This window comes from Aerococcus vaginalis, from assembly GCF_053762225.1.
Map to the genome: position 1 here is coordinate 1 of NZ_JBSMYC010000002.1, position 115,343 is coordinate 115,343.

Sequence of the window (115,343 nt, forward strand, 5' to 3'; positions counted from 1 at the left end):
ACCATGATTGTTCGCACGACTTGCATGTATTAGGCATGCCGCCAGCGTTCGTCCTGAGCCAGGATCAAACTCTCATGAAAGATTAATTTCACGAGTTATCGTATCTGACTCGTAAAGTTTGCTGACAATTTATAGTCCGTCAAGACTTTTTGAATTGTTTGGGAGAATCTTGCGATTCATTCCCTGCACATTTTGGTTCGTCTACTTTATTCAGTTTTCAAAGATCTATCGAGTTGCTTCGCTCAATCGAAACAACTTAATCAGTATATCTCATAGACAAGAGCTTGTCAAGAGATTTTTTAAATTTATTTTATCGCTCGTTTTGATGAGATATTCCTCGTTCAAGCGACTTTTAATATAATAGCACGTTTTAGAGTAAAGTCAAGCTTTCTTTTAATCTTTTTTCATTTTTTCACTAAAAAGTGCTATGAAGGCTATGAAAGCGATAATAAGTTTACGCATCATCCATTCATCGATCATTTTTTCGTAAATAAAAAACGCCCGAAAGCGCCATGCTCTCGGGCGTTTAAGATCAGTTAATCATTACAAACTTAATTCGTGGTAATCGAATTCGCTAGTTTCAGCAACACCTTCATTGGTTAGCTGTCCCTTGTAAGTGTTAACCCCTTTGTGGATTGCTGGGTTAGATTTCACTGCTTCTTCAAAACCTTTATTTGCTAATTCAGTGATGTATGCCAATGTTGCGTTAGTCAATGCATAAGTTGATGTCTGTGCCACAGCACCTGGGACGTTAGCAACGGTGTAGTGAATCACATCATCTTTAACGTAAATTGGGTCGTCGTGTGTGGTTGCGTGGTCACTTGTTTCGAAGTTACCACCTTGGTCAATAGCGATATCAACCAATACAGAACCTGGTTCCATTGATTTAACCATTTCTTCAGTTACCAATACTGGTGCTTTCTTACCGGCAACCAATACAGAACCGATCACAATATCAGCGTCTTTCACTTCTTGTTCGATGTTACGTGGGTTAGAAGCTAAAACGTTAACTTCACCGTGGAAGAGTTGATCTAATTCCTTCATACGGTCACCAGGTAATTGAAGGATCGTCACGTTGGCGCCCATACCGTTTGCGATGTATGCTGCGTTGTAACCAACGTTACCCCCACCGATAACGACAACTTTGGCAGGTTTTACGCCTGGTACACCAGCCATAACTTTACCTTTACCGCCTTCGATGCTTTCTAAGTATTGCGCACCAATTTGAGCTGCCATACGTCCAGCAACTTCACTCATTGGGCTCAATAATGGCAAGGAGCCGTCAGCTTCTTGAACGGTTTCGTAAGCCACACCGGTTACGCCACTTTCAAGTAAAGCTTTGGTTAAAGGTTCGTTGTCTGCTAAGTGCAAGTAAGTAAAGAGCAACAATCCTTCGTGGAAATATTTGTATTCCTCTTCGATTGGTTCTTTAACCTTGATGACCATGTCGCTTTCCCAGACTTTCGCAACGTCTGATTCAATGGTCGCACCAACTTCAGTATATTCGTCGTCAAAGATGGCAGAACCTTCACCGGCACCTTTTTCAACAACGACGTCATGACCACCGCGAACTAAAGCATCGACGACTTCTGGTGTCGCAGAAACACGGTTTTCGTTATTCTTGATTTCTTTAGGAATACCAATTTTCATAATTGTAATGTACCTCCTAGAATACATTCATTCACTTGTACAAACAACGGCCACACCCTGATTCCAACAGAGTGATACTGACCGTTCATTGTCATTATAATAAAGATTCTGCCACTTGTAAAAAAATATTTGCCGAAGATTTTAATTTTTCAGTGAAATAATCGTGTCGCGATCTTCTGCGTAATGATAACTGAAATTGTTCTGCTCACCATTACTGATGCTATCTACTACTTCCGCAATCTGTCTCATCATTTCTAAACGCCGCGCTTTCAATTTTGGATTCGAAATCCATTTGTCAACGAGGCGCGGAAACTTATTGAGACGCAGATGGTGCAGGGTATCATAGAGCGAATGACCGATAATCACTTCTGCAAAGTAACGCAGCGTTAATGTCGACGTTTTTCTAAGCAAACGATCATCTTCGAGACGCTCAACGAGATGCGTCGGTTCATCGCCGTATGCCAACCCTTTGAGGATCTTATCGAAAATCGGCGTCACCACTGGCTTCAAGTCGTCTGTCAGATCACGCAGAATCACATCGCCGTCAACGCGCAGCTGATGAATCACTCGTTGCGCCCATTGCGGTTTTGGTGTTTGCCCTTTCAGATAGGTCTGATACACGAGATTACTCATATCCTCAATCGTGTGTCCGTCATTATCTAATTCAAAACCGAGCATGGCATCCATAATTTCCTTGAGCCAATCGATCATCTGTTCCTGATCCTGAAGCACCGTGCGATCGACGTTATCGAGTAAATGTTTGATGACATTTTTGAGATGGTCGTAAGCGATAAAGTAGCGGAGTGGCTGCCGTTTCCCAAAGTGCAGGTTAATAATGACTCCTGCCCCCTGATACTTACGGTCGACCGTCTGCGTAATGTCGTCCGCCCACTGCAAGCGTAATTTGTGGTGACCAAAACGCTTCGAGTTGATCAGATCATATTCACGCCACTCCTCATCCCGTTGTATCAACGATTTGCGAATCAACGCGATGATCGCATCTTCAATATCGCCATCCAAATCATCGAACGCATACGTGACTAGGAGATCGCGTACGGTGAGGTTCTGATACTGCGGAATATTGAGGAAGTAATCGATCATATCGATGATGAAGTCTGTCGTAATGAGCGTCTGCTCGCCATAACTGGTGAAATCTCTGATCGTTTCGTGCACACCATCTAAGGTGATATACGTCACTTCCTCCAAGAATTCTGTTTCACTGGCCAGCTGCAATTTTTCACGCGTTTGATCGAGCGCGAGATGACGCACTACGGACGGAAAAGCCGTCGTTGACCCGGTACAGATGTCGTAGAGCGTGCCGTCCTTTGCGATACTGTTGACGTGCGTATGCCCGGTGAAGACAAAGTGAATGTCCGCTTCACGCATTACCTGAACGGACGTCTTGTCGAGCAGTCTCGGATCATCCGTTTCACGCACAATTTGACGCGCCATCAAATCCGTAAATGATTCGTCCCAGTTACCGATGATGTAATTTGGCATCACATTTTCCTGCGATAAAAAATGCGGAATGAGCGCATGATGCGAGAGGACGAGCACTTCATCCCCGCGATCGTGAGCCTCTGCCGTGACGTCCAATAGCCAACTCAGCTGTGGTCCAGACAACGAACCGATCGTTTCCTTCGCTTCATCGCCGGCTTTGGTGACTTCGGCAGAATAATTGTTGGAATCGAGGCCAATAACTGTAACGCCACCATCTCCTGTCAATTTTTTGGGAATACGTGCCGCATAGGACAAATAACCGTGCGCATAGTAACGGACGGTTTCCGGACGATCATCCGCAAAACGCGTATTAACCTTTTCCAGATAGTTCTCGAAATACGCCGTATCCTTGAACCATTCGATCGCCATCGCATCCTGAGCGAGCGGCGCATAGACGTCCAAGAAATCAGCTGGCGTAAATGGTGGCAAAATCTCTGGTTCGCCCGTCGCCGTATTAAAATCGGCCGCTTCCAGATTATTAATATCGTGGTTACCTGGAATCACAAAGACCGCACGATCCGCTTCAGCCGTCTGCCACTTCATCAATTGATCCGCAATCCACTGGTGCGAAGCGTATTCGCCATCTTTCGTCATATCGCCAGTCACGAGTAAAACATTCGCACCAAAGCGATCGACGAGACTCATCGCAGAACGAAACGCGCCCTCACTCTCGATCGTGAGACCGGTCGTCCCTTTTGAAAATTTACGGAAAGCTTCCGTATCCGCCATCAAATGGCGCGGTAAAACGTGGCAATCCGTCAAAACGGATAACTTTAACGCCTGATTGTTCGGCATGTCCATCTGTGATTCACCTCAGTTCCTATCTAAATTCAAAAGGCTTTACTCAGCTTCTGCTGTTTTCTTACGACGGTTAAAAGTCTCAATATAAACCGCCAAAATCGAAATATCCGCCGGGTTAACGCCCGATACGCGGCTCGCCTGCGCTAACGTGCGCGGCATGATGAGACGCAAGCGCTCTTTAGCTTCGGTCGCGATCCCTTCGATCACATCGTAGTCGATATCGGCTGGAATTTCCTTTGCTTCCATTTTACGCAAACGCGCGACTTGTTTCTTGGCTTTTTCGATATAACCGGCATATTTAATTTGAATTTCAATTTCTTCTTTTTGATGGTTGGTCCAGTCTACATCTTCTATCATCAATGCCAAAATATCATCAATCGACAGTTCCGGACGTTTCAAGAGATCGGCACCGGTAATGCTGTCCTTGAGCTTAGCAGAGCGTTTAGCTGCTAAGAATTCCTGAACGTCATCGGTCGGTTTGATACGCGTATTTTCAAGTGTCTGGATACCTGCTTCAACGACTTCGCGATTCTTCTGATAGAGTGCGTACTGCTCATCCGTCAGTAAGCCGATGTCATGTCCCATATCACTCAAACGCCAATCCGCATTATCGTGACGTAACAGTAAACGATATTCTGCACGTGATGTCAAGAGTCGGTAAGGTTCTGTCGTTCCCTTCGTTACTAAGTCATCGATCATTACACCGATATAACCTTCATCACGACCCAAGATCACAGGTTCTTCGCCCTTAATCTTTTGAACGGCGTTGATCCCAGCCATCAATCCTTGACCAGCCGCTTCTTCGTAACCACTCGTTCCGTTCGTCTGACCGGCTGTGTAGAGTCCAGCAACTTGTTTCGTTTCGAGCGTCGCTTTCAATTGGTGTGGGCGGACGACATCGTATTCGATCGCATAACCGTCACGAATGATCTCAGCCTCTTCCAAACCGGCGATAGAATGTACCATTTCTTCTTGGACATCGGACGGTAGTGAGGTCGATAATCCCTGGAGGTAGATTTCGCCATCGTCGCGCCCTTCCGGTTCGAGGAAGAGTTGATGTTTCGGTTTATCTGCAAAACGGACAATCTTATCCTCGATCGACGGACAGTAACGTGCACCGACCCCTTCAACGATACCGGTGAACATTGGCGCACGCTCCAAGTTATTGCGAACGATCGTGTGTGTGCCATCATTCGTGTACGTCAAGTGACACGGCACCTGATCATCCACGCTCAAGTAATCTTCATCCGGTGTCAAAAAGCTAAAATGATGCGGCTCTGGACTTCCCGGTTGAATCTCTGTCTTCTCAAAATTGATCGTTGATTTCGCTAAACGCGGTGGCGTCCCCGTCTTAAAGCGCGTAATGTCGAAGCCGTATTTGTCATGGAGATTCTTCGTCAATTCGTTCGCTGGCTGTGAGTTATTCGGGCCCGCCTGATACTTGAGGTCACCGATAATAATTTCACCGCGAGCCGCTGTTCCGACTGTCAAAATGACAGCATCACTACGATAAACGGCCCCCGTCTGCGTGATGACACCGCGGCAGACCTGACCTTCATCCGTCTCTTCCACCACTAAATCTTCGACTAATCCCTGACGCAATGTGAGTCGTTCTTGATTTTCGATCGTCATGCGCATTTCCTTCGCATAGTCATCTTTATCTGCTTGCGCACGTAATGCACGGACAGCTGGGCCTTTACCTGTATTCAACATACGCATCTGAATGTAGGTTTTATCGATATTATGACCCATTTCACCACCGAGTGCATCGATTTCACGGACAACGACACCTTTTGCGGGCCCACCGATCGACGGGTTACATGGCATGAATGCGACCATATTGATATTCAACGTCACCAATAACGTCTCCATTCCCATGCGCGCACTCGCTAATGCGGCTTCGGCACCAGCATGGCCACCACCGACGACAATGACATCATATTTTCCTGCTTCGTAGGTTTCCAATCGTCTAACCTCCTATTTTCCTAAACAGAATTCACTGAAGAGTTTCGTAATTAATTCATCCGGTGTATTTTCACCAGTAATTTCACCGAGCAATTCAAAGGCACGTGTGAGGTCGATCTGAATAAGGTCGATCGGCATCATACCCTCAATACCCATCAATACATCGTCGAGCGCGCGATCCGCCTTTTCTAAGAGATCGATCTGACGCGTATTGGTTGGATAGCCGATTTCGCGGTCTCCCGTCTGCCCAGCGAAGAAGAGGTCGTGGATCTGATCACTGATCGCATCCAATCCGTCTTCTTGAAGCATGGAGACATTCAATACTAAATCGTCACCGATTAATTCCTGCAAAGCGTCGGTGTCGAGTTGTTTTGGCAAGTCACATTTGTTTAAGAGAATGATACGCGTTGCATCTTTTGTCAATTCGAGTAACTCGCGGTCCATCTCAGTCAGTGTCTCACTCTGATTCAACAGTAAGAGCACCAAGTCGGATTGTTCGAGCGCTTTACGGCTGCGTTCGACCCCGATACGTTCAACTATATCTTCCGTTTCACGAATACCCGCCGTATCGATCAAGCGCAGCGGCACGCCGCCGACATTAACGTATTCTTCGATCGTATCACGCGTCGTTCCCGCTACATCCGTTACGATCGCTTTTTCTTCGTGAGCGAGGTAGTTCAATAGACTCGATTTACCGACGTTCGGACGGCCGATAATCGCGGTCGTCACCCCATCGCGGAGGATCTTACCTTGTTCAGCATGCGCGAGTAGTTCTTTGATGCGCTGTTGAATCGCGGTTGCGCGCGTCTGCATTTTCTGCAAGGTGATTTCTTCCTCATCGTATTCTGGATAGTCGATATTCACCTCTACTTGAACTAAGGTGTCAGATACTTGATCACGCAACTCACTCACGGTACGTTTCAATGAACCGTCGAGCTGACCCATCGCTTGGCGCGCAGAACGATCCGTCTTCGCACGGATAACATCCATCACAGCTTCGGCCTGTGTCAAGTCGATACGTCCATTCAAGAAGGCACGTTTAGTGAACTCACCCGGTTCAGCCAGCGTTGCCCCTTCTCTCAGCAAGAGACGCAGCACCTGATCCGTCACTACCAGACCACCGTGGCAGTTAATCTCAACAATATCCTCGCGTGTATAGGTCTTTGGCCCGCGCATTACGGTTACCATCGCCTCATCCAACGTTTCATTCGTCTTCGGATCCACTACATGGCCGTAATGAATCGTGTGGGTATCCTGTTTAGCGAGGCGCTTCTTGCCCATTTTGTACACTTTATCGGCGATCTCAATCGCATCATCACCGGATAAACGGACGATACTGATCCCACCTTCACCGACTGGCGTCGAAATCGCTGCAATTGTTTCTAATCCTTCACTCACTGTTGTCACCTATCCTTTGAATCGCTTTCCAATAAAAAAAGTGCCCACCTTCCCCACCATATGTTTTATACATTGGCGGTAGAAGAAGACACTTTGACTGTCTCAGTCTATCGTTAACTGTTAATAATTATTTCTGATTTAATACGTATTTTTTGAGGGCTTTACCCATACCGCTGTTTTCATTGGTATCGGTCACGTGATCAGCCACTTCTTTAGCTACAGGGTTAGCGTTTCCCATCGCTACACTCGTTCCTGCAAATTCTAACATTTCAACATCGTTGTGTTCATCACCGATCGCTAAAATGTTTTCCGGTGCGATATCCAATTCCTTTGTGAGCTTCTTGAGCGCAAAAGATTTATCGATACCGACTGGAATGAATTCCACGAGTTCACGCATTGAACGAATGACACGAACCACATCGTGCAACTCATCCGGAATACGCGCTTCGATCGCGTCGATATCTTCCGGATCACCGACCACCAATAACTTGTAGAGGTCGTCACGCTGAGCGATATCTTCGAGTTCGACTTTGTTGGTAGGCATACGCAACGTTTCAGCCTCGAATGCCATACGTTCGTCAAGTTCGCCACCCGCATAGTAGAAGTCACGCTCCGTCATCGCAATGACGCTCTGGCCATCGAGTTCGCCGACGAATGAAAGTACGGATTGCACGCCTTCTTTGGAGATAGTATATCCATCCAATAATTCATAGTCGGACAATCGATAGGTGGCCGCACCATTTTGTACAATAGTAAATTCGTCGTCACCATCGAAACCGAGCTGTTTAATATAAGGTTCTACACCACTGATCGCGCGCCCTGTACAGATGACGACCTTAATCCCAGCATCACGCACTGCATGCATGGCTTGGATATTTTCTTCCGTCAGGTGTTTGTCTTCATTTAATGCTGTACCGTCCATATCGATTGCTACTAATTCAATTGCCATTATCGAGCCTCCTCAAACGTTATTTAATCATTTTCTATGTGCGAATGCTACTCAGAGGGCTCAATCCTTATATGAAGCAACCAAATAACGGTACGGTTCGCGTCCTTCAGAGTGAGTTTTGATGTTTGGATATTGCGCCAACAAGTTGTGGACGATCTTGCGTTCACCCGCTGGTAGTGGATCCAAATACACCGTGTCGTGATCCGTCATCACATCATGCGCCACGCGTTTCGCCAAACGTTCCAAAATCGCGTAACGACGCTCGCGGTAATCATCAACGTCCAGTGACACGTGGACACCGTTTCGAACGTAACGATGCGTCAACACTTGCACGAGTATTTCGAGCGCATTAATGATCTTACCGTGTTTACCAATGACGAGTCCTGGTTTATCGGTCATAATCTGGTAGACGATGACATCATTCTCATCGATCACGTCAACCGTCACATCATCAACACCATACTTATGCAACACATCAATAATGTAGTGCGCGACATCTTCAACATCGTGCCATTCTTCCTCTGTTTCAGCGTGCGTCATCGTTTCTGAAGCCTCTGCTTTTGCTGTTTCGATAGCGTCAACTTCTGATTCAACAACTGCGCCAGTCGCTACCACTTCGTCGTGAGCAGGTTCAGTGATAGTCTCTGGCACGTCCAATGCGACCGCCTCTGATTCCATATCGACAGTCTCTGCCACTTCCGTCACGATATTTTTGGGTATTAAACTGACAACCGCTGCACGTTCGCCCAATCCGAGGAATCCTTTACGCGATTCCTGGAGAATTTTGACATGCACGTCATCGAGGGTTACATGCTGATCAGCGAGTCCTTTTTGAATCGCTGCTTCGACACTTTTGCCTTCGTATGTTCCGACTTCCATCCCAAAATCCCTTCTAAATTATCGATTTCTGCGACGTGCTTTACGCAAGCGACGTTCGAGATCTTTTTTCTTTTGTTCAGCTTCTTTACGTTCACGCTGTTTCTTGTACGGATTGTTCAACAACAACGTCTGTACAACAGAAAAGGCGGTCGTTGTCACCATGTACAAGGAAATGGCACTTGCCAAACCAAACGTAATAAAGAAGATAAAGACGGGCATTACCCACTGCAATACTTTCGCGGTACCACCCGTGTTACCCGTCTGTACCTGCATCAAGTAACTGTTGTACCAGGTCAATCCTGCAGTCACTAACGGCAGGATAAAGAATGGGTCGCGTTCGCCCAAGTTCATCCAGAGGAAACTGCCCTGGGTCAATTCAGGTGAACGGACGATGGCTTGATACACTGCCATCAAAATTGGCAACTGAATCAATAAAGGCAAGAAAGAGAGCCATGGATTGTAGCCCGCTTCTTCCTGTAATTGTTTCATTTCTGCCTGGAATTTTTGCTGCGTTTCAATATCTTTTGATGAGTATTTCTCGCGCAACTCGTTCATTTTAGGTTGAACGGCTTGCATCTTCGCGGTGGAGTTTTGCTGGAATTGATATAACGGAATCAATAGCGTACGCACAATAATCGTAAAGATAATAATACCGAACGCATAATAGCCACCGAAGAAGTTCGAAATCGCAATAATGATTCGTTGGAGGTTGTAGAGAATCGTACGATCCCAGAAACCTGTTGAATTCTCATTAATCATTGGCATACCGGTACGATTCGCCGCACACCCTGCCAAAACGAAGACGAACAACGCGATCAACATCAAAACATAGACTTTTTTAGACTGTTTTTTTGTGTTCAAGGTGTTCTTCTCTCCCGGGTGCCACATCGCTAATGGCCAATGACTTCAATAATCCCGCGCGCTTTAATACGTGGATCAAGCTCGATTTCACCTGCACCTGATCCATCTGCGCGACCGGACGTCTCGCAATAATAATGAAGTCAACATTCGATTTGATACTCGGTTTGAGTTCCGAGAGCGCCTGGCGGATCCGCCGCTTCACCTGATTACGGCACACGGCATTCCCAATACGCTTGCCGACTGAGATCCCCACACGAAAATGCGGTTGCTCCTTCTCCAGCGTATAGACGACAAACTGGTGATTCGATGAATTCTTTCCATGATGAAAGACGCGATCGAAATCTTTCTCGGATTTTACGCGATAGCTTTTACGCAACGTACTCCCTCCGAAATCTCATAATTACTGCGTGACAGGCATTCAATCATTAACGATATCGCACTAAAAATTCTCTAGAATAAAAAATTAACGCAAACGAAAATGGTTCGCTCACGTTATAAAAAAAGACCACAGTCTTTTTGCGGTCTTATGCAGATAAACGTTTTCTTCCTTTGAGACGACGACGACGCAAGACTGCACGTCCATCTTTCGTTTGCATACGTTGACGGAATCCGTGTTTCTTCTTGCGAGAGCGTTTGTTTGGTTGGTACGTTCTTTTCACAACAGACACCTCCTATGATTCGAGATTATGGTACCTCTTGGCAAACATATGCTCAAAAAGGCACTTAACGGAAACATTTTAGCATAATCTGCCCGTAAGTCAAAACAAAAATCGCAATTTTTCGCGTCAAATCATGAAAAAATATCTATTTTTCTCTTAAACCTCAACGACCTACTTCCAGCTCATCAATCAGTCAAATCACGCAGCCAAATCACGAAAATTAAGTGCGTAAATCATATAATCCTTTATCAATGTTGTGAAAAAGTGATAAAGTAATATATGAACTGTTGATCAAACGATACAAGGAGGGTATCTATGAACGACTCAATCAAAAAAATCTATAGCTACTTAGACGACGTCGAAGAAGATATGATCAAATGGCGTCGTCACTTCCACGAAAATGCTGAAAAATCTTTCGAGGAAGAAAAAACGGCCAAAGCCATTGCTGAATTCTACGAACCGCTCGACTGCGAACTCAAAACCAACGTCGGTAACGGTTATGGGATGACAGTTGACATCGATTCCGGCAAACCAGGTAAAACAATCGCCTTGCGTGCCGACTTCGATGCGTTACCAATCAAGGAAGACACTGGTTTGTCTTTCGCTTCTAAAACCGACGCGATGCACGCCTGCGGACACGACGGACACACGGCCTACATCATGCAGCTCGCCAAAATCTTAATCGAACACAAAGATCTCTGGAACGGTAAAGTGCGTATCCTGCACCAAAACGCCGAAGAAGAATCTCCAGGTGGCGCAAAATCCATGGTAGAAGCTGGCTGCTTAGATGGTGTCGACCACGTCATCGGTGCTCACGTCATGAGCGATATGCCAGTCGGTAGCGTTCACTACGCACTCGGTAACGCACAGACCGGACGTGACGCCTTCACCCTTGATATCAAAGGACAAGGTGGCCACGCGTCGCAACCAAACCGTGCGAAAGACGCTGTCGTTGCGGCCGCATACTTCGTCACACAGGCACAAACCGTTATCAGTCGCCGCGTCGACCCATTCGAAATGTGTACAGTAACGATCGGTAACTTGGACGGTACAGGCCCACGTAACGCCGTGAACGGCCACGCCTACCTCGAAGGTGACATCCGTTACTTGGACGATGCCACACAGAAAAAAGCACAGGACGCGCTCGAACACCTCGCACACGCCTTGGAAGAAGCGTTCGAAGTTGAAACGGAATTCCACTACGAAAAAGATTATCCGTTATTACACAATGATGAAGACTTCACAAAAGCCGTCGTTGAAGCGATCGAAGACAACCGCTTCGAACAATTGACGGATGTTGTTTCTCAGGGACCAGAAGCCCCATCTGAAGACTTCGCCTACTACGCAAGTGAAGTACCAAGTACCTTCTTATGGATCGGTTGTAAAGCGGAAGACCAGGACGCACATCCAGTCTACCCACACCACCATCCAAAATTCTACATGGATGAAGGTGCCTTGATCGTCGCTGCTAAATCTGTAGCGAGCGCAACACTCACGTTATTAGACGCTTAATCATTTGAATTTATATAATATAAATGAAAAGAACACCTCTGAAAAAATCGGAGGTGTTCTTTTGGATACTAATCGAATTTGTTTGTGTTTCATAAAAAGCTACCAGTATTTCCGTGCTGATAAACTTTGTGTTCTTCGATAGCTTTTATCTTGTTCTGGACCAATTATTACATCACACTACTAAGAATTCATATTTATATATTTTATTTATCCACATTTTTAAAATAATAAAAGTAAATAGAAATAATTAAATAATAAAACATGATTAGAGTAGCAGTCGTTTCAAATCCAGCAAAATTATTTTTAGCAATTAAAAAATGCCATACTATACTAGCTATTAAAACGGCTAACGGAAAATTTACAAAAAAATTCTTTTCCATCTAAACACAACTCAAAGATAGTAATGGCTAATTTCTCATTGAACCGTTTCAGTAACCGATCGAATGTGAGCAACGTCATTTGTGCAGGTAAATCTTCAAAATTAAGATTTGAACCTCTCAGAATGAGACGTTTCATCTCTTCGGTAGAGACCGGTATCGTCGCCGTATCCTGTCTTTGATAGTTTTCTCTTTATACATATATGGTACATCTTGTCCCAAAGAAACAGTCAAAGTCAAAATGCTGGTACTATCTTCGTAATCAATACTAAATGGTGGAATTGGACTAATCTCATCATTAATTTGATTTTTAATATCCAAACAAAACGTTATCGGATCATCCGCACCAACAATCGTCCCATCATCGCGAATCCCAAATTTAATCTCACCGCCAGCGTAATTCGCAAAAGCGGTCACTGTCTTGAGATATATTTTATTCTTATCTTCCTTAAATTCTAATTGTTGCGTTTCTCTCATCATTATCCCTCCCTTTTAATAATTGTATGCTTATTGTATGCATGAAACGAGACGATAATCGTACGATCGTATCATTATTTGATACAATTATTGTATTATCGTACGATTTATTGAAACGATGAGACAATCAATATGTGAAGGAAATCAGTCATGAAACGACGCTAAAGTTCTGTATTATTCACAGAATTTCAGCTGTTTTTTTATTTATTTTATATTTTAATCTTTAATCCGGGATCACATGCAATACCTCATGCATCATCTATTTGAAGCGTTCATGATCGACAACTTCGCAGACACGCACGTTCGCTGGCTGACCGAGTAAATTCGTGCGGTCAACCGAGCTATACCCGCGCGTAATCTCGCCGTGCGTCTCAACATCCACGTAAAAGACCCGAGTACATTCTTGTGGATCAGCTGCAAATCACCGGATCAGGACAAGCACCCCGCTTACCCGTACCACCACCCGAAATTCTATATGGATGAAGATGCACTACTGATCGCCTCGAAAACGGTCGCTTGTGCAGCCATTAGGTATTTGAACGAAAAATAATTTAAATCATGTACAAAAGTAGCTTCCCTATCACATTAAAGGACGTTATTTTTTATTTTTTGAGCATTTAGGCATGCACAAACTTTATTTTTTTGGTATCCTTATTGCCTATATGGCTGAAACCATGGAGTATATACCAATTATGAAAGGAGAACATATTATCCATGAATACTTATTTCAAGATTAAAGGAATCGCGTTCCCGCTCGTCATGGGGTCTGTTATGCCAATCCTCATGCCACTTTCTAAAGGCCAACCGATTCACTTTCCTGGAATATTGATCGACGTTGTTATCTTTGTCGCCCTCGCCTTTCTAATCGCAGGATTGATTATCGATATTCCGAAACTCAATCACTCATTTATGGCGATGTTGCACTTAGACGACAAGGAAAACTTCTTCACCATCGTCATCGAACAAGTCCCAACTGCTATTATCTTTTCAATTATTATGGGATTGGTTGGATTGTTATTGCATGCCCCAGCATACAACAGCCAAGTATTCCTCGGCTTCTTCAAGGGGTTACCGATGGATATCATTATCACGGTTATTGTTGAGACAATCCTTGAACTTATTTTAATTTACATCGTTAAGCCCTTGGTGCTCAAAAATGCGAAAAACTAATGATCAACTGATCATTTAACCATAAAACAAAAGCCATCCGCTAAGTGGATGGCTTTTTTATGCCCTAAATTTGAATAAATATTTAATCCGGGATCGCATGCAATACTTCATGCATCATCTGTTTGAAACGTTCGTGATCAACAACTTCGCAGACACGGACGTTCGCTGGTTTTCCAAGCAAGTTGGTGCGGTCAACTGAACTGTAACCGCGTGTAATTTCACCGTGTGTTTCGACATCCACGTAAAATTCTGGCGCTTCTAGCATCAAGGAATTGTCATATGCGATAGCAACCATGAGTGAGTCGGTATGCGTAATCCCTGCAGAACCGTTCACTTTCATATCGTGTGCTTTCGCTAGGGCGGTGGTATCCTGGTAGAATTTCGTCCCTTTGTTTGGTGTACCGACAATTTCCGCTTCATCTTCGGCGTTCATCGTCCCGTAATCCATACACATGCGCCAATCGACCATCGTCATCGGCACTCCAGATTTCAAAACGAGCTTCGCCGCTTCAGGGTCCGTGTAGAAGTTGTATTCAGCAGCAGGTGTCGCATTACCGAGCGTATTGTTCGCCCCACCCATGATGTAGAGGTGTTTGATCAGAGGCAAAATACTTGGATCTTTCTGGAAAGCGAGCGCAATATTTGTAAGTGGCGCAATCGCTAGGAGTTCGAGTTCGCCATCGAGTTCGTGCGCCATGTCGATAATAAAATCAACCGCATGACCTTCATGAACTTCACGGTCCACCGGATGCATTTCAACATTTCCCATCCCATTCGGACCGAAAATATATTCAACCGTTACGTGTTTCTCTTCTCCAATATTCAATAACGGACGTTCTGCCCCTTTGTATACGGGTACGTCAACTTCTGGCTGATAGAGATCGACTGTAAATAGTGCATTCTCAACTTCCTGATCGAAATCGACATTCCCACCGCAGACAGTGATACCCTTTACGTCGAAGTAATGCATAGCAGTCAAAATCGCAATCGCATCATCCCCCGCCACATCAGTATCAATAATAACTGGTCGTTTGGACATGATATTTCCTCCTTTGATAGTCTCTTCATAAAACTATGAAGTATTTCATTATAGCGCTATCATTATTGGTTGTCATACATTTACTGGAGGTTAGATATATAAATTAACTGACAGCATATACTTCCTAACATTATTTTTTATTCATCTTCATCATCTGATGTCAATATTATGATTATTGACATTCCGAACGTTAGAATCGCCAGTGCGAAATCTAATAAAATCTCATTTGACGTATGATTATACCCAATAATAAGTAACGTTGGAATATAGAGAAATGGTATATATTTCCATCGCTTTTTTGTGATTGGCTTGAGTTTTATAATAGACGTTCTCTTTCTATCAATGGTGAAATAATAATTCGATAAAATAAAGACGATACCTCTAATCAGTAAACTGAAATTATTAAACCTATCAAAATTTTCAAATACCTTCATTTTTTCCTATTTATCCGTTAATATTTCGAGCATTTTTAGCGTTTATAGTAATGAGTTTTCCACCGAATTATTCGATGTGGATACACAACCATTGAATTTCCTGTGAATTTTAATTTCTGAAGTGTGAGTTATACACCGACTATTACACACAGTTATTAACAATTCACAGAAAAGAGACAACTTATCCACAGTTGGGGATAACTATTCTTTCATTGCTTTAGATTAAGGATTTACGGCATTAAATTTGTCCACATCTCATTAAAAATCAGTAGATTTCAGAGTAATACACATGGATATCAACAGGATGTGGAAAACCTCAATGTGATTTGGTGGATTTCGTTATGCACATCTGCGATTTCTCTGTGGAAAACTACTTCACATCATGATACACTTAATACGATAAACGCTTAGAAAGGAATCGATAGCTATGTCCGTTATGGAGGACTTATGGAAGCGAATCTTAGATTACTTCCGTGAACAAATGACAGCGGCGAGTTTTGATACGTGGATTGCCGATTTAACGCCGCTTCGTCTCGCCAACGATACGCTCTATCTCCAAGCATCATCCGACCTGCACAAACAACAGATCGAGAAACACTATCTCGTGCAAATGCGTCAGGTGATGATGGAATTTCTCGACCGCGATGCTTACATCGAAGTGGAAGTCGAAAGCAACAATAAAGTAGCGAACTTTACACAGTCGAAGGAACAGAATAATGAATCATCCTACGAGAATAGCGCCTTAAATCCGAAGTACACCTTCGATAATTTCATTGTCGGAGACGGGAATAAGATGGCCCGTGCAGCGGCGATGGCAGTGGCGGCAAGTCCTGGTGTCGAATACAATCCGCTCTTTCTCTATGGGGGCGTGGGACTCGGTAAGACGCACTTGATGCAGGCGATCGGACACGAAATTCTCGCGAATAATCCGAATGCCAAGGTGAAATACGTGACGAGTGAGCAGTTTACGAACGACTTTGTGGAAGCGATCCGCAATCACTCGACACCACAATTCCACGAAGAATACCGTACCGTTGACCTCTTATTGGTCGATGATATTCAGTTCATCGGCGGCAATAAGCAATCGACACAGGAAGAGTTCTTCCACACATTCAATGCGCTCTACAACAATAATAAGCACATTGTCTTGACGAGTGACCGTGATGCGAGTCAGATCCCAGAACTCGAAAACCGCTTAGTATCGCGCTTTAAGCAGGGACTTTCAACCGATATTACGCCACCGGATTTGGAAACACGTATCGCGATTTTGCGCAATAAAGCCGAAATCAACCACATCGACGTCTCCAACGAAACGATGACGTATATTGCGGGCCAGATCGATAGTAACGTGCGTGAATTAGAAGGGGCATTGACGTCCGTAAATGCGTACGCCAAGATGATGAATGAACCGCTGACGCTCGATGTCGCTGCCAAAGCGCTAAGAAACTACAAGAACGAGAGCTCGAAGAACGTGACAACCATTCCGCGTATTCAGCAGGTCGTGGCCGATTACTTCGATATTACAGTTGAAGATTTAACCGGCAAAACGCGTAAACGTTCGATCGTCGTCCCACGTCAGATTGCGATGTATCTCGCACGTGAAATTACCAAGGATTCCTTGCCGACAATCGGTAAAGAATTCGGCGGCAAAGACCATACCACCGTCATGCATGCGGTCGAACGTGTCGAAACGCTCTTGAAAGAATCACCAGATACACGAAGTGATATTTCAAGCATCAAAAATCTACTCTAGGAACGTATTTATAGTATGAGATGTGGATAACTCGGTCATTTTCCACAGAGTTTTCCTGTAATTATCCACTGTGGAAAACTGATAAATACTGTTTTCTTGTGGATTATCCACAGAACTCACAGCCTCTATTACTATAACTATTTCTTATATATAAATAATAAATAGCCAAGCACTAACAAAAGGAGCTTACTTTATGAAATTTACGATTGATCGTAATACATTCGTGAACGCACTGAATAATGTGCAACGTGCCATCTCAACAAAAACCACGATTCCTGTCTTAACAGGTGTCAAAATTGCGGTGACACACGACAGTATTATTCTCACAGGTAGTGATTCTACCCTCTCCATTGAGATGGTCTTGAGTACAGATGAGAAAAACCATCTTGATATTGAAGAAACAGGAACGATTGTCTTACCTGCGAATTTCTTGAACGCGATTGTGCGTAAATTACCAGAAAATGAATTAACGTTAACAGTAACGAATGATCTCCAAGCCGTGATTACTTCCGGTAAAGCGACTTTCGAATTAATCGGGACGCCAGGCTCTGAATACCCACGTCTGCCAGAAATCGATTCGAAAGCGACCTTCAATATTCCAGGTGATCTCTTCGCACGCGTGATTAACTACACCTTGGTGTCTGTATCCACGCAGGAGATTCGTCCAATCTTCACTGGGATTCACTTCGAAATCGGACACGACGAATTAAAAGCGGTATCGACCGACTCTCACCGTTTGAGTCAACGCATCGTACCGCTCGAAAGTCCGAGCGAATTGAAAGATGAAATCTTTGAGATCAACATTCCTGGACGCAGTCTGAGTGAATTGACGCGTCTAGTTGAGGATTCTGATAATGTCGAAATGATGGTGACGGATAACCAGGTACTCTTCAAGATCGGTGCCGTTTACCTCTATTCCCGTCTCTTGGAAGGTAACTATCCGAATACGGACAACTTATTGCCGACGAGCTGGAATAGTAAAATTCAGATCGAAGCCGATGAAATGCTTCGTGCCATTGAGCGTGCCCTTATTATGAGTCACCAGGGTAAGAATAATGTGGTTAAGTTAGAAATTACCGAATCTGGCGTGGTGCTTTCCGGTAAATCCGATGAAGTCGGGGTTGTGACCGAAAACTTAAACGTGGTCGACCATCAAGGCGATGACTTGAGTATCTCCTTCAACCCAGATTACATGCGCCAAGCATTGCGTACGTTCGGTTCACAGGAAGTTGAAATTCACTTCCAAAATCCGATTAAACAGTTCATCATCTTGCCAGCGGATGCGACTGAAGATGAACAATTCCACCGTCTGCAATTGATCACACCGATCCGTACCTTGACGGCATAGGAATGTAAGAATAAATCCCATATCAATCGAGACTGGTTGCCCTGTTTTAACAAGCATAATGGGTGCCAGTCTTTTTTGCGTATCGGGCTGATTTTGAGTATAATTAGATATAACTATGCGCAGTGGAACTGTGTATATTCAGTGCATCCATTGGGCATTTTTTAATTGATTTGAAGCAGCTATGGAGGTGAATGGCATGCAGGATGAACCGATGATTGTGGAGATATCTGACGAGTTTGTGACACTCCCGCAGCTACTCAAGGCGTTGGGCGCCATTCAAACGGGTGGCCAGGTGAAGCCGTTATTGGAGATGGAACGTATTGCGGTCGATGGTGAATTAGAGTATCGCAAGCGCCGCAAGATTTACCCGGGTATGACCGTTCAGCTCCAAAATGAGTATGGGGACGTCGATACCTACATTATTCAAGCGGAAGCGTCAGGCGACGCATGAGATTAGAAACACTCACATTGACCAACTTCAGAAATTACCAGTCGGAGTCACTGCGTTTTTCGTCGGGGGTCAATATTTTTATTGGTGAGAATGCGCAGGGAAAAACGAACTTACTCGAGGCGATTTACATGTTGTCCTCGGCGCGCAGTCACCGTACCGCTAAAGATCAGGAAGTCATTAAACAGGATAGCGACACGGCGATTATCGAAGGTGAAATTACGACGAAGCATGACCATCTTCCTTTGAAACTATCATTTGGGAAAGACGGGAAGCAGGCGCGTGTCAATCATCTTCAGAAGGAGCGATTGAGTGACTACATCGGTCAGCTCCACGCCGTGCTTTTTGCGCCGGAAGATCTCGCATTGGTGAAGGGCTCTCCGGGATTGAGACGAAAATTTATCGATTCAGAATTGAGCCAGATCAATCGCCAGTATCTTTACGATTCGATTACTTGTCGCAGACTGGTATCCCAGCGTAATACCTATCTCAAGGACATCGACAGAGATAGTGAACAGGCGATGCTTTATCTCGATGTATTGACGGATCAGTTGATTGACGTCACTAGTAAAATCATGGTGGCGCGCCAGCGATTTATCAAAGAGATTGAAGCGTTGGCTCAAGAAATGCATGGTCAGTTGTCATCGAGGCGCGAAACGTTAACGTTGCGTTATGATGCCAGCGTTGAGATGACGGAGGATTTAACGGCGGACGACCTCATCACCCCACTCCAAAAAGCTTTCAAACGCGTCAAGCGGCGTGAGCTCCAACAAGGCGTAACATTGATTGGACCGCACCGCGAAGATATGACGTTCTATATTAACAACCAAGCTCTCAAACAGTTCGGTTCTCAAGGGCAGCAGCGGACGGCAGTTTTGAGCATTAAGCTCGCTGAAATTATGTACATCCATGAGAAGTTGGGCGATTACCCGATTTTATTATTGGATGATGTGTTGAGCGAACTCGATGATCTGCGCCAGACGCACCTCTTGAAGACGATCGGACAGGACATTCAGACGTTCCTAACGACGACGAGTTTGAGTGGCATTCAACAAGAAAAAATTCATCAACCGGCACTCTATGAGATTACTGGTGGTCACGTATTATCGAGAGAGGATCAGTGATTATGAGCGATAACAGAGATAATCGTAATGAACAACAGAATGGCGCGAATCAATATAACGCCAGCCAAATCCAAGTACTAAAAGGTCTCGAGGCAGTTCGTAAACGTCCAGGGATGTATATCGGATCGACGGGTGAAACGGGACTGCATCACTTGGTTTGGGAAATTGTCGATAACTCGATCGATGAGGCTTTAGCTGGTTTTGCGAGCCGTATTCATATCACGATCGAATCCGATAATTCCATTACCGTTTCTGACGATGGACGCGGGATCCCGGTCGACATCCAGTCAACGACGGGGCGTCCAGCATTGGAGACGGTTTTCACTGTGCTTCACGCTGGTGGTAAATTCGGCGGTGGCGGCTACAAAGTTTCCGGTGGGCTTCATGGGGTTGGTGCCTCGGTCGTTAACGCCCTCTCAGAATTTTTAGAAGTCAGCGTTCATCGTGATGGTCAGATCTACCATCAGGAATATCATCGAGGTAAACCAGCAGGTGATATGACGACAGTTGGCGAGACGGACCAACACGGAACGGTCGTTCACTTTATGGCGGATGATCAGATTTTTGATGGTGAAATCGTCTACCAATTCGAGACATTAAACAAGCGTGCGCGCGAACTTGCTTTCCTAAACAAAGGTTTGCAGATTTCTCTAGAGGATAAACGCGCCGACCAGGAACAAACGGTTAATTACCAGTTCAACGGCGGGATCAAAGAATACGTCACTTTCTTGAACGATGAGAAGGAAGTGCTTTTTGACGACCCGATTTACTTGGAAGACGAACAGGAAGGCGTCGAAGTGGAAGTCTCCCTGCAATACACGAGCGGTTTCCAGACGAATATTATGAGTTTCGCGAATAATATTCATACCTTCGAAGGTGGGACGCATGAATCAGGGATTAAAACAGCCTTGACGCGTGCGATCAACGACTATGCGCGTGGTCAAAACATCCTCAAGGAGAAAGAAGCAAACTTGAGCGGTGATGACGTCCGCGAAGGTTTGACGCTGATTGTTTCCGTGCGTCATCCGAACCCGCAGTTTGAAGGGCAGACGAAGATGAAACTCGGGAACTCTGAAGTGCGTACCATTACCGATCGTGTCTTTGGTGAGCATTTCGAACGTTTCCTCTTAGAGAACCCAAGTGTGGCGCGTCAAATCGTCGATAAGGGAATTATTGCGTCTAAAGCGCGTAACGCGGCGAAACGTGCGCGCGAAATGACGCGTAAGAAATCCGGCTTGGAGATCAGCAACTTACCAGGGAAATTGTCCGACTGCTCGAGCCGCGATCCGGAAGAATGCGAACTCTTCATCGTCGAAGGGAACTCTGCCGGTGGTTCCGCTAAACAGGGACGTGACCGTCACTTCCAGGCAATTCTACCGATCCGCGGTAAGATTTTGAATGTGGAAAAAGCGACACTCGACCGTATTTTGGCGAATGCAGAAATTCGTTCTCTCTTCACCGCAATGGGTACTGGCTGGGGGAATGATTTTGACGTCAACAAAGCGCGCTACCACAAGCTCGTCATCATGACCGATGCTGATGTCGACGGTGCGCACATCCGTATCCTGTTGTTGACGTTGATCTACCGCTACATGCGTCCATTGCTCGAAGCGGGCTACGTCTATATTGCCGTGCCACCACTCTATCAGGTGAAACAAGGCAAAGTGATTCGTTACTTAGATACGGATGCCGAGTTGGATCAATACTTGAAGGAAATTCCAGAAAAACCGAAACCGAGCGTGCAACGTTACAAAGGTCTCGGGGAAATGGACGCGGAACAGTTGTGGGAAACCACGATGAATCCTGAAAACCGTAAGATGCTTCAAGTCAGTATCGATGATGCGGAAGAAGCGGATCACTACATTTCGATGTTGATGGGTGACGAAGTGGAACGTCGTCGCAACTTCATCGAAGAGAACGCAACGTATGCGACAATCGACTTATAGTCAGTGGAGGTGGATGCAATGTCAGAAGAACTAGGACTGATGGGAAATCGCAAGTTATCGAGTGAGATGCGCAACTCTTTCCTCGATTACGCGATGAGTGTCATTGTTGCGCGTGCGTTGCCGGATGTACGTGATGGTTTGAAACCAGTTCATCGCCGTATTCTCTATGGGATGAATGCATTGGGTGTTACCCCAGAAAAACCGTACAAAAAATCCGCACGTATCGTCGGGGACGTTATGGGTAAATACCACCCACACGGTGACTCGGCAATTTACGAATCAATGGTCAGAATGGCGCAGGATTTCTCCTACCGTTACGAATTAGTCGACGGCCATGGGAACTTCGGGTCGATCGACGGTGACCAGGCAGCGGCCATGCGTTATACCGAAGCGCGTATGAGCAAAATCGCCATAGAAATGGTTAGAGATATCAACAAAGATACCGTCGACTTCATTCCAAACTATGATGGTGAGGAAAGTGAGCCGGAAATTTTGCCGTCTCGCTTCCCTAACCTCTTAGTGAACGGTGCGACGGGTATCGCAGTCGGGATGACGACGAATATCCCACCGCACAACTTGAACGAAGTCATTCAAGCCCTGCATTTATTGATGCAGAATCCTGAAGTTTCCACTAAGGAACTCATGCAGGTACTGCCGGGGCCAGACTTCCCCACCGGTGCGATCGTCATGGGACGTGCCGGTATCCGCAAAGCCTACGATACAGGACGCGGTAAAGTTATCGTTCGCGCCAAAGTCGATATCGAAGAGGCAGCGAGTGGGAAGGAAACGATCATCGTCTCTGAGATTCCATACATGGTCAACAAAGCGCGTCTGGTTGAGCGTATCGCTGACTTAGCGCGTGACCGTCGTATCGAAGGGATCACAGCCGTTCGTGACGAATCTGGACGCCAAGGGATGCGTATCGTGATCGAATGCCGTCGCGATGCGAATGCGAACGTCATTTTGAATAACTTATACAAAGAAACGCAGTTACAGACGAACTTCAACTTCAATATGGTGGCGATTGTGGACGGTGTACCGCGTACGTTGAGTTTGAAGGAAATGTTGAAGTACTACCTCGACCATCAAGAACGTGTCATCTATCGTCGTTCCGTTTACGAAAAGAAAAAAGCGGAAGCACGTGCGCACATCTTGGAAGGGTTAGTGATCGCGCTCGATCATATCGATGCGATCGTCGAAATCTTGCGTTCATCGAAGACAGGTGATGAAGCGAAAGCTATCTTCATGTCGGAATACAACCTGTCTGATAAGCAATCACAGGCCATTTTGGACATGCGTATGGTTCGTTTGACCGGCTTGGAACGTGAAAAGATTGCGCAGGAATTAAGTGATCTGCGCGAAAAAATCGCCTACCTCCAAGAAGTATTGGCGAGCGAACAGAAACGCTACGACATCATTTACGATGAATTGATGGAAATCCAGCAGCGCTTTGGTGACGAACGTCGCACGGAATTGCGTGTCGGTGAAATTACCGGTATCGAGAACGAAGATCTCATCGAAAAGAGCAACGTCCTGATCACATTGAGTCACAACGGCTACATCAAACGTGTTGAGGAAGATGCTTTCCGTACGCAAAACCGCGGTGGTCGCGGTGTGCGCGGAATGGCGTTACAGGACGGCGATTACGTCGACAATATCATCTCGATGTCCACTCACGATGTGCTCTTCTGCTTCACGAACCGCGGGAAAGTTTACCGCATGAAGGGTTACGACGTGCCAGAATCCGGGCGTACATCGAAAGGTTTACCGATCGTGAACCTCCTGTCGCTCGACAAAGATGAAAAAGTTCGTGCCGCCATCAGTATCACGCCACACCGTGAGAAAATGAAGGATAGCGACGAGCATCTCTTCTTCGTCACGAAGAATGGTGTCGTGAAACGTACCCGTGCGGATGAATTTTTCAATATTCGTGCGAACGGTTTGATCGCCCTTCACCTAAAGGAAGGCGACGAACTTGAGAAAGTGCTCTGGACGAACGGTGACGATACGATTATGATCGCCTCAAACGACGGTTATGCGATCACCTTCAAGGAGCAGGACATTCGAAGCATGGGACGTACGGCGGCTGGTGTGCGCGGGATGCGTCTTTCTGCTGATGCGCAAGTGATTGGTGCGGCGCGTCTCACACAAGATTCCGAAGTCCTCACCGTCACAGCGAATGGTTACGGAAAACGGACGCCGATTAGCGAATATTCTATCCAACATCGCGGTGGTAAAGGGGTACGTACGACGAAGATTACCCAGCGTACTGGTGAATTAATCGGTCTCTCGTCACTCGATGCGGACGAAGATATCGTACTCGTTTCAAACGAAGGGGTCATTATCCGCTTCGAGAGTGACTCGATCTCTCAGACTGGTCGTAACACGCAGGGGGTTCGCCTCATGCGTCTAGACGATGACAGTGTTGTCGCTACCCTCGCCAAAATCAAAATTGCGGCGGATGCGACAGATGGCGATGTGGAAACAGTCGAAGCTGAGACGTTAGATACTGACACCACTGCAACCGAAGGCAATTCACCCGTTGATCCACACCTCGCTGACAAACTGAGCGACTTTGCGGATGAACTCGTTGATGAACAAGATGAACAACAGGATGACGATGATATTTAATCGTTGAGATTATCTATTGGAGGTATGTGTGAGCGCATACCTCTTTTTTGTAAATAATTTGTGAAATGCTGAAAAACAGCGCGATTTTTCGATTAAAGTTTGTGAAAACAGCAAGTCGCTTCCCTTTATTTAGTAAGAGAAATGCTTTATACTATATTTTTACAAGAAAGGTAGCTAGAATATACCTTTTATGTGGTAAAATGTTTGGATAGGTTAATTTTTCATACCAATATAGTCAAGGAAAGAAGGGATAGTATGAAGAAAAAATGGTTTAGCATTGTTACACTCATGGTTCTAGGATTGGTGCTCGTCGCCTGTGGGAACGCGGGAGAAAGTGGCAATGGTAATTCAGGACAAAGTAAAAGTTATGAACAAATTGAACAAGACGGTAAGATTCGTGTCGCGACGGAAGGAACCTACTCTCCGTTCACGTATCACGATGACAATAACAAATTAGTCGGTTACGATGTCGAAGTGGCTGAAGCGATCGCCGATTATCTCGGGCTCCAAGTCGAATACGTTGAAGCGCCATGGGACGGTATGTTGTCGGCATTCGACGCTGGTCAGGCGGACGTCGTCTTCAACCAGGTAGCGATCACTGACGAACGTAAGGAGAAATACCTCTTCACCGAGCCGTACACGGTATCTAAAGGTGCCTTAATCGTCAAAGATGACAACGAAGAAGTACAGACCTTTGAAGATCTCGAAGGTAAACAATCGGCACACTCAGTGACGAGTAACTGGGCGGACGTTGCGCGTGGTTACGGTGCCGAAATCGTTTCGGTCGGTGGCTTTAACGAAGCGATCGAATTGATTTTATCCGGTCGTGCTGACGCGACAGTGAACGATACGGTGACGTTCTACGACTTCAAGAAACAACAACCGGACGCACCGGTGAAAATCGCTGATGAAGAAGAGAATCCAAATGAAATGGCAGCGATGATTAAGAAAGACAACCCAGAATTACAAGAAAAAATGAACGAAGCCTTAGAAGCTTTGCGTGCAGATGGGACGTTAACGAAGATTTCAGAGAAATACTTCGGTACAGACGTATCCCAATAATGGAGGCGTAATTAATGGATCGAATAATTGAGATCACTTTAGATGCGATCGGTCCAATTCTAGTTGCAGGTATTCAAATTACGATTCCCTTAGCACTGATTTCGTTTTTCCTCGGATTAGTGCTCGCGGTCGTAACGGCGCTCGCTAGAATCTCACACAGCAAAATTTTAAATGCGATTTTTTATGTGTACGTATGGCTGTTTCGTGGGACACCGCTCCTCGTTCAGCTGTTTATCATGTACTTCGGGTTACCGAAAATCGGCATTCAGTTGAGTGCGTGGACGGCTGCGATTCTGACGTTCTCACTGAATACGGGAGCATATGCGTCTGAAACGATCCGTTCCGCGATTCTCTCGATCCCCAAAGGTCAATGGGAAGCCGCCGCATCGCTCGGTATGACGCGCACGCAAGTTCTGAAACGTATCATCGGTCCGCAAGCATTCCGCGTATCCCTGCCACCACTCTTTAACTCGTTTATCGGGTTGGTGAAGGATACCTCGCTGGCATCGAACATTACGATGGTCGAAATGTTTATGGTGAGTCAGCGCATTGCGTCACGTACGTATGAACCGTTGTTGCTGTATATCTTGGTGGCACTCGCCTACCTCATCATCTGTAGTCTGTTGAATATCGTTCAGGACAAACTCGAAGACCGACTACAGCAGTACAGTATTTAAGGAGTGATCAGTATGACGATTACCTTAAAAAATATCACCAAATCCTTCGACGATCAGCACGTTTTAGATGATTTGACGCTCACCTTCAATGAAAATGAAACGACGGTTATCGTTGGTTCATCGGGTTCTGGGAAGTCTACGATGTTGCGCTGTATGAACCTGTTGGAGATTCCAGATAGTGGCGAATTGATTTTGGATGATCAATCCTTACAATTTGGCAGTAAACTGAATGAGAAGCAGCTCCTACCTTTCCGCAAAAAAACGGGAATGGTCTTCCAAAACTTCGACCTCTTCCCGCATCTCACCGTGTTAGCGAACATCATGGAGGGACCGGTTCAAGTCAAGAAGGAAGACAAAGCCGTGGTAAAAGCACGTGCTGAGAAGTTGCTCGATAGCGTTGGCCTCTTAAATAAAGCCGATAGCTACCCGAATGACCTCTCTGGTGGGCAGAAGCAGCGTGTCGCGATTGCGCGTGCACTGGCCATGCAGCCGGAGTTCCTCTTGATGGACGAACCGACCAGTGCGTTGGACCCCGAGAGTGAAATGGAAATTCTAGAAATTATCAGGAAGATCGCTGAGGAAGCGAACAACGCGATGATTATCGTGACGCATAACCTCTCGTTCGCGCAACGTGTTGCCGATCGCATGCTATTTTTGGAAGATGGGAAGATTCTATTCGACGCACCGCCAAAAGATTTCTTCAACTCTTCCAACGAACGTATCAAAAACTTCATCTCAGCGATGGAATTTGAATAAACTAAATAACGCCGAGTGTCAGTTAAAGTGCTGATGCTCGGCGTTTTTTGTATAGGAATAGAAAAGGGCTCGGGATTATCTACCAAAACATTGTTGGACATTCGACAAAAGTCATAGTACCAATTGCACACATGTTAAGTAGAGTATATTTTTTTACACAATCGAGCTTTAAAAATGAAATATTAACGCACGAATGTGTCATTTTATGAGTGAAGTTTGGTGAATAAATTTCAAAAAGTTTCTTTTGACGGAAGAGAGATTGCTTTAGTAGATAAAACATACGGACTCGTCGATCGTCACGCAGTCGCTAAATCGAACGGCGCGCTCGTGACTGCGGTACATCAATCACTCGCGATTCCAACGTATTTTGATAGTGAACATCTCCAAGTGATGGCCTGGGATCATTCCGGCAACTATCGGACGTTTGACCTTGTTTCTGGTGAAGAAACGACCGGTGTGGAGACACCAAAACCGACTGCGCTCAACCTCGGAGGTCTCGGTAATATGCCGGGACAACCAGGAATGAATGGTATGACGGAGAGGTCAGACGTTCTACCAATGCAGGAGATTTCTGATCCAGACAGTTATTCTGAAGATGCAGGTGTACGTGTTCAGGACTTGCCGGTGATGACCGTTCAGAGTCCCGCGCAATTCCACTTCTACAACTGGCAATTGGAAACGGCAGACGTTGTCGGGTATGTGATGAATATCCAGACCATTCACCGTGCGGAAATGACGCTGACGGCTTCAGATGGTGAAGTGATTATCGACCACAAAGCGATGCCAACGTTTGAGATGCTGTTGCCACCGGAAGCTGGCGAGATGAAGCTCTTCATGTTTAACGACAGTGTGCCGTTGCCTGCCACAGAAGCGGCGTCTACCATATGGACATTCGTGTCTTTGGGGAAAATGCACGAGGTCAGCGTGTCCAGCAAGCTATCGGACGCGCGCTCATTATTGGCCGCAACGCACGGGAAGTGTACATCGAACGTATTATCGGACCGAACCCGGATCGTGCCTACTTCCGTGCGCTCTTCGCTGACGATTCGAACCTGTTGAATGTGACCGCCAACAATTCGGATATTCTCTTCGATAATCAGACGTATGACAGTTGTCTGCCATTCGGTATTCAGCGTGAAATTGTCTTCGATGTGCCACTGAATCAAGGTGAAAATCATATCTTCTTCACAGTTGGCGACCAAATAGACAACAAGACGTACGAGTTGGTAGTGATCAACCACGAGAGCATAGCGATTGGTGATGACTTCTATATCGCTGAACTCGATACTAAGATTTCTGAGGCGACGCACGCAGATGATCTCGAATGGGAAGCAATCGCGGATATGACAGACGATACATTACATACAGACTTCTTCGGTGAAGAATTACCGGTTCCCGTTGAATCTGCTTGGATTCAAGTGGAATCCGCACTGATCCAGAAACAACGTCAATGATTCAATCCAGCACAGATCACGTGGTGGCACAGTATGTGGAATCAGTCGTCACACCAGTTGAAGCCACAGCTACCGACGACATTCTGGGTGACACAACCACCATCTCTTCTGACGTGACAGCGGATGGCGTTCACGGATTGTTTACAGATATGTCATCGAGTGACGTGTCAGAAACCTTCGCGAATACGGATGCCTCTATGGTGGAAGAAACATTTGCGAATGTGGATTCAGTACCAGTGAACGAAAGTTTTGCGAATGTGGACTCCGTTCCAGTCAATGAAACCTTCGCAAACGTTGATAGTGTGCCTTTGAATGAGAGCTTCGCCAATGTCGACAACGTTCCCGTACATGAAAGTTTCGCCAATGTGGACTCAGTGCCAGTAAACGAAATTTTCGCAAATAACGATAGTAGTGTTGTGCGCGAACAGTTCGTCAATAATGGCGCCAGTGATGTGACAGCTGAATTTATCGAAGACGAGGTACAGACGGACGATTGTGCGGGGAATGAACCGTCAACTGCACCGGAGATCATACCGGATGATGAGATGATTGATCCGGAATTAAAACATACAGGTGATCAACCGATACAACCGGAAACGGACGATGTGATCGATCCTGAATTCAACCACATCAATGGCGAGCCAATCGTTCCGGAGACGGATAATGGTGCCGATAATGACACAGCTATTTCCCGGGATGATTTTTCGAATTCAGTGAACGATACGGTTGCTTCTAAAGTAGCAGCGCAACAGAAAGCGCACACTTCTGAAAAAACGTCAGAAAAAGTAGAAGCAACCACACCACAAACGTCTCAGACTTTGCCGCAGACAGGCTTTGCAAGTCAACTCTGGCACGGCGTCACGACACTACTCGGCGGTGCAGCATTACTGAGACGTCCAAAGAAATAACCAATAAGGGAAACCAATGTAACCTGAACGAGTAATGATTATCATTGCTCGTTTTTTGTATTACCAGAGAAAGCAGTCATTCAGGCACAGAATGGGTGTTTTTATGATCACCAATCCGATCAGCATAGGGAGTATGGTATAATGAAAACAGTTACTATTGTTTGATTTCTAAGATAGAAAGGAGACAAAACGATGCTCAGTGTGAAACACTTATCGAAAACGTTCGGTGATGTGACGGCCGTTTCAGATATTTCGTTCGACGTTCAGGACGGCGAAATTATGGGACTGGTTGGCCGTAACGGTTCGGGGAAGACGACAATTTTTCGCATGATTCTCGGTTTCCTCACCTCAGAACATCCCGACAGCGTGATTACCTGGGATGGTGAACAGACGATTCCACCTGAAATTATCGGTTACCTCCCCGAAGAGCGCGGACTCTACGAACACATGACGATTCGCGATCAGGTGCGCTACTTTGCGAGTCTGCGCGGCATGTCAAAGAAAGATGTGGACGCACGATTGGGTGAGTGGATGGATCGTTTTCAGGTCAAAGGCAAAGCGACCGACAAGATCAAAACGCTATCCAAAGGGAACCAGCAGAAGGTACAACTCATCGCCAATCTCATTCATGAACCACGTTTTGTGATTCTGGATGAACCGTTCAGCGGACTGGATCCAGTTAACGCCGATCTCTTAAAATCCGGTGTGAACTATCTTCGCGACAAAGGGAGCGCGATTATTTTCTCGACCCACAATATGAATAACGTTGCGGAGCTCTGCGACACAATGATGATGATTCACGATAGCGAACGCGTACTTTACGGCACGATTCCAGAAATCCGCCGCAGTTTTGGCGCCACACGATTGATGATTCAATCCCCACATTGGACGAAAGCTGAACTCGAAGCGTTGGACGGCGTTACGCATGTTGAACTCACGAAGGATCAAACGTTCCGCTTAACGCTTTTGGATGAAAGTTACGGTGAGACGCTTTACCAAACCCTAACGAACGGGCAGTACGTCTCCCTATTCTCTCAGCAACCGCCGACACTCGATGAGGTTTTCAAGATGAAAGCAGGTGGCAACCATGAATAAAGTATGGCTCGTTGCGAAAGAAACCTATAAACGCAACACATTGAATTGGTCGTTCCTGTTCATGTTGCTGTTTCCGCTGCTTGCGGTCGTCTTCTCGATTGCGGTCGGTTATTTCACCTCAAATATGGAAATTGATACAGAGGTTTCGAGCGAAAACATCACAGTAGTTGCCGATGCACCGACCGAAGAAGCACTCCAGAACCTGATTGATCAGTCAGGGACAGAGGATCTCGACATCGACTACGTCACCGATGAACAAGACGCTAAAGCCACAGATAACGATTATTTGAAGCTGGAAGTGGCAGACGATGCGTTAAAAGGCACGTATTATGCGGCTTCAGAGGAACGCCAATTCTCAGAAGAATATCCGATGTTTAGCGAGTTGTTGAATAACTATCAAGTGATGTTGACCTTAAATCGTCTCGGTCTCACCCCGGAAGATTACGAACAGCTGACGGCTACCGAGGTTCCAATCGATACGGTTGCTTTGGCACCGTCCGATAATACAGCTAGCGATAGTAAAAGTGATAATGTGATTGCCTTTGGAATTACCTTTTTCATGGTATTCGTTGTCTTCATGTATATTGCGGTGTATGCGAACTTGATTATTCAAAGTATCGCTGATGAAAAAGGTTCGCGTATCATGGAAATTCTGCTGTCTACTATGACCGCCACGCAGAACTTCTACGGTAAACTGCTCGGGATATTGATGATGATTTTTACGCAGATTGCTGTTTATGCCTTGTTTGGCGTGGGCGTGTTCCTATACTTCAAAGATATGATTCAAGCCCTACTCGATGCGATTCCAGGTGATGTTTGGAACGGCATCGGCACCGCCCTACTCTGGCCAGCCGTCTACGGTATCTTCGGGATTGTCCTCTACAGTGTGCTCGCCGCTTTTATCGGTTCATTAGCGACGAAGAAAGAGGATGCGCAGAAAGCAGCTGGACCACTCAGTATTTTGCAATTGATTGGTTTTTACTTGGGAATTTTTGGGATGACCAATTTCCCAGAGGCTACGTTCTTAAAAGTCACCTCCCATATTCCATTGTTCGCACCGAGCGTGATGCCGTTTAGAATTGCGTTTGATCAGGTCGACACACCGGAACTTATCATTTCTCTAGCAGTCAACGTGCTGTTCATCCTGTTGGTGTTGAAGATCTCGACAACGTTCTACAAAACGAACGTGCTCTCTTACAGCGATGAAGGCGTTTGGAAAACATTCAAACGTTCCCTCACCCTCAATCGAGGAGAACATAAAAACAAATAATTTGATCGAAAAGATTGCAAACCAATCGTTTCTACAGTAATATAATTGGATGTGAGTATGTATTACTCTCCTTGCTTCAGACCACTGAAGCCACTAAGACCAAGAGGAGGTGTTATGTCTAATGAACGAAAAGACGACAAAATACGAGGTGCTGTACATTATTCGTCCTGACCTTGATGAAGGTTCAAAGAGCGAATTAGTTGAACGCTTTGACGAAGTATTAACTTCTAACGGTACGCGTATCGAAGAATCTAAAGACTGGGACAAACGTCGTTTTGCCTACGAAATCGATCATTTCCGTGAAGGTGTCTACCACTTAATCACTTGTGAAGCAGAAGATGCTGCAGGAATCAACGAATTCGATCGTTTGGCTAAAATCAACGACGGTATCTTACGTCACATGATTACTAAGATCGAAGCGTAATGTTTAACGTCTAGGAGAGGAGTTATCTGAATGATTAACAATGTCGTATTGGTCGGTCGACTAACGAGAGACGTTGATCTCCGTTACACCCAGAGCGGCGTCCCTGTTGCTAATTTCAGTGTCGCTGTGGAACGTAACTTCCGCGACGCTAACGGTGAACGTCAAACGGACTTTATCAATTGTGTAATGTGGCGTAAAGCTGCCGAGAACTTTGCGAAATATACCCGTAAAGGTTCATTGGTTGGCTTGGAAGGTTCGATTCAAACGCGAAACTACGAAAACCAGCAAGGTAATCGTGTCTATGTGACAGAAGTGCTCGTAGACAACTTCAGTTTCTTAGAATCGAAGAGCGTCACAGAGAGCCGCCCGCAAGGTGATAACAACTATGGCGGATCTTACAGTTCTTCCAACAATAATGACCCGTTTGCCAATTACGGAAATGCGGGTAACTCGTCCTCTTACAACAATAATAACGGTGGACAATCCTTCAATAACAACGATGACTTCGGATTCGATGGGGATGACCCATTCCCATCCAGCAATGGCAATAACAGCCAGTCCTTCGACTCATCGGATGATATTTCGGATGATGACCTACCGTTCTAGTACTTTGAACGAAGGAGGATAGAATAATTATGGCACAGAATCGTCGTGGCGGCGGTCGTCGTAGAAGAAAAGTCGACTACTTAGCTGCTAACCACATTGAATACGTAGACTACAAAGACACAGACTTGTTGCAACGTTTTATCTCAGACAAGGGTAAAATCTTGCCACGTCGTGTAACTGGAACGTCAGCCAAACACCAACGCGAATTGACAAAAGCAATCAAACGCGCACGTATCATGGGCTTACTTCCATTTACTGAACAAGACTAATAAACAAAACAAAACGGTATCTCGAATCAGCGAGGTACCGTTTTTTCGTGTGTTTAAATCATTGTCCGTCGTTCTAACTGATCGATGCGATGCACTTTATAGCTGTAAACCCCGATCCCAATACAGAGCCAAACGAACGCGATCAACGCATCCATCAGTAATGCGCCGACAGATGCTGGATTAAATAGGACATCCATCGTCCGTGCGTATGGTAAAGTATACGTTAACAATCTAAACAATGGCGGAAATTGTTGATACGGTGCGATAATTCCCGCCAGAATCAATGCGGCTTCTGAGATGAAATTAGAGAAACCGTACGGATTTGGTCGTCCCCATCCCAAAATCGAAGCAGTAGCACCGATAATTAGCCCATAACTAATTAATAATGGACTGATGAATAAACTGCGTATCATGAGAGCGGTGGGCAGTCCCAAAAATCCTAGAATCATTAAATTACTGATGATGAGCAAGAAACTGAATAGAAAAATCACGAGTAGCTTACTCCCCCAATAATAAAGACTTAACGGATTTTTGCGTGCGAGTTCGCGGTCGATCCCACGCATCGTATCATTGACGAATGATGAGGTGATGTGACTTAAAGCCGTCAAACTTCCCGACAGCACGATTGAGGTGGCGATGACGGTCAGATTATATTGCCCTGTGATCGTGAAGTTCAGTAACACAAACATCAGCGTGCGTAATAACGGCAGAATGAAGAAATGAATAATAATAGCTTTCCAATTATCCAAAATCTCAATACTCAAAAAAACAACTTTCATAGGACAACCCCCAATCGTCCCGTTTGTTTGGCTTTGATTAAGAGATACCGTGCGAGGATATGACTGATCGTCGCTGCTGAAATGATACAAATGAGAAATTGCCCGAACGATGCAAGAGTTAGTGATTGAACACCGAGTAGCCATTTAATCGGAAGTGCAATGGGCACTAACCAGTTGGCGACAGTGATAATGGGCTGTACGGCTGTCGGCAAGGTGTAGAGTCCGGAGATGAGTAATATGGGCAACAACAGCAATGCTTCATAGACCATGGCGTGTCGCGTGAGTACAAAGATCGCCGCAATGAAGAAATCGAGGACGAGTGCTCCGAACCAGAGACAGCCGATCGCTAATAGAAATGAAGGCGACAAACTTACTGGAAAACCGAGAATTTTGCCTGCGACCATGGCGAGTGGAAAGCAAAATAAGCCGAATGATGCTGCAGGTGCAACGACAGCTGCCAAGGACACCTCGTCTGATACTTTATGATTTAAGAGATAAGGCAAGGTACCGCGATGCCGTTGAAAAGCGATACATCCTGCCGCTGTTGTCCCACAATTCCACAAGCCAAAGATGGCAGCGCGTATCCAGGATTGACTGGTGAGTGGTGCGTGTGAGGCATAGGCGACAATATATTCGATAAATAATAAGGATAGCGTCCCAGTGAATACTAAACCGACAAAATAGGAGTTTTTAGCGAAGATTTTCAAATGAAACCAAGCTAATGATAAAAAACGCGTCATCTACCCCGCCCCCTTCATTTCATTGATCAGTGCGAGATAGGATTCTTCAAGTGTCGCTGGGCGATCAATATGTTTGACGTGCGAGCGATCAATAATGGTTGTCACATCACCGCTGATTGGTATCTTGCCGTCAATGAGCAAAAGAATCTCATCTGCGAGTTGTTCCACCTCACTCATCAAATGACTCGTGAGTAAAATACCGACGTGTCGTTCCTCGGCGAGATGTTTGATTAAAGCACGGATTTCCTGACCGATTTCAACGTCCAAGCCGTTTGTCGGCTCATCGAGTAATAAAAGTTGTGGCTGTCCGATTAATGCGCGAGCGATATGTAGGCGCTGTAGCATACCGCGCGAGAACGTATAGGTTTTCTGATGTTTCGCATCGGTGAGATTGACGAGAGCGAGCACGCGGTCGACTTCGGATTTGATCATTCGCCTCGGTATTTTATCCAAATGCGCAAAAAAGATGAGATTGTCATATGCTGTCGCATTACCATAGAATCCCAACTCACCACCGAGCACGAGACCGATATTAAATTGCTGGCGGTTAGAGGCAGTAAGCACTTCATCATTTATTCGTATCTCTCCACGCGTTGGTTCGAGATAACCAGAAATCATCTGCACAGTGGTCGTTTTACCCGCACCATTCGGCCCTAACAGTGCGACAATCTGTCCTGGTTCGATACTAAGCGAAATCCCCTTAATGATCTCCGTTTTTTCGTGCTTTGTTTGGAATGATTTATGTAAATCAGTAATCTCAAGTAAAGTCATCGGTATCTCCTGAGTTTAAAATTTTATTTCTCAGTATACCATTGTTTTTTTATTAGCAATAGTCAGACATCTTATTTAATATCGCAAAAAATATACGAAAAAACCACTAGCTTTTTCACTAGTGGTTCGCGTGCTTCCGAGTTAGATATGGAAGTATTTCTTCAAGTTTTTGTATTCACCGATGACGAGCATGGTGTTTTCGGAGGTTAGGACGGTTTCTGGTGAGATCCCAACGTCCATGTGATCTTTGTATTTCAAGGCGACGATGTTGATGTTGTAGCGTTTACGGATGTCGATCTGCCCGATGGTGAGTCCGACCCAGTCTTTCGGTACGGCGACCTCAAACATCGCATAGTCGTCGTCGAGTTCGATGTAGTCAAAGATGTGGTCGGAAGTGTAGCGGATCGCCGCCCATTTCGCCACTTGCTGTTCGGGATAGACGACCTCATCTGCGCCGTTACGAAGTAAGAATTTCACCTGTAAATCCTGTTCGGCGCGAGAAACGACGAGCGGCGCGCCCATTTCTTTTAATAATGATGTGATCTCTAATGAACTCTGGAAGTCATTCGCAATCGCCACGACACAGAGATCGAAGTTGCGGATACCGAGTGATTTCAGAAATTCCGTATTCGTTGCATCCCCGATCTGAGCGTTTGTTACGATTGGCAGAATGTCGTTGACACGATCTTCACGGATATCGACCGCCATCACCTCATGACCTAGGCGAGCTAATTGTTCCGCTATGTGATGACCGAAACGCCCCAAACCAATAAGTAAAACAGTTTTCATGATTAACGTGCTCCTTTATCCAATAGTAATACGCTCTTTCGGGAAGCGTGAAACATTTTTATTCGCGAGTGACAGAGTGGAATAGATCAGCGTCAACCCGCCGACGCGTCCGATAAACATGAAGAGAATCAGAATTAAGTGCGACGGTAAGCTGAGCGTTGGTGTGACGCCGAGTGAGACGCCGACTGTTCCGATTGCGGATGCCGTTTCGTAAAATGTCACGCTCATCGGTAAATGATCGAACGTACTGATTGCACCGGCGCCGAGGAAAAATACGACGATGTATAACATCAAAATCGTTGCGGCATTCTTAATCGCACCATCATCGATGCGACGACCGAAGAGATGAATTTCATCCTTATTCTGGAAGGTGGCCACCGCATTGGCGAGCAGTACGGAGAAGGTCGTTGTCTTCATCCCCCCTGCTGTCGAACCCGGTGATCCGCCCACCAACATGAGCAGGATACAGATACCTTGACTGAACGTTGTCATCGCTGCCAGATTGACCGTATTAAATCCTGCCGTACGCATGGTGACGGATTGGAACAACGAACTTAAAATCCGCTGTCCAGTCGGTACGCCGCCGAAATCTCTAAAGAAGAAAATACCCGCAGGAATAAAAATCAAAGCGAGCGTCGTCGTAATAATGACCTTACTCTGCATGGTATAGCGTCGGAAATGGTGCCGATGTGTATAAATATCGTGCCAGGTCAAGAATCCGAGTCCACCGATCACAATCAAGCTCATCACGGTGAGATTAATGATCGGCTGTCCGACAAACGATGTGAGCGACTGATAGGTATTTTCCGGTGTCCCCATCACATCAAACCCACCATTACAGAAGGCGGAGACGGCGTGGAAAATTGCCATCCAAATGCCCCGCAGTCCAAATTTTGGTACGAAGACGGGCATCATAATTAGCGCACCGAGCGCCTCGATCGCAAACGTCACGGTTAAAACAAAACGTGTCAGATTGACGATACCACCGATTTTTGGTGAGGCGATCGCATCCTGAATCGTACTACGCTGTTTGAGCGATATTTTGCGCCCGGAGACTAATGCGAAGAACGCGGTAATCATGACTAACCCGAGCCCACCGACTTGAATGAGTAATAGAATGACAACCTGCCCGAAGAATGACCAGTACGTCCCTACATCATGGACGATCAGTCCGGTCACACAGACGGCTGATGTTGCGGTAAATAGCGCTTCATCAAAAGGTGTCCATATACCCGCTTGTGAAGAAATGGGAAGCATCAGCAGCAAACTGCCGAGTAAAATTGCCCCCAAAAATCCGAGAATAATCACCTGAAAAGAATTGCGTGGTCTTTTCAGACGCGAGGGATCTGCCATTTGAGTGATACTCCTTTATGTATTATTAGTAGGATACAGTGTACCACATTACCGCTATAAAAGGATTCTTTAATTTAAAATTTATAGGTGCGATGTTTCCGAAAAGCGAATGCACTACCGATACTGGTAATCGCAAGTCCGAGGAGCGGCGAGGTCATGGTCGCATTAGTTTGAGGGAGTTTTGTATAACAGAACGTTTGTTCCCTTTTTGAGATTGTGATGAATGTGTGTTTGTATGCGTAGGAATTACTGGTTGTTGTTTAACCTCACTAGCTACTGTGCCATGCGTTTCTTGCTGCTGTGGTGCAGTCATCAGTTTATCAGGTTTGGTATCTATGACGGTTGTTTCGCTATTATTTGTTGTCGCCGTCATCTTGCTATCGGTCGTAGTAGATTCAGTTTCAAAAACGAGTGGCCGATCGAGATGGAATAACCAAATTTCAGATGCCGTGTGGCTAGACGTGAGATGGATGTTAATAGTGATAGGATTTTCATCATCGTCGAACCACTCACCCGTCTGGGGATTATAAAATAAATCTTTAATATCCATACGTTTGCCGTTTGCGATATTGATAGCCTCTATCCCCAATCCAAAGTCGTTATCATTGATAATAGCGATGGTTTGTTTATCAGGAAGCATCGTAATGCCCTCAGCTTTGTCGGCAGTCCACCCCGACTCATCGAGATCGATGAGTAGTTGTTTCGTTGCGAAGTTGCACATCACTCGATAGCTCTGTTATATCTGTTAAATATTCGAGAGGTTTACCATCGATCGTGATATTGGTAATATCGGTTGCATGCGTCAGATCGACGAGATAGACTTTATGGTGATTACTATTTTCTACCGTTTCCCCCCTGTTCAATAATTAATACATGCTGATCATCAATCGCATAGATATCTCCGATTTTAGCTTTTTTAGAATGTTTGTAGCTGTTGATATCGATCGGATAAGCATACATTTTGGTTGTTTCTGATGTTGGATCAAAAGCTACAATACGTGTGAATAATACGGTTTTAGCTGTATCTCCATCAATATATAAAGGACTTTGCACTTCAGCAAGCAATGCTGGAAGGCTGGCGTAATCGTTAAACCTTCAAAACCACGATTAGGCACGCGATGTTTTAAAATTTCAGGTAAGCCATCACCAGGGGCGTATTTCTTTAGGATATGTCTATTTGAATCGAGTTTAGTGAGAAATGGGCCGTATTCATCGGCAATCCATAAGTTATTCTCAGCGTCTATCGCAATTCCCTCCGGATCTTGCCCATGATCATCGTACGGTAGCATATTGAAATCAGGTGTTAAAGCTACTTCATTGGTTGCACCAACATGACCATTAGACACAGGTAAGCCGCTGATTGATTGATCAGACTGCTGAATCGCTATCGCATGATCAATGGTTCCTGATCGTCATGTAGTGTTAGAAATACCGATACTCGGCGTAAATTCAGGCGTAGGAAAGAATTTTGCACTGGCTTCATCCTCTCTATGGATGATCGTTGGACCATCCGCATTCGGTCCGCGTTCGGTCAATGCATAAAATTGTGGATTACCAAATTCATCGCTACCTTTATAAGCGATTTCAGAACCGTATCCAGGCACAAAATGATTATCGAATGCCTCGCTATCTTTACCCTCGTAAGGAATATTAAGCTCAGAATTAACAGTCACCGTAGTGTGGGATACATCATCAATAGTTGGTAATGCTTGTGTTTTACAGTTATCCACAGAGAGCAATTCTTCCTGAAAGTTATCAACAGTGGAAAACTTTTCTGTAGCCTGTACGATATTCGTATGACTGTAATAGCTGGCTTATGCTAACACAACCTCAGATGATAACCATAGAATGTTCCTTCTCATATTGGCCTCCTTAAAAATACAACAATAAAACTACCTTTACCATAGCAGTGGTATGTGTACATCCTGTAAAAATAGTGTAAGGAATATGTAAAAGGATAAATTAAACGAAATAAAGACTTACTCTCTAGAATGTTTCACGTGAAACATTATGGATGCACTTGTAGTATGGATATTACTTATCCCCCTTTTGATTTACGGATCTCTGTAGAATGAAATGAAATCAATATGTATTTTTTGTAGGAGATGCTCAAATTGTTTCACGTGAAACAATTTAGGATGTTCAGCAGATGTTATGGGCTATAAACTAAATAATTAGTACGGATTTGCATGTAATTTTAGAAAATAAGTAAAGTATATGATGTTTCACGTGAAACATTCTATTATAGGAAAAGTATTAATATTGTTTTTGACTCAATAGCTATTTTCTTTATAAGAAATTATACATCTCATCTATATCATCTATACGCTAATTAAATGATTGAAACCACAATGTTTCACGTGAAACATCTGAAAGATACTCTTCATGTGGGTGGCTATACTCACGATACCTTTACCTATATAACAATCGCGAAATATATATCTTAGAAGAATAAGATATGCATAATTAATACAATACTACTTTCCAATTACCTTTTAATTTAATGATTTTTACGTATATAAATTTATTCTATCTTTATAAGACAAAATTTAATTATCAATAATCATAGGAGGAGTGTGGATAACTATATTATGATTACACTTCTTTAATATTAATGTTCCACGTGAAACATTGTTTGTTGATAACTGACAAATTTACGCACAAAATATGTTCGATTAATCCACAAATGTGGATATCTATTTACACTTTTGTGGAAAACTACTGTATGTTCGGGTGATTTTCTGTGTAAAAATCATTATAAGTGAGCTATGGGACATCATTTCCACTCTTCCACATGTGGATAACTGAATGACTTATATTATAGAGAAATTTTCTGATAAAGATTTATCTTATTGTTTCAAAGAGCAGTACACTCTCCATTTTCACAAATAACTTATATGAAAATGGAGAGTGGAAGATGAAAATGACAAGTCTATATTAGATACTACATATAGACATGTAGGAGCAATATACATGAAAAGGTACGAGATAGCAACACTAATATTTACTATATATAGTGGTGAAAAAGCGAGTATATAGTATATATTAGCTCGTTTAAGGGGCAGCAGGGATAGTAGATAGTAATTAAAGTAAACCGATACAACATAATAATAATAATGGCTTAAAGTAGTAGTCAGTACGCTGATAATATTAATAGTCATCAAGGATCCTATAATATCTATAGGTATAGTCAAGTATGAATATCAATGTTTCACGCGAAACATTATATAGAAGACTAATCATCTGGTATTAGACGACACAATAGTATTTTCCATAGTATATTTCAATCTAGGTGGTTGGTTATGTCATTAATATCTGTTATTACAATAGTAGGGAGAAGTCGATATACTTTTTATTAATCAAGTAGTTGTTATTTCTCTAACAGAATCTCCTCGATCCTCGAGTGTTTTGTAGGATTTCTGATTAAACACACCGGTATCCATATATACCATTGATTACAGAATGTTTCACGTGAAACATTCCTAAATTTATATAGCTATTATGAGATTAATTAGTGTTAAGTATTATTTATTTGATCATATTGAACAATGGATAATTAGAAGAGAGTTAAGCTGCTGATGGTTATATAGAAGGCATAAACAACTAAAATTAATAGTATTTATTTTGGTGTGATAATCTAGATATTTCTTTCCTAATGTTTCACGTGAAACATTTAATGCAAACTTTATCCATTATATAATGGAAGAAATAAATCAAAAAAGGCCAATGTAGTGTTTAAAAAGATATAATATGGTCACTTTTTAGCTATTTTTTGTCTTTAAATCTAGTGTTTATTGCTTATCTCCCATTAAACAACTATAATTGTTTCACGTGAAACAATTATATGAGAATGTATGTTCTTATGTCTTATATCTTGTTACTAGTTCTTTAAATTTATGTTAAAATCGAACTGTCGATATAGACAAGAATGGATTGAGGATTAATCAATGAGAAAACAAAATAAGCCATTTTACGCTGGGTCATCATCACTTGACCCACAGGATGTTGCACTTCCTGTCGTGATGATTATGATCCTGCTTTTATTGTTAAATGTTTTCGCATTCTACAATAATCGAACAATGGGATGGGTAACCCTCGGCGTAAATGTGGCCGTGTTACTAATTGGCTATTTCATGCTGCGACATGTTTCTAAAAATCAACAAGAAGATTTCACGGATCTAGTGCATGAGATTGATACGGTGGAGAATGAAATTCTATTGGCGATGCCTCTAGGGATCATTATTTTCCACGATGATGAGAGTGTGCGTTGGATGAATCCGTATATGCAGCGTTACTTTGCGGAAAATGATCTTTCGGTTGATTCAGAGGAAGTGCAGCAGCAGTTGCACCGCTATTATGAGCAGTTACTGTACAGTAAGGCGGATATGATCGGAAATCAGCGCATTGCATGGAATGATAAATATTTTGATATTGGGCTGATTGAGCAGCAGCAAGCGATGTATTTCCTAGACGTGACGGTCTATGGACAGAATATCCAAGAAGCGGAAGGTAATCGTTTCGTAATCGGTTATATTCTGATCGATAACTACGATGAAATCGTGTCGCGTTACTCCGATCGTCGTAAATCGAATGTTGATAACTATGTGATGAAGCAGCTGGGCTCATGGGTGCAGAAACATCACGGATATTTGAAACGCGTCGATGATGATCGTTTCCTCGTTTTAACCACACTCGAGGATCTTCAGACGATGGAGGACGAGAAATTTAACGTTATCGATAATGTACGCGAGGCAACGTCTAAGGCGAATTTCCCACTCACATTATCGATGGGATTCTCTTATCAGATCGATTTCAAAGACAACGATATTGCGGAAATCAGCAGTCGTGCGCAGTCGAACCTGGATCTCGCGCAGAGTCGTGGTGGGGATCAGGTCGTTATCAAGAGCGTCAACGAAAAAGCACGTTACTATGGTGGTAAGACCAACCCGATGGAAAAACGTACCCACGTTCGTGCCCGTCAGATCAGTACGACCTTGTCGCAGATGATCAAGGAGAACGACAACATCTATGTGATGGGTCACGATTATCCGGACATGGATGCGATCGGTGCCTGCCTCGGGATTCGTCGTTTTGCGGAAATGAATGGTAAAGACTGGAAGATCGTCATTCAGAAAGATCATCTCAATGAAGATATTGAGAAACTGATTAATGAACTGAAAAAAGACGAAGTGATCAGCGATGCGATTGTTTCACCAAAAGAAGCAGAAGCAGAGATCGATCCAAATGCGCTGTTATTCATGGTGGACTGTCATCGTCAATCGATCACGGTAGCGCCGGAATTGGTTGATCGCGTGAACAGTGTGGTTGTGATTGACCACCATCGTAAAGGCGAAGATGTACCATCGAATATTTTGCTCGAATACATCGAACCTTATGCCTCATCGTCTTGTGAACTGATTACAGAATTCTTCGAATATCAGGATCAAGAAGATAAAGCGGAATCGATCAACCGTATTGAAGCTACTGCAATGCTTGCGGGGATTGCAGTGGATTCTCGCAGTTTCTCACTGCGTACAGGTTCACGTACCTTTGATGCAGCAAGTTACTTGAAGTCATGTGGCGCCGACTCCATTATGATTCAGGAATTCTTGAAAGAAGATCTCTCAGATTACATTGAACGAAGTCATTTGATTGAAAATGTCCACTTTGTAGGTGAAAATATAGGTATTGCGGCTGGTGAGGACGATGTCACATATCCGATCGTGCTCGCCGCTCAGGCCGCGGATGAGTTGCTGTCGATGAACGGCATTGCATCATCCTATGTGGTTTACCTCAGAGAGGATGGGCGCGTCGGTATTAGTGCGCGCAGTATGGGTAATGTCAATGTTCAGACAGTCATGGAACAACTCGGTGGTGGCGGTCATTTATCTAACGCCGCGACTCAGATTTCAGATGTGAGTGTCTCCGAAGCGGTTGAGATGCTTCGCGAGGTGCTAGTAGATAAGGAGGCTAAAGAATGAAAGTCATTCTATTAAAAGACGTTAAAGGGCAAGGCACTAAAGGTGAAGTGAAGAACGTCTCAGACGGTTACGCACAGAACTTTTTGATTAAGCGTGGTCTAGCCAAGGAAGCAACCGGCAGTGCAATGAGCGACCTCAAAGCACAACAACGTGCGGAAGCTAGAGTAGCTGCTGAAGAACGTGCCGAAGCGGATAAATTAAAAGCAAAAATCGAAGACGAAAAAACTGTTGTGGAAGTGAAAGCAAAAGGCGGAAGCGATGGCCGTTTATTCGGATCGATTCCATCGAAACAGATCGCTAAGGCGCTCGAACAACAATACGGTATTAAAGTTGATAAGCGTAAAATCGACTTGGACGAACCGATTCGTGCGTTCGGTTACCGCAGTGTCCCAGTCAAAGTGCATCCAGAAGTAGACGCTGAAATTCGCGTACACGTTGTGGAAGAATAGGATAGATGAATACCTTTCGAAATCTTATGAAGATTTTGGAAGGTATTTTTTGCGGTAAAAATCGACGTTATAGAGGGTGAAATACGCTATAATGGGCGATGGCTGTAACAGAGGGGAGTGACTGGCACATGGCAGAAGATTATATGGATCGCATGCCCCCACAAAATATTAGTGCGGAAAAAGCTGTGCTCGGGTCAATTTTTCTTGATCCGGATCAATTTATAACAGTTAATGAATATATTGAGCCACTATCATTCTATCGGCGCGCACACCAGCTAATTTTTAGTGTGATGCAGCAGCTGAACGATCGTCAGGAAGCGGTCGATATTGAGACGGTGCAGGCGGAGTTAGATCGCCAGAACCAACTCGAAAATATCAATAATCTTGACGGCGGTGACTACATTTATAAATTAGCGGAAGGGACGCCGACCGCCGCCAACGCGGAATACTATGCGAAAATTGTCGAAGAAAAGGCGATGTTGCGTCGCTTGATCACGGCATCGAATGAAATTGCGCAGACCGCCTATGAAGAGCAGGATGCGCTCGACGATATTTTGGACAACGCGGAGAAGAAAATTCTCAACGTTTCCGAACGTCGCAATCGCGGCGATTTTACTCATATTGGTGATGTGCTCGATATTTCATTGAATGAGATTGAAGAGCTCTCCAAAAATCATTCGGCAGTGACGGGATTGCCGTCTGGGTATCCTGATCTCGATCGTATGACGGCTGGACTTCAGCCGGATGAATTGATCATCGTGGCAGCACGTCCAGGGGTTGGTAAGACAGCCTTTGCCTTGAATATTGCACAGAATGTCGCCATTAAACAGAATGCGACGGTCGCGTTGTTCAGTTTGGAAATGAGTGCCGAACAGCTCGTCAACCGTATGCTCTGTGCGGAGGGTAGTATCGACGCGGGACGTCTGCGTACCGGTTCCTTAATCGACGAGGAATGGTCGGATCTTATTATGGCGATGGGTGCTTTGGGTGACTCCGAGATCTACATCGACGACACGCCGGGGATTCGTATGACCGAAATTCGTGCGAAATGTCGCCGTCTGTTGCAGGAGAAGAAGAACATTGACTTGGTCGTCATCGACTACTTGCAGCTGATCGAATCACCGCGTCGTAATGAGAACCGTCAGCAGGAAGTCTCTGAGATTTCCCGTCAGCTCAAAAAACTCGCGAAGGAATTACATGTGCCGGTTATCGCATTGTCGCAGCTCTCCCGTAGTGTCGAGCAGCGTCAGGATAAACGGCCGGTGCTGAGTGACTTGCGTGAATCGGGATCGATCGAGCAGGATGCGGATATCGTGTCCTTTCTCTACCGCGAAGATTATTATAAACATGAAGGTTCAGAAGAAGACGATGACGGTGAAGACGAAAATAACATTGTCGAAGTCATCATCGAAAAGAACCGTTCCGGTGCACGCGGTACCGTGCAGTTAATTTTTACCAAAGAATTTAATAAGTTTTCATCAGTAAGTTTCAGACAAGAACAGGAATAGGAGCGTAGCGTTTTTATGGCAGGAACTGTAGTAGTTGGTACACAATGGGGCGATGAAGGTAAAGGTAAGATCACAGACTTCTTATCTGAAAAGGCAAAATTAATTGTCCGCTACGGTGGTGGTGATAACGCTGGTCATACGATTCACTTTGACGGCAAGAAATTTGCCCTGCACCTCGTACCATCTGGTATTTTCAGTCCGGAAAAATTATCCATCATTGGGAATGGGGTTGTTGTCAATCCAAAATCCCTCGTTGAAGAACTCAACTACCTCAAAGAAGGCGGCGTTGATGTTTCTGGGTTGCGTATTTCAAATCGTGCGCACGTGATTTTGCCATACCATATCGTAATGGACGGTATCCAAGAGAAGCAGCTCGGCGACGGTAAGATTGGTACCACCAACAAAGGGATTGGCCCAGCATACATGGATAAAGCGCAACGCATTGGTATCCGTATGTGTGATTTGATTGAAGAAGATACCTTCCACGAAAAATTAGTGAAGAATGTCGCTGAAAAGAATGCCATCATCACGAAAGTTTACGGTGGCGAACCGCTCGACGCCGAAGCAATTTTTGAAGAATACTATGGATACGCCAAAGAATTGAAACAGTACGTGACAGATACGTCCGTATTGGTTAATGAAGCATTGGACAACGACGAAAATGTCTTGTTCGAAGGTGCACAGGCTAACATGCTCGATATCGACTCTGGAACATACCCATACGTGACCTCCTCAAACCCAGTTTCAGGTGGGGCTACAGTCGGTGCGGGGGTCGGCCCAACGAAGATCGATACCGTAATCGGTGTCTGCAAAGCCTACACCTCTCGTGTCGGGGAAGGTACTTTCCCTACTGAACTTTTTGACGAAGTAGGCCACCACATTCGCGAAGTCGCACATGAATACGGAACGACTACTGGCCGTCCGCGTCGTATCGGTTGGTTAGATGCTGTCGTGATGAAGCATTCCAAAGAAGTGTCAGGTTTAACGCACTTGAGCTTGAACTGTTTAGATGTATTGAGCGGTTTGGACGAAGTGAAGATCTGTGTCGCTTACGAAAAATCAAACGGTGAACGCATCAATTACTACCCAGCAAGTATCAAAGAATTGGAAGACTGCCGTCCAGTATACGAAGTCTTACCAGGCTGGGAAGAAGACATTACAGAATGCGAAACGTTAGAGGATCTTCCAGAAAATGCGCGTAACTACTTAATGCGTGTAAAAGAATTGGTCGGCGCAGAGTTGTTAACCTTCTCTGTTGGTCCAGATCGTGAACAAACACGAGTCTTAGAACAAATCTGGTAGAAAAAATATTAAATTGGTCTTGTCAGTCGTAGCAGAACGTGCTATACTATTCAAGTACCAATTTTTAGGGACTCTTAGCTCAGCTGGCAGAGCAACGGACTCTTAATCCGTGGGTCGAGGGTTCGATCCCCTCAGAGTCCACTAAAATAAAAAGGACGTCGAATGACGTCCTTTTTTTGTGTAATGATTTAAAGGTTCATAAACAAATGTGATATGAAAAATGCTTTTCGTCAGTCTTTACCATTCGACTTCAATCAGACAGTTACAACGATTATTAAGAAATATTCAAGCTATTAAATAGTAATTGACAAAATAAAACCTACAACAATAATATGTGTTTATAACATCAACAGCCCCACATTCATTAGATTGACACAGGTACGCCTGATGTGGTTCTTTTTTAAAGGAACTGATTTACACTGTAAGTGCAACGAACAAAAAAGAGGCAGGCTCCTATCTTATCATAATATAAAGAACAGAAACATAGAAAGGAGTAGGGCCTACCTCGGTTTCATTCTACCATATTTAATTGAAGAAAATACAAACTAACAAAGCCCCCAGCACACCAATATTTCGGTATTCTGAGGGCTTTGTTTTAGTCTTTATTGAAGAAAAAGTCGCTGATGTTCGGATCTTTACGTGACCTGAAGAAGACGGGTTTGTCTTTGTCTTTGAGGTGATAGCTGATGATAGCATGGACGCTATCTTCTGGATCGACGTCCGTATCGCCCATTTCAACAACGCCGTGGTCTTCGTTGCTGAGTTGGGTGTTTGGGCCGTCTAATTTTTCCGGATCGTCGTCTTCATTCTGCGTGACATCAAAATCGAGCACGAAGCTGACCCATGGTGAGACGGGATGTTTTTGCTTATTCGTAAATTCCATCTCGACAATCGCAACGGGTGCACCGTCGAGATCTTTTTCGCCGAGTCGGATATCTTCGATCGCATAGACAGCGTTGTGCGTTTCAATCGTATTCGGCGTGATTAAGTTGCCGTTGTCGTCGATAACATGGTTATCTTTGGCCGTTTGTTCGGCATTGGCTTGTTCTTTGGCCTGCTGTTCCGCTTCTTTGAGCGATTCTTCAGTCGGTTGCTCAGGCTGATTGGTGCAGGCAGCGAGCAAAAACGCAGAAAGTGCCAATGTCGCGATAGTTTTAAATTTCATAAATCGCATTCCTTTTCGATAAATCTAGCGTGCTGATTAACGATGTGGGCGACCTAGCACGTCGTCGATCGCTTCGAGACGGACTTTGTCATTGTGCTGATTAGTCCATTTATTGATGAAAAACGCGTCGATAAGGAACCAGAAGAACATAATGAAATTCGGCACGAAGAAGAGTACCCAGCCGAATAATGAACATAATAGCATGATGAGGCCGGATACCATATGATCGAGGTACATGCGATGGGCGCCAAAATTACCAAGGAAGAACCACAACAACCACCCGATTAATTTACTCTTTTTGTTATTGGCAATTTTACTCTCAACATAATTTTTTTCTTCGATCGTTAATTCACGATGAATAGTCTGCATAGTCATCACCTTTCTGAATCGATTACTTCACAATACATTGTAGCATGATTCTAAGATTTCTCGGGCATGTATGCTTTGATATACTCAATATAAATAATGATTTGGAGAGATATTGGTTGAAAAATAAATACCATGTATGAAATTTGGTACTTGTTTTAGTATTACTAATTCTTGGCTCACCATTCTCTCAAAATAAATTAATTAATATTATTTTTGGTATCGTTGTTTTGCTCGTGAGTGCGGGGTTGATGGCCATGGCGGAAAAGAAAAACTAGGCATCAATTTCCCCGATCTTCCTTAACTTATTTCATAATCAAAATTTAAATGAAAGTCCGACAATTGCGTTATAATACCACCGAATCGTTAGACCTTTTAAGTTATAGAAACTTGGTGGTAGCAATGAATGTTCTCAATTGATTTCCAGTTGCACGGTTCGTTCGTTAAAAGAGGAGGAAATCAAATGAAGAATTATTTCATTAAAGTATTAAATGGGATGGCGCAGGGATTGTTTGCGTCGCTCTTGATCGGGTTAATCTTGGAATAAGTTGGTATTCTCATTGGGAGCTGTTGGAGCAGTTCGGGACGATGGCGCAGTAATTAATGTCACCAGCAATCGGTGCCGGGGAGGCTTTTAGTCTGGGTTCTCTGGGGCTAGTAGTCTTCGCAGCAGCGATTGCCGGTGGTATCGGTGGTGGTGCGATTACGTTGGTAGAAGGTGGTGCCTCGCTCGCAGTCGGTGAACCGGTCGGCGCGTTTGTGCCGGCGTTAGTCGGTGCGGAAGTCGGTCGTTGTTTGGCTGGTAAAACGCCTGTCAATATTTTGGTGTTGACAGCCAGTGTGATTGTTGTCGGTGGTGTGGTCGGCTACTACCTCAGTCCGTTCATTTCGGCAGCCATGAATGCGATCGGCGGTATCATCAATTTCGCGACGCAGTAGGAACCATTCATCATGGGAATTATTGTTTCGGTCGTGATGGGGTTGGTGTTGACTTTCCCAACCAGTTCAGTAGCGATTGGGATCAGTCTCGGACTCGATGGGCTGGCTGCCGGTGTCGCGGTTGTCGGTGGGGCGAGCCATATGATCGGTTTTGCGGTCGCAACTTTTGTCGATAATGGCTTCGGTGGTTTGATTTCACAAGGTGTCGGGACATCGATGCTTCAGATCGGGAATATTGTTAATAAACCACGTATTCTCTGACCAGCTGTGATTACGTCGGTGATTTTAGGGCCGGTATCGACGGTCATCTTCAAGATGGAAGCAAATGCGGCTGGTTCCGGTATAGGGACGAGTGGTTTCGTCGGTCAGTTCTCGACCTATGAAGTGATGGGAAGTAGCGGTCTCTTAGGTATCTTCCTACTTCACTTCATCTTGCCGGCAATGATCTCGTTCTTGATCGCATGGTTCATGCGTAAGAAAGGCTGGATTGCGGTCGACGATATGAAACTCGAAGCAGAAAATTAATGCGATGGTCTCACTTAATGAATGGTTGCGTACGTTTTTGCGTACAGCAGCCGTTTTTTTGCGTAAAAATTTTATAAATTGGCGTGATTCCAGTATGATAGAGGGGAAACTTAGACATTAATCAAGGAGGCAGAACAATGAGAAATATCGCGGTAGTGTTACCGATTACAGAACCTTCTGATAAACATTATCATTTTGTCCGTCAGCTATCTGGAGAGGTGCGCCAAGTGATCGTGGTCGATGATGGCGCTGAGGAAGAAAAATTCCTCAAACAGATGCAAGCTTTCTCCAATGTGACGGTGTTACATCATTTAATTCCGCGCGGGATGGGGCTATCTTTCCGTACGGCGTTCGAATATTTGATTAATCACGGACGTTCGCTCGATGCGGCGGTTCTAGTGCGTGATACCGAGACATTGTCAGTTGAAGGTGTGCGTAACACGGCTGATCAATTCATTACAACAACAGCACAGGCGGTACTCGGTGAAGTGAATGATAGTGATGTTCCAACATCACTAGAGAAGCTCATGTTGAAGTGGTTAGAATCTACCGTCGACGTCGAATATCAGACGCTTCAAATGCCGATGATGGCGTGCGATCGTTCATTATTCGGCTACCTGAGTACGTTACCGGGAAATGACGACGAATATCTCTTTAACTTGTTATTGTTATTGGGATTGATGCATGTCGCATTTGTCGAATTACCGATCGAAGCTGATATGTTCGAATGGGAAGCATCCAAAGCAACACTCGCTAAAGCAGCCAAAGATGTCCAAGATGATCCGGGTGTCTTGTTGGTGCCATAGCGTGCGTTTAGAAAATAAGGAGGGGTAGTGTGAGCCATAGTAACCCACAGCGCGAAATTCTAGAAACAGCGCTGTTAGCGGGACAGATTATGTGTGAGAGTAATGCAGAATCATATCGTGTGGAAGATACGATGAACCGTATTTTGACGTTATCGAAAGCATCCTATGCGGTTGCAGTATCGTTCTCAACCAGTATTTATGCGGTACTGGATGATCCGAGCTACGAGAACGGAAGTTATACCGGGATCAAGCGAATCACCAATCGTGCGAATAACTTAAATAAGATTTCGCAGGTGAATACGGTGTCGAGACAATTGATTTCTGGTGAACTTACGGTTGAGGAAGCACTCCGTTCGCTATCCGAAATTCGCAATGCGCAGGGTCAGTACAACAGTCTCTGGCAATCTGTCGGGATTGTGTTGATGTCTCTTAGTTTTGCGATTATGTTCGGTGGCGGGACTAGAGAAGCGATTGCCAGCGTCATTGATGGTATGATCTTGGCCTTGGTTTCACAGTCGGTTGGAAAATATTTCCTGAACGATGCCCTTCAAAATATCGTACAGTCCATGATCATCACGATTGTCAGCTACATGCTACAATTCTTCCTATTCAAAAATATGGATCCGAACATCGTGATCGTAGCAACATTGATGCCGATGGTTCCGGGGACAGCGATCACCAACGCCTTCCGTGATATTTTCCACGAGGATTATATTGCCGGTGGGGCGCGTGCGATGGAGGCTTTCTTCTCCGCACTAATGATTGCGATCGGTTCACTGGTCGGTTTGACGATTGCTCAGGGGGTTGTCTAGATGCTTGAATATCTCCCACAATTTATTGCCGCTTATTTTGTTGGTATCACCTGTACCTTAACAATTGAAGGGCCAAAAGCAATTATCTTCCGCGTGTCGATTATCGACTTAGCGGGATGGATGCTTTATCTCTTGTGTCTCGATTATTTCCAATTCGGTTTTGCGATTTCGACGTACTTCTCCGGTTTATTAATCGCTGGGATGTCGCATTGGTTCGCCAGACGCTACCATCAGCCGGTGACGGTATTCTTCATTCCGGGGTTCTTCACCTTAGTGCCCGGAGGTGGGATGTACCGTACCGCATTCTACTTGTTCGATGGCCAGATGCAGCGCGGATTTAGCGAACTATCGACGACGCTCTTTATCGCATTGGCGATCGCACTCGCCGTATTTACGGTCGATTCCTTCGTTGGGATTATGAACGGTCAGCAGTCGCTGAAATTTATTCGTCCGACGTTGAAACGCCGCCGCAAAACGGTTGGCGTCAATCCGAAACGTCCCGGTGAATTAGAAGAAGCCGATAAAAAGAAAAAACACAAGTCACTTTTCCACTAATCACACTGAAATGGAGGAAACACCATGCATTCAAAACACTGGCTCGATGATGAGTTTCCAAAAGAACGCCACTTCCTCAAAGCGCTATTATTCTTTGCGATTCTGTTTCTCGGGATACAACTCATTCAAACGGTTTGGATGATTATGGCACAGATGCAGGGGAGTTTTACGACGGATGAATTGATCATTTATATGAACAGTTATCCATGGTCGTTCTTACTGCTGTCGCTACTTTGGATCGGTATTTTTATATTCATTCTGAAAAAAGCCGGCCTGACGCTATTCCAAAAGCGCACGTTCGATAAGCACGGCGTATTAACGATGGTCGGCGGGTTTGTCGCGATCATGGTGTTTCAGATGCTCGGTTCCTTGATCGTGACGCAGCTCTATCCTGATCAACTGATCTCTGTGAACCAACAGATTCTAAACGAAGCGATGCAGTCGATGAGTTTTTTGCGGATGTTCCTCGCATTCTGTGTGCTCGCGCCGATTCAAGAAGAAGTCATGATGCGCGGGCTCATCATGCGTTATATGTTTCCAAATCATCCGTGGATCGGGATTATCATCTCAGCGCTCCTATTCGCAGCACTACACGTCACCACGCTTTGGATTCATTTCTTAATTTATTTTGTGATGGGATTAATTCTCGCCATTATTTACTACAAGACGGGGCGCATCGAATATGCGATCGGTGGGCATTTCTTGAATAATTTAATCGGTATTTTGCCGATCGTCTAAGGAGGACACGCATGAAAATTGAAGATTGGTTACCTGATGGGACGTACAGTCTCGTCTCGAAATCGCTCTATGAACAGAAGGGGCATCTTCTCTGGGCATGGCGAGAGCCGTCGAGTCGCCCGATGGATAGTGGCTGGCGATTTTTGAGTTTGCATGATACGACGACCACGTTAGCGAATGAAACGGCCGTTTTCGTAGAGGATCAGGAGCTATTGAAGTTAGAGCCGGCCATCAGTCAGATTCGCACCTATCCGGTCGGCGCGGATTTTCAGATGGCGCGTCGCAGTGGTGAAAAGTATTTTGTCTATAATGATACACTACAGCCAGTTACGCCTGCGCGAAATGTGCAGAATCTACCGCTCGAAGAAGAAATCTTTGTGGATCATTTTGAAGATTTTGCGAAAGTCTATCGCGAACATCAAAATCACGCGGCTTTCAGCATCAATACCAGAGAATTGGAACGATTGAATCAGGCGCTCGATCAGATGGATTTACTGACGAGTGTACTGCTCGGCACGCGCGATGATACGCTAGCGGATGCGGAATTAACGTTGATTACGCAGATTTTGATCGGCTTTAATCATATTGCGATCTATGAATATGCGGACGTATCACCGAGACGCTTTGAGAATTTATTGCCGACGTTCATGAAGGATCGTTTTGAACTTTCTGAAACGCAGGTTAAAGCGTTATTAGCTGCCGATACATTGTCAGCGGATGTCGCGCATTGGCAGGCGTACGGGCATCAATATTTTAACTGGCTAAACGGCGGCAATTATCAGCAAATTAACCAAACATATAATGAATTACGCCAACAAACAGTCGAAACGATTGACTAAAAGGGGCAGACGGATGTTATGAACTTTCAAAAATTAAGATATGCGGTCACGGTGGCAGATTCGGGGTCATTTAGGGAAGCAGCGAGGCAACTCTATATGGCGCAGTCGAGTCTATCCAGTGCGATTCGCGAAGTTGAAGAAGAATATCAGATTGAGATTTTTGAACGGACTAAGCGCGGGATTACGATTACAGAGGAAGGTAGCGAATTTCTGAGTTATGCGCGCGGGGTGTTGACGCAGGTCGAGATTATGGAGAATCGCTACAGCAATCATCAGGTACATAAACAGCTTTTCTCTGTATCCGCGCAACATTATGATTTCGCGGCACAGGCTTTTGCGGAATTAATTCAGGAGCTCGATCAGAATGAGTGGGATTGTCGCTTTCTCGAAACGAATACGGAGAATGTGCTGGAAGACGTGCGCACTGCGTATAGTGAGATCGGTATTCTCTATATGAATCAAAAGAATGAACGCATGATTAAGCAGTGGTTCGACCAATACGATTTAGAATTTGTACTACTGACAGACTTCCAACCGCACGTTTTTCTCGGCCCGCACCATCCGCTCGCCCATCGTGAAACGATTCAGATGGCTGATCTGGCGGATTATCCGATGATTAAGTTCGAACAATCAAAGAATAGCAGTGCGGAATATAGCGAAGAGCAGTTAGAACAGGAAGTCCCTGAACAATCGATCCTCTACGCGAGCGACCGTGCAACGGTGATTAACTGGTTGGCAGAAACGGATGGTTATTTGATCGGCTCAGGTCTCGTCACGTCGCCGTTTAGCGCCTTTGAACGCGTCATCCCGCTTGAGGATTCGCAGATCAATCATCTCGGTTATATTCATAACAAAAACCGTGAGCTTAGCTTCATGGCGGAACGCTATATCTTATTATTGAAAGAGAATATCAGTCATCAGAGTCGTTTTGATTAGAAAAATTTCACAAATATCTGAAATTTGTTACAAAAAAACGCAATTTATGGGTGTTTTGAATTGAATTAGCTAGTGATAAAGTGTAGACTTAAGATCGTATAAAGATTTACGACTTTAACCAATGAATCGTGAGTTTTTGTTTGTTGAACAATAGATTGGAGGGAAAACATGGGAGGATTTAGACGTTTTATTCGTATTATCTGGACATTAGTTGTGATGGCAGCATTATTCATTGCGATTGCAGCAATATTCCCAATTCCGGAAGTGTCCCCATTCATTACGAATAATGTATTGAGTAATGACTACGTACTTCTTGCTGAAGTAATTATCCTCGGTGTTGTATTATTTGCGGTATTTTGCTACTTCGTTCATGGATTATTCGCACGTTCTGCGAAACATGACGTTGTTGTGAAGAGTGATATCGGTGAATTGACGATCACTGACAAAGCAGTTATCTCTGTCGCAGAGGAAACGGCGCACAACTTTAGTAGCGTTGTTGATGAAGATGTCAAAGTTAAAATGTACAACCAGCCTGAAAAAACAAAAGTATTCGTCACCGCTTACACGCGTGATGCGAATGATTTAACAGGTTTATCCAAACGTATCCAGGAGGCCGTTTGGAAGAAAGTTGACTCGACCTTAGGGGTTCACGCTGAAAAAGTGGACGTCAAGATGGAACAAGAAGACTACGAACGTACACAACAGAAACAATCATCACAGCAGAACCGCAGCAAAGCGAACCGTCCGCGTGTGAAATAGGAAAGTGAGGGAATAAGACAATGAATAACCAACAACTTAAAGCATTCTTTGCGAATTACAAATACCGTATCTTATTTACAATTGTAGCTTTCCTCTTTGCCATTGTATGGTTAATATTCGGATTCTGGAAAGCAATCTTCGTCTTGGTGATCGGCGTTATCGGTTACTTCCTCGGTGTCTACTTAGACGACGAAAGTGCCTTGAAACGTTGGTATCTCAAGTTAGAATCATTGCGTAATCGTTAGCATAGAATTTTAACAAATTTTAAGCATAATTTCAGGGTTTATACTTGATAACAAGCCCCGTCGTTGTGCTATAATAAGCATAGGTTGCAAGTAATATTAGGTTTCATTTAGAAAGGGAGATTTCGATTATGGCAGAAGCTAAAAAATCTCAAGAACAAGTAGCTAACGAAAGTGTAGACCACGAAAACCAATTAACTTTTGAAGATCGTGTATTAGAAAAAATCGCGAACTACTCTGTTCAAAACATTGATGGTATCTTGGAATTGAAGGGTAACTTCACTTCTAGCTTCGTAGGCTTCTTCAGCGACAGCGCAGACGACACTAAAGGTGTTACTGCTGAAGTTGGTAAAGAAGAAGTTGCTTTGGACTTAGAAGTTATTGCTGAATACGGCAAAGACTTGAAGAAAGCCTTCGACCAAACAATCGACGTTGTAACTCGTAACGTTAAATCAATGACTGGTTTGAAAGTTGTTGAAGTTAACATGAACGTTAACGACGTAGTCACTCGTGGTGAATACGAACGTGAACAAAACGAAGAACGTCGTAAAAAAGCTGAAGAACGCAAAAGAGAATTAGAACGCGTTCGTGAACACAACGACCAAGGTAAATACTCTGACGGATCTCGCGTTCAATAATCATTGACGCCCGTTAGTTATAAAGGCGACTGGATTTTTCCAGTCGCTTTTTTCTTTATTGTCGCTGTGTCGACTTCTGGTTGAAAGGGTATAATGTATTTAGGACTCAGAAAGGGGTTGTTTCAAATGACAGTAGCAGTTTTATTGAGTAAAGATTACGAAGAAGTTGAAGCAATGACAGTGGTGGATATGTTGCGTCGCGCGCAGATCGACGTGGATATAATCGCTACAGAAGGCGATGTGGAAACGACGGGTGCACACGGTATCAAGATTATCGCTGACCACACGTTAGAAGATGCTGAACGTACGGATTACGATTGGATCGTGACGCCAGGTGGTATGGGTGGTGTCGAAGCACTCAGTGACAATGACCAAGTTATCGAATGGCTCCAAGCCCAATACAAGGACGAAGAGCGCTGGATTGCATCCATTTGTGCATCACCGATCGTATTGAGTCGTGCGGGTATCGCTAAGGATATCGAAGGCACGGTGTTCCCTGGCTTGGACGATCAGGTGGACTTCAAGTCATATGAAAACCGCTCCTTAGTGGTGAGCGATGATGCCCACCACGTGATCACCTCACAGGGCCCGGGTACTGCCGCTTACTTCGCAGTTGAATTAATCCGCCACATTAAAGGTGAAGATGCAGCGGGTGAAGTGCGTCAGGCATGGTTACTCCCGAACATAGAAGCGGTCATTAAGGAAAAATAATGTTGAAACGTTTCGTGCTCGCGTTAGTACGTGGCTATCAGCGTTATCTCTCACCGCTCTGGCCGGCGACCTGCCGGCACTATCCGACGTGCTCCAACTACATGTTAGAGGCGGTCAGTAAATTTGGTGCGGGTCGCGGCGGTCTAATGGGAATCGCTCGGATTTTACGCTGTCAGCCGCTCACGAAAGGCGGCATCGACCTTGTGCCGGATCATTTCAGCTTGAAACGAAATCCGGATCAGAGCCCGAGAACCGCTAGAGAGAGCGAAGCCATCATGCGTTTTTACATGGATGAATAGGATGCGAAAAGAGCCACCTCAACAGAGGCAGCTCTTTTTTTAATGCTTAGGTTTGGTTAAATGTCGCCACCACATGACCATCAGTGAGACATGAATAACCGAAAAAATAAATAAGATGAGATCAATGATGAGTGTATTGGTGACTAAAAAATTGATCATAAAGCAATCCGTACAGTAATAGATACAATAGACCGCCGAATCCGAAGATAGCGCATGTGGACGTACTGTTCCTGAAATGACAAAATCTGCGCGTGAACTAGAAAAATGAAACATACAAAAAACCTCGGTAGCTGAACTACCGAGGTTATCATGACTGGGATACCAGGGGTCGAACCTGGGATTTGAGTGCCAGAAACTCACGTCTTACCACTTGACCATATCCCAATATGCTGTGCTTCAATCAACACATCTATATATTATACACGGCTCCTGGGATAATGCAAGGGATATTTCAAAAGAAATCATATAAAAAAGCAGTGGATTGCCCACTGCTTCATACACGATAATTAATTGTTAGGTTTAATGTGATAGAGCGATTCAGCGTTCGCTCTCAAGATTTTTGCTTTTACGCCGTCATCCAGTTTGGCGTTGCGGATATATTCAGCTGCACGAGTGTATTTGTCATTCTGGAAGTACGGGAAGTCGCTACCCATTAAAATCTTGTCTTCGCCGAATACGTCCACACTCAATTTCAAGGCTTCTTCGAGGAAGTTCGCGGAGTCGAAGTAGAAGCGATCCTTCAATGTTTCTTTCGGGCTGTGTTTGAAGGAATCCCAGTCCTCGTAGTTATCTTCAACGCGCTGCATTTGGAAACCGAGGCCACCGCCCAAGTGTGCGATATGGAACTTGAGGTGTGGCAAGCGTGCCGGCAAATCAGATTTTAAGATATGCAAGACAGCTAATAAATCTTCAATCGGTGCGCCGACGACCCATTCGAGATCCCAATCATTAACCATTGGGGAGCAAGCGCCTTTACCGGTCGGATGAATGTAGACGATGGTATCCATTTCGTCGAGTGCCTCCCAGAACGGGAAGAATTTCTCATCGAAGGCGTATTCACCATTGATGTAGGTATTGACCGCAATGCCCAAGAAGCCAAGATCATTGATTGCTCGTTTGGCTTCATTGATCGCGGCATCGATGTACGGTAATGGTACGGCACCGTATGCCATGAATTTCCCTGGATAGTCTTTAATGACTTTTGCGTACGTATCGTTAATCATCTGCGCAGCTTTGAGGGCTTTGTCCTCGCCACCGAAGTATGGTGACTGTGGCGTTGCGGAGAGCACCTGCTGTGCGACACCGGCCTTTTCCATCATTTTCAGGCGTTTGTCCATCTCTTCAGGTGATGTCCCGGCGCCCATGCCTTTCGCAATTTCGGTTTCTTCCGAGCCATTTTCATGTAATTGATCTAAATACTCGTTGCTCCACAAATGTGCATGTGTATCAATAGCATTTACCTTTGCCATAATGTCCTCCTTGTACACTTCATTCGATTTATGATATTAATCATAGCTTTTAGAAGAAGAAAAAGTCAAAAAGGAAAGCGTATTAGAATTATCCTTTTTACTATTTTATTTAAAAGCAAGTCTGATAGTTTTAATTTTTGAAGAAATTATGCTAATAAACAATACAATACAAGCTGAAATTAATATATAAAATCTAGGACTAGTATATTTTAATATGTAATGAGTCGAAATAGCAGCTATCGGATTTATAAACGAGAATAATGTGAAAATTGTTCCTAAAATAGCTCCTAATAACTTTGTATCCGCCAATTTTTCTATGGTAGAAAAATATGAAATGGTCATTATTGTATTGAAGAAAAAGTAACTGCTCCATGACAAGAATAAAAGAAATAAAGATATATCTATATTTGTTATGTATAGTGAACTTCCAAAGCCGATAAGGCTAGCGCTTTGAAAGATAAGACTATGTATGAATAACTTATATTTATTTTTTATAGAAGTGAGTTTTTTTGTAAAGAAGATTCCACCTAAAATTCCTCCGAATGATGACATTAATTGGAGAAGACTATATGTATTTTTCCCATAATTATCTTGAGAAATTTTAGGTAGCATCAACGATATACTCCAAAAGAAAAAATTTATAGTTATAGCAATTGGAATCATAGCTTTAATATATGAAGATTTTTTAATATATACTAAGCCGTCATATATATTTTTCATAATAGAAGGATTTGCTTTTTTATCTGTTTTTGTTTTTTCGAACAGAAGCAATAAATAAGCAACTAAGTAAAGAAATATGCATAAAAAAATTACTGTATTAAACTTAAAGAAGTTGATCATTATCATTGATAATAATGCGGAAGTTATAGTAGCTAATTGTGAAAATATATGATTTAAGGAATTCAAGTAGTATAAATTATCTTTATTTTTCGCAAGTAATGGCAATAAACTTTCTAAAGTAGGAGAATAAATTCCACCAATAATAGTATTTAGTATCACTAGTAAGATGACCCCTTTATGACCAAAGTTTTCTACTAATAAAGCTAATGGAAGACTAACCATTCGCGAAATGTTTAAAAATTTCATCAAATATAGTTTGTCATACTTATCTGCGATACCTCCGCCAAGAGTGGTTATAAATATTGAAAGGAGTTCAAAAAAGCCAAGTATTGAAATAATCCATTGGCTTTGATATGTTGAATAAGCATACCAATATGCATAAATACTGATAGTACTGGTTGTAAGATTAGCTAAAAAATCGGATAAAAAAATTTTTTTAGTATTTTTATTCATAATTTACTCCTGTTAGATGAACGGATGATTTACATAGACCCTATTTTTACTATTTAACCCGGTGGCTTGCATAAATCTCTTAGTTAAAGGGACTGTGTCGCTATTAATATAAGGTTGCATTTTTGTAGAAAATGCTTTAGACAGGTAGCCAGTGTTACACTTTTCGATAGTATAGTATATACCTAATTCTTTAAGTGAATTGTATTGGTAGAAGCTTTTTGAAACAAAATTACTAGTATGGCGTTGAGGATAATTATTATAGTTGCAGATGTAGTCCTCGGGTTTATAATCAAATGTTTTAAGTTTAACAGCCTGAAATGTAAGGCCTGCTATAGTGGATATGCTTTCGTAGACAGCATGCAAGGCAGCATCTACTATATCAAAATTAGCAGCGGATCCATAGGCAATGAACGGGAAGTTGTTCATTTCTATTATTGATATAATTACGTAACAAGGTAAATTAGTGCGTACATTCAACAAAGTTAACTTTGCATTATTGCTATTGATTATTTTTTCGACATTAATAAGAATTTTATTATCAATTATGAGCTTGTCAGTTGGAATAGATCCATACCACCAAAACATTATGTTTTCTTTTTCAATTAATTCCATGATGGATTTGGTAATTGCTATACGTTTATTAAAATCAAATCCATAGCCTTCTGTATTTGCCCAGCTAAGTTTAGGCTGTTGTATATGATCTGTGTAAATAGAAATATCTTTAGGAATAAATGTTTTTTGGTGATTCTTAATCTCATAAAATTCAATAAAAGAAACATTTTTAGAATTATACCACAGTTCATCTTCTATATTCTTTTTATTCCACACATATGGGTATAAATCTTTTGGAAATATTATTTTCCCGCCTTTTTGTAAACAATCTTCATACGTATAGGTGTGAAATGGCTCTTGTTTAATAGATTCTATTTGGAGTTTTTCTAAATAGGTCTCTCTTATTGCACTTTTTCTATGAAGTCTAGATGAACAGGGTCTAAAAGAACCATCGATATTATCTCTAAAAGTATAAAATCCTGATAATCCTAAGTAGCTAACATCTTCCAATTTATACTCCCCCTTATTTAAAAAATGTGAAACAGAACATCCGTCTCACACTTGTATCTCTCAATTGTATTATGCCTTTTCAGCTTACGTTTTCTTTTTCCTCTATATGAATAAATTCATTAAATGAATTTTTTTTACCAAATTCACTAGGTAATTCCGAATACTCAATTAAACAGAAAATACCTAGTGCACTTAATAAGCTATTCATACTGGAAATGAATTGGATGGTTAATGGTGTAATATTAAATTCTAGATGACGTATAGATTTATAAGTACCTTCGCCTTGATTTACTTTGTCATTAAGTCGTTGATATTCATTAACTAATTGTAAAGCTGAATGATATAAATCATAACTATGTTCTTTCAAAAGATTTAAATAACCAATATCTCCATCCTTGTAGAGTGATTTGATAACTGTCTCCCATTCATTATCATCACCATTTATATTTGATAACTTAAATTTATTTTGTAATACTTCTAACTTCATATTTCTATAAAGCAGTATGTTACATCTACGTAATCTACCATCGGCATAATGTTTTTCAAAAGTTCTCAATAATTGATTAAGCTTTTCAATTGATTCATCAATACTAGCACATGATAAATGAAAGTATTGAATGATTTCACTTAAATAAAATGATGAATTTTCATTACCATCATTTCTTTCTGTTAAAGTCAATCTTTCAACATATGCATTTGCTGCATGAAAATATTGAAAGCTATTAAATAACGATTTCATAAAATCAGCATAACGTAATCTAGATAATTCAGGTCTAAGTTTTTTTATAGGCCCCATGCAATTAATACCACCCATAGATATGATCATCCTTTCAAATTTGATATATATTTAAAATAAATCTTTTATTATAAATTGTCAATAAATTTTGTATTATTATGAATAATGATATAATAATAAGAGGTAATTCAGGCGGGAGGAACTAGAATGAAATCAATCACTCTGCACCAATTGAAGGCCCAAGCTGGGGAGCGTTTGTTATTTGATATTAATGATCTGACTATATCTAATGAGGCCAAAATTGGTATTATTGGTGATAACGGTGCTGGGAAGACAACGTTATTAAAAGAAATTTGTCGTCAATTAGTAGAACAATCCTATAGATTTGGCTATTTGTCACAATTAAGTAATGTTAAAGAGAACCGTTCAGAGGGGCAACGTGTAGCATTGACGTTAAAACAGCTTTTTGAAGAAAGAATGCCGTTGCTTCTATTAGACGAACCTAGTCAAAATTTAGATATACGTCATCAAGAATGGTTAATTAAAAAAATAAAATCTTTTGGTGGACAACTGCTAATGGTTAGTCATGATCAGGAATTATTAGATGCAACGGTCAATACGATATGGGAATTGCATGATGGTAAATTAACAACTTATGCTGGAAATTATACGGAATATACACAACAACGGCGAACGGTTTTTAAACTTGCACAAAATGCTTACCATCAACAACAACGTCAAATACGTAGATTAGAACAAACTGTTGAACAACAGAGAAGACAGACAAATCAGGCAACCGCCAATCAAAAGCTAAAAAAGAAAAATAATTCTGACTTTAAATCGAAGTCATTAGACAAAGTTCACCATGCTAAAGCGCAAGCGAGTCATGCACGAGCTCTGTCTAATCGATTGCAACGAATTGATAGATTAGAAAAACCTAAGGAAAAAGTAGCCTTTAATTTTTATGCGTTAGATGATACGATTGCAACACCACATACGTTGTTTCACTTGCAGGAAGGAATGCTCTGTAGGAATCAACAACAATTATTTGCTTATCCATCACTCAAATTAGTGGGAAATATGCATTGGTTAATTACTGGTAATAATGGTGTTGGAAAATCAACCTTTTTGGAAAGCTTATCAAAGCAACAACTTAAAGGCTATTATGCACCAGAACTAGTGATAGGTTATTTTCGTCAAGATCTATCAATTGATGACGATAGACAAACACTTTGGCAGTTTATTTCACAACATTCCCCCTATGCACCGTATTCTATCCGTACATTGATGGCACAAATGGGATTCAATACTGCTGATTTAACACATGTCATGTCCACATTATCTGGTGGTGAGCGAGTAAAAGCGACTTTGGTGCGCGTATTGGTATCTGAAGTCAATGTATTATTATTGGATGAGCCAACGAATTATCTTGATTTGCGTGCTATCGAAGCGTTAGAGCAATTTGTAAATGATTATCCGAAAGCATTAGTACTTGTATCACACGATCAATCATTTATTGAAGAAATGGATGGCCAGCGTTTTAACATTAGCGAGGGACAGATGTATAAGTACGTAGCGCATGCTAACCGAACTCAGGAAAAGGATCAGCAATTATTGGAGGACATGCGTCGAATCGAGGCATTGAATGACTCCCCGCTCTCATTAGAAGAGCTACAACTAGAATTGCAAAAGAAAAATGATTAAAATGATTAAACTAAAACTGTCTTTGATATCGCGCCGCGCGGCCTCTTTCTGAAAAGTGATAATGAACTCCGCCACCGGTATTTGTAAGGAAAAATTAATACATCAAAAAATCACATCTCCGAAGCAATCCACTTTGAGGATGTGATTTTATTTTGTTTTCATATACTAATTTATCGCTTGCGTTGCATGACTTTTTCGAGTGGTATCAGGATCAACGGTACGAGAATAGCGGCAGCGATGATTTCAAATACAGCATTTGACAGGACGGACATGAGGAAGACGATCATGACTTTTGATTCTGGAATTCCCATTAAGGTTGCATAAGTTTTGCGCGAGAAGAGCGAAACCATCACGACCACTAAAGCTGTATTGACCATTGCGCCTGTCGCACCGAACGTTGTGCCAGAGACAACAGTGTTGAATTTGGCTTTGAGCTTTGGATAGCCAAAACCAACCATTGCACCGACTGCCAAACGGGGGAGGATGGCAACGAGCGGGTTGTAGAATAATGGCGCGAGCACACCGGGTGTCATGAGGTTTCGGATCATGGCTAAGATCCCCCATGAAAGTCCGAGCAGGGCACCACGTTTTCCGCCTATCAGGCTGGCACCGAGAATGACGGTGATGTGAACGATAGTGACGTCTGCGACACCGAGCGGCAAGTAACCGAGCCACGGCACGAACGTCTGTAGAATCAGTAGTGCGAGAAAAAGACAGAAGACAGCATTCTGTCTGAGTACATCACGGTTCATAGTAGTTCCTCCTAAACCTTAACCTTAACAATTCGAATGCTTAAATTTTTCCTCAGGGTATGTGAGTTCGTCGGTGTTCATCTCATCAATTTGCCACTGCATAACGATGAGTGAAGCGACGAACACAGCAAGCGTATCCAAAATAATACGTGCGAGCACATCGCTCCAGCTGATCTGGTAAATCATCCCGAAGAAGAGATGGAAGCTGAGACAGAGTGGGAAGAAGAAGCGTCCGGTAAACTGTACGGCTTTCGGGAATTTCTGCTGTTTCGAGAGGAAACGCTGAATCATACAGAAAACAAACCCGATCGCACTTCCCATCAACGTCGCCCAGATATAAGAGACAGCGAGGTGCTCTTCCGGTTCCGCATAGATATGAATCGCGGAATAAGCGATCCAACGAAACGTGATAAAACTCAACGCATAGACGAGAGTCGCCCGCCAGTAGATAAAAGGACGTCTAGCGGATTGATGGTGTTCGGTACCGAGCCAGGTTTTAATCGCAAACGCCTGCACCATGAACAGCAGCAGTAACTTCGCGATATTGAGGAAGTAATCCGTGCCGAGCAGATGCGGTTTTGGTTCGGAGATGTAGAGAATCATGAGGATCGCCTGCGACAGACTGAAGAAGATCGCTTTGAAGGTGCGACTTCCCGGCAGCCGGAGGTCGATGATCTCATAACTCGACGATACACCGAAGAATAATAGTGTATGAATCATGAAGAACACCACCATAAATAGCGGTGAACCTAACCAATCTCTCAAAGGCAGTACCGCCTGGAAGGTTGGGTTCTTGAATAGATAGACGAATAACAATAAGAAGACGCTGAGTAATGCGCCGATAAGCAGATAGCGCCCATTTCGTTTCAATCGCATGAGACGTCCCTTTCCAATGTTTTTTCTTTCGTTATTGCTCCAGAATACACAAAACGTCCCCGCTATTTATAAGAGAGGACGTTTTGTTGGACAATGTGTGATGGAGGGAGAAGGATTCGAACCTTCGAACTCTGAGAGGGCGGTTTTACAGACCGCTGCGTTTAGCCACTTCGCTATCCCTCCAAATGTGACGAGACGTTTCCTAACGTCTTGTAGTAATATAACACAAATATCTTGTGAAAATCAAGCGGGAAATTCTTAATCCTTTTTAAAGTTTCACGCTCGTGAAACCGCTTGGGAAATCGATATGCTATACTTGAAGCGAAAGGATTTTAGGGGGACGTTCGCGTATGGGATTCGATTGGTCAGAAGTGTTCACATGGCAACACTTCTTCAGCTTAATAGATATACTGATCGTTTGGTTTATTTTCTACCAAATTATCAAAATGATTCAAGACAAACGCGCGCTGAACATTATGTACGGCGTGATCGTGATTTTACTCATCAAATTACTCAGCACCATTTTTCATCTGGAGACGTTGGACTGGTTGCTCAACAGCATTATTCAATGGTCGGTGCTCGGGGTCATTATCATCTTCCAGCCGGAAATTCGGATGACGCTCGAACGGCTCGGCCGGCAAGTGTCGCCCGTGCGCAAACATAATCCGATTAAGGAAGGTGAACAGATGGTCGATGCGATTGTTGAAGCGTGTGAATACATGTCGAAACGCCGTATCGGTGCCTTGATTACATTGGAAAAGGAACGCCCGCTCTCTGATATTGCGAAGACGGGAATTGCGTTGGATGCAGAGATCACTTCGCAATTGTTGATCAATATCTTTATCCCGAATACACCGCTTCACGACGGTGCGGTGATCATTCAGGATGAACGCATTACGTCAGCAGCGAGTTTCCTGCCATTATCCGAAAATCCAGATATTCCAAAAGAACTCGGTACGCGTCACCGTGCGGCAGTCGGCGTTAGTGAAGTGACGGATGCGTTGACGGTAGTTGTTTCTGAGGAAACGGGGGAAGTATCCATCACTTCGCACGGCCGTTTGAACCGCAAATTGAGCCAGGATGAACTGCGTGAAGAGCTCACGGCTCGCTTCGTCAACGATGAAGACCAGAACAACTCGGCTTGGACAAACTGGATTGAATCCCTCTTCACCATAAACAAGAAGAAGGGTGGTCGCGATGAAGATTAATCAGCAAAAACCTTATCAAAAACGTATGATTGGGATCATCATTTCTTTCTTCTTGACGTTGATGGTTTTCTTCTACGTAAAGATTGAAGTACAGAATAATGATCCATCCGAGATTTTTACCAACGTGAGTGAAGAGACGACTGAGACGGTAGCTGATGTGCCGGTGCACGTGCAGGGCAATATTGATCAGTTGTACGTGAGTGGGATTCCAGATGCCGTTACGGTAGAATTACACGGACCGAAAAATGTGATTCGCCAGATTCTCGAATCGAAAAACTTCCAGGTTGTGACGGAAGATCTCGATGAGCTCGGTACGGGTGTCCACTACATTCAACTGTCCGTTGAAGGATTATCGAACGATGTCACCGCACGTATCTCGCCATCGACCGTTCAGATTACGATCTCGAAGTTAGAGAGCCGCAGTTTCCCGATCGACGTTGAGGTTCAGAACCCCAATAGCGTCGCGGCTGGCCGTGAAGTGCTCAATCAGTATACGACACCGAAAGAGATTGAATTGACGGGATCGGAAGAAACACTCGCTTCGGTATCCAGAACGTACGTGTCGGTACAATTGCCGGATCAACAGGCTGAACAGTATCGGACAGAAGCGACCGTCATTATCGAAGATGTGAACGGACAGATTTTGAATTTGACGGCTAATCCGACGAGTGTATCGGTGGTGGTTGAAATCGGTACACGCGGTAGACAAGTACCGATTGAACTGGAAATCTCTAATGGTGAGAGTGATGTCGACTATCAGGTCAATATCCAAAACAATACGAATACCGTAGAGCTTTTTGGTGATCAGAATGCATTGAATGGTATCAATCAGGTGGTTGGACGCGTCAATCTCTCAGGTGTGCGTGAGGATACGACGCAGGAGGTTGAACTCGAATTACCTGATGGTGTGGAGCGGATGATGCCAGAGCGCATTACCGTAGCGATCGATGCGACACCGATAAATCAAGGAACCAATAACACAGATAATAACGACGATGCAGCGGATCAAGATACCGATGCGTCGAATCAAACAGAATAATAGTTAATAAAGGAGAACATTATGCGTAAATACTTTGGTACAGATGGTGTACGTGGCTTAGCTAATAATGAATTAACCCCGGAATTAGCGTTTAAATTGGGACGCTTCGGTGGCCATGTCCTCAAACAGAAATACGGACAGGAAGATGGCGAACAGCCAACCTGTTTGGTGGCGCGCGACACGCGTATTTCTGGTGAAATGCTCGGCCATGCGTTGATTGCTGGGTTGCTTTCGGTCGGTGTGGAAGTGATGGACCTCGGTGTGATTACGACACCTGCCGTATCCTATCTCATTCGCCACACGGGTGCGGTTGCTGGCGTTATGATTTCCGCCAGCCATAACCCTGCACCGGATAATGGGATCAAATTCTTCGGTTCAGACGGTACGAAACTCTCTGACGATGAAGAAGAGATCATCGAAAGCTATATCGACGGTGATCAAGCGGATGACTTGCCACGTCCGAGCGCAGAAGGTCTCGGCCGTTACAGTCAATTCCCAGAAGGTGCGTCACAGTACATCAACTTCCTTGAAGACACGATTCCGAGTGACCTCTCTGGATTGAAAGTTGTGGTCGATGGTGCGAACGGCGCAGCTTCTCGCCTCATTAACCAATTGTTTGCGGACTTGGATGCGGACTTTGAAACACTCGGTACGTCTCCAGATGGTCTCAACATCAATGTGAACGTGGGGTCCACTCACCCTGAAAAACTCGCTGAACGCGTCAAAGAAGTTGGCGCTGACGCTGGGGTAGCGTTCGATGGTGATGCTGACCGCTGTATCGCTGTTGACGAGAACGGAAACCTGATCGATGGGGACTATATCATGTACATCTGCGGTAAAGCGCTCGATCAAAAAGGTCAGTTGAAAGACCATACGATCGTATCGACTGTCATGAGTAACCTCGGTTTCCACAAGGCCGTTGAAGCTGCTGGTATGAAAGCCGCCATTACCAAAGTCGGTGACCGTTACGTGGCTGAAGAAATGCGCGCCCACGACTACACAATTGGTGGAGAACAATCCGGACACATTATTTTCAGCGAATACGCGAAGACGGGTGACGGTTTGTTGACGGGCTTGCAGTTGTTGAGCGTATTAAAAGAATCTGGTAAGACGCTCTCAGAATTAGCGAGTGAAGTAACGAGCTACCCTCAGACCTTAGTTAACGTCAAGGTGACACGTGAAGGTCGCGATGAAGCGATGGCGGATGCTGACGTGAAAGCAGCGATCGACGCGGTAGAAGCTGAAATGGCAGGCGACGGTCGTGTCTTGGTTCGTCCGAGCGGTACCGAAAACTTGCTCCGCGTCATGGTCGAAGCTAAGACGGATGAACTCGCCGATGAATACGCAGAACGTATCGCTAATGTCGTGCGCGAACACTACGGTATCTAATCATTAATCACATAAATGAAAAGCACGCAATGATCAACGTTGCGTGCTTTTTTGTATGCGCTCAAAAGGAATTAAAAAACGACAGCCACTCGAAGTGACTGTCGTTTCATTTTAGCTATTTTATAGAAAAGCCATGATGATGTAGTTCATGATGAACAAGGCGCTGACAGCCCAGAGAATCGGATGAACCTGTTTGGCTTTGCCGGTAACGGTCATAGTAATGCAGTAGAAGATGAATCCTGCTGCGATACCGTTTGAGATGGAGTAGGAGTAACCCATGAAGATGGAGGCGAAGAATGCTGGGACAGCGATCGCCAAGTTGCTCCAGTCGATTTCACGGAATTCACCCATCATCATCACACCAACGATGATTAATGCTGGTGCGGTTGCAGAAGCAGGTACGAGACCGACGAACGGTGCGATAAAGATACAGAGGAAGAAGCAGATGGCGGTGATAAAACTGGTCATCCCACTACGTCCACCAGCACCGATACCGACACCACTTTCAGCGAAGGTGGTCGTGTTACTCGTTCCGAAAACGGCACCGAGTGAAGTACCAACCACGTCACCGAAGAGTGCCTTGTCTAACTTGGTGTTAGAGGATTTATCGATATTGTCGATGTCTTCCTTAGAGAAGATACCCGTTGCACGTCCGGTACCGATGAACGTTCCGATCGTATCGAAAACATCAGATAAACTGAACGCGAAGATGGTCACGATCACGAGTGGTAGACGCGATAAATCGCTGAACAGTGAACCGAACCCTTCAGCACCGAATGCGGCACCGAATGTGATACCGAGCTGACGAAAGGATTCGCCAATGCCAGATTCGGCAAAGTTGACAGCGGATAACGCGGATGGATCGATAATTAAAGATAGCGCGGTAATAGCAATGATACCGATCAAGATCGCACCTTTGATATCTTTCACCATCAAAATTACCGTAATTACGATACCGATGAGTGCAAGCAATGCAGTTGCGTCGGTAAAGCTCGTAATCGCAGGTACAGGACCACCATTCGTTTCGATCGCGGTAATACCACCTTCAAACGTCGTCTGTGCAGCATCGAAAGCCTGTCCGTTGATTGACGTAATGTTTGCAGGTTCAACAGTAAAGTTGATCAAGTTTGCGGATTTCAAACCGATGTAGGCGATGAACGCGCCGATACCGGCAGAAATCGCGTGTTGTAAATCTTCAGGAATTGCACGCATGATAGTACGACGGATGCTGGTGACCGTGATCAAGACGTTCACGATCCCACAGATGAAGACCATCGCGAGTGCTTCTTGCCAGGTAAAGCCGAGACCGAAGACCACCGTATAGGTGAAGAAGGCGTTGAGCCCCATCCCCGGTGCTAATGCGTAAGGGACGTTCGCGTAAAGTCCGATAAATAATGTCGCAATCCCGGCCGAGAATAGGGTAGCGAGGAATACCCCTTGGTACGGCATTCCCGTTTGCGACAAGATGGCTGGATTGACGAAAATAATATAACTCATGGCGAAGAATGTACTCAACCCAGCGATGATTTCATTTGATACCTTGGTGTGGTTTTCTTCTAATTTGAAGAAACGTGCTAAAGCATTCAAAAAGGATAACCCCCTAAATAAAAAGTATGCTCCGATTATACCGTAAAATTTCCAGTATGCAATACAGAAAAACGAACAATTTTATTAATAACTGTATCAAAGTTCATTAATAGCGTTTAAATTGGCGAAAAAGACGATAAGGATTATACTTAATAATGTATAGTATTGGGCACGATGAAAAGAGGCATCATCATGGATAAAGCATTGATTAATGTAGATTACACGTATGATTTTGTCGCAGATGACGGCAAATTGACTGCTGGAAAACCAGCGCAGGCATTGGAAGATCGTATTGTTGAACTGACGAAACAATTCCACGATGCGGGACAGTTTGTCGCCTTCACGATCGACCGTCACTTCGAAGAAGATCAGTATCATCCGGAAACAAAATTGTTCCCACCGCACAATATCGACGGCACATCAGGACAGGACCTATACGGCAAATTGGAAGACTATTATCAGGAAATTAAGTCAAATCCGAACGTTTTCTACACGCCGAAGAGTCGTCACTCCGCCTTCAATGGGACGGAACTGGATATTAAACTGCGTGAGCGCGGCATCAATGAAGTACATTTGGTGGGTGTAGTGACCGATATCTGTATCCTACACACTGCCATCGACGCCTACAACCGCGGCTATAAGATCGTTGTTCACGAAGATGGTGTCGCTAGCTTCAACCAAAAGGTACACGAATTCGCACTCGAACACTTCAAGAATACACTCGGCGCTGAGGTCGTGAATGGTGACGACTTCGAGTTGTAATGGCTATACAGTGAATGAACATCAACCTGGTGCAGTGCGCATCAGGTTTTTTATTTGCAGATTTTGGAAAAGTGAGCGCTGCAACATGCTAAAATGACAGTGATGACACGTTAATAAGGAGGGGAATTCGATGGTACTACAGGTCGAACACTTACAGAAAACATTAGGAGAGAGACAAATCATCAATGATGTTTCGTTACAACTCACTCCCGGACGCGTATTCGCATTGCTCGGTCCAAACGGTGCGGGTAAGACGACGATGATTCGGTTGATCTTAGGGGCATTGAAACCCGATCACGGCACAGTATCCTTGTTTAACCAGACACTAACAACAGCAAATGCTTCAGCGCTCAAGCGACAGATCGGGGTACAGAATGACGGCAATCTTTATGAAACGTTGAGCGTTGAAACGAATCTGTCGCTTTGGGGTGAATTGTTCGAAATGACGCCGGAAATGATCAATCAGCGCATCGAGGAATTGTTAGCGTTCTTCGATATTGCGCAGTATCGAACGATGGCGATCAGTCAGCTCAGCAAAGGGACGCGGCAAAAAGTGTTATTGGCACGTTCGCTCATCAATCAGCCGAAATTATTGATCCTCGATGAACCGACCACGGGATTGGATCCCGAAGCACGCGAGCATTTGATTTCCTATTTGAAACGTCTGGCAGCGACAGGCGAGACGACGATTTTTCTCTGTACGCATCAACTCGACGGACTCGAACAGTTGATTGATGATGTCGCAATTTTGAATCATGGGCAGATTCAGCGTGCGGGGGCTGTCAATGATCTGATTGCTGAACTGTGGCAGGACCAGCGTGTGTTGTTAAACGCCAAACCGCTCGATCGGGCTGAGGCTGTGCTTTTGACGATTCCCGAGATTCACGATCTTCAACGTGTAGATGAAGGTTTGCAGTTCAAGGCGGCGCCCGAAAGGATACCGTCACTTGTCAAACAACTCGTCGCAAATGATGTCTCGATTTACGCCATCAATCCACTGACGCCCACCATCAAAGATCTCTACTTCAAAACGATCGGAGGGATGACGCATGAATCTAAAACATCTTAAACCCCTTATCAAAAAGGAATGGCTCGAAATGGTGAAGGATAAGATGACGCTCGCCACACTCGTGGTCTTTCCGCTCATCTTTTCGATATTACTGCCGCTCGTTTTTATTATTGTGGCGACCACGCCTGAGGTGACCCAAACGATCGATGGTATAGATGCCTTCTTAGCGGTACTGCCATCGTCCGTAATCCCTGATTACGTGCCAGCCTCTAATCACGCCATGTATGCGATCGCCAATTTCGTTCCGCTCCCGTTGTTCGTGATGGTGCCTGTCATGATCTCGAATGTGATTGCGAGTACGGCCTTTATCGGCGAGAAAGAGCAGCATACGTTAGAAGGGTTGATTTATACGCCGATCACCTTCAAGGAACTCATTCTCGCCAAAGGTCTCGCTGCCTTCATTCCGGCGATGATCCTCGCGTGGATTGGGATTCTGATTTACCAGATTATTTTCACTGCGATGGAGTGGTGGCTCCTCCAACAATTCGTCCTGCTCTCGTGGAATTGGCTCTTATTAGCGTTCGTCATCTGCCCGCTCATTACGTTTCTGTCCATTCTCTTGGTATTTATGATGTCGCCGATATTCAAAACCGCCAAAGCGGCACAGTCGATGGCTGTGATCATTATCTTTCCAGTGATTGCGCTGCTTATTTCGCAAGTGAACGGATTACTGATTTTCAGTGTGCCTGCAGTGATGATAGGGAGTTTGCTTTTATTGTTGATCGATATCGTGTTGTTTTTAGCGGTTGTAAAGCGATTTGATGTTGAGAAGTATTTGTTAGGTTAAATTGTCGTTGACAGCTGACGGGAAATTAGCGACAATAGAGGCTGTAGAATAGTAGTTGATGTCGGCATTTGAGCGAGCGATAGTTGGTGGGAGTATCGCAATGTACGATCAGTGAACCTGCTACCGTGATGCATAGACACGTTGGTAACGTTATAACCCTAAGAGAGAAATTAAGTCATTTAATTTAAAAAAGGTGGTACCGCGTCATTCGTCCTTTTAGGTCGGATGGCGTTTTTTATTTGGAAAGGGAGTTAATCATGGAAGAAAATTTAATTCATACTGATTTTTCGAAGTGGTATTTGACCAGTATTCAGCAGGCGGATTTGTTCGCGTATGGTCCGGTTCGTGGTACGATGGTATTCAAACCGAACGGTTACATGCTTTGGGAATTGATCAAGGCACGCTTCGATAAAGAATTCAAGAAAGCGGGTATTCAGGACGTTTACTTCCCAATGTTGATTCCGGAATCGTTCTTCACGAAAGAAGCCGATCACGTGGAAGGTTTTGCACCGGAATTGCCATGGGTGACGCGTGCTGGTGAGGAAGAATTGGAAGAACCTGTCGCATTGCGCCCAACGAGTGAAACCTTGTTCGGTAATGCGATGAGCGACTGGATTAACTCCTACCGCGATCTACCGATGGAATTGAACCAATGGGCGAACGTCTTCCGTTGGGAAAAACGCACCTTGCCATTCCTCAGAACGTCTGAATTCTTATGGCAGGAAGGTCACTGTGCCTACGCGGACGAAGAAGATGCGCGTGCGCACACGATGCGTTACTTGGATCTCTACACGGAAGTTGTCGAAGACCTCTTGGCATTGCCAGTGTACGCGGGTCAGAAGACCGAATCCGAAAAATTCGCGGGTGCAGAAGATACTTACTCCATCGAAGCAATGATGAAAGACACGAAAGCGGTACAGGCGGGGACGTCTCACTACTTGGGTACAAACTTCGCTGAAGCGTTCGATATCCGCTACTTGAACCAGGATAACCACCACGTCCCAGTTCACACGATTTCCTTCGGGGTATCGACTCGTTTGATCGGTGCGATGATTATGGCGCACGGTGACGATAAAGGGGTCGTTTTCCCACCGAAGATGGCACCAACGCAGATTACCTTGATTCCAGTCGGTAACGTGAAGAAGAACCCACAAGTTATCGATAAATTAGCCGAAATTGAGCGCGAATTGAAAGATGCTGGCTATCGTGTGAAATTGGACGACTCCAATAACTCTGCCGGCTACAAATTCAACGAAGCCGAAGTTCAGGGTGTACCGCTCCGTATCGACTTGGGACCTCGTGATTTAGAAAACGGCACCTGCGTCATCAAGATGCGTGACTTGGATGACAAGATGACCGTTTCCTTGGACGAGTTATTAGAAACCGTGGAACGCGAATTGGCTGACATGCAAAAACGCCTCTTCGATAAAGCGAACGACTACCGCAAGGCGAACGAACACTACGACATCGAAACGCTCGAAGACCTCGAAGCGCACCTCAAACGTGCAGAAGAAGCTGGCGAAAATCCAGGCTGGGTACTTGCTGGTTGGGACGGTACGGAAGAGAGCGAAGCAGCTGTCAAAGAAGCGACCGGCTTCACTTCCCGTAACATTCCATTCAACCCACCAATGGAAAAAGCGGTCGACTTAGTGAGCGGTAAACCGGCGAAATACACCGTATGGTACGCACGTGCTTACTAATTCCTAACGATTAAATACATAAGCATCCTGTCATTGCGGGATGCTTTTTTTGATAGTGTATGTTTAACTTATGGATTAATTTCTATAACAAGAAAGTGAATAATGATTATATTTTGCGTTGAAAACGTTCGTTTGTCTTAAAAATTAAAGTTAATAAAAGAATAAGTATTCTTAATTAAAAACTTAAAAATAAACAATTAAAACGATTATAACCGTACGATAAAAGTTAAAATAAGTGGTAACCGTACGTTTATTAATTTTATCTCTTGCAAATGCACACTAGGATAGAGCTGTAAGTGAACAAGCACTTACACAGAGCAAGATTGGGAGCAATCGTGAATTTTTAGGGAACTTGTTTTAGGATTTGCGTATCACATGGTAGAATGAAGGATAGACAACTCAACGAAGGGAAGGTTGGACAGTGATGATTAAAATCTTTAATACGCTGACGAATCAAAAAGAAACATTCCACCCACTCAATGAAGGTCAGGTGAAGATGTACGTCTGCGGGCCTACTGTCTACAATTACATTCACATTGGTAATGCGCGCAGTGCGGTAGCGTTCGATACCGTGCGTCGCTACTTAGAATACAAGGGGTTCGACGTGACGTACGTGTCCAACTTTACCGATGTTGATGACAAGATTATCCGCCGTGCGAATGAGGAAGGCCTCACGCATACGGAAATTGCGGATAAATATATCGATGCCTATTATGAAGATACAGACGCTTTGGGGATTGAACGTGCGACTGTGAACCCGCGCGTCGTCGACAATATGACGGAAATTATTGATTTTGTTTCCACATTAGTGGACAACGGCTTCGCTTACGTTTCCGGTGGGGACGTCTATTATCGTGCGCATAAGTTCGAACATTACGGCGAATTGTCCGATCAATCACTCACTGAACTGCGCGCTAATGCCGGTCAGCGCCTCGGGGCGAATGCGTCCGATACAAAGGAAGATCCAGCCGACTTTGCGCTCTGGAAAGCGGCAAAATCGGGCGAACCTGCTTGGGAATCGCCATGGGGTGAGGGACGTCCCGGCTGGCACATCGAATGCTCAGTGATGTCTACGAAGTACCTCGGTGACACGATCGATATTCACGGTGGCGGGTACGATTTGACCTTCCCACACCATGAAAACGAAATTGCACAGTCCGAAGCGAAAACTGGTCAGAAGTTCGTCAACTACTGGATGCATAACGGCTTCGTGACGATGGGTGACGACAACGAGAAGATGAGTAAATCGCTCGGTAACTTCGTGCTCGTTCACGACTTGCTAAAGGAAGAATCGCCGCGTGTGTTGCGTTTCTTCCTATCGAGTGCGCATTACCGTGCACCGCTCAAATTCAGCGACAGCAACTTAGCGGATGCCGCAAACAACGTGAAACGCCTCGACAACACTTATCGCGCCATCACGTACCGTCTGGAAAGTGCAAGTGATGCATTGGCTGACGATAATGAAATGCTTAAACCGCTCGAAACGATCACTGCTGATTTTGAAGCGGCGATGGACGATGACTTCAATGTGCCAAACGGGTTGACCGTGTTCTATCAGTTGGTCTCCTTGATCAACCACTATTTAGATCGTGATGATGTCTCAAAAGTGGTGCTCGATGCCTACCTCGACTTGTTCGAAACATTGGCCGCCATTTTCGGTTTGACGTTTGATGTGGAAACAGCGCTCGACCAACACGTTCAGGAACAGATCCAAAAACGTGAAGAAGCGCGTAAAAACCGTGACTTTGAAACAGCCGATCAGATTCGTGACCAACTCAAGGCAGAAGGGATTATCTTGGATGATACGCCACAAGGTACCCGCTGGAAGCGAGTAGACTAATGAAACCGATCGCTATCGAACAGATTAACGGCCTGGCGCTCGCCTACCTCGGAGATGCCGTTTGGGAGTCCGCGGTGCGTACGCATTTGCTGGAAAAAGGTCTCACGAAACCGCAACAACTGCATCAGACCGCTATTCATTTTGTGAGTGCGGGTGCGCAGGAAGCGTTGATGCAGGCGATGATCGCGGCGGATTTTTTGACGGCGGATGAGTTACGTTTTTTCAAAAAAGGACGCAACGCAACGCCGCACAGTTCGGCGAAGAACGCCTCGCTCAAGACGTATCACCAAGCGACCGGTTTTGAAGCGTTGATCGGCTATTTGGATTTACAGGAAGATCACACTCGGTTGGACGAAGTGATCGCATATTGCATCAGTTTACGGGAGGCAACAGATGGCACAGCAAAGTAAACCAGCGAATGAAGATTTTGTGATGGGGATTCACGCCGTTCAGGAATTGGTGAAGTCCGAACATCCGATCAATCGTCTCTATGTCGAAGAAGGCGCACGTGATCGCAAGGTGGAACGCCTCGTTCAGCAGACGAAGAAAAAAGGTGTCATCGTCCAACCAGTACCGAAGCAGAAACTCGATCAGATGACGGATCACGGGGTGCATCAGGGTGTGGTTGCTGCGGTTGCCGCGTACGAATATGCGACTATTGATGACCTGTTTCAGAAGGCTGAAGCGGCCGGTGAGGATCCATTCTTCCTGATCTTAGACGGCATCAAGGATCCACATAACCTCGGAAGCATGTTGCGTACCGCGGATGTGGCGGGCGTTCATGGCATTATCATCCCGAACCGCCGTGCGGTCGGCTTAACCACCACGGTTGCTAAGATCAGTACGGGAGCGATCGAACACGTTCCCGTCGCGCGTGTCACCAATATTTCGCGTACGATCGAGGAATTGAAGTCACGCGGCGTCTGGGTCTTCGGGACCGATATGGCGGGACAGAACGTCTGGGAAATGGATGCAACGTTGCCGCTCGCGGTTGTGATCGGCGAGGAAGAAAAAGGTATTTCGCCCGGTGTGAAGAAACATCTCGACGGTGTGCTCACCATTCCGATGAAAGGCCACATGCAGAGCTTGAACGCGAGTGTGGCGGCAGCCTTACTCATGTATGAGGTTTACCGCAAGCGTTCGAATTAGTAGTAAGTTAACAATATAAGGAGGAAAGTGGTAGCGGTGCAAGAACGACTGATTGTCGATGGGTATAATATGATCGGCGCCTGGCCGCAGTTATTGGCGCTCAAACAGCACGATTCGATCGAAGCGGCGCGTAACGCGTTGTTGGAGGAATTATCCGACTATGCCGCGTACAACGGTATCGAAACATGGGTTGTTTTTGATGCGCAGTTCGTGCCGGGGTTATCGCAATCCTATGAGAAGTATCGCTGCCACGTGGTCTTCACCTCAGAGGGACAGACGGCCGATTCCTATATCGAAGGAATGATTAAGGAAACGACGGGTGTCTTGAAAAATGTGACGGTGGCGACGAGCGACCTCGCAGAACAACGCATCATCTTCCAACAAGGGGCAGTGCGAAAATCGGCACGCGAATTACTGGAAGATGTCGAAAAGACCAAGACGCATATTCGTTACGGTGATGATGATTATCGTATCGTATCGAATCCGAATCGCAGTCTGACGACAGAACAGCTCGCGGAACTCAATCATTTATTGAAACAACTCTCAAAACAAGACCCTAAATAATTCATGCGCTCGCTGTGCTCTGAATCTTAATATTCAGGAGGACGAGCAGATGATGATGGTATGGATGGCCGAGTACGATATGAATACGCCGATACATGAGGTGATCGCACAGTTTCAAATGTCGGCGGATCAGCGGGAGACGCTTTTTCCGCTCATACTGGCGCGCTATCAACCGTTAATTCAGCGTTATTATCGTCAATTCTATAATTTGTGTTTTGAACGGAGTGATTTTGGACAGGAAATGGCTGTTGTCGTCTGGCAAGCTGCACACCGCTATGATCCAACGTATAAAGTCACGTTCGGTGCGTATTTGAGCGTCAGGCTCTACAGTCGCTGTTTGGCTCTCTATCGTTTCCACCGCCATCCGAAGCGTTACCCGACAAAGGGGATCACCGCGCTCAATCTCAATGCGGACGATAGCTATCCGGTCAAGGAACTGTTGGTGGCACACACCGTTGACCAGCCGGATTATTCCTATACCGTGCAGGAAACGATGGATCATTTATGTGCGAAACTGTCGCCTTTAGAATCGGATGTACTCGCGCACAGCATGAACGGCAAAACATTCTCAGAGATCGCCTCTCACATGCTAGTATCAGAAAAAAGCGTGCGTTACGCGTATTATCGCGCACATAAAAAATTTCGAATTAACACCAAAGATCAATTAGTAGATGAGCATTAGTTCGGTCAGCGCTTGACAATTGAGGAGTGGGTTAACTATTATCAAAGGGATATCAGGAGGTCATCGCAATGGCAAAACAACAAACCGTCGTTCTCGCGTGTACGGAATGTGGGCTTAGAAACTACACGTACAAATCCAACACGCCGAAAACAGAACGCTTAGAAGTTAAGAAATTCTGCAAACATTGCGGAAAACATACCATTCATAAACAAACCAAATAATCATTAGAGAAAAGAGGCAAAACCATGGGAAAAATCTTCGGTGAACTTAAAAATGTAACCTGGCCAACAGGTAAACAACTCGGTCGCGACACCTCAGTTGTTATTATGATGATCATTATCTTTTCAGTTTTTCTCGGTGTCGTTGACGAAATCGTTACCGTCTTATTCAATTGGTTCTTGTCGATTTAATTTTTCTTGAAATGACTACAAACCATGACAAAGTGTGATACACTGAGTCAGTGAGCAAAAGCCTTTCAGTTTTTTGGAAGGTTTTTTATTTAGGATTTTTTAATAGAAAGTGAGCGAAACATGGCAGACGCATTAGAAACGAAAAAACAATGGTACGTATTACACACTTATTCTGGATATGAAAACAAAGTCGCACAGAACTTGCGCAGCCGTATTACATCAATGGGCATGGAAGAAAACATCTTCCGCGTGATTGTGCCAGAAGAAGATCATATTCAAAAGACCAAGACAGGTAAAGAAAAAGTCGTAAAACAGAATACTTTCCCTGGATACGTCTTCGTTGAAATGATCATGAGCGATGACGCGTGGTTCGTGGTTCGTAATACGCCGAACGTGACGGGCTTCCTCGGTTCACACGGTCAGGGTTCCAAACCAGTACCGTTGTTCCCGGATGAAGCGCATCGTCTCTTGCGTTCGCAAGGTATCTCCGCACCGAAACGCGACATTCAGTTCGAAGTCGGCGAAACGGTCGAAGTGGTCGATGGTGCCTTCCTCGGTATGGTGGGTCACGTTGAAGAAATCGATATGGAAAAAGAACGTCTCAAGATTACCGTGGAAATGTTCGGTCGCGAAACCTCTGCCGAAGTGGAATTCGATCAGGTGGACAAATTAAACGCCTAATTCTTAAGAATTTAGAAAGATTCTAAATTTCAGTATTTTTTATGTTGGATTTCGCCCAGTTTTTGCTATAATAATGTCACAAAGAAAGCGTATACTTTTTTTGAATATTAACTTTGACATATATGCTACTGCTTGTGGGCGGTAGTTCGCAAAAACAAGGAGGTCATTCGATGAAAATTGCAGTTTTAGGAACGTCTCATGGTGGTTATGAAGCCGTTCAGACCATTTTGGAACAACAACCGGACGCAGAAATTCATCTTTATGAACAAGGCAAGACTGCTTCCTTCCTATCTTGTGGGATCCAATCTTACTTAGAGGGCGAATCAAAATCCCTCGATGATTTACACTACGCGACGGCTGACTCCTACTCAAAACAAGGTGTCAACATCCACATCGAAACCCAAGTGATCGGTTTCGACGCAGAAAACCACACCGTAAAAGTGAAAGACAAAGATGGTGAACGTGAAGACACGTACGACAAATTGTTGCTCTTCCCAGGTGCTATTCCTTTCCAATTGCCAATTCCAGGTACGGACTTAGACCACGTGTACTACCTCAGAGGTCGTGAATGGGCTGGTAAAGTCAAAGACCGCATGGCGGATGCCGAGAAAGTCGTTGTTATCGGTGGAGGTTACATCGGTATCGAAGCCGCAGAAGCTTACGCTAAAGCTGGCAAAGACGTGACGGTATTAGACTTTGCGGACCGTATCTTGCCAACATACCTCGACGAACCGTTCACTAAAGTCTTGGAAGCACACGCTGCTGAAAAAGGCATGGCCTTCCACGGTGGCGAAAAAGCGCAAGAAATTATCGGTGACGAAAACGGCGTAACTGCTGTGAAGACTGATAAAGGTGAATACGAAGCTGACACGGTGATTATCGCTGTTGGTATTCGTCCAAACACGGCATGGCTCAAGGACTACTTAGACCTCGATGCACGTGGTTTCATCGAAATCAACGAAAAAGGTGAAACTTCTGCGACAGACGTTTACGCTGGTGGGGACGCAACGAAGATTAAATTTTCCGCAACGGGTGCTGACGTATCCATCGCCTTGGCATCTAACGCACGTCGTCAGAGTATCGTCGCAACCTTGAACGCCTTAGGTATCGATGCCGAAATGAATGTATTGTCCGGTACTTCCGGCTTGCACTTGTTCGACTACAACTTCGGTACAACCGGCATCAAGGACTCTAACGCTAGCTGGTACGACGGCGAAGTGGCTCACCACTATATGGAAGTCGGCATTCGTCCAACGTTCTTGAACATTCCAGAAGAAGAAAACAAGATCTACATGCAGATCAACTACGACAAGGAATCTAAGGTTGTCTTAGGGGCACAATTCATGTCCAAGACTTCAGTTGCGGAATACGCAAACATCATTTCCTTAGCGATCGACAACAAATACACGCTCGATCAACTCGGACGTTCCGACTTCTTCTTCCAACCAGAATTCGATACGCCATGGCACCCAATCAGTGTCTTAGCCTTCGCTGCTAACGGCCGTACATACGGTTCTGGTAAGATGTTGTTCGAACAAAAATAAGCATTAAATATTAATCTTTAAAGAGCGGGTGCTTCGTGTACCTGCTTTTTTGATTTCCTTTTTTGGAGTGGAAGGGTTGAAAATTCGCCAAAAGTATGGTTAAATTTATGTTTGTGTTGATTGCACACTGAGTGGGAGGGGAATTTCCCCACTTCACCACATCACGATATAACGAATAAGGAGGAATTTATCGTGGCTAAAAAAGTCGAAACGATTGTTAAATTGCAAATTCCTGCAGGTCAAGCAAGTCCTGCTCCCCCGGTTGGTCCAGCTTTAGGTCAGGCTGGTATTAACATCATGGGATTCACTAAGGAATTCAATGCACAGACCCAAGACCAACAAGGCTATATCATTCCGGTTGTCATCACTGTATATGAAGATCGTTCATTTACATTTGTGACTAAGACGCCACCAGCTGCTGACTTATTGAAGAAAGCTGCAAAAGTTGACAAAGGTTCTGGTGAGCCGAACACGAACAAGGTAGCGAGCGTTACCTCTGATCAAGTTCGTGAAATCGCAGAAATGAAGATGAAAGACCTCAATGCAGCAGATGTTGAAGCTGCTATGCGCATGATTGAAGGTACTGCACGTTCGATGGGATTCACTGTCGAAGGCTAATCAACCTTTAACACTGCGCCGTAACGTTAAACCGTTATGCGTGGGAGGGTAACCGTTAAAACCACAAGTAGGAGGAATAATAATGGCAAAAAAATCTAAAAAATTAAAACAAGCATACGAAAAAATTGATCGCAACCGTTTATACGACGCAAAAGAAGCGATCGAGGCTGTCAAAGAAGCAAGTTTCGCAAACTTTGATGAAGGTATCGAAGTTTCTTATAACTTGAACTTGGACGTTAAGAAAAACGAACAACAGTTACGTGGCGCTATCGTAATGCCTAAGGGTACTGGTAAAGACCAGAAAGTCTTAGTATTCGCACAAGGTGAAAAAGCTGAAGAAGCGCGCGAAGCTGGTGCTGACTACGTTGGTGACAGCGACTACGTTGAAAAAATCAACGATGGTTGGATGGACTTCGACGTTGTTGTAGCTACACCAGACATGATGGGACAAATTGGTCGTTTAGGTCGTGTATTGGGACCTAAAGGCTTAATGCCAAACCCTAAAACTGGTACGGTAACAATGGACGTTAAACAGGCTGTTTCTGACATCAAAGCTGGTCAGATTGAATACCGTACCGACAAAGGTGGTAACATCCATGTATTGATCGGTCGCGTATCTTTCGAAACCGAAGACTTGTTGGAAAACTTGCGCGCAATCAACGAAGTACTCTTGCGTGCACGTCCAGCAGCTGTTAAAGGTCGTTACGTCCAGAACCTTGTTGTTTCTGCAACAATGGGACCTGGCGTGAAGATCGACCCACTTTCAATCTAAAAAAAGATTGCACTCTCTAAAAGAGTGTGATAGATTAGAAACATATTCATATCGAGTGACCGAAGACCGTTAGCGGCTAACGCCTTAATGAATGCTAACCGAGGAAATACATTGATGTGTCTCGCTTTTTAGTGAGCGCGCATTGATGATGCTCTGTGTCTTTGGGGATGCAGAGCATTTTTTTATGACTAAGGTGACTTGAGACTAATCTTATGGAGGTGAAATAAACGTGAGCGAAGCAATTATTGAATCAAAGAAACAATACGTTAACGAAGTTGCTGAACAATTGAAATCTGCTGAAAGTATCGTCGCTGTAGACTACTTAGGATTAACGGTTGCTGAAGTAACTGAATTACGTCGTCAATTGCGTGAAGAAGGTGTATCTTTCCGCGTTATCAAGAACACGATGATCCGTCGTGCCCTTGACCAAAACGGTGTAGAATACAACGAAGAACTCTTCCACGGTCCTACCGCTTTAGCATTTAGCGAGGACGACGCAACTGCTCCAGCGCGTATCTTGAAGAATTTCTCCAAGGACGCTGAAGCATTGACCTTGAAGGGTGGTTTCTACGATGGTAAGGAATTAACCCTCGAAGAAGTTGAACGTTTCGCATCTCTACCAGGACGCGAAGGTTTACTTTCTATGTTACTCTCTGTATTGCAAGCACCAGTCCGCAACGTGGCATACGCTGTCAAGGCTGTTCAAGACAAGGCAGAAGAAGAGGAAGCATAAGCTTAATCGCAAGTTAAACATTACAATCAAACAGTATCATTATTAGGAGGAAAACTAAATGGCATTAGACGTAAATGCAATTGTTGACCAATTAAAAGAAGCAACAATTTTGGAACTCGCTGACTTAGTATCAGCAATTGAAGAAGAATTCGGCGTTTCTGCTGCTGCTCCAGTAGCTGCTGCAGGTGCTGCAGGCGCAGGCGCTGCTGAAGAAGAAAAAACAGAATTTGATGTTGAATTGACTGAAGCAGGTGCTGCTAAGATCAAAGTCATCAAAGCTGTTCGTGAAGCAACTGGCTTAGGCTTGAAAGAAGCTAAAGACCTCGTTGACGGCGCTCCAGCTGTTGTTAAAGAAGGTCTTCCTAAAGAAGAAGCCGAAGCACTTGTTGCTGCAATTGAAGCTGCCGGTGGTAAAGCTGAATTGAAATAATCACTTTTGATTATTTAATTTAAGCCAATGAAGAGCTCTCGGGGGTTATCCCGGGAGCTCTTTTCATTTTATGTATGGGAAGTGAATACACCATTATCAGTGTATTCAGGGAGGTTTGTTAAATTGGTAGAAGAAAAGAAAGACCAAGGGCGTCTACAGCGATGGCTGGATGGGATCGAGCGCATCGGTAATAAAATGCCGCATCCGGTCGTTGTCTTTATTATTTTAATTGTGATTACAATGTTAGTATCAGCGATTGTCTCATGGGCAGGCGCTAGCGTGAGTTTCTTCGACGCGAAAGCGGGTGAAGAAACGACTGTTCAGGCGGTTTCACTATTGAACGCTGAAGGACTCCGTTACATTTTCAATAGTGCGGTTGAGAACTTTACGTCATTCGCACCATTGGGGACAGTGCTCGTCGCCATGCTCGGAGTCGGTGTTGCAGAAGGTAGTGGATTGATCGGTACGGCGCTGCGTAAATTGATTGCTAAAGTACCACATTCGCTACTCACGGCGGTCGTTGTATTCGCTGGGATTATTTCAAATATTGCTTCAGACGCCGGCTATGTGGTTGTCGTTCCCTTAGGCGCCATTATGTTTGCGAGTGCCAAACGACACCCGCTCGCTGGTCTGGCGGCTGCCTTTGCCGGGGTATCTGGGGGCTTCTCGGCCAATCTCATCTTTGGCCCTACTGATGCGATTTTAGTTGGTATTACGAATGAAGCGTTGCAGTCAGTCGGTATCGATTCGAATATCTTAATTACATCGAACTGGTACTTCCTGATCGCATCCACGATTCTCTTGATGATTGTCGGAACGATCGTTACCGAACGCATTGTTGAACCGCATCTCGGCGAGTACAAAGGAAACTATGCAGCGTACGAAGCAGATGAAATCACCGCCGAAGAAAACCGCGGATTACGTAACGCCGGAATCACTCTATTCCTCGTATTCGTCGGTACGTTCTTACTATTGAATCCGTGGTTTGGCCCAATGCAGGAATTGAACCCAGAAACGAATCAGATGTCGCTCGACAACTTCATGTTGAACGGTTTGATCTTCCTATTGTTTCTGATCTTCATCATTCCAGGGATCGCCTACGGTAAAACAGTCGGCAAGATCAATAATTCAACGGATCTCGTTGACATGATGTCCGAAGCCATGCAGTCGATGGGTGGTTACCTCGTCCTCGCTTTCTTCGCGTCACAGTTGATCGCCTACTTCAGTTACACCAATCTCGGTATCATCATCGCCAGCAAAGGTGCTGAGTTCCTACAAAACTGGCACATTACCGGGATTCCGTTGGTGATTCTGTTTATTCTATTTTCAGCGTTTATCAACTTATTTATGGGATCAGCCAGTGCCAAATGGGCGATCTTAGCACCGATTTTCGTACCGATGTTTGTACAAGTCGGACTCTCGCCGGAAATGACGCAGATGGCGTATCGTATCGCTGACTCATCCACAAACATCATCACACCATTGATGAGTTACTTCGCGATGATTCTCGTCTTCATGCAGCGTTACGACAAGGATAGCGGACTCGGCACCTTGATTTCAACCATGTTGCCGTACTCCATGGCCTTCCTCGTGAGTTGGTCTGTATTACTCATCATTTGGTTTGTCTTGCAGTTACCACTCGGACCAGGCGCCAACGTCTTTATCTAATCGAAATGATCAAGCTCTTGGATGTTCCGGGAGCTTTTTTGTATGGCGAAGTGTTGCATCTACACGGTGGATTAATAGTTTTTACCGTGTGAATGCAACATCACAACTTTTTTGTCCCAAATATGCTACTGTTTTTGGGACATATCCTCCCTCCTCAACCACCGCCTCATAACAACCTGAATGGCGAGACTGACCGGTACACCGATGATAAAACTCAGATAGAAGGTGTACGGTGCGAACCAATAGATGATGAGAATCACTGTATGATTGAAGAAAGAAGCAGCGAGAATGCATAGGACGTGTGTTTGCCAAATTTTCCAGGTCTGCTGCCACGATGCGAGGAAGGATAAATCGTTCAAACATTGCCCAAAAGTATGTTCGATCATCGGTAGTGCCATACCGGTGAAGGTGAACAGCCCGATAAACAGAAGGGGGCGTGGAATGACCTGTCGGCTGAGAAATAGTGATAGTGCGAAGGCTAAATAGAGACTATCGCGCCAGAGAAAATGACAGAGTACGTTGAGCCTTAGTAACTGTTTTAAAGCAAAACCCGAACGCCAGATCCAGAGCGTGACGATAGCGTCTAACGCAAACATCCAGCCGATCAATAACCAGACATTAATCATGAGTAATTTCTGAAAGGCGGGTTGGAAGCCGAGCGAGGTTTCCGGGTGTGTCAGCATGCTGACGAGTAGCCCGACTGGATAGCTCATCAAGAGGCCGGTCACGACCACGCTAATCACACTGAAACTCAACCAAAATAGTTTTTCCATCCATAATAAAGCTACAAGTTCTCCAATAAATTGTTTTGCGCGTGCGTACATTCCATCGCCTCTTTCTAGCTGTTCTATTAATTAAATACGATCAAAATTCCAGTATTAGTCGCTAAAAACAACAATAAATACGGTATGATAGAAGAGATTAGTTCAGGAGGTTGTTATGGCACACCAATATTTTGATGATAATCGCGAATTAGCACATGAGTATTTAACATTTGAAACAACAATCCACAATAAGCCGTATCGTTTCAGAACGGATAGCGGGGTGTTCTCACGCCAACAGATGGATTTCGGCAGTCGCTTGTTGGTGGAAACACTGTTCGAGCAGCTTCCAATCACCGGAGACGTCCTCGATCTCGGTTGCGGCTACGGGCCGATGGGGATTGCAGTGGCGCAGGAGCATCCTGAGATTCACGTCGACATGGTTGATGTGAGTGAGCGTGCGTTGGAACTCGCACGCGACAATGCCAAACTGAACGGTGTCGACAATGTCACCATTCAGACATCGGACGGCTATGAAACCGTCACAAAGATGGACTACCAAGTCATTCTCACCAACCCACCGATCCGTGCGGGGAAGGCAGTTGTGCATCGCTTTATCGAAGAAGCACACGACCACTTAACAGCTGGCGGTCACCTCGTACTTGTGATTCAGAAGAAACAGGGAGCGCCGAGTGCAAAAAACAAAATGATCGAGACGTTCGGAAATGTGGAACGTATCGCCTTGAAAAAGGGCTACTGGATCCTCGACAGTCAGAAAAAATAGTGAAAAAAATACGATAATTCAACGGTTATGTTTTGAAGTTGTCGTGTTTTTTTGTTAGGGTTGTAAACGTGTTTGTGCCAAGTGAGGCACTTTGTGAAATCTATGAACAATGAAGGGAGTTACAATGGCAGGTATTCGTATTGAAAATCTGACAAAAATCTACGGAAATTCAGAACAAGTCCGTGAAGCCAGCAAAATGGTAAAAGACAATAAATCGAAGGAAGAGATCGTCGACAAGACAGGGGCGACGGTCGGGGTTTATGAAGCTTCCTTTGATATTCAAGAAGGCGAGACATTTGTGATCATGGGGTTATCCGGTTCTGGTAAATCCACGATCTTACGTATGTTGAATCGTCTGATCGAACCAACGAGTGGTGACGTCTACATTGGCGATCAGAACTTAACAAAGGCTGACAAGAAGGAATTACGCGAAATTCGTCGTAAGAAAGTCAGCATGGTATTCCAGAACTTCGCGCTTTTCCCACACCGTACGTTGCTTGAAAACACAGAGTACGGGTTGGAAGTGCAGGGAATGGACAAGAAGGAACGCCGTGAACGTGCAGCGAAAGCATTGGATAATGCTGGACTCGGCGCTTACAAAGATCAGTATCCTTCCCAGTTGTCCGGTGGTATGCAGCAGCGTGTTGGATTAGCGCGTGCGCTCGCAAACGATCCAGAGATCCTCTTGATGGACGAAGCGTTCTCCGCATTGGACCCATTGATTCGTCGCGACATGCAGGACGAACTCTTAGAAATTCAGGAAAACTTGAACAAGACGATCGTCTTCATCACGCACGACTTGGACGAAGCGTTGCGTCTCGGTGATCACATCGCCTTGATGCGTGACGGTCATGTCGTTCAGGTCGGTACGGGCGAAGAGATCCTTGAAAACCCAGAAAACGACTTCGTTGAGAAATTCGTTGAAAATGTTGATCGTGGTAAGATCTTCACCGCTGAACAGGCGATGGACGTGCCAGACGGCCTGATCAACGTTGATCGTACTGGAGCACGCGTTTCCTTGCGTATTATGCGTGACCTCAAGATGAGCAACATCCCAGTGGTTAATGATAAACGTGAGCTCCTCGGTTACATTAACGATAGCGATCTCGTGACATACATCTCCCAACACAAGAATGAGAAGAACTTGAATGTTCGTTCGCTCATTAAGGAAGATGTGCCAGTCGTTCACTTGGATACACCATTGAACGACGTCGTGAACGTCATGGGTAAAAACGACATGGCGATTACCGTTGTCGACGATGACAACATTCTGCGCGGTTACGTCAACCGCCGTCTCGTGATCGACCAGATGTCATCCGGTAGTGAGGATGATTTTGTGGTCGCTAGCGAACTCAGTGATGACCCATTCAACAAAAACTAATACGGAATTAAGAGAAAGGATAAGTTAAACAATGGATAATTTATTACCGGTACCTCGAATTCCGGTAGGTGAATTTGTCGAAAACGTAACAGAATGGATGACCATCAACTTGAGCGGCTTCTTTGATGCGTTCAAGAACGGTGGGGACACGATCATGGGTGGTATTTCAAACCTCCTACTCATGATTCCGCCATTCCTATTCATTATTTTACTCGCAGTACTCGCATACTTTGCAAGCAAGCGTCGTTTCGGTCTACCCGTCTTTGTCTTGATCGGTTTCGGTTACATCCTCAACCAAGGACTCTGGACGGAATTGATCGATACGATTACGTTAGTGCTCGTTTCCGCATTGATCTCCGTCGTGATCGGTATTCCGCTCGGTATCCTAACCGCCAAAAGCAAGATCGCGCACACGATCGTGGAGCCGATCCTAGACCTCATGCAGACGATGCCAGCGTTCGTTTACCTGATTCCAGCCGTTGCCTTCTTCGGTATCGGTATGGTGCCAGGGATGGTCGCTTCCGTGATCTTCGCTTTACCGCCAACGGTACGTTTCACGGAACTCGGACTTAACGAAATTCCAGAAGACTTGATCGAAGCGGCTGACGCTTTTGGTAGTACGTCTTCACAGAAATTATTCAAGGTCGAATTACCACTCGCTACCGCAACCATGATGGCTGGGGTCAACCAAACCGTGATGTTAGCCCTCTCCATGGTCGTTACCGGTTCAATGATCGGTGCACCGGGTCTCGGGGATAACGTCCTCACCGCCCTCCAGCAATCACAGGTCGGTAACGGATTTACGGCCGGTTTGGGTATCGTTATCTTGGCGATCACCATCGACCGCATGACCAAAACATTCGCCGCTAAACGCAACTAATACGAGGAGGCAATAATACATATGTTCAAAAAAATCGCATACGGTATTCTCGCCATTTTCGGTTTAATCTTGACGCTCGGTAGCCGCGGTGCGTATGAATCTGACTTGATTCAGGAAGATGCACCGAACGGAACGATCACCATCTCCTTGGTGAACTGGGATTCTGAGATTGCATCATCCAACGTCCTCGCCGAAGCATTCCGCCGTGCCGGTTTCGATCCTGAAATTGTCTCCGTGGAAAACTCTATCATGTGGGAATCCCTCGCAAACGGTGAAGCGGATGCGTCCGTTTCTGCGTGGTTACCAACATCTCACGCTGCACAGTACGAACAATACCAGGATCGTATCGACTTTATCGGGGTTAACTTAGAAAATGCAATGACGGGATTGGCCGTGCCAACGTACATGGATGTTGATTCAATCGAAGATTTAACTGACGAAGCAGGTAAGGTCATTACGAGTATCGAACCGGGTGCCGGTGTCGTTGAGAAGACGAAAAACTTGATTGAAGACTACCCGAACATGGATGATAGCTGGACGGTCGCAACGTCTTCATCCGGTGCCATGGCGACGCAGTTAGGTAAAGCCTACAACAATGGGGACGAAATCATCGTTACCGGTTGGTCACCACACTGGAAATTCCAGAAGTACGACCTCAAGTACCTCGAGGATCCACAAGAACACTACGGTGTTGAAAGTGTCTACACGATGGCACGCCTCGGTCTCAAGGAAGAGAATCCAAAAGCTTACAAACTCTTGGAAAACTTCCACTGGGATATCGACGACAGTGAAGAAGTCATGTTGAAAATCAACGAAGGGATGCCAGCTGAAGAAGCGGCACGTGAATTCGTTGATAACAACCCAGAACTACTCGAAGAGTGGTTAGAAGGCGTCAACTAATATAGCAATCAAACGGTACAGCATTCACGGTGTGCCGTTTTTTTGTAGGAAGAGGGACGACGGAAACAGAGCCGTCGTCTTTTTTTGCGCATGCAAAAAATCCTCCCCGCAGCGTGCGAGAAGGATTTTGAGGTTGCTTAGGCTTCTTGATATTTAGTGCGGTCGAGTTCGCCTTCGAGTGAAGAGACGATCACACCAGTTGAAGCGGCGGCTTCAACATTTGTTGCGGTACGGAAGATGTCTGCGATACCTGAGATCGGCGCGATGATTAAGATCATCTCGAGCGGTAAGCCCATCGCTGCGAACATACCAGTTGCGGTAATCGTTGCGGTGCCTGGGACACCGACTGTACCGAGGGAAACTAAGAGTGCTACAGCGATCATCGTTACGTACTGTACGAAAGTAAATTCGATACCGAGTGAATTCACGGTGAAGATCGCGAGTGTGACTGGCCAGATCGCAGCACAGCCCGGCATACCGAATGTAACACCGACTGAACCAGCGAATGAGGCGATTTCTTCCTTAGTTCCCATGTTCATATCGGTTTCGATAATGGCTGGGAGGGTAGCGACCGAACTCTGCGTGCCGGCACCGAGTAACCATACAGGGAAGAAGTTACGGATGAACGTCCACGGATTCACACGACCGAGAATTGCCAATAAGGCTGGCGTCGTAATGAATGAGTGGAAGAGGCAGGCGATGATCACCACAAATAATAATTTCAATAGTGCAGCAACGAATGATAGATCCAAACCGCCGACCTGATCCGCAATCAATGAGAGAATTGCGTACGGCGTGAAGCCAACGATATTCCCAACGACTGCGTTCATTAACTGACGACCGGACTCGATGAATGACATCACCGGTTTAATTTCATCCTTGTCTTTGTACAAAATAATGCTGACACCGATAATAACGGCGAAGAATACGATTGGAATAACCTGTAACTCCAACAAGTGTTCACCCAGGTTACTTGGGAAGAAACCAACAATCGTTTCGGTCACTGATGGGACCTCGCGGATTTCACCCTCAGCTGCCAAGTTCGCAACCGAAGTGTCCCCAACTTTGATGAGGAACGTAAACGCTATAGCTGTCAGTGATGCGATCACGTTGTGTGTGGAGAGCACACCGAGTGTTTTGGAACCGATCGTTCCCAGTTTTGAGAGTGATCCGATACTCGCAACGGTTGCGATAACTGAGAAGAGTAGGAACGGAATCACAAATGCTTTCAAGATATTCGCAAAAATTTGACCGAACAAGACGATATATGAGGTATGTCCTTTGAAGACTAACCCCACGACGATCGCCATGGCGGTAGCAGTTAGGACGCGGACGGTCAGTGAGAGCTCCTTCTTCTTCATCAAGTGAAGAATATAGAAGAGCACTAGCGTGACGAGTACGCCTAAAAACTCTAGCACTATCATCATCTCCTTACAAAAAGTGCTTACACTTTAAAAGTGTAAGTATGAAGATAACAGATAAAATTTACGAACGCAACCCGTTGCACTCAAAAATTCCATTATTTGATAAAATTTTTCTACAATACATACAAAAAAAGACATACAAAAAAAAAGCCCACCTGTACGCGCAAGTGGGCTGATCATTGGTTATATGAATAAATCGTCTAATTAATCTTATTTACCCGCTTGCAACGCAGCCATTGTTACGTAGTTGTATGGCTGGTTGAAGTGTGGCAAGAAGAAGAGGTCTAATAATTGTAATTCTTCGATCGTCTTACCGTCTTGAATTGCCAAGGAGAACATGTGGATCAACATGGAAATGTCGTAAGTTGATGCCAACTGTGCCCCAACGATGCGGTGACCGTCTTTTTCGAAGATAATACGGATCTTCACTTTAGCATTTTCATCTTCTGGCATGAACGCAGGTTTCTGCAAGTCTTCGAAGTCAACGTGTTCTACTTCGATGCCGGCTTTTTCTGCGGCATGCAAGTTCAAACCGCTAGAAATCAAGTTCAAACCGAAGATGGAGATACCGTTAGAACCTTGGATACCCGCACCTTCGATAGATGTACCGCCGATGTTGTGTCCAGCCACGATACCGGAACGAACCGCGTTAGAAGCCAAGGCAATGTAGGCAGGTTCCTTCAAGGCGTTGGAGTAGTTGTTTGCACAGTCACCGATTGCGTAAACGCTAGGGTTGCTTGTTTGGAAGTGACGGTCAACTTTGTAAGCACCGTTCACGAAGCGGTCGAGGTGGTCGCCGCCGAGTTCAGCGTTTGGACGGAAACCAACTGCACTGATCACCATGTCGAGATCGTAAGTGCCTTTGTCGGTACGTAAGCCAGTCACACGGCCGTTTTCACCGATAAATTCTTGTGCTAATTCACCGAAGTGCGTTTCGATACCGTGTTCTTCCAAGTTGTCGTCCATCAATGCAGCGAATTCTGGGTCGTAGTAGCTTGCCAATGACGTTGGTGCAGCGTCGAATTGGATGACTTTCTTACCGCGGCGTTTGCAGGCTTCCGCAATTTCCACACCGATGTAACCTGCACCGATGACACCGACAGTTTCCACACCTGGTTCGTCCAACGCGTGGTCAACCGCTTGACCTTCTTGGAATAATTTCAAGAAGTGGATACCATCGAGGTCATGACCTGGAATTGGCAAGACGATTGGTGCAGAACCGGTTGCTAAGATCAGGGTGTCGTAGCTTTCTTCGAGTTTTTCGCCGGCTTTTGTTTCAGCGAAAACAACTTTCTTGTCGAAGTCGATGTCGGTAACGGTCGTTTCTAAGGAAATCTTCGCACCTTTTGCTTCGAAGTCTTCCGGTTTCGTGTAGAACAACCCTTCATAGCCGTCGATCTGGCGACCAACCCATAATGCCGTCCCACAACCCAAGTAACTCAAGTTCGTGTTACGGTCGAGCATGACAACTTCTTGGTTATCGTAGTTGTCGAGCAACGTATTCGCTGCCGCGATACCCGCATGGTTCGTTCCGATAATGACTGTTTTCATAATAAAAGAGCCTCCTCATAAGTGTACGATCATCTGCATGTGATCGATTTCATGATATCCATATTATACTCACTACTTTCTGAAAATAAAATAGACAATAATAAAAAATGAAAAATTTTATAGAAATTTAAACATCACAAACGTTAAATTATCGACCTAAAAAATAGGAAAGAAAAAACGAGAGACGGGGGGATGCCTCTCGTTAAGTTGTTTGTAGAGCCAGGAATGAACGGCTACCACAGCGATTCCGATAAGTAGAACGGCACCGAACTCTGACCAACCATCAAAGGGGCGCATGACCGCGTGTACAGCGGCACCAATAGCAAAGAATTCAAAAATATAGAAGAAAAATTTCATTAATTTCATTTTAATCATCAATTTTCATTATTTGAATGTAATCGCAAACCACTGACTCGGATCTTTTCTGGCGCTTTCGGTCGCTTTACCAGCTAGATAGTTGTAGAGAACCATGCCCATGACGATACTGGCACCAACGACGAGACTACCACCGCGTACTTGTTTCAGCTCATCAGTCGTTAGTGCTTTGAATGGTTGCTTTTCGATAGTCATTACAAAACCTCCTTCATCGTATACTGTGTAATCGCTATCTTTACTTCTTTTAATATCATGGCACAAGCATTAGCAGTGTAGGAGGACTGTTCCTAAAAAGTCGCAAAATGTGCGTGAAGCGACAAAATATATCTAATAGCGTATTTTTAGGTGATCTATAATAAATAGAAAAATTTGAACGAAAACGTAGGTTACTTTTATTTTATCCTTATATGCCTTCCGACTTGACAACCGTCTAGAAGAGGTGTAGAGTAACGGATACTGTTGGATTTTTAGACAATGTCGTGCGAAATATTGTCCGTGCGGCAGATGGGGAACAAAAGAATTTTTGACTACGGTCATTGGCTCTTTTGTCTTTTTTTTGCCTTTATTTTGTCAGAGAATGGCTCAATAAAGCGATTTTATTCAATTTTCAGTGCTTAGAATTTATTAATGAGAGGTGGCCACTGAATGCCAGGACATGATGTGAAATACGGTAAGCATCGCGTACGTCGCTCCTATTCACGAATTAATGAAGTGTTGGAGTTACCAAATCTGATTGAAATTCAGACCGATTCTTACCAATGGCTGTTAGATGAAGGAATCAAGGAGATGTTCCAGGATATCTCCCCAATCGAGGATCACTCTGGGAAGTTACAACTCGAGTTCATCGATTACCAATTCGATGAGCCAAAATACACAGTAGATGAAGCGCGCGCACATGATGCGAACTACTCACGCCCAATGTACGCGAAATTACGCTTAGTGAACAGCGAAACCGGTGAAATCAAGGATCAGAGCGTCTTCTTTGGTGATTTCCCGATTATGACGAAGAGCGGTACGTTCATTATTAACGGTTCTGAACGTGTTATCGTCTCCCAGTTGGTGCGTTCACCAGGTGTATACTTCCACGACCGTATCGACAAGAACGGTAAACAATCATTCGGTTCGACTGTCATCCCTAACCGTGGGGCGTGGCTCGAAATGGAAACTGACGCCAAAGATATTTCTTATGTACGTATCGACCGTACCCGTAAGTTAGCATTGACGGTATTAATGCGTGCACTCGGTTTTGGTTCCGACGACCAGATCCGTGAATTGTTCGGTGATAGCGAAACGTTAGACTTAACCTTGGAAAAAGACGTCCACAAAGATGCTTCCGATTCCCGTACGGAAGAAGCGTTGAAGGATATTTACGAACGTCTTCGCCCAGGTGAACCGAAGACAGCGGAATCTTCACGTAATATGTTGATTACCCGTTTCTTCGACCCACGTCGTTACGACTTGGCGGCGGTTGGACGTTACAAAGTCAACAAGAAATTAGACTTAGTGAACCGTCTTCGCGATCAGGAACTCGCTGAAAACATCATTGATGAAGAAACCGGCGAAGTTTTGATTCCGGAAGGTACCGTTTTCGACCGTGAAAACTTAGAAAAATACGAAGATGTTATTAAGGGCGGCGCTGGTAAGATGACCGTTTACCCTAACGAAGATGGGGTATTGCCAGATCCAGTTGATATTCAGTTGTTCCGCGTTTACGCACCGAAAGACCACGACCGTGTGATCAACGTGATCGGTAACGCGTACCCAGAAGATGACGTTAAAGCATTGACGATTGCTGACGTGGTAGCCTCTCTCAGCTACTTCTTGAACCTTTACGAAGGTTTGGGCGACACGGACGACATCGACCACTTGGGTAACCGCCGTATCCGTTCTGTCGGTGAATTGTTGCAGAACCAGTTGCGTATCGGTATGAGCCGTATGGAACGTGTCGTTCGTGAACGTATGTCCATCCAAGACATGGAAACCGTGACACCACAACAATTGGTGAACATTCGTCCTGTAGTTGCTGCGATCCGTGAATTCTTCGGAAGCTCTCAGCTCTCCCAGTTCATGGACCAGAACAACCCATTGTCCGAGTTGACGCACAAACGTCGTCTCTCCGCATTGGGACCAGGTGGGTTGACGCGTGATCGTGCCGGTTATGAAGTTCGTGACGTGCACTACACACACTACGGTCGTATGTGTCCGATCGAAACGCCTGAAGGTCCGAACATCGGTTTGATCAACTCGCTCGCAACGTACGCGAAGATCAACAAGTACGGTTTCATCGAAACACCTTACCGTCGTGTCGACTGGCACACGCACAAGGTAACGGACCGTATCGACTACTTGACCGCTGACGAAGAAGATAAATACGTTATCGCGCAAGGTAACACGCCGTTGAATGACGACGGTTCTTTCGCAACGGATAACATCATGGCACGTTACGTCGAAGAAAACATCGAAGTTGCACCAGAACGCGTCGACTACATGGACGTTTCGCCTAAACAGGTCGTTTCTGCCGCAACCGCATGTATTCCGTTCTTGGAAAACGACGACTCTAACCGTGCCTTGATGGGTGCCAACATGCAGCGTCAGGCTGTACCATTGTTGCAGCCACACGCACCACTCGTGGGTACGGGTATGGAATACATCAACGCGCACGACTCCGGTGCAGCAGTTGTTGCTGAAGCAGACGGTGAAGTAGAATACGTTGATGCCCGTGAAATCCGCATTCGCGAAACAGACGGCACATTGCGTCGTTACGAATTAACGAAATACCAACGTTCAAACGCCTCTACCTGCTACAACCAGACACCTCTGGTTAAACACGGTGAAACGGTTGAACGTGGCGATATTCTAGCAAACGGTCCATCCATGGAAGATGGCGAAATGGCGCTCGGTCAGAACCCAGTCGTTGCCTTCATGACATGGGACGGTTTCAACTACGAAGACGCGGTCGTTATTTCCGAACGTCTCGTGAAGGAAGACGTCTACACGTCCATTCACATTGATGAATTAGAATCCGAATCACGCGATACGAAACTTGGACCACAGGAAATTACCCGTGAAATTCCAAACGTCGGCGAAGATGCCTTGAAGAACCTCGACTCCCGCGGAATTATCCGTGTCGGTGCCGAAGTTAAAGACGGCGATATCTTGGTCGGTAAGGTTACCCCTAAAGGTGTGACCGAATTGAGTCCGGAAGAACACTTACTGCACGCCATTTTTGGTGAAAAAGCACGTGAAGTTCGTGACGACTCCCTCCGCGTACCACACGGTGGTGGCGGTATCGTCAACGACGTTAAAGTCTTCTACCGTGAAAACGGTGACGAACTCAAACCGGGTGTTTCCATGATGGTTCGTGTATACATCATTCAGAAACGTAAGATCCAGGTTGGGGACAAGATGGCCGGTCGTCATGGTAACAAAGGGGTTGTCTCCATCGTGTTACCAGAAGAAGACATGCCATTCTTGCCAGACGGTACGCCAGTTGATATCTGTTTGAACCCATTAGGGGTGCCTTCGCGTATGAATATCGGACAGGTATTAGAATTGCACCTCGGTATGGCTGCACGTAATCTCGGTATCCACGTTGCGACACCAGTATTCGACGGTGCCATCGACGCTGATATCTGGGATACCGTTGAGGAAGCGGGTATGGCTGAAGACGCTAAGACCGTGCTTTATGACGGACGTACCGGTGAACCATTCGATAACCGCGTATCCGTTGGGGTAATGTACTACCTCAAGTTGTCCCACATGGTCGATGACAAGTTGCATGCCCGTTCAATTGGACCTTATTCACTCGTTACGCAACAGCCGCTCGGTGGTAAAGCACAGTTCGGCGGTCAGCGTTTCGGTGAAATGGAGGTTTGGGCATTGGAAGCTTATGGTGCCGCCTACACCTTGCAGGAAATCTTGACCTACAAGTCCGACGACGTTCAGGGTCGTGTACAGACTTATGAAGCGATCGTCAAAGGTGAACGCATCGGTCGTCCGGGTGTCCCAGAATCTTTCCGCGTGCTCGTTAAAGAATTACAGTCACTCGGTATGGACGTTCAGGTACTCGACGCTGAGAACGCAGAAATCGATCTCCGTGATGAAGATCCAGTCCTTCAACAGAATCTCGCCAATATGGCTAAACCAGCCGAAGACGCGAGCGAAGAAAAAGCGGACGACGCCAAACAAGCTGACGTTGATTCCACTGAGAAAGCAAAACAATAAGCAACCGTTTGATAGAAAAGGGAGGTTGGCTTCTTGGTCGACGTAAATAAATTTGAAAGTATTAAAATCGGGATTGCTTCACCAGATAAAATCCGCTCCTGGTCACACGGTGAAGTCAAAAAACCAGAAACGATCAACTATCGTACCCTCAAACCTGAAAAAGACGGGCTATTCGACGAGCGTATTTTCGGTCCAACGAAGGACTGGGAATGTGCCTGTGGTAAATACAAACGTATCCGTTACGCCGGTGTTGTTTGTGACCGCTGTGGGGTAGAAGTAACACGTGCTAAAGTTCGTCGTGAACGCATGGGACACATCGAACTTGCCAGTCCAGTAACCCACATCTGGTACTTCAAAGGGATCCCAAGTCGTATGGGGCTCGTCTTGGACATGAGTCCAAAAGCCTTGGAAGAAGTCATTTACTTCGCATCCTACGTGGTAACTGACCCAGGCGAAACAGAACTCGAATACAAACAATTACTCTCTGACGCTGAATACCGTCAATACAAGATGGAACTCGGCGATCAGTTCAAAGCTGAAATCGGTGCCGAAGCGATCAAGACCTTGCTCGGCAACGTTGACGTCGCATCTGAAATCAAAGAATTGCGCGAAGAATTACGTACCGCAAAAGGCCAGAAACGTACGCGTGCCGTACGTCGTTTGGATATCCTTTCTGCCTTTGCACGTTCAAACAACGATCCACAATGGATGGTTCTCGATGCGATTCCAGTCATCCCACCTGAGTTGCGCCCAATGGTTCAGCTCGACGGTGGCCGTTTCGCAACCAGTGACTTGAACGACTTGTACCGTCGTGTCATCAACCGTAACAACCGTTTGAAACGTTTGTTGGACTTGAACGCGCCGAACATCATCGTTCAAAATGAAAGACGTATGTTGCAGGAAGCTGTCGACGCCTTGATCGATAACGGTCGTCGTGGCCGTGCCGTTCAAGGTAGCGGGGACCGTCCGTTGAAATCACTCTCTCACATGTTGAAGGGTAAACAGGGACGTTTCCGTCAGAACTTGCTCGGTAAACGTGTCGACTATTCCGGACGTTCCGTTATTGCCGTTGGTCCGCACTTGAAGTTCTACCAGTGTGGTCTACCAAAAGAAATGGCATTGGAATTATTCAAACCATTCTTGATCCGTGAATTAGTGGCTCAGGAAATCGCAACGAACGCGAAACATGCGAAACGTTTGATCGAACGCCGCGATGAATCTATCTGGGACACCCTTTCAAGCATCATGCGTGAACACCCAGTACTATTGAACCGCGCACCTACCTTGCACCGTTTAGGGATTCAGGCGTTTGAACCAGTCTTAGTTGAAGGTAAAGCGATGCGTCTTCACCCATTAGCCTGTGAAGCGTACAACGCCGACTTCGACGGGGACCAGATGGCGATCCACTTGCCATTGAGTGAAGAAGCACAAGCTGAAGCGCGTCTTTTGATGCTCGCTGCTTCTCATATCTTGAACCCTAAAGATGGTCAACCGGTTGTTACACCATCTCAGGACATGGTGCTCGGTAACTACTACCTCACCATGGAAGAAGCGGGTGTTGAAGGCGAAGGAATGCGCATCAGTTCCTTAGAGGAAGCGCACCTCGCTTACTTGAGTCACGCTCTCCAGTTGCATACACGTGTAGCGATCGATACCGATCACTTCCCTAAATATCGCTGGACGGAAGACCAAAAAGATAAGTTGATGATTACGTCTATCGGTAAATTGTTCTTCAACGAGATCATGCCGGAAGACTTCCCATTCCTCAACGAACCGACCGACTACAACCTGAATGTTCAAACACCGGATCAATTCTTCGTTGAAAAAGGTGCTGACGTGAACGCTGCCGTCAGCAAGTTGGAACCAACCTTGCCATTCAAGAAAGGTTACTTGGAAGACATCATTGCTGCCGTCTTCAAGAAAGACAAAGTGACAAAGACCTCAATGTTCCTCGACCGCTTGAAAGCGCTCGGTTACTACTACTCCACGAAGTCCGGTATCACAGTAGGTATCGCCGACATCACCGGTTTGTCTACGAAGAACGACTTGGTAGAAAAAGGTCACAAACGCGTCGACAACATCACGAAACAGTACCGTCGCGGTTTGATTACCGACGACGAACGTTACGAACAAGTCATCGCGACTTGGAACAACGTGAAGGACGAAATCGAAGACGGATTGAAATACTCACTGTCTGCCGATAACCCATTCTTCATCATGATGAACTCCGGGGCTCGTGGTAACATCTCCAACTTTACCCAGCTCGCTGGTATGCGTGGTTTGATGGCCGGTCCTAACGGTAAGATCATCGAATTGCCGGTTACTTCAAACTTCCGTGAAGGGTTATCCGTACAGGAAATGTTTATCTCCACGCACGGTGCACGTAAAGGTATGACCGATACCGCGTTGAAGACGGCCGACTCCGGTTACTTGACCCGTCGTCTCGTTGACGTGGCTCAGGACGTTATCATCCGTGAAGTTGACTGTCACACTGACCGCGGTCTCATCGTTCGTGCGATCAAGAACGGTAACGAAATGATCGAACCATTAGCTGAACGTTTGAACGGTCGTTACTGTATGAAAGAAGTTCGTGATCCAAACACAGGCGAAGTACTCGCAAAACACAACCAGCTCATGACACCAGAAGTTGCACAACGCATTGAAGATGCTGGTGTTGAAGAAGTGACGATCCGTTCTGCCTTCACTTGCCGTTCCAAACACGGTGTCTGCAAACGTTGTTACGGTTCCGACCTCGCCACAAACGGTGAAGTCGAAGTCGGTGAAGCAGTTGGTATCGTAGCCGCACAATCTATCGGCGAACCAGGTACGCAGTTGACCATGCGTACATTCCATACCGGTGGGGTTGCTGGGGATGACATCACACAAGGTTTGCCTCGTGTACAGGAAATCGTTGAAGCGCGTCATCCGAAAGGGGAAGCGGTCATCACAGAAGTTACGGGTGAAATCGTCGACATTACGATCGAAGAAGACAGCCGTAAGAAGACCGTTACCGTTAAAGGTAAGACTGACGAACGTGAATACAAAGTGCCTTACACTGCCCGACTTAAAGTGGCAGAAGGCGACTTCGTGAAACGTGGCGATCAGTTGACGGAAGGTTCAATCGATCCGAAAGAACTCTTGCGTGTCACTGACGTCTTAACCGTTGAAATGTACATGCTCTCTGAATTGCAGCGCGTTTACCGTCTGCAAGGGGTGGACATCAACGACAAGCACGTGGAAGTTATGCTCCGTCAAATGCTCCGCAAGATCCGTGTCCTCGATCCAGGTGATTCCGACTTGTTGCCAGGTAAACTCTTGGACATCGACGACTTCCGCGACCACAACGAGAAGATGGTTCGTACCGACAAAGTCCCAGCAACTGGACGTCCAGAATTGCTCGGAATTACCAAGGCTGCCTTGGAGACGAACAGCTTCTTGTCTGCCGCATCCTTCCAGGAAACGACCAAAGTCCTCACCGACGCATCGATCGAAGGAAAAGTCGATCCATTGCTTGGTTTGAAGGAAAACGTCATCATCGGGAAGATCATCCCAGCCGGTACGGGTATGCGTCGTTACCGTGACATGGAACCTGAAACGGTTGGCCAGTCCGAACATCCGATGACCTTGCGTAAGGAAGAAATGTTGACGGTCGACGAAGCTGTCGAAACCGTACAGGCTGGAACCGTCGCTGAAGAAGACGTTCCGGAATACCACGGAATGCCTTAATCACACGTATTAAATCAGTAACAGAGGAAAACTCAAACAGACGTATGGCACGAATGCCATACCGACCATTAACCGCACAGCATCTGATGTTGTGCGGTTTTTGTATGCCGTGAAACCGAAATGAAGCAGGGCGAGGAAGCTGGCACTGATAATGAGATGATTAAGTGACACGATACCGAACCCGACCGTCAAAATCACCAGCAGTTTGATATCGGCGCCACCGATTCCGCCGTCTGAAAAAATCGTGAGCGCAACGAGCAACGTAAAGACGATCGCTCCGTGCGATAGGTGATCGATGAGGAATGACGCTCCGCTCGTCCACCAAATCTTCCAGATGATCAGTACACCTAACAGCACCTGCAGCCGGTCAGGCACCCACTGCTTCTGGGCATCAGCGACGGCCATCATGAAGATAATAGTGAAGAGGATGAGGTGATAGAACGGTTGCGTTGAAACCACAAAAATCGGCCAAGCATAGCCGATGTACAGTAATTCCGAGAGCGGATACCACGGTGAAATGCGGTAATTACAGGATGTACAGCGCCCGCGCACTAAAAAATAGCCGATGATTGGAATGATTGCGTACCAAGGAATGGAAGTGCAGCAGTGGTCACAAGTGGAACGACGCCACAAAGCGGTACGCGTATCGGAAACGAGCGACGTACTGACAACCGTGAGAAATGATGCGATTGACGCCAACAACAGACTGAGAAGCAATATCAAACTAAAAATCCAAAACATAAAAATACCCCTTATTGAATAAATACGATAAGAGGGGAAAATAATTATTAGTGATTAACCGAAGAAATACGCTAAGGTGTATAGCACAATGAGATGTGTTGGATAGAAAATATAGAAGAGCTGTTTTTCCCAAGGTTTCCCGTAACCGCCGCGCTGACCGTTATAGCTCAATAAGAACGGAATGACGGTCGCCATCATAAATTCGTTGTCGAATGTTAACGTCTGATACAATGAAATATCGCCAGCCGCACCGGAGAAATGATTGAACAATGCTTTTGCTAATAGCACAGCCGACCATCCCGCGATAAAGAGGCTGACTTTCTTCGCATCATTCTTGAAGTAGAAGGATGCTAACGCAATTGGCAGTAGATAGAATCCACCTTCAGCCATTAAAATTAGCGGGGTTAGTAACAGACTCGGCAGAATGAACCATTTGGATTGTTCCTTCACCTTCGTCAGTAAGATAAATAACGCAAAAATTAAGAATAACGTCCAGAAAATATTTAACCCGTTGATGAGTTCAAATAATCCCGTCTCACCAGTCACTGGATTGACGTAGTTACCCGTCAGGAGATTGCGGGCGATATTGATACCGTGCATAATCATTGCGACGGTAAATAGACGAAGGAGGTAACGCTTGCGATTGCTGGTGTGGATGAATCCCTCCATCAATAAATAGAGAAATAACGGCGCAACGAAACGGCCGAGCCAGGAGAACCATAGCGGTAGACCGAGCGGATGGCCGAGAAAAGTATTAATATGGTCGATCGCCATAAAAATCAGTGCGATAAGTTTTAATGCAAAACCGGACATGACATCCTTCCTTTCGATAAGAATATTTGCTGTCGAGCATCAGCAGCATGAACTATTATGCCTGAAATGTTCGGAAAAAGGCGGAATAATGTTCGGATTTAAATAAAACTTAGGAAATTAAAAAGTGCCGCCCGTGAAAGGCAGCACCGTACAGGGAAGTGTCAGTTAGAGGACGTGCGCTCATAAACGTTCGTCATGAACGCTGTCAAACTAACAGGGAAATAGTGAATTAAATCACTAAATATAGTATACGCTATCTTCTGAAAAAAGCAATAGCTTAAAAATTATATTTTTCAAGTAAATGAATAGTTTCTGGAATGATTCGTTAACTCAGTATGAAAATAAAATCGGATTGACGATTAATGGAAAATATTTAGATGAAAAAACTGACATTGTACTAGATTTTCCATACAAAGATACTATTTTAAAAGCTAGCATGTCCAAAGAAGACCTAGATAAGGATGAATTGAAACCTGAGGAACCTTTTTTAAACGAATTAATTGAAGCAGAAGAAATTGATCAACTATTAGATAAAAAAATACTAGTGAATGCGAAACGCTACTCATCAGGGAAAGCTGAAAAAGCTGTTAATCTTTCTGACACAGATAATTTGATTTTGAAAGGGAACAATCTAATAGCGTTGAGCTCAATATTAGAACGATATAAGGGCAAGGTTAAATGTATTTACATTGATCCGCCTTATAATACAGGGGGAGATAGTTTCAATTATAATGATCGATTTAATCGTTCGACCTGGTTAACTTTTATGAAAAACAGATTAGAAATATCGAAGGGGCTTCTGAGAGATGATGGAGTGATTTTTGTAAGTTTAAGTGATGAGGAAGCTCACTATTGTAAAGTTTTAATGGACGAAATATTTGGTGAAAACAATTTTTTGAATGATATTATATGGAATTCAACAAAATCTGTAACTAACACAGCCATTATTTCAGTATCGCACGCTCATACTCTAACGTATTTTAGAAATAAAGATTATTATGTAAAGAATCGAACTGCATTTAGATTACCTGAAGATAGTGAAGGATTTGATAACCCGGATAACGATCCAAGAGGTCCATGGAAAGCAGACCCGTTTCAGGTTGGTGGTTGGCGTCCGAACCAACAATACGAGATTGTAAATCCCAATACTGGAGTATCCTATTTCCCAAATGAAGGCAATAGTTGGAAAAATGACTATAAAAAATTTAAGGAATTAGTTAAAGATAACAGAATAGTATTCGGCGTTAATGGTACAGCCGGTCCTCAGAGAAAAAGGTTCTTATCCGAAGCTAAGGAACGAGGGCGAGTTGCAAAAACTATATGGGATGATTTGGGAACCACCACGAATGGGACACAACATATGAAACAACTATTCGGGAAAGCAGTTTTTAAAAATCCAAAGCCGGAACAATTTATTCGTAGAATAATAGAACTTGCGACAGAACCAGATGATATAATACTAGATTTTTTTGTAGGCTCTGGTACTACGTGTTCAACTGCTCATAAAATGGGAAGAAGATATATTGGAATAGAGCAAATGAATTACATTAAAGACATCACCTTGAAAAAATGGAAAAAGTTATCGATGGTGAGCAGGGAGGCATATCTAAGGAAGTTGACTGGCAAGGCGGGGGTTCATTCGTATACGCAGAATTGATGGAAAAGTCTCGTGACTATATTGATCGAGTAATGAAAGCGGATAATCCTCATGAATTGATGTCAGTTTATGAAACAATGTTAGAAAACGTTGATTTAGAATTTAGAGCCGATTTAGACACTGTTCGGGAAATGATTGAAGATCCATCGATTTCACTTGAAGATAAGCAGCGCACACTAATTAAGACTATTGATAAAAATCAGCTATACTGTAACTACTCTGAAATTGATGACAAGAATGTACGCGATCTAATATCAGATAGTGACTATGCATTTAATCAATCGTTCTATTCAGAAGGGAATGAGTAATGTGAGTAAAAAAAATATGAAAAAACGCAAAGCATTACCATTACTAGAAGAACTAGTTCGATTAGATGAGGACATTTTCGTAGATCAAGAAGAATATCAACTGCCAAAATATATATCAGATAACTTGAAGCATACGTTACGGTATTACCAGGACAATGCGATTAGATATTATCGTTATATTCAAGAATTAGATCAATTTAAATTTCGTCATTTAAATCACTTTCTTTTTAACATGGCTACTGGATCAGGCAAGACAGATTTAATGGCTGCATTGATTTTATATCTATACGAACATGCTCAGTATCAAAATTTTTTGTTTGTTGTTAATGCAACGAGCGTGCTTAACAAAACAATAGCTAATTTGATTAATAGTCGCTCAGATAAATTTCTATTCAAGAATACAATCGAAATAAAGGGTAAAAGATTAAATATTGTAAGGGTTAATCGATTCCCAACGCGACCACAACCCAATTTTGTTTATATTAAATTTGCGACAATTCAAAGTATATCTAATGACCTGGCTAGACCAAAAGAAAATACAATGGGTCTTAGAGAGTACTCAAAAAATAAAGTCGTCGTGTTAGCTGATGAGGCACATCATTATTCTGCAGCCACTAAAAAAGCAGAAAAGGATGATGAGAACTCCTGGGAGTATGCTATATCATCCATATTAGATTCGAATGATGATAATCAACTATTGGAATTCACAGCAACTGTAAATTTAGATGATGACAAAATATATAGTAAGTACGAGGGCAAGATCATTTATCAATACACTTTAGATCAGTTTATTATGGATGGTTACTCAAAAAATGTGAGACGAATCCAATCAAGTAATACTGATAAAGATAATATGTTGAATGCAGTTTTGCTGAGTGAATTTCGCCGGCAGTATGCGCTACATATGTATGGAGCACACATTAAGCCTGTGATACTGTTTAAATCTCCTAAAATTGATGTATCTAATAGCGCAGAACAAACTTTCAATAATATGATTGAGAATTTGACTGTTGAAAAACTGTCAAAATTTATTAATCTTCAACAAAGAAACGAGTCAGAAGAATTTAGTGATGCTATGACTCGGACTTTTGATTTCTATTTAAAGAATAAAGATAATTTGTATGAGATTATTGACACGATAAAGCGTGAATTTTCTCCAAACAGAATTATTAATGCTAATGACTCTGATCGATCTAAGATGCTTGAGAAGGGTCAGTATGAAGCATTAAATAGTCTTGAAAGTCCAGATAATTTATTTAGAGTTGTATTTGCGGTAGCTAAACTAACAGAGGGCTGGGATGTACTTAATCTATATGACATAGTTAGGCTCAGTGATTCTGAAGCAGCTAAAGGAACGAAGAGTGTTACAAATTCTGAAGCTCAACTAATTGGTCGAGGAGCACGTTATAATCCTTTTGTAGTGGATGGTAAATCAAGTTTTAAAAGGCGCTTTGAGGATGGGTCTAGAGATAGTGTTCTATTAGAAACGTTACATTATCATACCATTAATGAACCACAATATCTTAAGAATCTTGTTAAATCACTCGATGAAATGAACTTGCCAACGGAAGAGGATGTGCGTAATCCTTTACTGGATTTCAAGGTAAAACCGTCGTTTAAAAAGACTGAACTCTGGAAAAAGGGTAATATTTATTACAATGAAAAAGTCGAAGTAAATCCTAATTATTATGATAATTTAAATAAATATGCGATTAATAACAGTGAAGATATTGTTGTTAAATGGAAGACTTCGGCTAAAGAAGTTAACTATAATGCAAATATAGTACGGGAAGATTATTCTAGTACGCACAAAGTGCCAATCAAAATTGATAAGCGTTATTTGAATAAGATAATGAACAAGATTTCATTTTATTATTTTGATAACCTGACTAAGTTTATTCCGACACTTAGTTCCAGACAAGAATTCCTTGGAAAAGATTGGTTAAACATTGATAATCGTACGATTTATGCGATTATGCCTATGGACATTGATAGTAGAGATCTAACACCAGATGATAAATTAGAGATTTTAGAAATATATTTCACAGAGCTATCTCAAAAAATTCAGTCTGGGTTTAAGCGCCTAGTTGGTACTAATAAATTTATTGGGTATCCAATTCGAGAATATATTTCCAATTACCGTAAGAGAGAGCCGCAATATGATACCGGTCAGATAAATATGAATGACTTGCACCAACATGCTCATCGTCGTGAAAAAAGGGAAGATTATTTTGTCTATGATGCTGCTATGATGAACGATCTTGAAGATCAACTAGTTGATCGCATAGGGGAACGAGTAGATGAACTTAAAGAAACCTATGAATCGGTTTATTTAATTCGAATGGATGAAAATATGCATCGAGAATCGGTTAAAAATGAGGCATTGAAATTACATCAATTTGGTGAACAAGAACAGATTAATTTAGAAGCGTTTCAACCTGATTTTATATTGCTACTAGTTAATGAGGAGCATTATCTTCAAATTTTTATTGAACCAAAAGGTACTCAGTTGCTTGAAAAAGACCAATGGAAAGAAAATTTACTCACCTATTTAGAAGATAATCAAGGAGAAATAGTTTTTGAAAATGAAATAAATGGGTTGAAAGTTACTGGATTAAAATTCTTTATATCGAATGACGCGAGAGAAACAATAAAACAACTGGGAAATGTCGCTTTAGGTAAAGAATTTAAATGACTCTCATTAGGAACAATTGAGAAATTTACTGACTAGAAGCGTAATTACTGTATTCTGTTCGTCAGCTGGGAAATTAAGTGTATCACTTAATTCCATAGTTATAATAAGTCTATTGATATTTATAGCGGTAATTAAATATAACTGAAAACTCGCACCTTTCGCCTAGGTGCGAGTTTTTGTCTACTCCTTTTTCTCCCCCAAGTACGAGTACCTCACAACATTCTCGTTTTCCTCAATTGTATGCCGCTCGAAGTAAAAGTAATGGTCCTTGTGGTCTTTGGCATGCTTCTTGTTGAGGATGAAGTAGTCCTTGTCAGAGGCGCTGAGGGCGTGCAGGATGTCATCTATCAGGAACGTCAGCGGGATGTTGAGGTCCGTATATTGATAGAAATCATCCTCGAAGTGTTTGTAGTTCTCTGAGAAGTAGTCGAATTGTATGCTGTTGGCTTCCAATGCGTTCATGCGTCATCCTCCAATCGTTGTAATCGGATAATGTCTGTGTAATGTATCGGCAGCACCGTGCCGTCCGTTCTGAAGTAAATCGTTTCGTTTTCCATGTCGATGATCTGACCGACGAAGGGTTGGTAGTCCTCTTTGGTGTAGAGGGCGATGGTGAGGTGATTGAGGTAAACTTGCCCGAGCAACATCAGGATTTCTTCCTCGCTCATCTGTTTGGAGAAGTCGATCTCGTGTCCCATTTCGAGGAGAGCGCTGGTGTGCTCTGAAATGAAGAAGCCCATCCACTTCGCCATGCCACGGTCGACGTACTGCCGTGCGGATTCGTAGGGGAGATAATGTCTGAAGATCATTGGATGCCGTCCAATCCACCGGCGTGGCCTGCGATGAGATGACTGCGGTCTATGGCGCGCGAGCCACTCATCAGGGCGTTGACGGGAAGCACAGCGGTGTAGCCGAATTTATCGCGGATGGTGTCGACGGCGCGGTCGAGTTTCTCTTGCTTTTCGCGCTTGATGTTGTCGTCGAACAGGGAGTAAGTCATATAGCCCTCATCGACGAGATCGTGATAGCTGACGCCGACGTTTCTGACGGCGCCACCTTTGTACAAGGGATGTAAGTCAAGGGGGTGATATTAAAGAGTAACGGAAGAATAATTAGCTATAAAATAAAATCACACCATGAGCTATCGATAGTGCGATTTTGTGTTCAATTTATAATTATTTAAAAATGATTGTTTACTTACTTGTCTTTAAGTTTTTTGATCTGCTTATCAAAGTCTGAATTGATCTTCTGTATTGGATTAAATTGATCATATTCAGCGTTGGCTTTTTGTTTTGCCGCATTCATTGATATTGAACCGTGATCGGGAAGAATTTCATAATCACGAAATTCTAGGAAACGGTCGATGCTGTTTGCAAAGTCTTTCATCGTGAATGTGTTACGGCGTTCGATGAGATCTTCAATATAATCGAAGAATCCTGACACGTTACGCTCTAAAGCCTTAATTTCCTTTTCAGAGAGATAATTTTTAGCAACATGTGTATCAGATTTTAGGATTCGGCCATCCGGACTATTTTTCCAAGTCGTGAGCCCCATATTTTCCTTCTGATGATCTGCGGAGGTATAAATAATTTCTGCTGCCGTCTTACCGGTAATAGCATAATGGAATTTATTCTGCACATTAGCGTAGAACAATTTTGCAGTTTGACTATCCTTATCATAATCAGTACTAATTTCTGCAAAAATGTCTGTAATTTGTTGCCAGATGCGACGCTCACTGGCTCGAATAGAACGTACCCTTTCGAGTAATTCTTTGAAGTAATCTTTACCTAGCAATGTTTCACCTTGCTTTAGACGGTCGTCATCGATAACAAATCCCTTAATCATATATTCTTTAAGTGTAGTTGTTGCCCATTGTCTGAAGTGGGTCGCTTGTTTTGAATTTACGCGATATCCCACTGCGATAATCGCATCAAGATTGTAGAAGTTAGTATTACGCGAGATTTTCCTCTCACCTTCATTTTGAACTATTTCCATTTTGGAAATAGTTGCTTTTTCATCTAACTCACCTTCAGAAAATATATTCGATAAATGCTTATTTATTGCTGGAACACCGACTTCAAATAAATCGGCAAGTTGTTTTTGTGACATCCATATTGTTTCTTGATCAATGATGACGTCTGCAATGACTTTATGGTTGTCGTTTTCGTAGATGACCATTTGCCTATCCAATGTAATTTACTTCTTTCTCTTTTAAAATTAGTGTTGGATATTACAATAGCATGAGGATCTAGACGTATCCACCCTTTTAAAATATCTATAAGTATTTTATAAATAAAGCGCTTAAATTCTGTAGAAATGGTTGGATAGTATGCTATACTCCTAGTATACAGATTAGAATGATTATAATTTATTGGCTTGTAGCATTTTGAGGAGGATTTTTCATGAAAAACCCAATGGATAAGAACGGTTTGGATAAGGAAGAGCCGAGCCGCAATCAACATATCGGCGAGAATCCGGAATTGAATTCGGACTCTGGTTCTCCTGTCTACAACAACGAGGACACTAAACGTGCCGGTGCACGCGGGAGTGTATCCTTAGACGATGTGTGGTTGATCGAGAAGTTAGGGAACTTCGCGCGTGAAGTGATTCCAGAGCGCCGTATGCATGCGAAAGGCTCCGGCGCTTGGGGGACCTTTACCGTCACGAAGGACATTACGAAGTTCACGAAGGCGAAGATTTTCTCCGAAGTCGGTAAACAGACGGAAATGTTTGCGCGCTTCTCAACGGTTGCCGGTGAACGCGGGGCAGCTGATGTGGAACGCGATATCCGTGGCTTCGCACTGAAGTTCTACACGGAGGAAGGCAACTGGGATTTAGTTGGTAATAACACGCCAGTCTTCTTCCACCGCGACCCGAAGAAATTTATCGATTTGAACCGCGCCGTGAAGCGTGATCCGCGCACGAACCTGCGCAGTCCGAACAACAACTGGGATTACTGGACGTCATTGCCGGAATCATTGCATCAGGTAACGATTACGATGAGCGACCGCGGGATTCCGTCATCCTACCGCTACATGCACGGGTCGAGTTCGCACGCTTATAGCATGATCAATGCGGATGGCGAACGCGTCTGGGTGAAATTCTACCACCGCTCCTTGCAGGGTATTCAGAACCTGACTGATCAGGAAGCAGAAATCGTGAATGGCTCCGACCGCGAAGCCATGCAGCGTGACCTCTATAATGCGATCGAACAGGGGAAATTCCCGAAATGGCGTATGTACATTCAAGTCATGACGGAACAAGAAGCAGAAGAATGCCCATTCAATCCGTTCGATTTGACGAAGGCTTGGCCAAAAGCGGACTACCCGCTCTATGAAGTCGGCGAGTTCGAATTGAACCGCAACCCGGAGAATTACTTCCAGGATGTTGAAGAAGCAGCGTTCAGCCCGGCGAACCTCGTACCGGGTATCGGCGTATCCCCAGACCCGATGTTGCAGGCACGTTTATTCTCCTACCCGGACGCTCAGCGTTACCGTTTAGGTGTGAACTACCACCAGATTCCAGTCAATGCACCGCGCGGGGTGAAGAATCCACACTTCTACAGCCGTGACGGCCAGGGACGTATGGATGGCAACAACGGGAGCGAAGTGCACTACACGCCGAATAGCTACGGGAACTACACGGATCACCGCGATTTAGAAGAACCGGCAATCAAGGGTGACGACGTAAAGGCGTACGATTTCCGCGAGGATGACCACGACTACTTCACGCAGCCGGGGATCCTGTTCAACCGCATGACGCCGGAACAGCAGCTCGTACTGTTTGAGAATACCGCGCGCAACATGGCGGATAGCACGCTACAGATCAAACACCGCCACATCAACAACTGCTACCAGGCGGACCCTGAATACGGGAAAGGTGTCGCTAAAGCGTTAGGGATCGATATTAACGATGTCGATTTGACACCGTGGGACCGCAGTTCGCGTGAGGCGAATGACCGCGCCAATGCGCAGGGCCACGACGACCTCAACGTACCGACCGAAGCCGTTGAACCGGAATCTGCCAAAGACTTACCGGAAACCGGCCGCGACACGAACTACGACGACCCAACGTCGGTTGTTGACCCGATGGATGATCCGTACTTCTTGTAATTATAAAAATGTAATAAACGCCAAATAAAATCGCACCGTTTCGCGCAGTTAGCGTCAGCGGTGCGATTTTTTGTGTATTCAATTAGAGATTATTTGTTGACGACAGCGTCGGATTCGCCCGTCTCCAAGTACTTCACGGCTTCATCGAGCGCGGAATAAATCATATTGTGGAGCGCCGTTTCCGTGTAGAACGCAAGGTGCGGCGTATAGGCAATATCATCACGTTTGATGAGTTCATCGTAAATTGGATCGTTGAGATCTTCGCCACTATTATCGCGGTTAACAATACCGTCTTCGTTTTCGTAAACGTCGATGCCGGCAGCTTTGATTTTGTGTGAATCGAGCCCCCGGATTAATGCTTCCGTGTCGACGATGGCACCGCGCGCCGCATTAATGAGGATCACGCCGTCTTTCATTTTGGCGATGGCGTCATCGTCCACCATGTGGTAGGTGTCATCGGTAGCTGGAATGTGGAAGGTAATGATATCGCTCTGGGCGTAGAGTTCATCGAGCGACACAAAATCGAATAAGTCCTTCAGCTCGTCGTGTACGCGGTGATTATAGCCGATCACGTGCGCCCCTAAACCTTTGAAGAGCTTAGCTGCAGCTTGTCCAATGTGACCAGTACCGACAATCCCGACAGTAAGTTCCGGCATTTCTTTAGAAAGAATTGGGATATTCCATCTGAAATCCTGATTTTGCACGTTTTTATAGATGGTGTTGAGGTTGCGCGACAGGTAAAGTGCAGTAGCGACAACGTACTCCGCAATCGCATTCGGTGAATAAGTCGGAACCGTGATTAGTGCCATGCCTAAGTCATTCACTGCATCCATATCGTACATATCAAAACCGACCGAACGCTGAGCGATGACGTCGACACCACGATCGTGCAATTCGCCGAGAATATCGGCTCCCATATTGCCTGGCGCCGCTAAGGATATCGCATCCGCACCGTTGACACGATCGATGTTGTCGAGGGTCAATGTGTCATTATAGACATCAACGTCGATATCGTTGTGCTCCTTGGACCATTGTTCAAGCTCTCTGTCTTCGCCTTCTCTAACATTGAGGGTAACAATTTTCATAGGTCATTCCTCCTAAATTCATTAGTCATGCCTATTATAACGAGAAAAAATAGTCAGAGTTTGTGATATGTTTGTCCCTTATTCACGAGTTAGCATTTTGACCATTTCAATGTGGCGAATCCCGGCATCCATAAATTCCTCGCCGCGTGCGGTATAACCGAGCGTTCCATAAAAGCCACGCGCAGTGAGTTGACCATCTAGCGTAATGTGCTGATAGCCATTCGCTTCTGCGATCCCTTCAGCCTCTGCAATCAGCGCACGACCGTAACCGCGCTGGCGATACGCCTTGCGGACGGCCATACGCTGGAGTTTAATCGTGTCTTCCCCAATCGGTAATAGACGTAACGTCGCAGCGGGCGTATCATCCACATACAGCACGAGATGCGTGGCACGTGCTTCATCATCGTCGATCTCTAACTCGCGAAGGACGTGCTGTTCGTCGATAAATACCGTCTCACGAATAGCTAGGGCATCGTGGTACACAGGGCTAGTGATATCTGTTGTCTGTTTAATGGTGATCAATTTTATGCTCGCTTTCTCGATAATAGTCAACATCTTGCCAATCTGCACCGAAAAACGTCTCAACATCACGTGAAGTGTCAATATCCCAATAGTCGATATCATCAAGCCAGGCGATGAAAAACGTATAGGTTTCCATCTCTGGGTATTCGGAAGTGGCTATCTCAATGCCGTCTTCTAAATGATATACCTCAGGATAGCCCGCCGCTAGACAATCATCGAAGTCATCGGACATGTCCAAAACACCGATAGAGAGCTTGATATGGTCGGGACTATACAGCCCGACCGTTGCCAGCAGCTCATCATTCTCAATGGCACGCATTAAAGGAGTACTTGACTGGAGCCTGCAGTTAATAATATGTATCATATGCAATAATTTAGCTTCAGGTAGTGGTACAGATAACTGGTAGTGACCGAGCAATTTAACACCATGTGCGCTAACCGTGTTTAATTTTTTAATTTCGTAGGGAAATACTTCGCCATTGACAGTTATATTAATCGTCCCTAATGGCGTTTTTAATGGGGTAAAATTTTCCATCTTCGGTACTCCTTGAGTCTATCATTAGCCAGCAAACCTAGCCTAATGTTCGTATCTACATTAAGTATACACTTTTCTTATTATTTAAATTTAAAAAGTATCTTGCGAAGTTATTAACAAAAATCTATAATTATATAAAAGCGTTTTATTTTTTGAAGGAGGAATAGAGAAATGAAGAACACCCCATATCAGAAGTCGCTCGGAACGATGCTGATGACATCGGTTTCGATTGCGAGTTTATTAGCGATTCACTCAGCAACGATCAAGGCAGCTGAGACTACGGATCAGATACCTGCCGATCAGGTTGCAGTTTTAGCTGCAACTGGTGAAAAAGCAGCGGACACGCAAACTGAGAAAACCGAACAATCCTTTGTACCGGAAACCCCGGCGAAGGATTACGATCACTACGAAGATGTGACGACGCATCAACCGAATGGCGCTGCAGCCAATGCAGAGAGCGTTGTGGAGGTACCGAAAGCGGACGCAGTCGCTGAGGATCAAACGGTAACGATTGAGAATCAGGGAATCCGTGAATCAATTTCGATTAAAGACGGTAAATTCCACACGGATTATGTTGAGAATAAGTTGACGGATGATCGTCTGACGTTTGAAGACGACTCCAAGGACTTTGTGTTGCAGTTCCGTTCGAATGATGCAGGTGAACTCTACAACAAGTACGTCCCACGCATCAATGAACTGAAACAGGAATTAGCGAAATTCCCATCACTCACTGATGATAAGAAGGATTGGCAGTTCTCTGCGACTTCCCACGCAGCCAATGAAGGTATTGAGAATGCGTTCGACGGTAATGTCGATACCATCTGGCACAATAATTACGGCGGTGGCGAAGGTGAGGTTAATACGATGCCGCAGATCGTGACGATCGACTTCAACACACCGC

108 protein-coding genes, 3 tRNA genes, 1 rRNA gene, 3 pseudogenes and 1 other annotated feature (1 of these 116 running past the window's edge) are annotated in these 115,343 nt (G+C 44.5%); of the genes and pseudogenes, 69 read left to right on the forward strand and 46 right to left on the reverse strand.

Features of this window, described 5'->3' with window-relative positions; translation table 11 throughout:
* The 10 genes from ACWOEX_RS02195 to rpmH all read right to left on the reverse strand — a co-directional run.
* Window positions 1-80, reverse strand: a 16S ribosomal RNA gene (locus tag ACWOEX_RS02195); the annotation flags it as partial.
* 463 nt (window positions 81-543) lie between these two features.
* Window positions 544-1,650, reverse strand: a complete 1,107-nt coding sequence (gene ald, locus ACWOEX_RS02200) for an alanine dehydrogenase (protein WP_455297660.1) — start codon at window positions 1,648-1,650, stop codon at window positions 544-546.
* A 141-nt stretch (window positions 1,651-1,791) separates the two neighbouring features.
* The gene (locus ACWOEX_RS02205) at window positions 1,792-3,951 is read right to left on the reverse strand and encodes a metallophosphoesterase family protein (protein ID WP_455297661.1); all 2,160 of its coding nucleotides are present in this window, start codon (window positions 3,949-3,951) and stop codon (window positions 1,792-1,794) included.
* A gap of 39 nt (window positions 3,952-3,990) precedes the next feature.
* Window positions 3,991-5,916 (reverse strand): tRNA uridine-5-carboxymethylaminomethyl(34) synthesis enzyme MnmG, encoded by a 1,926-nt coding sequence (gene mnmG, locus ACWOEX_RS02210; RefSeq protein WP_455297662.1) that lies wholly within the window; start codon window positions 5,914-5,916, stop codon window positions 3,991-3,993.
* A 12-nt stretch (window positions 5,917-5,928) separates the two neighbouring features.
* Window positions 5,929-7,323, reverse strand: a complete 1,395-nt coding sequence (gene mnmE, locus ACWOEX_RS02215; RefSeq protein ID WP_455297663.1) for a tRNA uridine-5-carboxymethylaminomethyl(34) synthesis GTPase MnmE — start codon at window positions 7,321-7,323, stop codon at window positions 5,929-5,931.
* Between the two features lie 118 nt (window positions 7,324-7,441).
* Window positions 7,442-8,263, reverse strand: coding sequence for a Cof-type HAD-IIB family hydrolase (locus tag ACWOEX_RS02220; protein WP_455297665.1), 822 nt, complete (start codon window positions 8,261-8,263; stop codon window positions 7,442-7,444).
* 60 nt (window positions 8,264-8,323) lie between these two features.
* A complete protein-coding gene (gene jag / locus ACWOEX_RS02225) occupies window positions 8,324-9,142 on the reverse strand; it encodes an RNA-binding cell elongation regulator Jag/EloR (protein WP_455297667.1) in 819 nt (272 codons plus the stop codon).
* Window positions 9,143-9,160: 18 nt separating this feature from the next.
* Window positions 9,161-10,003 carry a membrane protein insertase YidC gene (gene yidC, locus ACWOEX_RS02230; protein ID WP_455297669.1) on the reverse strand — a complete coding sequence of 281 codons (843 nt, stop codon included), beginning with the start codon at window positions 10,001-10,003 and terminating at the stop codon, window positions 9,161-9,163.
* The gene (rnpA, locus tag ACWOEX_RS02235) at window positions 9,981-10,379 is read right to left on the reverse strand and encodes a ribonuclease P protein component (protein WP_455297671.1); all 399 of its coding nucleotides are present in this window, start codon (window positions 10,377-10,379) and stop codon (window positions 9,981-9,983) included. Before rnpA ends, yidC begins: the two co-directional genes overlap by 23 nt.
* Window positions 10,380-10,527: 148 nt before the next feature.
* Entirely contained in the window at window positions 10,528-10,662 is a 135-nt protein-coding gene (gene rpmH, locus ACWOEX_RS02240; protein ID WP_455297673.1) for a 50S ribosomal protein L34, read from the reverse strand.
* A gap of 315 nt (window positions 10,663-10,977) precedes the next feature.
* Between rpmH and ACWOEX_RS02245 the strand changes: the two genes are divergently transcribed.
* Entirely contained in the window at window positions 10,978-12,174 is a 1,197-nt protein-coding gene (locus ACWOEX_RS02245) for an amidohydrolase (RefSeq protein ID WP_455297675.1), read from the forward strand.
* Window positions 12,175-12,686: 512 nt separating this feature from the next.
* On the opposite strand, the gene ACWOEX_RS02250 is transcribed toward ACWOEX_RS02245, so the two are convergent.
* Window positions 12,687-13,031, reverse strand: coding sequence for an AlbA family DNA-binding domain-containing protein (locus ACWOEX_RS02250; RefSeq protein ID WP_455297676.1), 345 nt, complete (start codon window positions 13,029-13,031; stop codon window positions 12,687-12,689).
* Window positions 13,032-13,287: 256 nt separating this feature from the next.
* Window positions 13,288-13,410, reverse strand: a complete 123-nt coding sequence (locus ACWOEX_RS02255; RefSeq protein WP_455297677.1) for a hypothetical protein — start codon at window positions 13,408-13,410, stop codon at window positions 13,288-13,290.
* Between the two features lie 332 nt (window positions 13,411-13,742).
* Between ACWOEX_RS02255 and ACWOEX_RS02260 the strand changes: the two genes are divergently transcribed.
* The gene (locus tag ACWOEX_RS02260; protein WP_455297678.1) at window positions 13,743-14,198 is read left to right on the forward strand and encodes a hypothetical protein; all 456 of its coding nucleotides are present in this window, start codon (window positions 13,743-13,745) and stop codon (window positions 14,196-14,198) included.
* Between the two features lie 82 nt (window positions 14,199-14,280).
* Here ACWOEX_RS02260 and ACWOEX_RS02265 read toward each other — a convergent pair whose 3' ends face one another.
* Window positions 14,281-15,237, reverse strand: coding sequence for a nucleoside hydrolase (locus tag ACWOEX_RS02265; RefSeq protein ID WP_455297679.1), 957 nt, complete (start codon window positions 15,235-15,237; stop codon window positions 14,281-14,283).
* Between the two features lie 861 nt (window positions 15,238-16,098).
* Here ACWOEX_RS02265 and dnaA point away from each other — a divergent pair.
* The 17 genes from dnaA to rpsR all read left to right on the forward strand — a co-directional run bounded on the left by dnaA (window position 16,099) and on the right by rpsR (window position 33,442).
* Complete coding sequence (gene dnaA, locus ACWOEX_RS02270; protein ID WP_455297680.1) at window positions 16,099-17,424, forward strand: chromosomal replication initiator protein DnaA; 1,326 nt, start codon at window positions 16,099-16,101, stop codon at window positions 17,422-17,424.
* Between the two features lie 193 nt (window positions 17,425-17,617).
* Complete coding sequence (gene dnaN / locus ACWOEX_RS02275; protein WP_455297682.1) at window positions 17,618-18,772, forward strand: DNA polymerase III subunit beta; 1,155 nt, start codon at window positions 17,618-17,620, stop codon at window positions 18,770-18,772.
* 196 nt (window positions 18,773-18,968) lie between these two features.
* Window positions 18,969-19,223, forward strand: a complete 255-nt coding sequence (locus ACWOEX_RS02280) for an RNA-binding S4 domain-containing protein (RefSeq protein WP_455297683.1) — start codon at window positions 18,969-18,971, stop codon at window positions 19,221-19,223.
* Window positions 19,220-20,344, forward strand: coding sequence for a DNA replication/repair protein RecF (recF, locus tag ACWOEX_RS02285; protein ID WP_455297684.1), 1,125 nt, complete (start codon window positions 19,220-19,222; stop codon window positions 20,342-20,344). Before ACWOEX_RS02280 ends, recF begins: the two co-directional genes overlap by 4 nt.
* A 2-nt stretch (window positions 20,345-20,346) precedes the next feature.
* Window positions 20,347-22,290 (forward strand): DNA topoisomerase (ATP-hydrolyzing) subunit B, encoded by a 1,944-nt coding sequence (gene gyrB / locus ACWOEX_RS02290; RefSeq protein WP_455297685.1) that lies wholly within the window; start codon window positions 20,347-20,349, stop codon window positions 22,288-22,290.
* Between the two features lie 18 nt (window positions 22,291-22,308).
* A complete protein-coding gene (gene gyrA / locus ACWOEX_RS02295; RefSeq protein ID WP_455297686.1) occupies window positions 22,309-24,921 on the forward strand; it encodes a DNA gyrase subunit A in 2,613 nt (870 codons plus the stop codon).
* A 255-nt stretch (window positions 24,922-25,176) separates the two neighbouring features.
* Window positions 25,177-25,983 (forward strand): amino acid ABC transporter substrate-binding protein, encoded by an 807-nt coding sequence (locus ACWOEX_RS02300; RefSeq protein ID WP_455297687.1) that lies wholly within the window; start codon window positions 25,177-25,179, stop codon window positions 25,981-25,983.
* A 14-nt stretch (window positions 25,984-25,997) separates the two neighbouring features.
* Complete coding sequence (locus ACWOEX_RS02305) at window positions 25,998-26,660, forward strand: amino acid ABC transporter permease (protein WP_455297688.1); 663 nt, start codon at window positions 25,998-26,000, stop codon at window positions 26,658-26,660.
* A 12-nt stretch (window positions 26,661-26,672) separates the two neighbouring features.
* Entirely contained in the window at window positions 26,673-27,416 is a 744-nt protein-coding gene (locus ACWOEX_RS02310; protein ID WP_455297689.1) for an amino acid ABC transporter ATP-binding protein, read from the forward strand.
* Between the two features lie 219 nt (window positions 27,417-27,635).
* Window positions 27,636-28,475 (forward strand): hypothetical protein, encoded by an 840-nt coding sequence (locus tag ACWOEX_RS02315; RefSeq protein ID WP_455297690.1) that lies wholly within the window; start codon window positions 27,636-27,638, stop codon window positions 28,473-28,475.
* Entirely contained in the window at window positions 28,394-28,870 is a 477-nt protein-coding gene (locus tag ACWOEX_RS02320; protein WP_455297692.1) for a hypothetical protein, read from the forward strand. The genes ACWOEX_RS02315 and ACWOEX_RS02320 overlap by 82 nt, the downstream gene beginning before the upstream one ends.
* Complete coding sequence (locus tag ACWOEX_RS02325; RefSeq protein ID WP_455297693.1) at window positions 28,867-29,778, forward strand: hypothetical protein; 912 nt, start codon at window positions 28,867-28,869, stop codon at window positions 29,776-29,778. Before ACWOEX_RS02320 ends, ACWOEX_RS02325 begins: the two co-directional genes overlap by 4 nt.
* 192 nt (window positions 29,779-29,970) lie before the next feature.
* Window positions 29,971-30,873, forward strand: a complete 903-nt coding sequence (locus ACWOEX_RS02330) for an ABC transporter ATP-binding protein (protein ID WP_455297694.1) — start codon at window positions 29,971-29,973, stop codon at window positions 30,871-30,873.
* A complete protein-coding gene (locus tag ACWOEX_RS02335; protein WP_455297696.1) occupies window positions 30,866-32,143 on the forward strand; it encodes an ABC transporter permease in 1,278 nt (425 codons plus the stop codon). The genes ACWOEX_RS02330 and ACWOEX_RS02335 overlap by 8 nt, the downstream gene beginning before the upstream one ends.
* Before the next feature lie 121 nt (window positions 32,144-32,264).
* Complete coding sequence (gene rpsF / locus ACWOEX_RS02340) at window positions 32,265-32,567, forward strand: 30S ribosomal protein S6 (RefSeq protein ID WP_455297697.1); 303 nt, start codon at window positions 32,265-32,267, stop codon at window positions 32,565-32,567.
* 30 nt (window positions 32,568-32,597) lie between these two features.
* Entirely contained in the window at window positions 32,598-33,173 is a 576-nt protein-coding gene (gene ssb / locus ACWOEX_RS02345) for a single-stranded DNA-binding protein (RefSeq protein WP_455297699.1), read from the forward strand.
* 29 nt (window positions 33,174-33,202) lie between these two features.
* A complete protein-coding gene (gene rpsR, locus ACWOEX_RS02350; protein ID WP_455297701.1) occupies window positions 33,203-33,442 on the forward strand; it encodes a 30S ribosomal protein S18 in 240 nt (79 codons plus the stop codon).
* A 53-nt stretch (window positions 33,443-33,495) separates the two neighbouring features.
* Here rpsR and ACWOEX_RS02355 read toward each other — a convergent pair whose 3' ends face one another.
* The 9 genes and pseudogenes from ACWOEX_RS02355 to ACWOEX_RS02395 form a co-directional block, all read right to left on the reverse strand.
* Complete coding sequence (locus tag ACWOEX_RS02355; protein WP_455297703.1) at window positions 33,496-34,221, reverse strand: hypothetical protein; 726 nt, start codon at window positions 34,219-34,221, stop codon at window positions 33,496-33,498.
* Entirely contained in the window at window positions 34,218-34,961 is a 744-nt protein-coding gene (locus ACWOEX_RS02360; RefSeq protein WP_455297704.1) for a multidrug ABC transporter permease, read from the reverse strand. The genes ACWOEX_RS02355 and ACWOEX_RS02360 overlap by 4 nt, the downstream gene beginning before the upstream one ends.
* Complete coding sequence (locus ACWOEX_RS02365; protein ID WP_455297706.1) at window positions 34,962-35,732, reverse strand: ABC transporter ATP-binding protein; 771 nt, start codon at window positions 35,730-35,732, stop codon at window positions 34,962-34,964.
* A gap of 141 nt (window positions 35,733-35,873) precedes the next feature.
* Window positions 35,874-36,521 carry a potassium channel family protein gene (locus tag ACWOEX_RS02370; protein WP_455297708.1) on the reverse strand — a complete coding sequence of 216 codons (648 nt, stop codon included), beginning with the start codon at window positions 36,519-36,521 and terminating at the stop codon, window positions 35,874-35,876.
* A gap of 15 nt (window positions 36,522-36,536) precedes the next feature.
* Window positions 36,537-37,874, reverse strand: coding sequence for a TrkH family potassium uptake protein (locus ACWOEX_RS02375; protein ID WP_455297709.1), 1,338 nt, complete (start codon window positions 37,872-37,874; stop codon window positions 36,537-36,539).
* 74 nt (window positions 37,875-37,948) lie between these two features.
* Window positions 37,949-38,032, reverse strand: a complete 84-nt coding sequence (locus ACWOEX_RS02380) for a hypothetical protein (protein WP_455298153.1) — start codon at window positions 38,030-38,032, stop codon at window positions 37,949-37,951.
* A complete protein-coding gene (locus tag ACWOEX_RS02385; RefSeq protein ID WP_455298154.1) occupies window positions 38,029-38,595 on the reverse strand; it encodes a hypothetical protein in 567 nt (188 codons plus the stop codon). Before ACWOEX_RS02385 ends, ACWOEX_RS02380 begins: the two co-directional genes overlap by 4 nt.
* A 113-nt stretch (window positions 38,596-38,708) precedes the next feature.
* A pseudogene (locus ACWOEX_RS02390) lies at window positions 38,709-39,163 on the reverse strand (esterase-like activity of phytase family protein).
* Window positions 39,164-39,286: 123 nt separating this feature from the next.
* Window positions 39,287-39,604 carry a hypothetical protein gene (locus ACWOEX_RS02395; RefSeq protein ID WP_455297710.1) on the reverse strand — a complete coding sequence of 106 codons (318 nt, stop codon included), beginning with the start codon at window positions 39,602-39,604 and terminating at the stop codon, window positions 39,287-39,289.
* A 2,217-nt stretch (window positions 39,605-41,821) separates the two neighbouring features.
* Between ACWOEX_RS02395 and ACWOEX_RS02400 the strand changes: the two genes are divergently transcribed.
* The 5 genes from ACWOEX_RS02400 (at window position 41,822) to ACWOEX_RS02420 (ending at window position 47,255) form a co-directional block, all read left to right on the forward strand.
* Complete coding sequence (locus tag ACWOEX_RS02400; protein ID WP_455297712.1) at window positions 41,822-43,855, forward strand: DHH family phosphoesterase; 2,034 nt, start codon at window positions 41,822-41,824, stop codon at window positions 43,853-43,855.
* Window positions 43,852-44,304: a 50S ribosomal protein L9 gene (gene rplI, locus ACWOEX_RS02405; protein WP_455297713.1), complete on the forward strand. Its 453-nt coding sequence runs from the start codon at window positions 43,852-43,854 to the stop codon at window positions 44,302-44,304. The genes ACWOEX_RS02400 and rplI overlap by 4 nt, the downstream gene beginning before the upstream one ends.
* A 128-nt stretch (window positions 44,305-44,432) precedes the next feature.
* On the forward strand, window positions 44,433-45,812 hold the full coding sequence (gene dnaB / locus ACWOEX_RS02410; RefSeq protein WP_455297714.1) for a replicative DNA helicase: 1,380 nt from the start codon (window positions 44,433-44,435) through the stop codon (window positions 45,810-45,812).
* 15 nt (window positions 45,813-45,827) lie between these two features.
* Window positions 45,828-47,114 carry an adenylosuccinate synthase gene (locus ACWOEX_RS02415; protein WP_455297715.1) on the forward strand — a complete coding sequence of 429 codons (1,287 nt, stop codon included), beginning with the start codon at window positions 45,828-45,830 and terminating at the stop codon, window positions 47,112-47,114.
* Window positions 47,115-47,182: 68 nt separating this feature from the next.
* Window positions 47,183-47,255, forward strand: a tRNA-Lys gene (locus tag ACWOEX_RS02420).
* A gap of 454 nt (window positions 47,256-47,709) precedes the next feature.
* On the opposite strand, the gene ACWOEX_RS02425 is transcribed toward ACWOEX_RS02420, so the two are convergent.
* Together ACWOEX_RS02425 and ACWOEX_RS02430 are read right to left on the reverse strand one after the other, a co-directional pair.
* The gene (locus ACWOEX_RS02425; RefSeq protein ID WP_455297716.1) at window positions 47,710-48,279 is read right to left on the reverse strand and encodes a DUF5067 domain-containing protein; all 570 of its coding nucleotides are present in this window, start codon (window positions 48,277-48,279) and stop codon (window positions 47,710-47,712) included.
* A gap of 36 nt (window positions 48,280-48,315) precedes the next feature.
* The gene (locus ACWOEX_RS02430) at window positions 48,316-48,648 is read right to left on the reverse strand and encodes a TM2 domain-containing protein (RefSeq protein WP_455297717.1); all 333 of its coding nucleotides are present in this window, start codon (window positions 48,646-48,648) and stop codon (window positions 48,316-48,318) included.
* A gap of 403 nt (window positions 48,649-49,051) precedes the next feature.
* On the opposite strand from ACWOEX_RS02430, the gene ACWOEX_RS02435 reads away from it, so the two are divergent.
* The 13 genes and pseudogenes from ACWOEX_RS02435 to yidD all read left to right on the forward strand — a co-directional run bounded on the left by ACWOEX_RS02435 (window position 49,052) and on the right by yidD (window position 57,444).
* Complete coding sequence (locus ACWOEX_RS02435; protein WP_455297719.1) at window positions 49,052-49,192, forward strand: hypothetical protein; 141 nt, start codon at window positions 49,052-49,054, stop codon at window positions 49,190-49,192.
* A gap of 56 nt (window positions 49,193-49,248) precedes the next feature.
* A pseudogene (locus ACWOEX_RS02440) lies at window positions 49,249-50,109 on the forward strand (PTS sugar transporter subunit IIC).
* 137 nt (window positions 50,110-50,246) lie between these two features.
* Window positions 50,247-50,915 carry a hypothetical protein gene (locus ACWOEX_RS02445; RefSeq protein ID WP_455297721.1) on the forward strand — a complete coding sequence of 223 codons (669 nt, stop codon included), beginning with the start codon at window positions 50,247-50,249 and terminating at the stop codon, window positions 50,913-50,915.
* A 29-nt stretch (window positions 50,916-50,944) separates the two neighbouring features.
* Window positions 50,945-51,727 (forward strand): threonine/serine ThrE exporter family protein, encoded by a 783-nt coding sequence (locus tag ACWOEX_RS02450; protein WP_455297723.1) that lies wholly within the window; start codon window positions 50,945-50,947, stop codon window positions 51,725-51,727.
* The gene (locus ACWOEX_RS02455) at window positions 51,728-52,282 is read left to right on the forward strand and encodes a threonine/serine exporter family protein (protein WP_455297724.1); all 555 of its coding nucleotides are present in this window, start codon (window positions 51,728-51,730) and stop codon (window positions 52,280-52,282) included. It begins immediately after the preceding gene.
* 24 nt (window positions 52,283-52,306) lie between these two features.
* Entirely contained in the window at window positions 52,307-53,020 is a 714-nt protein-coding gene (locus ACWOEX_RS02460; RefSeq protein WP_455297726.1) for a CPBP family intramembrane glutamic endopeptidase, read from the forward strand.
* Window positions 53,021-53,031: 11 nt separating this feature from the next.
* Entirely contained in the window at window positions 53,032-53,859 is an 828-nt protein-coding gene (locus ACWOEX_RS02465) for an immunity protein Imm33 domain-containing protein (RefSeq protein ID WP_455297728.1), read from the forward strand.
* An 18-nt stretch (window positions 53,860-53,877) separates the two neighbouring features.
* Complete coding sequence (locus ACWOEX_RS02470; RefSeq protein ID WP_455297730.1) at window positions 53,878-54,795, forward strand: LysR family transcriptional regulator; 918 nt, start codon at window positions 53,878-53,880, stop codon at window positions 54,793-54,795.
* A gap of 168 nt (window positions 54,796-54,963) precedes the next feature.
* The gene (gene amaP / locus ACWOEX_RS02475) at window positions 54,964-55,554 is read left to right on the forward strand and encodes an alkaline shock response membrane anchor protein AmaP (protein ID WP_455297731.1); all 591 of its coding nucleotides are present in this window, start codon (window positions 54,964-54,966) and stop codon (window positions 55,552-55,554) included.
* Window positions 55,555-55,574: 20 nt separating this feature from the next.
* Window positions 55,575-55,799 (forward strand): DUF2273 domain-containing protein, encoded by a 225-nt coding sequence (locus tag ACWOEX_RS02480; RefSeq protein ID WP_455297733.1) that lies wholly within the window; start codon window positions 55,575-55,577, stop codon window positions 55,797-55,799.
* A 128-nt stretch (window positions 55,800-55,927) separates the two neighbouring features.
* Entirely contained in the window at window positions 55,928-56,434 is a 507-nt protein-coding gene (locus ACWOEX_RS02485; protein ID WP_455297735.1) for an Asp23/Gls24 family envelope stress response protein, read from the forward strand.
* A gap of 126 nt (window positions 56,435-56,560) precedes the next feature.
* Entirely contained in the window at window positions 56,561-57,145 is a 585-nt protein-coding gene (locus ACWOEX_RS02490) for a DJ-1 family glyoxalase III (RefSeq protein ID WP_455297736.1), read from the forward strand.
* Between the two features lie 2 nt (window positions 57,146-57,147).
* Window positions 57,148-57,444, forward strand: coding sequence for a membrane protein insertion efficiency factor YidD (yidD, locus tag ACWOEX_RS02495; protein ID WP_455298156.1), 297 nt, complete (start codon window positions 57,148-57,150; stop codon window positions 57,442-57,444).
* A 313-nt stretch (window positions 57,445-57,757) separates the two neighbouring features.
* On the opposite strand, the gene ACWOEX_RS02500 is transcribed toward yidD, so the two are convergent.
* From ACWOEX_RS02500 to ACWOEX_RS02520, 5 genes are all read right to left on the reverse strand, one after another.
* Window positions 57,758-57,828, reverse strand: a tRNA-Gln gene (locus ACWOEX_RS02500).
* 122 nt (window positions 57,829-57,950) lie between these two features.
* Window positions 57,951-58,913 (reverse strand): amidohydrolase family protein, encoded by a 963-nt coding sequence (locus tag ACWOEX_RS02505; RefSeq protein WP_455297737.1) that lies wholly within the window; start codon window positions 58,911-58,913, stop codon window positions 57,951-57,953.
* Between the two features lie 105 nt (window positions 58,914-59,018).
* Entirely contained in the window at window positions 59,019-60,206 is a 1,188-nt protein-coding gene (locus ACWOEX_RS02510; protein WP_455297738.1) for an MFS transporter, read from the reverse strand.
* A 12-nt stretch (window positions 60,207-60,218) separates the two neighbouring features.
* Window positions 60,219-61,268, reverse strand: a complete 1,050-nt coding sequence (locus tag ACWOEX_RS02515; protein ID WP_455297739.1) for a YcaO-like family protein — start codon at window positions 61,266-61,268, stop codon at window positions 60,219-60,221.
* A gap of 79 nt (window positions 61,269-61,347) precedes the next feature.
* Window positions 61,348-62,082 carry a hypothetical protein gene (locus ACWOEX_RS02520; protein WP_455297740.1) on the reverse strand — a complete coding sequence of 245 codons (735 nt, stop codon included), beginning with the start codon at window positions 62,080-62,082 and terminating at the stop codon, window positions 61,348-61,350.
* 129 nt (window positions 62,083-62,211) lie between these two features.
* On the opposite strand from ACWOEX_RS02520, the gene ACWOEX_RS02525 reads away from it, so the two are divergent.
* On the forward strand, window positions 62,212-63,708 hold the full coding sequence (locus ACWOEX_RS02525; protein ID WP_455297742.1) for an ATP-binding cassette domain-containing protein: 1,497 nt from the start codon (window positions 62,212-62,214) through the stop codon (window positions 63,706-63,708).
* Between the two features lie 170 nt (window positions 63,709-63,878).
* Here ACWOEX_RS02525 and ACWOEX_RS02530 read toward each other — a convergent pair whose 3' ends face one another.
* From ACWOEX_RS02530 to ACWOEX_RS02540, 3 genes are all read right to left on the reverse strand, one after another.
* The gene (locus tag ACWOEX_RS02530; protein WP_455297743.1) at window positions 63,879-64,460 is read right to left on the reverse strand and encodes an ECF transporter S component; all 582 of its coding nucleotides are present in this window, start codon (window positions 64,458-64,460) and stop codon (window positions 63,879-63,881) included.
* Between the two features lie 24 nt (window positions 64,461-64,484).
* A complete protein-coding gene (locus ACWOEX_RS02535) occupies window positions 64,485-65,336 on the reverse strand; it encodes a hypothetical protein (RefSeq protein ID WP_455297744.1) in 852 nt (283 codons plus the stop codon).
* Window positions 65,337-65,437: 101 nt separating this feature from the next.
* Window positions 65,438-65,519: transfer RNA gene (locus ACWOEX_RS02540), tRNA-Tyr, on the reverse strand.
* A gap of 167 nt (window positions 65,520-65,686) precedes the next feature.
* Between ACWOEX_RS02540 and cdaA the strand changes: the two genes are divergently transcribed.
* The 3 genes from cdaA to glmM are packed head-to-tail and all read left to right on the forward strand — an operon-like array spanning window position 65,687 to window position 68,972.
* Window positions 65,687-66,544 (forward strand): diadenylate cyclase CdaA, encoded by an 858-nt coding sequence (gene cdaA, locus ACWOEX_RS02545; RefSeq protein ID WP_455297745.1) that lies wholly within the window; start codon window positions 65,687-65,689, stop codon window positions 66,542-66,544.
* On the forward strand, window positions 66,534-67,583 hold the full coding sequence (locus ACWOEX_RS02550) for a CdaR family protein (protein ID WP_455297746.1): 1,050 nt from the start codon (window positions 66,534-66,536) through the stop codon (window positions 67,581-67,583). The genes cdaA and ACWOEX_RS02550 overlap by 11 nt, the downstream gene beginning before the upstream one ends.
* A gap of 21 nt (window positions 67,584-67,604) precedes the next feature.
* A complete protein-coding gene (gene glmM, locus ACWOEX_RS02555; RefSeq protein ID WP_455297747.1) occupies window positions 67,605-68,972 on the forward strand; it encodes a phosphoglucosamine mutase in 1,368 nt (455 codons plus the stop codon).
* A 120-nt stretch (window positions 68,973-69,092) separates the two neighbouring features.
* Here glmM and ACWOEX_RS02560 read toward each other — a convergent pair whose 3' ends face one another.
* The gene (locus tag ACWOEX_RS02560) at window positions 69,093-70,559 is read right to left on the reverse strand and encodes an NCS2 family permease (RefSeq protein ID WP_455297748.1); all 1,467 of its coding nucleotides are present in this window, start codon (window positions 70,557-70,559) and stop codon (window positions 69,093-69,095) included.
* A 192-nt stretch (window positions 70,560-70,751) separates the two neighbouring features.
* On the opposite strand from ACWOEX_RS02560, the gene ACWOEX_RS02565 reads away from it, so the two are divergent.
* From ACWOEX_RS02565 to ACWOEX_RS02650, 18 genes are all read left to right on the forward strand, one after another.
* The gene (locus ACWOEX_RS02565) at window positions 70,752-71,321 is read left to right on the forward strand and encodes a cysteine hydrolase family protein (RefSeq protein ID WP_455297749.1); all 570 of its coding nucleotides are present in this window, start codon (window positions 70,752-70,754) and stop codon (window positions 71,319-71,321) included.
* Window positions 71,322-71,451: 130 nt separating this feature from the next.
* Entirely contained in the window at window positions 71,452-72,390 is a 939-nt protein-coding gene (locus tag ACWOEX_RS02570) for an ABC transporter ATP-binding protein (RefSeq protein ID WP_455297750.1), read from the forward strand.
* Window positions 72,371-73,177 (forward strand): ABC transporter permease subunit, encoded by an 807-nt coding sequence (locus ACWOEX_RS02575; RefSeq protein ID WP_455297751.1) that lies wholly within the window; start codon window positions 72,371-72,373, stop codon window positions 73,175-73,177. Before ACWOEX_RS02570 ends, ACWOEX_RS02575 begins: the two co-directional genes overlap by 20 nt.
* Window positions 73,178-73,434: 257 nt before the next feature.
* The gene (gene proS / locus ACWOEX_RS02580) at window positions 73,435-74,877 is read left to right on the forward strand and encodes a proline--tRNA ligase (RefSeq protein WP_455297752.1); all 1,443 of its coding nucleotides are present in this window, start codon (window positions 73,435-73,437) and stop codon (window positions 74,875-74,877) included.
* Window positions 74,878-75,301: 424 nt separating this feature from the next.
* The gene (cysS, locus tag ACWOEX_RS02585; RefSeq protein ID WP_455298158.1) at window positions 75,302-76,717 is read left to right on the forward strand and encodes a cysteine--tRNA ligase; all 1,416 of its coding nucleotides are present in this window, start codon (window positions 75,302-75,304) and stop codon (window positions 76,715-76,717) included.
* Entirely contained in the window at window positions 76,717-77,127 is a 411-nt protein-coding gene (locus ACWOEX_RS02590) for a Mini-ribonuclease 3 (RefSeq protein ID WP_455297753.1), read from the forward strand. The genes cysS and ACWOEX_RS02590 overlap by 1 nt, the downstream gene beginning before the upstream one ends.
* Entirely contained in the window at window positions 77,111-77,866 is a 756-nt protein-coding gene (gene rlmB / locus ACWOEX_RS02595; RefSeq protein WP_455297754.1) for a 23S rRNA (guanosine(2251)-2'-O)-methyltransferase RlmB, read from the forward strand. Before ACWOEX_RS02590 ends, rlmB begins: the two co-directional genes overlap by 17 nt.
* 27 nt (window positions 77,867-77,893) lie before the next feature.
* The gene (locus ACWOEX_RS02600) at window positions 77,894-78,430 is read left to right on the forward strand and encodes a YacP-like NYN domain-containing protein (RefSeq protein WP_455297755.1); all 537 of its coding nucleotides are present in this window, start codon (window positions 77,894-77,896) and stop codon (window positions 78,428-78,430) included.
* Window positions 78,431-78,479: 49 nt separating this feature from the next.
* Window positions 78,480-79,112, forward strand: a complete 633-nt coding sequence (locus tag ACWOEX_RS02605) for a sigma-70 family RNA polymerase sigma factor (RefSeq protein ID WP_455297756.1) — start codon at window positions 78,480-78,482, stop codon at window positions 79,110-79,112.
* 68 nt (window positions 79,113-79,180) lie between these two features.
* A complete protein-coding gene (gene rpmG, locus ACWOEX_RS02610) occupies window positions 79,181-79,333 on the forward strand; it encodes a 50S ribosomal protein L33 (RefSeq protein WP_455297757.1) in 153 nt (50 codons plus the stop codon).
* Between the two features lie 24 nt (window positions 79,334-79,357).
* A complete protein-coding gene (gene secE / locus ACWOEX_RS02615) occupies window positions 79,358-79,522 on the forward strand; it encodes a preprotein translocase subunit SecE (protein WP_455297758.1) in 165 nt (54 codons plus the stop codon).
* A gap of 120 nt (window positions 79,523-79,642) precedes the next feature.
* The gene (gene nusG, locus ACWOEX_RS02620; RefSeq protein ID WP_455297759.1) at window positions 79,643-80,203 is read left to right on the forward strand and encodes a transcription termination/antitermination protein NusG; all 561 of its coding nucleotides are present in this window, start codon (window positions 79,643-79,645) and stop codon (window positions 80,201-80,203) included.
* Window positions 80,204-80,373: 170 nt separating this feature from the next.
* Complete coding sequence (locus tag ACWOEX_RS02625; protein ID WP_455297760.1) at window positions 80,374-81,747, forward strand: FAD-dependent oxidoreductase; 1,374 nt, start codon at window positions 80,374-80,376, stop codon at window positions 81,745-81,747.
* A gap of 192 nt (window positions 81,748-81,939) precedes the next feature.
* Window positions 81,940-82,365 carry a 50S ribosomal protein L11 gene (rplK, locus tag ACWOEX_RS02630; RefSeq protein ID WP_455297761.1) on the forward strand — a complete coding sequence of 142 codons (426 nt, stop codon included), beginning with the start codon at window positions 81,940-81,942 and terminating at the stop codon, window positions 82,363-82,365.
* A gap of 82 nt (window positions 82,366-82,447) precedes the next feature.
* On the forward strand, window positions 82,448-83,137 hold the full coding sequence (gene rplA, locus ACWOEX_RS02635; protein ID WP_455297763.1) for a 50S ribosomal protein L1: 690 nt from the start codon (window positions 82,448-82,450) through the stop codon (window positions 83,135-83,137).
* 41 nt (window positions 83,138-83,178) lie between these two features.
* Window positions 83,179-83,328, forward strand: a sequence feature (ribosomal protein L10 leader region).
* A 38-nt stretch (window positions 83,329-83,366) separates the two neighbouring features.
* Window positions 83,367-83,870 (forward strand): 50S ribosomal protein L10, encoded by a 504-nt coding sequence (gene rplJ, locus ACWOEX_RS02640; protein WP_455297764.1) that lies wholly within the window; start codon window positions 83,367-83,369, stop codon window positions 83,868-83,870.
* 58 nt (window positions 83,871-83,928) lie between these two features.
* The gene (rplL, locus tag ACWOEX_RS02645) at window positions 83,929-84,300 is read left to right on the forward strand and encodes a 50S ribosomal protein L7/L12 (protein ID WP_455297765.1); all 372 of its coding nucleotides are present in this window, start codon (window positions 83,929-83,931) and stop codon (window positions 84,298-84,300) included.
* Between the two features lie 123 nt (window positions 84,301-84,423).
* The gene (locus tag ACWOEX_RS02650) at window positions 84,424-85,968 is read left to right on the forward strand and encodes an AbgT family transporter (RefSeq protein WP_455297766.1); all 1,545 of its coding nucleotides are present in this window, start codon (window positions 84,424-84,426) and stop codon (window positions 85,966-85,968) included.
* 125 nt (window positions 85,969-86,093) lie between these two features.
* Here ACWOEX_RS02650 and ACWOEX_RS02655 read toward each other — a convergent pair whose 3' ends face one another.
* Complete coding sequence (locus ACWOEX_RS02655) at window positions 86,094-86,792, reverse strand: hypothetical protein (protein ID WP_455297767.1); 699 nt, start codon at window positions 86,790-86,792, stop codon at window positions 86,094-86,096.
* 115 nt (window positions 86,793-86,907) lie between these two features.
* Here ACWOEX_RS02655 and ACWOEX_RS02660 point away from each other — a divergent pair, with 115 nt between their 5' ends.
* The 3 genes and pseudogenes from ACWOEX_RS02660 (at window position 86,908) to ACWOEX_RS02670 (ending at window position 90,674) form a co-directional block, all read left to right on the forward strand.
* Window positions 86,908-87,513, forward strand: coding sequence for a class I SAM-dependent methyltransferase (locus ACWOEX_RS02660; protein ID WP_455297769.1), 606 nt, complete (start codon window positions 86,908-86,910; stop codon window positions 87,511-87,513).
* Window positions 87,514-87,637: 124 nt separating this feature from the next.
* The gene (locus ACWOEX_RS02665) at window positions 87,638-88,894 is read left to right on the forward strand and encodes a quaternary amine ABC transporter ATP-binding protein (protein WP_455297770.1); all 1,257 of its coding nucleotides are present in this window, start codon (window positions 87,638-87,640) and stop codon (window positions 88,892-88,894) included.
* 31 nt (window positions 88,895-88,925) lie between these two features.
* A pseudogene (locus ACWOEX_RS02670) lies at window positions 88,926-90,674 on the forward strand (ABC transporter permease/substrate binding protein).
* A 137-nt stretch (window positions 90,675-90,811) separates the two neighbouring features.
* Here the strand turns inward: ACWOEX_RS02670 and ACWOEX_RS02675 are convergent.
* The 3 genes from ACWOEX_RS02675 to ACWOEX_RS02685 all read right to left on the reverse strand — a co-directional run bounded on the left by ACWOEX_RS02675 (window position 90,812) and on the right by ACWOEX_RS02685 (window position 94,219).
* Window positions 90,812-92,098 (reverse strand): dicarboxylate/amino acid:cation symporter, encoded by a 1,287-nt coding sequence (locus ACWOEX_RS02675; protein ID WP_455297772.1) that lies wholly within the window; start codon window positions 92,096-92,098, stop codon window positions 90,812-90,814.
* A 210-nt stretch (window positions 92,099-92,308) separates the two neighbouring features.
* A complete protein-coding gene (gene nox / locus ACWOEX_RS02680; RefSeq protein ID WP_455297773.1) occupies window positions 92,309-93,649 on the reverse strand; it encodes a H2O-forming NADH oxidase in 1,341 nt (446 codons plus the stop codon).
* A gap of 384 nt (window positions 93,650-94,033) precedes the next feature.
* Window positions 94,034-94,219: a ComC/BlpC family leader-containing pheromone/bacteriocin gene (locus tag ACWOEX_RS02685; protein WP_455297774.1), complete on the reverse strand. Its 186-nt coding sequence runs from the start codon at window positions 94,217-94,219 to the stop codon at window positions 94,034-94,036.
* Window positions 94,220-94,669: 450 nt separating this feature from the next.
* On the opposite strand from ACWOEX_RS02685, the gene rpoB reads away from it, so the two are divergent.
* Both rpoB and rpoC read left to right on the forward strand, forming a co-directional pair.
* Window positions 94,670-98,248 (forward strand): DNA-directed RNA polymerase subunit beta, encoded by a 3,579-nt coding sequence (rpoB, locus tag ACWOEX_RS02690; RefSeq protein WP_455297775.1) that lies wholly within the window; start codon window positions 94,670-94,672, stop codon window positions 98,246-98,248.
* 33 nt (window positions 98,249-98,281) lie between these two features.
* Window positions 98,282-101,974 carry a DNA-directed RNA polymerase subunit beta' gene (rpoC, locus tag ACWOEX_RS02695; RefSeq protein WP_455297777.1) on the forward strand — a complete coding sequence of 1,231 codons (3,693 nt, stop codon included), beginning with the start codon at window positions 98,282-98,284 and terminating at the stop codon, window positions 101,972-101,974.
* A gap of 9 nt (window positions 101,975-101,983) precedes the next feature.
* On the opposite strand, the gene ACWOEX_RS02700 is transcribed toward rpoC, so the two are convergent.
* Both ACWOEX_RS02700 and ACWOEX_RS02705 read right to left on the reverse strand, forming a co-directional pair.
* Window positions 101,984-102,715: a prepilin peptidase gene (locus ACWOEX_RS02700; RefSeq protein ID WP_455297779.1), complete on the reverse strand. Its 732-nt coding sequence runs from the start codon at window positions 102,713-102,715 to the stop codon at window positions 101,984-101,986.
* A 54-nt stretch (window positions 102,716-102,769) separates the two neighbouring features.
* Window positions 102,770-103,528 carry a TraX family protein gene (locus ACWOEX_RS02705; RefSeq protein WP_455297780.1) on the reverse strand — a complete coding sequence of 253 codons (759 nt, stop codon included), beginning with the start codon at window positions 103,526-103,528 and terminating at the stop codon, window positions 102,770-102,772.
* A gap of 301 nt (window positions 103,529-103,829) precedes the next feature.
* On the opposite strand from ACWOEX_RS02705, the gene ACWOEX_RS02710 reads away from it, so the two are divergent.
* The 3 genes from ACWOEX_RS02710 to ACWOEX_RS02720 are packed head-to-tail and all read left to right on the forward strand — an operon-like array spanning window position 103,830 to window position 108,188.
* Entirely contained in the window at window positions 103,830-105,185 is a 1,356-nt protein-coding gene (locus tag ACWOEX_RS02710; protein ID WP_455297782.1) for a site-specific DNA-methyltransferase, read from the forward strand.
* The gene (locus ACWOEX_RS02715; protein WP_455297784.1) at window positions 105,185-105,493 is read left to right on the forward strand and encodes a hypothetical protein; all 309 of its coding nucleotides are present in this window, start codon (window positions 105,185-105,187) and stop codon (window positions 105,491-105,493) included. The genes ACWOEX_RS02710 and ACWOEX_RS02715 overlap by 1 nt, the downstream gene beginning before the upstream one ends.
* Window positions 105,486-108,188, forward strand: coding sequence for a DEAD/DEAH box helicase family protein (locus ACWOEX_RS02720; protein ID WP_455297785.1), 2,703 nt, complete (start codon window positions 105,486-105,488; stop codon window positions 108,186-108,188). The genes ACWOEX_RS02715 and ACWOEX_RS02720 overlap by 8 nt, the downstream gene beginning before the upstream one ends.
* Window positions 108,189-108,368: 180 nt before the next feature.
* Here ACWOEX_RS02720 and ACWOEX_RS02725 read toward each other — a convergent pair whose 3' ends face one another.
* The 4 genes from ACWOEX_RS02725 to ACWOEX_RS02740 form a co-directional block, all read right to left on the reverse strand.
* The gene (locus tag ACWOEX_RS02725) at window positions 108,369-108,650 is read right to left on the reverse strand and encodes a DUF5960 family protein (protein ID WP_455297787.1); all 282 of its coding nucleotides are present in this window, start codon (window positions 108,648-108,650) and stop codon (window positions 108,369-108,371) included.
* A complete protein-coding gene (locus tag ACWOEX_RS02730; RefSeq protein ID WP_455297788.1) occupies window positions 108,647-108,997 on the reverse strand; it encodes a hypothetical protein in 351 nt (116 codons plus the stop codon). Before ACWOEX_RS02730 ends, ACWOEX_RS02725 begins: the two co-directional genes overlap by 4 nt.
* Window positions 108,994-109,254, reverse strand: a complete 261-nt coding sequence (locus tag ACWOEX_RS02735) for a hypothetical protein (protein WP_455297790.1) — start codon at window positions 109,252-109,254, stop codon at window positions 108,994-108,996. Before ACWOEX_RS02735 ends, ACWOEX_RS02730 begins: the two co-directional genes overlap by 4 nt.
* A gap of 131 nt (window positions 109,255-109,385) precedes the next feature.
* Window positions 109,386-110,366, reverse strand: coding sequence for a virulence RhuM family protein (locus ACWOEX_RS02740; RefSeq protein ID WP_455298160.1), 981 nt, complete (start codon window positions 110,364-110,366; stop codon window positions 109,386-109,388).
* A gap of 224 nt (window positions 110,367-110,590) precedes the next feature.
* On the opposite strand from ACWOEX_RS02740, the gene ACWOEX_RS02745 reads away from it, so the two are divergent.
* The gene (locus ACWOEX_RS02745) at window positions 110,591-112,300 is read left to right on the forward strand and encodes a catalase (RefSeq protein WP_455297792.1); all 1,710 of its coding nucleotides are present in this window, start codon (window positions 110,591-110,593) and stop codon (window positions 112,298-112,300) included.
* An 89-nt stretch (window positions 112,301-112,389) separates the two neighbouring features.
* On the opposite strand, the gene ACWOEX_RS02750 is transcribed toward ACWOEX_RS02745, so the two are convergent.
* The 3 genes from ACWOEX_RS02750 to ACWOEX_RS02760 form a co-directional block, all read right to left on the reverse strand.
* Complete coding sequence (locus ACWOEX_RS02750) at window positions 112,390-113,385, reverse strand: D-2-hydroxyacid dehydrogenase (RefSeq protein ID WP_455297794.1); 996 nt, start codon at window positions 113,383-113,385, stop codon at window positions 112,390-112,392.
* A gap of 78 nt (window positions 113,386-113,463) precedes the next feature.
* Window positions 113,464-113,907 carry a GNAT family N-acetyltransferase gene (locus tag ACWOEX_RS02755; RefSeq protein WP_455297795.1) on the reverse strand — a complete coding sequence of 148 codons (444 nt, stop codon included), beginning with the start codon at window positions 113,905-113,907 and terminating at the stop codon, window positions 113,464-113,466.
* Entirely contained in the window at window positions 113,894-114,442 is a 549-nt protein-coding gene (locus ACWOEX_RS02760) for a hypothetical protein (RefSeq protein WP_455297797.1), read from the reverse strand. The genes ACWOEX_RS02755 and ACWOEX_RS02760 overlap by 14 nt, the downstream gene beginning before the upstream one ends.
* Window positions 114,443-114,613: 171 nt before the next feature.
* Here ACWOEX_RS02760 and ACWOEX_RS02765 point away from each other — a divergent pair, with 171 nt between their 5' ends.
* Window positions 114,614-115,343 carry the 5' portion of a discoidin domain-containing protein gene (locus tag ACWOEX_RS02765; RefSeq protein WP_455297798.1) on the forward strand. It continues 3,668 nt past the right edge of the window, so only the first 730 of its 4,398 coding nucleotides appear in the window; the start codon lies at window positions 114,614-114,616; its stop codon lies off the right edge, out of view.

Coding starts and splice junctions, on each gene's coding strand:
- ald (WP_455297660.1), bottom strand. CDS start 1,650: ATGAAAATTGGTATTCCTAAAGAAATCAAGAATAACGAAAACCGTGTT.
- ACWOEX_RS02205 (WP_455297661.1), bottom strand. CDS start 3,951: ATGGACATGCCGAACAATCAGGCGTTAAAGTTATCCGTTTTGACGGAT.
- ACWOEX_RS02220 (WP_455297665.1), bottom strand. CDS start 8,263: ATGGCAATTGAATTAGTAGCAATCGATATGGACGGTACAGCATTAAAT.
- jag (WP_455297667.1), bottom strand. CDS start 9,142: ATGGAAGTCGGAACATACGAAGGCAAAAGTGTCGAAGCAGCGATTCAA.
- ACWOEX_RS02245 (WP_455297675.1), top strand. CDS start 10,978: ATGAACGACTCAATCAAAAAAATCTATAGCTACTTAGACGACGTCGAA.
- ACWOEX_RS02250 (WP_455297676.1), bottom strand. CDS start 13,031: ATGATGAGAGAAACGCAACAATTAGAATTTAAGGAAGATAAGAATAAA.
- ACWOEX_RS02260 (WP_455297678.1), top strand. CDS start 13,743: ATGAATACTTATTTCAAGATTAAAGGAATCGCGTTCCCGCTCGTCATG.
- ACWOEX_RS02265 (WP_455297679.1), bottom strand. CDS start 15,237: ATGTCCAAACGACCAGTTATTATTGATACTGATGTGGCGGGGGATGAT.
- dnaA (WP_455297680.1), top strand. CDS start 16,099: ATGTCCGTTATGGAGGACTTATGGAAGCGAATCTTAGATTACTTCCGT.
- dnaN (WP_455297682.1), top strand. CDS start 17,618: ATGAAATTTACGATTGATCGTAATACATTCGTGAACGCACTGAATAAT.
- ACWOEX_RS02280 (WP_455297683.1), top strand. CDS start 18,969: ATGCAGGATGAACCGATGATTGTGGAGATATCTGACGAGTTTGTGACA.
- recF (WP_455297684.1), top strand. CDS start 19,220: ATGAGATTAGAAACACTCACATTGACCAACTTCAGAAATTACCAGTCG.
- gyrB (WP_455297685.1), top strand. CDS start 20,347: ATGAGCGATAACAGAGATAATCGTAATGAACAACAGAATGGCGCGAAT.
- gyrA (WP_455297686.1), top strand. CDS start 22,309: ATGTCAGAAGAACTAGGACTGATGGGAAATCGCAAGTTATCGAGTGAG.
- ACWOEX_RS02300 (WP_455297687.1), top strand. CDS start 25,177: ATGAAGAAAAAATGGTTTAGCATTGTTACACTCATGGTTCTAGGATTG.
- ACWOEX_RS02305 (WP_455297688.1), top strand. CDS start 25,998: ATGGATCGAATAATTGAGATCACTTTAGATGCGATCGGTCCAATTCTA.
- ACWOEX_RS02310 (WP_455297689.1), top strand. CDS start 26,673: ATGACGATTACCTTAAAAAATATCACCAAATCCTTCGACGATCAGCAC.
- ACWOEX_RS02325 (WP_455297693.1), top strand. CDS start 28,867: ATGATTCAATCCAGCACAGATCACGTGGTGGCACAGTATGTGGAATCA.
- ACWOEX_RS02330 (WP_455297694.1), top strand. CDS start 29,971: ATGCTCAGTGTGAAACACTTATCGAAAACGTTCGGTGATGTGACGGCC.
- ACWOEX_RS02335 (WP_455297696.1), top strand. CDS start 30,866: ATGAATAAAGTATGGCTCGTTGCGAAAGAAACCTATAAACGCAACACA.
- rpsF (WP_455297697.1), top strand. CDS start 32,265: ATGAACGAAAAGACGACAAAATACGAGGTGCTGTACATTATTCGTCCT.
- ssb (WP_455297699.1), top strand. CDS start 32,598: ATGATTAACAATGTCGTATTGGTCGGTCGACTAACGAGAGACGTTGAT.
- rpsR (WP_455297701.1), top strand. CDS start 33,203: ATGGCACAGAATCGTCGTGGCGGCGGTCGTCGTAGAAGAAAAGTCGAC.
- ACWOEX_RS02355 (WP_455297703.1), bottom strand. CDS start 34,221: ATGAAAGTTGTTTTTTTGAGTATTGAGATTTTGGATAATTGGAAAGCT.
- ACWOEX_RS02360 (WP_455297704.1), bottom strand. CDS start 34,961: ATGACGCGTTTTTTATCATTAGCTTGGTTTCATTTGAAAATCTTCGCT.
- ACWOEX_RS02365 (WP_455297706.1), bottom strand. CDS start 35,732: ATGACTTTACTTGAGATTACTGATTTACATAAATCATTCCAAACAAAG.
- ACWOEX_RS02370 (WP_455297708.1), bottom strand. CDS start 36,521: ATGAAAACTGTTTTACTTATTGGTTTGGGGCGTTTCGGTCATCACATA.
- ACWOEX_RS02375 (WP_455297709.1), bottom strand. CDS start 37,874: ATGGCAGATCCCTCGCGTCTGAAAAGACCACGCAATTCTTTTCAGGTG.
- ACWOEX_RS02380 (WP_455298153.1), bottom strand. CDS start 38,032: ATGACCTCGCCGCTCCTCGGACTTGCGATTACCAGTATCGGTAGTGCA.
- ACWOEX_RS02385 (WP_455298154.1), bottom strand. CDS start 38,595: ATGTGCAACTTCGCAACGAAACAACTACTCATCGATCTCGATGAGTCG.
- ACWOEX_RS02400 (WP_455297712.1), top strand. CDS start 41,822: ATGAGAAAACAAAATAAGCCATTTTACGCTGGGTCATCATCACTTGAC.
- rplI (WP_455297713.1), top strand. CDS start 43,852: ATGAAAGTCATTCTATTAAAAGACGTTAAAGGGCAAGGCACTAAAGGT.
- dnaB (WP_455297714.1), top strand. CDS start 44,433: ATGGCAGAAGATTATATGGATCGCATGCCCCCACAAAATATTAGTGCG.
- ACWOEX_RS02415 (WP_455297715.1), top strand. CDS start 45,828: ATGGCAGGAACTGTAGTAGTTGGTACACAATGGGGCGATGAAGGTAAA.
- ACWOEX_RS02425 (WP_455297716.1), bottom strand. CDS start 48,279: ATGAAATTTAAAACTATCGCGACATTGGCACTTTCTGCGTTTTTGCTC.
- ACWOEX_RS02430 (WP_455297717.1), bottom strand. CDS start 48,648: ATGCAGACTATTCATCGTGAATTAACGATCGAAGAAAAAAATTATGTT.
- ACWOEX_RS02435 (WP_455297719.1), top strand. CDS start 49,052: ATGTTCTCAATTGATTTCCAGTTGCACGGTTCGTTCGTTAAAAGAGGA.
- ACWOEX_RS02445 (WP_455297721.1), top strand. CDS start 50,247: ATGAGAAATATCGCGGTAGTGTTACCGATTACAGAACCTTCTGATAAA.
- ACWOEX_RS02455 (WP_455297724.1), top strand. CDS start 51,728: ATGCTTGAATATCTCCCACAATTTATTGCCGCTTATTTTGTTGGTATC.
- ACWOEX_RS02460 (WP_455297726.1), top strand. CDS start 52,307: ATGCATTCAAAACACTGGCTCGATGATGAGTTTCCAAAAGAACGCCAC.
- ACWOEX_RS02465 (WP_455297728.1), top strand. CDS start 53,032: ATGAAAATTGAAGATTGGTTACCTGATGGGACGTACAGTCTCGTCTCG.
- ACWOEX_RS02470 (WP_455297730.1), top strand. CDS start 53,878: ATGAACTTTCAAAAATTAAGATATGCGGTCACGGTGGCAGATTCGGGG.
- amaP (WP_455297731.1), top strand. CDS start 54,964: ATGGGAGGATTTAGACGTTTTATTCGTATTATCTGGACATTAGTTGTG.
- ACWOEX_RS02480 (WP_455297733.1), top strand. CDS start 55,575: ATGAATAACCAACAACTTAAAGCATTCTTTGCGAATTACAAATACCGT.
- ACWOEX_RS02485 (WP_455297735.1), top strand. CDS start 55,928: ATGGCAGAAGCTAAAAAATCTCAAGAACAAGTAGCTAACGAAAGTGTA.
- ACWOEX_RS02490 (WP_455297736.1), top strand. CDS start 56,561: ATGACAGTAGCAGTTTTATTGAGTAAAGATTACGAAGAAGTTGAAGCA.
- ACWOEX_RS02505 (WP_455297737.1), bottom strand. CDS start 58,913: ATGGCAAAGGTAAATGCTATTGATACACATGCACATTTGTGGAGCAAC.
- ACWOEX_RS02510 (WP_455297738.1), bottom strand. CDS start 60,206: ATGAATAAAAATACTAAAAAAATTTTTTTATCCGATTTTTTAGCTAAT.
- ACWOEX_RS02520 (WP_455297740.1), bottom strand. CDS start 62,082: ATGGGTGGTATTAATTGCATGGGGCCTATAAAAAAACTTAGACCTGAA.
- ACWOEX_RS02525 (WP_455297742.1), top strand. CDS start 62,212: ATGAAATCAATCACTCTGCACCAATTGAAGGCCCAAGCTGGGGAGCGT.
- ACWOEX_RS02530 (WP_455297743.1), bottom strand. CDS start 64,460: ATGAACCGTGATGTACTCAGACAGAATGCTGTCTTCTGTCTTTTTCTC.
- ACWOEX_RS02535 (WP_455297744.1), bottom strand. CDS start 65,336: ATGCGATTGAAACGAAATGGGCGCTATCTGCTTATCGGCGCATTACTC.
- cdaA (WP_455297745.1), top strand. CDS start 65,687: ATGGGATTCGATTGGTCAGAAGTGTTCACATGGCAACACTTCTTCAGC.
- ACWOEX_RS02550 (WP_455297746.1), top strand. CDS start 66,534: ATGAAGATTAATCAGCAAAAACCTTATCAAAAACGTATGATTGGGATC.
- glmM (WP_455297747.1), top strand. CDS start 67,605: ATGCGTAAATACTTTGGTACAGATGGTGTACGTGGCTTAGCTAATAAT.
- ACWOEX_RS02565 (WP_455297749.1), top strand. CDS start 70,752: ATGGATAAAGCATTGATTAATGTAGATTACACGTATGATTTTGTCGCA.
- ACWOEX_RS02570 (WP_455297750.1), top strand. CDS start 71,452: ATGGTACTACAGGTCGAACACTTACAGAAAACATTAGGAGAGAGACAA.
- ACWOEX_RS02575 (WP_455297751.1), top strand. CDS start 72,371: ATGAATCTAAAACATCTTAAACCCCTTATCAAAAAGGAATGGCTCGAA.
- proS (WP_455297752.1), top strand. CDS start 73,435: ATGGAAGAAAATTTAATTCATACTGATTTTTCGAAGTGGTATTTGACC.
- cysS (WP_455298158.1), top strand. CDS start 75,302: ATGATTAAAATCTTTAATACGCTGACGAATCAAAAAGAAACATTCCAC.
- ACWOEX_RS02590 (WP_455297753.1), top strand. CDS start 76,717: ATGAAACCGATCGCTATCGAACAGATTAACGGCCTGGCGCTCGCCTAC.
- rlmB (WP_455297754.1), top strand. CDS start 77,111: ATGGCACAGCAAAGTAAACCAGCGAATGAAGATTTTGTGATGGGGATT.
- ACWOEX_RS02605 (WP_455297756.1), top strand. CDS start 78,480: ATGATGATGGTATGGATGGCCGAGTACGATATGAATACGCCGATACAT.
- rpmG (WP_455297757.1), top strand. CDS start 79,181: ATGGCAAAACAACAAACCGTCGTTCTCGCGTGTACGGAATGTGGGCTT.
- secE (WP_455297758.1), top strand. CDS start 79,358: ATGGGAAAAATCTTCGGTGAACTTAAAAATGTAACCTGGCCAACAGGT.
- nusG (WP_455297759.1), top strand. CDS start 79,643: ATGGCAGACGCATTAGAAACGAAAAAACAATGGTACGTATTACACACT.
- ACWOEX_RS02625 (WP_455297760.1), top strand. CDS start 80,374: ATGAAAATTGCAGTTTTAGGAACGTCTCATGGTGGTTATGAAGCCGTT.
- rplA (WP_455297763.1), top strand. CDS start 82,448: ATGGCAAAAAAATCTAAAAAATTAAAACAAGCATACGAAAAAATTGAT.
- rplL (WP_455297765.1), top strand. CDS start 83,929: ATGGCATTAGACGTAAATGCAATTGTTGACCAATTAAAAGAAGCAACA.
- ACWOEX_RS02655 (WP_455297767.1), bottom strand. CDS start 86,792: ATGTACGCACGCGCAAAACAATTTATTGGAGAACTTGTAGCTTTATTA.
- ACWOEX_RS02660 (WP_455297769.1), top strand. CDS start 86,908: ATGGCACACCAATATTTTGATGATAATCGCGAATTAGCACATGAGTAT.
- ACWOEX_RS02665 (WP_455297770.1), top strand. CDS start 87,638: ATGGCAGGTATTCGTATTGAAAATCTGACAAAAATCTACGGAAATTCA.
- ACWOEX_RS02675 (WP_455297772.1), bottom strand. CDS start 92,098: ATGATAGTGCTAGAGTTTTTAGGCGTACTCGTCACGCTAGTGCTCTTC.
- nox (WP_455297773.1), bottom strand. CDS start 93,649: ATGAAAACAGTCATTATCGGAACGAACCATGCGGGTATCGCGGCAGCG.
- ACWOEX_RS02685 (WP_455297774.1), bottom strand. CDS start 94,219: ATGACTATCGAAAAGCAACCATTCAAAGCACTAACGACTGATGAGCTG.
- rpoB (WP_455297775.1), top strand. CDS start 94,670: ATGCCAGGACATGATGTGAAATACGGTAAGCATCGCGTACGTCGCTCC.
- ACWOEX_RS02700 (WP_455297779.1), bottom strand. CDS start 102,715: ATGTTTTGGATTTTTAGTTTGATATTGCTTCTCAGTCTGTTGTTGGCG.
- ACWOEX_RS02705 (WP_455297780.1), bottom strand. CDS start 103,528: ATGTCCGGTTTTGCATTAAAACTTATCGCACTGATTTTTATGGCGATC.
- ACWOEX_RS02710 (WP_455297782.1), top strand. CDS start 103,830: ATGAATAGTTTCTGGAATGATTCGTTAACTCAGTATGAAAATAAAATC.
- ACWOEX_RS02715 (WP_455297784.1), top strand. CDS start 105,185: ATGGAAAAGTCTCGTGACTATATTGATCGAGTAATGAAAGCGGATAAT.
- ACWOEX_RS02720 (WP_455297785.1), top strand. CDS start 105,486: ATGAGTAATGTGAGTAAAAAAAATATGAAAAAACGCAAAGCATTACCA.
- ACWOEX_RS02725 (WP_455297787.1), bottom strand. CDS start 108,650: ATGAACGCATTGGAAGCCAACAGCATACAATTCGACTACTTCTCAGAG.
- ACWOEX_RS02730 (WP_455297788.1), bottom strand. CDS start 108,997: ATGATCTTCAGACATTATCTCCCCTACGAATCCGCACGGCAGTACGTC.
- ACWOEX_RS02740 (WP_455298160.1), bottom strand. CDS start 110,366: ATGGTCATCTACGAAAACGACAACCATAAAGTCATTGCAGACGTCATC.
- ACWOEX_RS02745 (WP_455297792.1), top strand. CDS start 110,591: ATGAAAAACCCAATGGATAAGAACGGTTTGGATAAGGAAGAGCCGAGC.
- ACWOEX_RS02750 (WP_455297794.1), bottom strand. CDS start 113,385: ATGAAAATTGTTACCCTCAATGTTAGAGAAGGCGAAGACAGAGAGCTT.
- ACWOEX_RS02760 (WP_455297797.1), bottom strand. CDS start 114,442: ATGGAAAATTTTACCCCATTAAAAACGCCATTAGGGACGATTAATATA.